Raw genomic sequence first — 113,235 nt, forward strand, 5'->3', positions numbered from 1 at the left:
CCGCGACGCGCGCTCCTCCAGTTGCGCCCAGTAGGCACGCCGGGTGCGCAGCGAGTCGCCCATCACCCAGGCCAGGACGAACGGGACGGTCAGGAAGACGACGACGACCACGTCCTGCCACACCGTGTAGTACGGGTCGGGCTGGTGCCAGCGGAGCCTGGACAGGACCGGCGCGAGGATGCCGCCGGCCAGCGCGTACCAGGAGGCCCAGCGGACGTTCCCGTACGCGACGGTGTAGATGATCACCAGCATCGCGAAGTCCGCCGGGTTCGGCTCCACATCGAAGGCCACTTGCGCGATGCCCGCGAGCGTCGCCAGCAGCAGCATCTTCAGCGGCGCCTTGCGGCGCAGCGCGACGACCGTGCACAGCGCGAGGACGACCAGCACCCCGACGGCGCGCTGGAGGGAGCCGGTGAGTATGTCGGAGACCAGCCACAGGCTGCAGAACGCGAGCAGCAGCAGCGCCCAGAAGGTGTCCACACCGGTCGGGTGCCTGCGGAAGAAGTCGTAGAGACGCTGCACGTCACCCAGCGTAGGCAGCGCGTATAGGTGTACGGGTCAACCGAAGGAGCGATCCTGGGCGCGCGCCCTACTCCCCAAGGTGGATGCCGGACGGCACCCCGCTCGCCCGTACGGTGGGGCGGTGACGAACGAGTGGTGCGGCTGGCGGGACGCGACGGAACGGGCGCTGTACGGGCCCGGCGGCTTCTACACGCGCGCGGACGGCCCCGGGCCCGCCGGACACTTCCGCACCTCGGTGCACGCCTCGCGGCAGTACGCGGGCGCCGTGGCGACGCTCGTGGAGCGCGTGGACGAGGCGCTGGGGCGTCCGGAGCGGCTGGACGTCCTGGACGTCGGAGCGGGGCGTGGGGAGCTGCTGAGCGGGGTCCTGGCGGCGCTGGACGCCTCGGTCGCCGCCGACGGCGGACGGGCGGCCGGTGAGCTGCCCGGGCGGGTGCGCGCGTACGCCGTCGAGAAGGCGCCCCGCCCCGAAGGGCTCGACCCCCGCATCACCTGGCTCGCCGAGCTGCCCGCCCCGGGGACGCTCACCGGGCTGCTCTTCGCCAACGAGTGGCTGGACAACGTCCCGGTGGACGTCGCCGAGACGGACCCGGAGGGCGTGGTGCGCCGCGTACTCGTACGCGCGGAGGACGGCGCGGAACGGCTCGGCGAGCCGGTGACGGGTGAGGACGCGGCGTGGCTGGCGGAGTGGTGGCCCACCGGCGGCCCGACGGACGGGGACGGCGGGCCGGGCTTCCGGGCCGAGATCGGGCGGCCGCGGGACGCGGCGTGGGCGCGGGCGGTACGGACGCTGCGCCGCGGGTTCGCCGTGACCGCCGACTACGCGCACGTACGGGAGGCCCGCCCCCCGTACGGCACGCTCACCGGCTTCCGAGACGGCCGCGAGGCCGCCCCCGTACCGGACGGCAGCCGCGACATCACCGCGCACGTCGCGCTGGACGCCTGCGCGGCGGCCGGCGGCACCGGGGCGCTGCTGCTCACCCAGCGGGCCGCGCTGCGCGCCCTGGGCGTCGACGGCAGCCGGCCGCCGCTGGCCCTCGCGACCACCGATCCGGCCGCCTATCTGCGGGCCCTCAGCGGTGCCGGCGAGGCCGCCGAGCTGACCGACCCGGGCGGCCTCGGGGCCTTCCACTGGCTGGTCCAGCCGGTCGGCCTGCCGGCCGGAGCTGTCAGACTGTCCCCATGACGGAGACGATGGTCGGTATTGGCGGTGCGGCGGAGAGCACGGACATGGTGCTCAACATCGGGCCCCAGCACCCCTCCACGCACGGAGTGCTGCGGCTGCGCCTGGTACTGGACGGCGAGCGCATCAGCCACGCCGAACCGGTGATCGGTTATATGCACCGGGGCGCGGAGAAGCTCTTCGAGGCACGCGACTACCGCCAGATCATTGTGCTCGCCAACCGCCACGACTGGCTGTCGGCGTTCTCCAACGAGCTCGGCGTCGTGATGGCCGTCGAACGGATGCTCGGCATGGAGGTCCCGGAGCGGGCGGTGTGGACGCGCACGCTCCTGGCCGAGCTGAACCGCGTACTGAACCACCTGATGTTCCTCGGGTCCTACCCCCTGGAGCTGGGCGGGATCACCCCGGTCTTCCATGCCTTCCGCGAGCGCGAAGAGCTGCAGAACGTCATGGAGCAGCTCTCCGGCGGCCGGATGCACTACATGTTCAACCGCGTCGGCGGCCTCAAGGAGGACCTGCCGGCCGGCTGGCTCGGCCGCGCCCGGCACGCGGTGTCCGAGGTCCGCTCCCGTATGGACGTCTTCGACCGCCTCGTCCTCGGCAACGAGATCTTCCGCGGCCGGACCCGCGGGGTCGGCGTGCTGACCCCGGAGGCGGTGCACGCGTACGGCGTCTCCGGACCCATCGGCCGCGCCTCGGGCGTCGACTTCGACCTGCGCCGCGACGAGCCGTACCTGGCCTACGGGGAGCTACAGGACACCCTGAAGGTCGTCACCCGCACCGAGGGCGACTGCCTGGCCCGCTTCGAGGTGCTGCTGGAGCAGACGCACAACGCGCTCGACCTGGCCGACGCCTGCCTGGACCGGATGGCGGAGCTGGCCCCGGGGCCGATCAACCAGCGGCTCCCGAAGGTGCTCAAGGCCCCCGAGGGCGCGACGTACGCCTGGACCGAGAACCCGCTCGGCATCAACGGCTACTACCTGGTCTCCAAGGGCGAGAAGACCCCGTACCGCCTCAAGCTCCGCTCCGCCTCGTTCAACAACATCCAGGCCCTGACGGAGCTGCTCCCCGGCACGCTGGTCGCCGACATGGTCGCCATCCTGGGCTCACTGTTCTTCGTGGTGGGCGACATCGACAAGTGACGGTCGGGTCCGGGGTGACGGGCGGGGCGTGATCCGCTGTACGCGGGGTAGCGCGCGGGCCAACACCAACAGGGTCGTCCACAGGGTGTGGATAACTTTCACGCCCGACGACGCACGCGAAAAACGCCCGCACCGGTCGATGACCGGTGCGGGCGTTTCTCTTGCCTGCTCTTCGTGCTGCTAGCTGTGCCGCTTACTGGGTGACTTACTGGGCGGCCGCGCTGCGGAGCTCCACGACATCGATCTGTTCGGTCTCGTCGTGCGCGGTCAGGTCGATGACCTCGCCGGCGGCGGGCTCACCGGCAGTGGCCTCATCGGAGGCTTCCGGCGCGGTCTCGTCGCGTGCCTCGTCGCGCGTCTCGGGCTCGGCCTCCGGGGCGGCCTGCTGCGCGGCCTCCGGGGCGGACTGCTGGGCGGGCTGCTGCGTGGTCTGACGGGCCGCCGCGCGGGCCGACTGTTCGGCCACCGCCTCGTCGCCCACCACGTCCGCCAGATCCTCCTCCAGCGGCGCTGCGGGTCCCTCCTTGGGTGCGGTGCCCATGCCCGTACCGAAGAAGTCGAAGCCGCCGGTCGTCCGCGAGGCGGGCCGGTGCTGCGCGCTGAGCGGCGCGACCGCGGCGGCCGGCACCGGGCGCAGCGCGGGGGCGCCCTCGGCCGTCGCACGGACCTGCGCGGCGGCGCGGGCCTGTTCGGCGGCGCGCTGCCGCTCCGCCCGCTCCCGCTCCGCACGGTGGGCGGCGTCGCGGCGGGCGGCCTCCTGCCGAACGGCGCTCTCGTTCAGCCGCAACAGCGCCTCGTCCGCCTTGCGGAAGTCACGCGCGGTGGGAGCCGCGGAGGCACCACGGCCGACAGCGGCAGCCGGAGAGGCGGCGCGACCGGCGGCACCGGGAGCCGCGGATATGGCGGCGTCCGAGCCCGTGGCCGGGCGAGCGTCGGCGCGGCCGGGGGCGGCGGCCGGCGTGCCGGGCGTGATGGCGGCCGCCGTCGTGCCGTCGGCGACAGGGCCGACGGCCGCGGGCCGAACGGCCGTCAGGCCCGGTACCGGCACGGCGCCGCCCGCCGTCAGCTCCCGCGCCGGGGCCGTGGCCTCGATCGCGAGCCGGCGGCGGCCCTCCAGCGCGCTGGCCCGCTCGGTCTCGGCCGTGGCGTACCGGCGCAGCAGCGCGGCGTGTTCATTGCGCAGCCGGGCCAGCTCCGCGCGCTTGGCGCGCAGTTTGGTCTCCAGCGCGGCCCGGATCTCCCGGGCCTCCTCGACGTCCGTCTCCAGTTCGGCGACGCGCTCCTCGGTCCGCCACTCGTCGCGCACCCGCGCGCGGGTGAGTTCGGCGACCCGCTTGCCGGCCGTACGGTCCCAGCTGCGGGCCAGCACGGCGCCGCCGACCGCGGCGACGGCCGCGGCGGCGACCAGGACCCGGAGCACCAGCGCATCGCCGACCAGCCAGGCACCGCCGGCGCAGGCAATTGACGCACCGGCGACCGTCGTAGGGGGAAGAAGCCGGTGCAGGGGTGGGGAATGGCGATGGCGTCCTCGTGGCATGGCCTGAAATTTACCGTGCGTACGAGGCTGGTGGGGCCCCACCCTGCAATCCGTTTCCCGCTGGTTACTTCTTGAGCAGGTCCTTCTCCTTCAGATAGGCCGTCGCGACATCCGCCGGCTTGCGCCGGTCGGCATCGACCTGGCGGTTCAGCTCGATCAAGTCCTTCGTCGTGAGCACCTTCGTGAGCTTGCCGAGCGCACTCGCCAGGGCGCTGTCGCCAGCGCTCTTCGCATTCACCACCGGCAGCACATTCTCGGCGTTCTGCAGGTGCTTGTCGTCCTTGAGGAGCACCAGCCCGAAGCTGCCCAGCGTGGCGTCCGTCGTGGTGGTCAGCACCAGTTGGTCCGTGCCGTCCTTGACCGCCTGCTTGGCCTGCACCGTGCCCACGCCCTTGGGGTCGATGCCCGTCACGGCTATGCCGTACGTCTTCTTCAGGCCCGGCAGGCAGTACGGCCTGGTCTCGCACTCCTCGCCCGCCGCGAGCTTCACCTTCTGCTTCGACGCGCCAAGGTCCGAGAGGGTCTTCAGCTTGTGCTTCGCGGCGAATTCCTTGGTGACCGCGAAGGCGTTCTGGTCCGTCGCCGCGCCGTGCGGGAGAACCTTCAGTCCGCGCGGCTCGGCGAGCTTCTTCAGTGCCGCGACGGTCTCGTCCGCGTCGTTGGACGCGACCGACTTCGCCTTGGCGCCGTTCTCCTTGGCGTTGAGAAAATCGGCGAGCGTGGAGGCGTATTCCGGAACGACATCGATCTCGCCCTTCTCCAGGGCCGGTTCGTAGAGCTCGCGATTCTTCAGCGTCTGCACGGACGTCTTGTACCCGGCATTGGAAATGATCTTGGAATAGAGCTCGGCGAGCACCTGGGACTCGGTGAATCCCGCGGAACCCACGACGATCGTGCCCTTGCCGCCCGCGCTCTTGCCGCCCTTTTCCTCCAGGCTCTGGCCGCCGCACGCGGACAGCCCGGCGCCCAGCGCCAGCACCGTCCCCGCGACGAGGGCCGTCCGCGCGGTACGCGACATGCTGTTCATCGGTTTCACCATCCAGTCGTCAATGCGGTCACCGGTCGGGCACCGGCCGGTCTTGAAGTCGAGCAGGCAGCCTTGAAGTCGAGCAGGGAGTACAGCAGAGGGGAGCGAGTACAGCAGAAGGGCGGCCCGACGTCTGTACCTCGCGCGGTACACACCGCTGCCCCTGACGCCCGCTCAGACGGCCGCCGCGTCCTTGCGGGCCGCCCGTATGCCCCGGCGGACCGTGCGCGCCGGGCGCTTGCCCCGCATCGGGTCGCACAGCCGCTCCACCGCCACCAGCACCGCCTCGACGAGCAGCGCCAGCCCCGCGACCAGCACCGCGCCCGCCACCACCTGAGGGGTGTCGTAGTTGCCGAAGCCCGCCGTGATGATCCGGCCGAGGCCCCCGCCGCCGGCCAGCGCGGCGAGCGTCACCGTCGCCACGACCTGCACCGACGCCGACCGCAGCCCCGTCATGATCAAGGGGTACGCCAGCGGCAGCTCCACCCGGAGCAGCAGCTGAGGGCCGGACATGCCCATCCCCCGGGCCGCCTCCACCACATCGCGGTCGGCCTCCCGCATCCCGACGTACGCGTTCGTCAGCAGCGGCGGCACCGCGAACAGCACCAGCGCCACGATCGTCGGCCAGTCCCCCGCCCTGCCCAGCGGACTGAGCGTCAGCAGCACCAGTACCGCGAAGGTCGGCACCGCGCGGCCGACGTTGGCGAGATTGACCGCCAGCGCCCCGCCCTTGCCGATGTGGCCCAGATACAGCGCCACCGGCAGCGCCAGCAGACAGGAGATGATCAGGCACACCACGCTGAGCTGCACATGCTGGCCCAGGCGGTGCCATACGCCGTTCTCCCCCGCCCAGTTCGCCGCGGAGCCCAGCCAGTCCCACGCGCCCGTGATCGCGTCCATCGCTCAGGCCACCGCCTTCCGCTCGCGCCCGGTCCGGCGTATCCCACCGGCCCCGTCCCGCGCCCGCCGCGTCCGGTCGGCCCGGGTCCAGGGCGTCAACGCCCGCTGCAGGCCCACCAGCAGCAGATCGGCGATCAGCGCCAGCAGCACGCACAGCACGGATGCCGTGAGCACCTCGGCCTTGAAGAAGCCCTGCATGCCGCTGTCGATGAGATTGCCCAGGCCGCCGAAGCCGACGACCGCGCCGATCGTCGTCATCGCCACCGTCGAGACCGTGGCGATCCGCAGCCCCGCCATCAACGCGGGCAGCGCCAGCGGCAGTTCGACCTGGAAGAGCAGCCGCAGCGGGCCGTACCCCATCCCGCGGGCCGCCTCGCGCACCTCCGTGGGGACCGCCTGCAGGCCCGCGAGGATGTTCCGCACCAGGATCGTCAGGGAATAGAGCACCAGGCCCGTCACGACCACGGCGGCCGAGACCCCGAACACCGGGGTCAGCAGCGCGAACATGGCCAGCGACGGGACCGTGTACAGAATCGTCGTCAGGCCGAGCACCGGCCCGGCCGCGCCGCGCCGCTGCCGGGCGAGCAGCGCCAGCGGGAACGCCACCAACAGGCCGATGGCCACGGAGAGGACGGTGATCCAGACGTGCTGAACGGTGGCGTCCACCAGCTCCTGGCCACGGCTGCGGACGTACTCGCCGCAGATCCAGTCGTTCGCCTGCAGGCAGTTGCGCGGGCTCGGGGCCGCGCTCACGTACATACTCGCGACCGTGCTCATGGGCGTGCTCACGCCACGTCACCTCCCCCGTCCGCTCGCTCACAAATCCGGTGACTGTCTGCGACCTTATCCCCCGCCACTGACAATCGGACCGGACCGCCATTCACTCGCAACATCCCGTTCATCCCGCCCCGGGCGGACCGACGACAATGGGGAAGCATGATCCGTTTCGAGCACGTCACCAAGCGCTACGCGGACGGCACCACCGCCGTCGACGACCTCTCGTTCGAGGTCGCTGAGGGCGAGCTCGTCACGCTCGTCGGCCCGTCCGGGTGCGGCAAGACCACGACCATGAAGATGGTCAACCGCCTGATCGAGCCGAGCGGCGGCCGCATCTTCCTGGACGGCGCCGACATCGCCACCGTCGACCCGGTCGAGCTGCGCCGGCGCATCGGATACGTCATCCAGCAGATCGGGCTCTTCCCGCACAAGACCGTGCTGGACAACACCGCCACGGTCCCGCACCTGCTCGGCCGGCCCCGCAAGCAGGCCCGCGCCCGGGCCGCAGAACTCCTCGACCTGGTCGGCCTGGACCCGTCCGTGTACGGCGACCGGTACCCGGAACAGCTCTCCGGCGGCCAGCGCCAGCGCGTCGGCGTGGCCCGCGCGCTCGCCGCCGATCCGCCCGTGCTGCTGATGGACGAGCCGTTCGGTGCCGTGGACCCGGTCGTCCGTGAGCATCTGCAGACGGAGTTCCTGCGGCTGCAGTCCTCGCTGCGCAAGACAGTCCTCTTCGTGACGCACGACATCGAGGAAGCGGTACGGCTCGGCGACCGCATCGCCGTCTACGGGGCCGGACGCATCGAACAGTTCGACACTCCGGCAACGGTGCTGGGCGCGCCCGCGACACCGTACGTAGCGGAGTTCGTGGGCGCCGACCGGGGGCTGAAGCGGCTGTCCGTCACCCCCATCGAGACCGGCGACCTCGAGCAGCCGCCGGTCATCCACCTCGACGACCCCGTGGGGCGCGCGCTGGCCGGGATGACGGCGGACGGCGCCCGCTGGGCGGTCGTGCTGGACCACGAGGACCGGCTGCACGGCTGGGTCGCGGCGGACACCCTCGCACTCGCCGAGGAGGGCACGGTCCGGGAGCACGCGCGGCGCATGGAGGCGTGGCTGCCGGTCGGGGCGCCCCTGAAACAGGCGTTCAGCACGATGCTGCAGCACGACGCGGGCTGGATCGCCGTACTGGACGGCGACCGCTTCCTCGGCGTCCTCACCCCGGGCCGCCTCCACGAGGCCCTGCGCCGCTCGACCACGGCGGACGCGGCGAAGATCGCCCGCGCGGACGTGGACCTGGAGTCGGTACTGGACGCATGACGCGAAGAAGACGGACGGACCGGGCAAAGGGGACGCGGGCGCTGCGCTTACAGGTGCAGCTCACCACTCCCCCACCCCGGGGGTTACCCAAGGGCGGCCGCCGACGCACCCGAGCGGCCTCGGGTGCACTCGAAAGGGGCTTCGCAGGCTTCAGGCGGCCCGCTACGCGGCCGCCGCCCCCGCCTCGTCGTCATCGTCCGGGAGCTTGCAGACGCGTTCCAGGAAGACGGCGGCGGCCACCACCGCCAGGCCGGCGAGGACCGCCAGGCCCGCGTACACCGTCTGGTCCGTGCGTCCCTGGGCCGCGGAGCCCGAGGTCAGCAGGAAGACCGCGACGCCGCCGTACAGGCCGCTCACGACCGCGGCGACCAGCGCGCTCGCCTGGCCGAACAGCACGGCCCGCGCGGCCATCATCGGCTCGACGCCCTTCGCACCGGGCACCCGCTCACGCTGGGCCTTCAGCCGGCTGCGCAGCGACAGGGCCGTCGCCGCCAGCACGGCCGCGATCAGCGCCAGCACGATCGGGGCCGCCAGCGGCACGCTGGGCAGGCTGCCGAGCGCGTCCCACAGCCGGGCGCCGGCCCAGGCCAGTACGCCTGCCACCACGAACAGCCCGACCAGCACCTTGATCCGTAGCTGCTTCACCGAGCTCTTCGCCCCTCACACCGTCCTGGCCACGCGCCCGCGCGGACGCGCCGGCCGTCATGTCCACCGGACACCATCATGATCCCTGCACCGGTCCCCCGAGGGCCGTAGGGCGTGTCCGATGGGTCTCCGCGGCGACCCATCGGACACGCCCTAGGGCCAACGATCACTCCGGCAGCCGCAGTTCCAGGTCGGCGCGCGGCGCGATGCCGCTCCGGCCCAGGACCTCCAGCAGCTCGGCCACCGGGCCGTGCCCGGGGACCTTGGCCTCGGGGTCGACGTCGTGCCACGGCACGAGGACGAAGGCGCGCTCGTGGGCGCGCGGGTGCGGCAGGGTGAGCACCGGGTCCTCGGAGACGACGTCCTGGTACGCGACGATGTCGACGTCGATCGTGCGCGGGCCCCAGCGCTCGTCGCGCACCCGCTCGAACGCCTCCTCGATGGCGTGGCCGCGCTCCAGGAGCGAGGAGGGCGGCAGCGTGGTCTTCAGCAGGACCACGGCATTGAAGTACGTCGGCTGGGAGCCCGGCTCCACGCCCCACGGCTCGGTCTCGTACACCGGTGAGACGGCCTTCACGCGCACGCCGGGGGTGTCCTCCAGCGCGTCGATGGCGCCCTGCAGCGTCTCCAGGCGGTTGCCCAGATTGCTCCCCAGGGAGATCACCGCGCGTTTGGGGTTGGTGAGCGTCACGTCCGCCGCGTCGACCTGCTCCACCACGGAGGCGGGCACCGGCTGCACGGTCGGGTCACTGCTGGTCATACTCGGCTCCGGGTGATGGTGATGGTCACGTCGTCAAAGGGGACCGTGATCGGGGCATCGGGCTTGTGGACGACGACCTCGACCTCCTCCACCCCCTGGTGCTTGAGGCATTGGGCGGCGATCCGCTCCGCGAGCGTCTCGATGAGGTCGACCGGCTCGCCCTCGACGATCGCCACGACCTCCTCCGCCACGACTCCGTAGTGCACGGTCTTCGCGAGGTCGTCGGTCGCCGCCGCCGGCCGGGTGTCCAGGCCGAGCACCAGGTCCACGACGAACGCCTGGCCCGCCTCGCGTTCCTGGGCGAACACGCCGTGGTGGCCCCGGGCCTTCAGCCCGCGCAGCGCGACACGGTCCACGCGAATCACTCCCACTGGTTACCACTGATCGTCGGATTACCGGGCACGCACCGGACATCGTCCGGAACACCACCCGGTCATCGAATTTACCTGCGAGCACTGACAGCGCTCGCCCACGGGGGCCATGGACGGCACCCCGCACAGCTGCTGCACAGCCGAGTCCCCGTCCGCGCGGCCATTTACCCCACGGCCCCGTGCTCCACCCCTACCCCGACACGACTTGGCTCGAACGAGTGCTCCCCCAGCCACCCCGCTGACCCCGGCCGCTGACCCCGGACACGGTATCCGCCCATGTCAGCGCGGTGCACGCGGCTGTTCAAAAGTCTCAGCATGCGGCGTCGCCGCCCGCCGAGACGTGCCTCACAGGCCGCCCGGCAGCCCGCCCACGCCGTCGTCCTCGTCCTCGGGGCCGTCCTCGTCGTCCTCGTCGTCCCGGTCGGCGAGCACCGGCGAACCGTGGTGCGACCACACCCGCCAGCCGTCCTCCGTGCGCCGGAAGACGTTGGTCGCCACGACGAGCTGGCCGATCAGCGGGCCCACCGAGCCGTCCTCCTCGGCCGGGCCGCCGCTGAGGATGTTCTCCGTGCAGGTCACCAGCGCGGTGTCGGCCACCACGTCGATCTCCACATCGGTGAGGAAGAACTGGATGTACTCGGTGTTCGCCATGATCAGCGCATAGGAGCGCAGCACCTCGCTGCGGCCGCGCAGCACCGGCCAGCCAGGGTGCACCACGCTCACCTGGCCGTCCAGCCACAGCTCGGACATCGCCTCGTGATCCCCGCGCTCGATGGCCTCGTAGAACGCGGTATTGGCCTGCTCCACCAGCTCGATGTCCGTACGTGGGCTCAAACCGCTCACACCGCTCCCGTCATGTTCCTCGTGCATACTTCGCGTCTTTATGGGCGTGCACAGGTACGTGCACGCATACGGGCTCCGCGCCCCCGTCACCGGGCACGCCGCGCGCCATCTGGCTGCCCTGTGCCCTGCCGGGCCCCGTTCTACGCCGTGCGCCGGGCCGCGGAACCGGCGGCCTCCACGGCGCGTGCGACCCGCACCGCGTCGGCGCTCGCCCGCACTTCATGCACGCGGACCGCCCAGGCGCCTTCGCGCGCCGACAGGGCGGTGACCGCCGCCGTCGCCGCGTCCCGCTCCCGCGCCGGCGGCACCGAGGCGGACGCGCCGGCACCGGCCAGCACCCGGCCCAGGAACCGCTTCCGGGAGGCGGCCACCAGCAGCGGCCGGCCCAGCTCGTGCAGCCGCTCCAGGCCCGCGACCAGCTCCAGGTCGTGATCGGCCTGCTTGGCGAAGCCCAGCCCCGGGTCGATCACGATGCGCTCCGGGTCGATGCCCCCGGCGACCGCACGGTCCATCGACACCCGAAGCTCGGAAACGACCTCGCCGACGACGTCGCGGTAGACCGCCCGGTCGTTCATGTCGACGGACTGGCCGCGCCAGTGCATCACCACGAACGGCGCGTGCGCCGCAGCCACCACCGGGATCATCGCCGGGTCGGCGGCGCCCGCGCTCACGTCGTTCACCAGATGCGCGCCCGCCTGCAGCGACTGCTCGGCGACAGAGGCCCGCATGGTGTCGACGGAGATCACCACGCCGGCCGCCGCCAGCTCCCGTACGACCGGGATGACGCGGCGCAGCTCCTCGGCCTCGTCCACCCGCGCGGCACCGGGCCGGGTCGACTCGCCGCCCACGTCCACCAGGTCGGCCCCCTGGGCCACCAGGTCCAGGCCGTGCTTGACCGCGAGCTCGGTGTCGAACCAGTCGCCGCCGTCGGAGAACGAGTCGGGGGTCACGTTGACCACGCCCATGACCGCGCACCGGTCCCACTCGGGAAGACCGGCCACCCGGCCACGCAAAGTACTCATACATCCAGCCTAGGCGCTGTGGCCGGGCGGCTCGCCCCACGCACCGCGCGTACCTGGGCGAACGCGGACGTATGGGTACACCTGTACGTCCGCGTACGTACCCGTTCGCCGGCTCCCCCGCCGGCCCGGCCGCCACCGCGCCCGCCCCTCGGGCTCTCAGGCGGCCCGCCCGACCGACGTGCCGCGTAGCCTCGAGGTCCGGTGCGCACACGGGCGCGCCACGGGCTCCGGCCGCCGTCGGCGCAGCAGCCGGGGCAGCCCGAGCTGCACGAACCCCTCGGCCTGCATCGCCGCGAAGCCGATCCGCGGCAGGTCTCGGGTGGCCCGGAAGACCACGAAGCGGGGCTCCCAGCGCGGCTGGAACTTGGCGTTGAACTTGTACAGCGATTCGATCTGGAACCAGCGCGAGAGGAACACCAGCAGGCCGCGCCACGTGCGCAGCACCGGCCCCGCGCCCAGCTTCTCGCCGCGGGCCAGTGCCGAGCGGAACATCGCGAAGTTCAGGGAGACCCTGGCCACGTCCAGCTTCGGCGCCGCCTGCAGGGCGGCCACGATCAGCAGCTCGTTCATCCCGGGGTCGGCGCTGCGGTCGCGCCGCATCAGGTCCAGCGACATCCCGTCCGCCCCCCACGGCACGAAGTGCAGTACGGCCTTCAGGTCGCCGTACGGGCCCGGCACCTCGCCCTCCTCGGGTGCGCGGTGCGCCGTGGCGATCACCGCGTCGCCGTCCCGGGGATCGCCGATCCGGCCCAGCGCCATCGAGAAGCCGCGCTCGGTGTCGGTGCCCCGCCAGCCGTCCGCGGCCCGCTGGACCGCCTCGACCTCCTCCGGGGACAGCTCGGCCACCCGGCGCACCTGGGTCTCGTACCCGTTGCGTTCGATGCGCTTGACCATCTGCCGTACGTTGCGCATCGCGCGCCCGGAGAGCGTGAAGTCCGCCACGTCCACGATGGCCTCGTCGCCCAGCTCCAGCGCGTCCAGGCCGGTCTCGCGGGTCCACACCTCGCCGCCGGTCTCGGAGCAGCCCATCACCGCGGGCGTCCAGGAGTGCGCCCGCGCCTCCTCCATGAAGCGCTCGATCGCACCCGGCCACGCCTCGACGTCCCCAATGGGGTCACCGCTGGCCAGCATCACCCCGGAGACCACGCGGTAGCAGACCGCCGCCTTGCCGCTGGGCGAGAAGACCGCGCCCTTGTCGCGGCGGAGCGCGAAGTGGCCGAGGGAGTCCCGGCTGCCGTGCCGGGCCAGCAGCTCCCGCAGCCGGTCCTCGTCCTCCGCCGTGAGCCGCGCTGCCGGCTGCTCGGGCCGGAAGGCGAGGTACGCGGTGGTCGCCAGGGTCAGCAGGCCGAGCGCACCGAGCGAGTAACCGACCGTGTAGTCGACGTGATGGGTGTACGCCACGGGTCCCTCGAAGCCGAACAGGCCCCACACGACGTGCTGCAGCTGCGCCCAGACCGTCGGATCACCGACGGTGCGGTGCGGATGGGAATTGACGATCACCATGCCGAGGGCGACGCTCACACCGCCCAGCACGACGAAGTTCAGCAGCGCCTTCCAGCGGCTGCGCGGGTCCGGCAGCGCCGCGAACTCCCGGCGGTGCCGCACCAGATAGGCCAGCAGCGCCAGCGAGAGCACCGCTCCGATGACGGAGTGGCGGTACGCGAACTGCGCCGCCGCGCCCACCGGGAGCAGCGTCACCGCGGCGATCCACACCCGCCGCTTGCGCCGCTTCAGGCCGTGCGCCAGCAGCAGGAGCAGCAGGCCCACCACGACCGAAGCGGCCGCGGCCAGCGGGCTCACCGCGCCGGGCAGCACCTCCGCCATGGCGTGCATGCGGCTGTGCCGGATGCGTGGGAACACGCCGGACGCCAGGTTCAGCAGACCGATCAGCGTGCAGGCCGTACCGACCGCCGTGGGCACCGCCTCCGGGCGCGGTCCCCGCACCCAGCGTGCGGGACGCCACGCAACCACTCCGGACTTTTCGCCATCTAGCCTGTCAGACATCACTTTCCCGTCGCCCGCTCCTCAAGCCGCCTGACCTTCAGAACGCGGAGCATCAAGTCGCCACTACGTGGACAATTCGCGCTGTAGGACGGCACTTCAGGGCCCGGGGTTCCATCAGGCGACCGGACCGCCCGGTCGCCCGGCAGGAAGTGGACATGGACCTCACCAGTAAGACCGTGCTGGCGCTCACCGTGCTGATAGCGGTGGCTCTCTTCGCCTCCACCGTGCTCCTGTGGCCGCGCCTGGCAGACCGTACCTGGCGTGCCGTGACAGGCCGAATCGGCCTGCTACTGGCGACCCAACTGACCCTTTTTGCCTCGGTCGGTCTCGCCGTCAACAACGCTTTCGGCTTCTACGCGTCCTGGGCCGACCTCTTCGGCCAGGAGCACCAGACCGGTGTCGTGGTCGACCACACGACCGGCCCGGGCGGCACCGACCTGAAACGACAGGGTGTGGAGCGGACCGGCCTGCCGCACGACAACCGCCGCGCCGACGTCGCCGGCCGGCTGGACAAGGTCCTGATACGGGGCGAAGCCACCGGCATCACCAGCCCCGCGTACGTCTACCTGCCGCCGGAGTACTTCCAGCCCCGGTACGCCCACCGGCACTTCCCCGCGGCCGTCGTACTCACCGGCTATCCGGGCACCGCCGAGGCGCTCTACACCAAGCTGCACTACCCGCAGACCGAGCGCCGGCTGGTCGCGAAGGGCAGGATGCAGCCGACCGTCCTGGTCATGCTCCGCCCGACCGTCGCCCCGCCACGCGACACGGAGTGCATGGACATACCGGGCGGCCCGCAGACCGAGACGTTCTTCACCAAGGAGCTGCGCGCGGACATCGCGGCGCACTACCGCACCGGTACGGCCGCCCGGAGCTGGGGCGTGATGGGCGACTCCACGGGCGGCTACTGCGCCCTGAAGATGACCATGCGCCACCCGGAGGCGTACTCCACGGCCGCCGCCCTCTCCGGCTACTACAAGGCGCCCCTGGACCCCACCACCGGCGACCTCTTCGCCGGCAACGCGCAGCTACAGCGCGAGAACAACCTGCTGTGGCGGCAGCGCCACCTGCCCGCGCCGCCGGTGAATCTCCTGGTCACCACCAGCAAACAGGGCGAGACGAACTACGCGGACACGATGCGCTTCATACAGGGCACCAAGGCCCCGACCCGCATCTCCTCCATAGTCCTGGAAAGCGGCGGCCACAACTTCAACACCTGGCGCCGAGAAATCCCGGCAGCCCTCGCCTGGCTGGCGGGCCGCCTCGACACGTGACCCGCACCGACCTGTCCGCTTACCGAGCCAGAATCAGGCTCATCGCCTCCGCGCGCGTAGCCGCGTCGCGGAGCTGGCCGCGGACAGCCGAGGTCGTCGTCTTGGCGCCGGGCTTACGGACACCCCGCATGGTCATGCACATGTGCTCGCACTCGACCACGACGATCACGCCGCGCGGCTCCAGTATCTCCATCAGAGAATCCGCGATCTGCGTGGTCAGCCGCTCCTGGACCTGCGGGCGGCGGGCGAAGACGTCCACCAGCCGGGCCAGCTTGGACAGCCCGGTGATCTTGCCGTCGGTCGACGGAATGTAGCCGACGTGCGCGACACCGACGAACGGCACCAGGTGATGCTCGCAGGAGGACATCACCTCGATGTCCTTGACCAGCACCATCTCGTCATGACCGAGGTCGAAGGTCGTCGTGAGAACGTCCTCCGGCTTCTGCCAGAGGCCACCGAATATCTCCTTGTACGCCCGCGCCACCCGCGCCGGCGTCTCGAGGAGGCCCTCGCGGTCCGGGTCCTCACCGACCGCGATCAAGAGTTCGCGTACGGCGTTCTCGGCCCGCTTCTCGTCGAACTCGCGGATCTTGCCTTCGCCGTCCAGCGTCACCGGGTCGGTCATTTCGTGCCTCGTTCCGTCTTTCACCCCGCTACGAACCGCGGAATGCCGCGTCCCCCAGGCTAGAACCTGGGGGACGCGGCATTCATTCCGGGGCCGCTGTGGCAAGCGGCCGGCCGATCACGCCTCGCTGCTGCCGGAGTCCTCCGGGAGGTCCACCTTCTCCGTGGAGACGGTGGGCGTCGCGGTGACCGCGCCATTGGCCGCGGCCAGCTCCTTGGGCGCGAGCACCGGCGGGCGGGTGGAGGGCGTACGCCGTGAGGAGCCGGTCCACGCGGGGCGGGACGGGCGCTTCACGATGTGCTTGAAGATCTCCGCGATCTCCTCCTTGCCCAGGGTCTCCTTCTCCAAGAGGGCCAGGACCAGGTTGTCGAGGACGTCGCGGTTCTCGACGAGGATCTCCCACGCCTCGTTGTGCGCGGTCTCGATCAGCTTCTTGACCTCCTCGTCCACCAGGGCCGCGACCTCTTCCGAGTAGTCGCGCTGGTGGGACATCTCGCGGCCCAGGAAGGGCTCGGAGTTGTCGGAGCCGAACTTGATCGCGCCGAGCCGCTCGGTCATGCCGTACTGCGTGACCATCGCGCGGGCCGTGGCGGTCGCCTTCTCGATGTCGTTCGCGGCGCCCGTCGTCGGGTCGTGGAAGACCAGCTCCTCCGCCGCGCGGCCGCCCAGCATGTATGCGAGCTGGTCGAGCATTTCGTTGCGCGTGGTGGAGTACTTGTCCTCGTCCGGGAGCACCATCGTGTAGCCGAGCGCGCGGCCGCGGGACAGGATGGTGATCTTGTGGACCGGGTCGGAGTTCGGTGAAGCCGCCGCGACCAGGGCGTGTCCGCCCTCGTGATACGCGGTGATCTTCTTTTCCTTGTCCGACATGATCCGGGTCCGCTTCTGCGGTCCGGCCACGACCCGGTCGATCGCCTCGTCCAGGAAGTGGTTGTCGATCAGCTTCTTGTCGCTGCGGGCGGTGAGCAGCGCGGCCTCGTTGAGGACGTTGCTCAGGTCCGCGCCGGTGAAGCCGGGCGTACGGCGGGCCACGGCGCTGAGGTCGACGTCTGGCGCGACCGGCTTGCCCTTCTGGTGGACCTTGAGGATCTCCAGACGGCCCTGCATGTCGGGACGGTCGACCGCGATCTGCCGGTCGAAACGGCCCGGGCGCAGCAGCGCCGGGTCCAGGATGTCCGGCCGGTTCGTGGCGGCGATCAGGATGACGCCGCCCTTCACGTCGAAGCCGTCCATCTCGACCAGGAGCTGGTTCAGCGTCTGCTCGCGCTCGTCGTGACCGCCGCCCAGGCCCGCACCGCGGTGCCGGCCGACGGCGTCGATCTCGTCGACGAAGACGATCGCCGGGGCGTTCGCCTTGGCCTGCTCGAAGAGGTCACGGACGCGCGAGGCGCCGACACCCACGAACATCTCGACGAAGTCGGAGCCGGAGATCGAGTAGAAGGGCACGCCCGCCTCGCCCGCGACGGCGCGCGCGAGGAGCGTCTTGCCCGTACCGGGCGGGCCGTACAGCAGTACGCCCTTGGGAATCTTGGCGCCCACGGCCTGGAACTTGGCCGGCTCCTGCAGGAACTCCTTGATCTCATGGAGCTCCTCGACCGCCTCGTCCGACCCGGCGACGTCCGAGAACGTCGTCTTGGGGGTGTCCTTGGTGATGAGCTTGGCCTTGGACTTGCCGAAGTTCATGACCCGGGAGCCGCCGCCCTGCATCTGATTCATCAGAAACAGGAACACGACGACGATCAGGACGAACGGCAGCAGCGAGAGCAGCATGCCCACGAAGGGGCTCTGCTTCTGCGGCGAGACGGTGTAACCGTCCTTGATGTCGCCCGTCTGGTACTTGGACTGCAGGGTCTTGGCCAGGTCCACGCCCTGGTCGCCGATGTAACTCGACTGGATCTTGTCCGAACCCTCGACCTTGTTGCCGCCGGAGAGCTCGACCTTGATCTTCATCTCGTCGCCGGTCGTCAGCTCGGCGGACTTCACCTTGTTGTCCGTGATCGCCTTGACGACCTGACCGGTGTCCACCGTCTTGTAGCCGCCGGACGAACTGACGACCTGCATCAACACGACCACGGCGAGGACGGCCAGCACGATCCACATGACCGGCCCACGGAAGTATCGCTTCACGTCCATCCATACGGAGCCCTAAAGGCCCCGTCCCTCCTGCCACAGTGAGGCACTCCAGCCCTCGGGGAGGTCTGGTCGTGCGTACGGTGTATTACTGGCCCGAAAAAGACTGACCTTCGGACGGTACCCCAGCATTGTCACCCGACGCCGCTGCCCGTGGGGAACAATGCGACTTGGATTCCGCCCTCCCTGCTCCAACGGCGGGAGACCGCTGAGGGTTCCCGCCGTCCGGCAAGAGGCGCTTTCCAGGCCCTGTCCGGCACCGCCGATGAGGCGTCAGCCGCCGTAGACGTGCGGCGCAAGCGTGCCGACGAACGGCAGATTGCGGTACTTCTCGGCGAAGTCCAGGCCGTATCCCACGACGAATTCGTTGGGGATGTCGAAGCCGATCCACTTCACGTCGATGTCGACCTTGGCCGCTTCCGGCTTGCGCAGCAGCGTGCAGACCTCCAGCGAGGCCGGCTCGCGCGAGCCGAGGTTCGACAGCAGCCAGGACAGCGTCAGGCCGGAGTCGATGATGTCCTCGACGATCAGGACGTGCTTGCCCTTGATGTCGGTGTCCAGGTCCTTGAGGATACGGACCACGCCGGAGGACTGGGTGCCCGCGCCGTACGACGACACGGCCATCCAGTCCATCGTGACGGGGGTGGACAGCGCACGTGCCAGGTCCGCCATCACCATCACGGCGCCCTTCAGGACGCCGACGATGAGCAGCTCCTTGCCCGCGTACTCCGCGTCGATCTTCGCGGCCAGCTCGGCCAGCTTCGCGTCGATCTCTTCTTTGGTGATGAGCACCGACTGAAGGTCGGAACCCATGTCCTTGTCGTCCACCCGTGCCACTTTCGCTCGGTTCGGTGTCATTAGACCGTCATCGACTCAGCCGTCCCGGCGGTCCCGCGCGGCTCAGCCCTGCCGGATGACCAGTTTGCCACCCTGGCGTCGCACACCCACCAGCCCGGGGAGGTCGATGGCTCCCTGGCCGCGCCAGGCGGTGATCAGCCGGTCGACCTCCTCGATGTGCCGTGCGAAGAGCGAACCCGCAGGTGAGCCCGCACGCAGCAGGGCCCGGCGGAGCACCCTGCGACGCACCGCAGGGGGGAGCGAGTACAGCGCGGCCACGTCCAGCGCACCGGTGGCATCGGCCACACCGCGCTCGGCCTCGACGGCCCAGGAGTCCAGCGCGTCGGCGTCGTCGCGGGAGAGCTGCGCCGTACGGGCGAGGGCCTCGACGACGCCTTTGCCGAGCGCCTTCTCCAGGGCGGGCAGGCCCTCGTGGCGGAGCCGGGAGCGGGTGTACGAGGGGTCGGTGTTGTGCGGGTCGTCCCAGACGGGCAGCGACTGGATCAGACATGCCTTGCGGGCGGTCTGCCGGTCGATCCCGAGGAAGGGGCGGCGGTAGCGGCCGTCGGTGCCGGAGACGGCGGCCATGCCGGACAGCGAGCGGGTGCCGGAGCCGCGGGCGAGGCCGAGGAGCACGGTCTCGGCCTGGTCGTCGCGGGTGTGGCCGAGGAGGACCGCGTCGGCGCCGTGCCGCCGGGCCGCGTCGTCCAGCGCTGCGTACCGGGCCTCGCGGGCGGCCGCTTCGGGGCCGCCGTCCCTGCCGACCTCGACGGTGACGGCCTCGGCCGGGTCCAGGCGGAGCGATTGCATTCGGAGGACGACCTCGGCGGCCCGGGTGTCGGAGCCCTCCTGGAGGCCGTGGTCGACCGTGACGCCGCCGGCGCGGACGCCGAGGCGCGGGGCTTCGAAGGCGAGGGCCGAGGCGAGTGCCATGGAGTCGGCGCCGCCGGAGCAGGCGGCGAGCACCAGGGGCGGCGGGGCGTCGGGGCCGGACCGCCGGGTGTGGGACGTGAGGACGTCGTGGAGTACGCGGCGGACCGCCAGGCGTATTGCGGCGACCGCTGGATGGGGACCCATGTCCGTTTCCAATCGTTCAGCAGGGGGCCTCGGGCCGGACGGCGGCTGCCGTCCGGCCCACCGGGAGCATCTCGGGGTCGAGCGCCGGGGGATCGCCGGGCGATTCCCGGGGCGGTCACTCAGAGTGTCTCGATGGTGACAGAGATGAGCTGTTACCCGAGCATTGCACGCCTCTCCCCGGGCCACGGTCCCTCAGAAGGGTGATTGAGAGGGCGTTCTTCTGTCCTACCGCGCGTCCACGGCGCCCTGCCTTCCTACGGCGCACCGTCCGCCTTGCGGTGCACCCGCGCGACCCAGTCCGCCGGTTTGGCGATCTCCTGCTTGGTCGGGAGGGTGTTCGGCGAGGTCCACACGCGGTTGAAGCCGTCCATGCCGACCTCGTCGACGACGGCCCTTACGAAGCGCTCGCCGTCCCGGTACTGGCGCAGCTTGGCGTCCAGGCCGAGGAGCTTGCGCAGCGCCTGGTCCAGCCGCCCTGCGCCGCTTGCCCGGCGCTGCTGGAACTTCTCCCTGATCTCCGTCACCGAGGGCACGACCTGCGGGCCGACGCCGTCCATGACGTAGTCGGCGTGCCCCTCCAGCAGGGACATCACGGCCGTCAGCCGGCCGAGGATCTCGCGCTGCGCCTTGGTCTGCACGAGGTCGACGAGGCTGCGGCCGCCCTCGTCCTCGCCGGCCTCGCCCTCGGGCTTGGCCCCGGTCAGCGACTGGGCGGCCTCCCGCAGCCGTTCGAGGAGCGTGCCGGGGTCGATCTCGGTCTCGCCGAGGAACGACTGCACCTCGCCCTCGATGTGGTCGCGCAGCCAGGGCACCGCGGTGAACTGCGTGCGGTGCGTCTCTTCGTGCAGGCAGACCCACAGCCGGAAGTCGTGCGGCGCCACCTCCAGCTCGCGCTCGACGTGGACGATGTTCGGCGCGACGAGCAGCAGCCGGCCGCCGCGGGCGCCCGCGGGCAGGTCCCGGGTGGGCGGCGCGAAGGTCTCGTACTGGCCGAGCACGCGGGAGGCCAGGAAGGACAGCAGCATGCCCAGCTCGACGCCGGTCACCTTGCCGCCGACCGCGCCTATCACCGCGCCGCCGGGGAGCGAGGAGCGGCGCTCCTGCATCTTCTCCAGCAGCGGCTTCAGTACGGCGCGGAAGCCGGCGACGTTGGCGCGGATCCAGCCGGGCCGGTCGACGACCAGTACGGGGGTGTCGTGGGCGGCCGCGCCGCCCTCGCTCCCCGGTGGGGTCATGCGGGTGAACGCGCGCACGTGCTCCTCGGCGGCCTTCGCGTGCCTGCGCAGCTCGGCGACGACCGCGCGGGCCTCGTCGCGGCTCACCTCTGGGCCCGGCCGTACGAAGCGGGACGCGGTCGTCACCGCGAGATTCCAGTCGACCATCTCGGCACCACCGATGCTCGTCATGACTTCACGGTACGGGTGCGCCCGGCCGGGGGGTAGCCGATTCGCGGCGCTCGGCGGTGGGCGGCGCGGCATACGGGGCGCTCGGCGGTGGCCGGTACGGGGTGCGCCGCATCAGCGGCAGCCGCAGTTGGCCACCGCGGAGGCGAGCCGGTCGAGGGACCGCTGCGCCCCGTAGGCGTCGCTGGTGCCGTTGGTCATGAAGGCGAAGGTCAGCAGCCGGCCGTCGGCGTCGACGACCGTGCCGGCGAGGGTGTTCACGCCGGTGAGGGTGCCGGTCTTGGCGCGTACGGCCCCGGCGCCCGCCCGCTCGTCGGCGTACCGGGCCTCCAGGGTGCCGGTGAAGCCGGCCACGGGGAGGCCGGTGAGGACCGCGCGGAGCTCCGGGTGGTCGGGGGCCGCAGCGAGCAGCAGCACGTGGGACAGCAGGCCGGCGGAGACCCGGTCGTCGCGGTCCAGGCCGCTGCCGTCGTGGAAGGCGGTCCGCGCCACAGGGAGGCGAAGCTGTTCGAGTGTGCGCTGTACTGCGCGGCCCCCGCCCTTGAAGGTCGTCGGCGCTCCGGTGGCCACGGCCGTCTGGCGGGCGAGCTGCTCGGCGATGTCGTTGTCGCTGTGCGTGAGCATCCGCTCGACGATGGTCGAGAGCGGGAGGGAGCGGGCAGCGGCGAGCCGGGTGGCCGTGCGGCGGGCGTCGTCGTCCCGGGGCGCCCCGGTGACCGCGATGCCGTGGGCGCGCAGGTCGTCGGCGAAGGCGCGGGCAGCCTCGGCGGACGGGTCGGTGGCGCGGGGCGCGGTGCCGTGGCTGCTGGTGTCCAGGCGGGCCTCGTCGGCGGTGAGGGCGGTGACGGGCGCGAGGTTCTCGTTGGGGCCGATCGGGTGCTGCGGCGAGCCCTCGTAGAGCGAGTCGTCGTAACCGAGGGTGACTTTCTTCGTGCCGCGCTTCTTGAGGGCGCGCGCGGTGTCGGCGGCGAGGTCGCCGAGCGCGGCGGGGCGCTGCGCGGCCGGAGTGCCGGCCCTGGGCGTACGGGCGGTGAGGGTCGGGTCGCCGCCGCCGACCAGGACGACCCGGGCGGTGCCGTCCTTCGTGCGGCCGTCCTGCACGGCCTTCGTGGTGAAGCGGTGCTCGGGGCCGAGGGCGGTGAGGGCGGCCACGGCGGTGCCGAGCTTGATCGTGGAGGCCGGGGTCGCGGTCCGGGCCGGGTGGCTGGCGAAGACCTCGCGGCCGGTGGCCACGTCCACGACCGAAGCGGTCCGTACGGGACCCAGCTCGGGCGCCTTCAGCAGGGGCGCCAGGGCGTCCGCGAGGCCGCTGCCGGTCGGGGGCGGGACTCCGTCGCCGCCGCCCTTCACGGGGGCGCCCAGGGCCGCCAGGACGGGCGCGGCGCCGGGAGCCGAGGGTCCGGCACCGTGACGCTCACCACCTCGGCCGTCCCAGCGGGCCGCGCGGGCCCGTTCGGCCGTACGCTGGCCGGAGTCCCACGGACCGGCCGTCGCCACCGCACCGGCCGCGACCGCGAGACCGGCAACGGCGGAGCCGGCCGTGACCTGCCACGTCCGTTTCCGCTGCAGCGGGGTCCGCCGCCACCACTGGCGGGCGAAGAACCATTCGTCGGCGGCGAACTGCGCGGTGCTCCGCCCCGCGCCGGCCGCCGCCCGTATGCAGGACCGGCCCCAGCCGACCCACCTGACCTGCCACGACCTGGCCTCCGGCACTTTGGACCAGCCCCTTTCGCCACCACACACCTGCGTGGGGGACACTTAATCACCAGACGTATGTGTTGATCATGGAGGAGCCACCCGTGGAGTTCGACGTCACCATCGAGATCCCGAAGGGTTCGCGGAACAAGTACGAGGTGGACCACGAGACCGGTCGGATCCGCCTGGACCGTCGACTCTTCACCTCGACCAGCTACCCGGCCGACTACGGCTTCGTCGAGAACACCCTCGGCGAGGACGGCGACCCGCTGGACGCGCTGGTCATCCTGGACGAGCCGACCTTCCCGGGTTGCCTCATCAAGTGCCGCGCCATCGGCATGTTCCGTATGACCGACGAGGCCGGCGGCGACGACAAGCTGCTGTGCGTCCCGGCCTCGGACCCCCGCGTGGAGCACCTGCGCGACATCCACCACGTGTCGGAGTTCGACCGCCTGGAGATCCAGCACTTCTTCGAGGTCTACAAGGACCTGGAGCCGGGCAAGTCGGTCGAGGGCGCGAACTGGGTCGGCCGCACCGAGGCCGAGGCCGAGATCGAGGCTTCGTTCAAGCGCCTGGAGGCGCAGGGCGGCAAGCACTGAGCCTGGCGGCTCGGGTTTTCCGACCCCGGCCGGTAGCCGGTGGTACCGATGGGCGGGCACCTGCGGGTGTCCGCCCATCGGCGTACCGGATGTCCTCAAGCGCCGGACGGGCTTGAATGTGCCGCCGGACGGGCTTGGAACGTGGCTCAGAAGCCGCGGGTGCGCTTTGCCGCGCGGCGGGTGGCGGCTTCCTCTCCGCTGGGGGCGCGGATGAAGAGGCGGGCGATCTCGCCACCGAGGTTCACGCCGACGGCGATGGCCAGGGCCAGTGAGATGGCCTTGATCAGCGAGGAGACGCCGGCGTCCAGGTTGCCCTGGGCGAAGTTGAGCAGCGCGAAATACGTCGCGCTACCGGGGAGCAGCGGGCCGATGGCCGCCGTGACGTACGGCAGCGCGGACGCGTAGCGGTACCGGGACAGCAGCTGGCCGAAGAGGCCGACCAGGCCGGCCGCGATCGTGGTGGCGACCACCGGGTGGATCCTGGCTTGCGTAAGGGCGCCGTATATCACCCAGGCCACGCCGCCGTTGAAGGTCGCGAACAGCACGGTGTGACGTTCCTGCTGAAGCAGCACACAGAAGGCCAGCGCCAGCAGCAGCGAGGCGATGATCTGGACCACCGGCTCGTCGAACGATCCGAAGCCCTCTTCCGGGTTCAGCGTGTGCGCGCTCAGCTGGACGCCGATGTACAGCACGCCGAGCACTCCGATGACGATGCCGACGATGAGGTAGCCGACTTCCAGCAGACGTGCGGCCGCGGTGATGTAGTAACCCGTCAGGCCGTCCTGTACGCCCGCCACCAGGGCCCGCCCCGGGATCAGCGCGAAGAGGCCACCGGTGATGACGGCCGACGCCTGCACACCCGTTTCCGTCATGCTGAGCGCCACGCCCATCGCGGCGGGCGGCATCGCCGCCGCCACGAACTGGTAGAACTCCGGCAGCCCGCGTGCGGACGCCAGCCACGCCAGCCGGTCGCCGAGCATCGACCCTATGGCCGCCGCGACGAAGACCGTCAGGCCACCGCCGACCAGCATGCTCGCCGCGCCGGACAGCAGGCCGGACGCCACGGTGAGCGCCCAGCTCGGGTACGGGTGGCGGTTGCGCCGGATCTCGGCGAGGCCGCGGTACGCCTCCTCCAGGGTGATGCCGTCGGAGGTGATGTCGTCGACGAGCTGGAAGACCGCGGAGAGCCGGGTGTAGTCCACGCCGCGCCGGCGGACCGTGCGGCTGGCCGTCACCGGGTCGTCCACCAGCGAGGGCTGGTGCGAGATCGACAGCAGCGTGAACGTGACCGTGGGCTCGACCCGTTCGAGGCCGTACGCGTGGGCGACGCCGAACATCGCCGCCTCGACGTCCTCGGCCCCCTCACCGCCGGCGAGCAGGATCTCGCCGATACGGAGCGTGAGGTCGAGCACGCGCGGCACGGCGGGCCCCGACTCGTCGGCGCGTTCGATCCGCTCCGGAGCCGGGCGCTCGGTGACCGGCATCCGCAGCATCGTGCGCATCCGGTCCTGCCAGGGGACGTCCTTGGTCAGGCTGACGACCGGTATGCCGTGCGGCGGGGTGAAGGCGGGCCAGCCGGCGGGTGTGGTGGGCAGTTGGTGGGTGCCCGTGGTGGAGCCGGTGGCGCCGTTCGGGGCACTGCCCGGGGGCGCGAAGGCGGACCCCTCCGGCTCGGCGGGCGCCTCGGCCCGCATTCCCTCAGGGAGGGCGAATTCCGAGGTGGGGTGCTCGTCCTCGTGCAGTGGGGGGTGGGGCACGCCGAGCGGCGGGGTGAACGCGCTCCGCGCTTCGTCCGATTGGGGTTTGCGGTCCTCGGGGGTCTCCGGGTCCGACGCCACTGCTCCTCGCTCCTCGTGCGCCTGCTGCGTCCGTCGTCAAAGCCACCATGCCTGATCACCGCACCTGGCGCGCGGGGCGGGGGTTCGCAGGGTGGTGGGAAATGGGGTGGGGGGTGAACCCGCCCTGGACGCCGCGAAGGCGCCCCTGGACCGCTCCGCGGCGACGCGGAACGGAAGGGACGCCCAAGGGCGGTGCGGTACGGGGTATGTGCTGCGCAGCCGGTCAGCGCTTGGCGTGGCGGCCGCGGCGGCCCTCACCCGGCGGCTGCTGGTGATCCTGGGGGTGCGGCTGCTGCGGCCCCTGCTGAGGGTGGCGCGGCTCTGAATGATACTGCTCCGGCCCGCCCGGCTGCTGCGCGGGACGGCCGTACGGAGCGGGCCCGGACTGCCCGCCGTACGGGGGCTGCTGGGGCTGCTGCGGCTGCTGTCCGTAGGGCGCCTGCGGGGGCTGCGGAGCGTCCTGCCGGCCGTACGGGGACTGCTGCGCCCGAGGCGCCTGCTGCTCACCGTAGGAGGATGCCTGCTGCCCGCCGTAGAGGTCCTGCTGTCCGCCGTAAGCGGCCTGATCCTGCCGCCCGTACGGCGACGCCTGCCCCTGGCCGTACGGAGCCTGCTCCTCGCCGTACGGGGCCTGACCGCGGCCGTACGGGGGCTGCTGGTGGCCGTACGGGGACTGCTGCTCAGGCTGCTGCCGGCCGTACTGGGGCCGGTCCTGCTGCGCGCCGTACGGAGCCGGCTCGTGACCGCCCCGGCCGCCGCCGTACGGGGCACGCTCCTCGCCCTCGTACGGGACGCGCGGCATCGGCTGGGTGGCGTCCGCGTGGCCGCCGGCGGCCGGGCCGGCCTGCGGCGGCGCGTCCTGACCCGCAGCGTCCGCAGCGCCCTCGGCGGCCGCCTTCTTGTTCTTCTTGCGGCCGCGGAGGTACTCGATGACGATCGGCACGACCGAGATCAGCACGATCAGGACGAGGATGGCCTCGATGTTCTTGTGCACGAACTCGATGCCGCCCAGCGCCGCGCCGAGCAGCGTCACGCCCGCGCCCCACAGGGCGCCGCCGACGACGTTGAAAATCAGGAACGAGCGGTAGTTCATCCGGCTCACGCCCGCGATGATCGGCGTGAACGTCCGCACGATCGGCACGAAGCGGGCCAGGATCAGCGACTTCGGACCGTGCTTCTCGAAGAACTCGTGGGCCTTCTCGACGTTCTCCTGCTTGAACAGCTTGGAGTCCGGCCGCTTGAACAGCGACGGCCCGACCTTCCGGCCGAAGAGATAGCCCGCCTGGTCGCCCAGCACCGCCGCCAGCACCACCAGCAGACACACCAGCCACAGCGGCTTGTCCAGCTTCCCGGCCGTGACCAGCAGACCGGTCGTGAAGAGCAGGGAGTCGCCGGGCAGGAAGAAACCGATCAGCAGACCGGACTCCGCGAAGACGATGACCAGAACGCCGATCAGGCCGAAGGTGCTGATCAGATAGTCCGGGTCCAGCCACTGGGGGCCGAGCGCGAGAGTGTTCACGGTGGGCAGGGCTCCTGGGTCGAGGGCGCCGGATCGGTCGGTAGGCGAGAGCGGGGTACAGGCGCAGTATGCGGCCCAAAGCTATCAACGCCTTGTGACGCCCCTTGGTTCCAGCTGTCCGGCCCGGCGCCCCGCGCCCCTCAGGAACCGCGGACCGCGTTCGCCAGCATCGCGTCCCGCATGTAGGCCGCGAGCCCGGGCCTGATCGCCTCGTACGTGGCGGTGAACCGCTCGTCCGCGACGTACATCTCGCCGAGACAGGCGTGCATCTCGTACGAGCACTCGTAGTGGTGCCGGGAAATGAAGCGGCGGTGCTCCTCGGCGACGTCCATCGCCGCCTCGGAGCCGGCCGGCACGCCCTGCGCCAGCAGCTCACCCATCCGGTGGTGGATCGCGTCGAAGTCCGCCGTCAGCCGCTTCCAGTCCTCCTTGGTGTACATGGCGGCGCGGCGCTGCGACTCCTTGTACGCCTCCGTGCCGCCCCAGCGCCGCTCGGTCTCCTCGGCGTACTGATCCGGATCGAAGTCCCCGAAGACCTCGAACTTCTCCTCGGGGGTCAGATTGATGCCCATACTGCGTGCCTCCATCGCGGTCGCCACGGCCGCGGCCATCTTCTGAAGCTTCTCGATCCGGGCGGTCAGCAGATCGTGCTGCCTCCGCAGGTGCTCCTGGGGATCCGCGTCCGGGTCGTCCAGAAGGGCCGCGACCTCGTCGAGAGGGAAGCCGAGCTCCCGGTAGAACAGGATGCGCTGCAGCCGGTCGAGGTCGGCGTCGTCGTAGCGCCGGTGGCCCGCGTGGCTGCGGGCGCTCGGCGAGAGCAGTCCGATCTCGTCGTAGTGGTGCAGGGTGCGCACCGTGACGCCGGCGAATCCGGCGACCTGTCCCACGGAGTAGCTCATGCGTCCGCTCCTTTCTCGGTACGCCCTTCACGGTGGCTCCTCACGTCGCGTGAGGTGCAAGTCCGCATACCGGAAGTCGGGTGAAGCGGCCTCCCGGGAGATGGCATCCTTCCGCCATGCTGGGGATAACGGATCTTTCGACGTACCTCGCGGGTCTCGCGCTGATCATCCTGCTGCCGGGCCCGAACTCGCTGTACGTCGTCTCGGTCGCCGCGCGGCGCGGCCCGAAGGTCGCCTACCGGGCGGCCGCCGGCGTGCTGTGCGGCGACACGGTACTGATGACGCTCTCGGCGGGCGGCGTGGCTTCGCTGCTGCAGGCCAGCCCGCTGGCCTTCGGGATCGTGAAGTTCGCGGGCGCGGGCTATCTGACCTGGCTGGCGGTCGGGATGCTGCGCGGCGCGGTGGCGATGTGGCGCGGCCGGGAGGCCCGTAAGGCCGAGAAGGACGGGGCAGGCGCCTCGCCCCCGCGGACCGGGGAGGAGAGGGAGCGGCCGTACCGTCGCGCGCTGGTGGTCAGCCTGCTCAACCCGAAGGCGATCCTCTTCTTCATCTCCTTCTTCGTGCAGTTCGTCGATCCGCACTACGCGCACCAGGCGCTGTCCTTCCTGGCGCTCGGCGCGTGGGCCCAGCTGTTCAGCTTCACGTACCTGTCGATCCTGATCTTCAGCGGTACGTATCTGGCCGCGACCTTCCGCAAGCGGCGCCGCCTCACCGCGGGCCTGACCGCGGGCGCCGGCGCCGCCTTCCTGGGCTTCGCGGCGAAGCTGTCGATGGCCGGCACGGGCTGAGAGCCCCCGGCTAACCCCTGAACGGCGGCTTGTCCGCGAACGGGTTCGCCGTGCCCTCCGGCAGTACGCCCACGAAGGGCGCGCCCTCGCCCGCGAAGGCGTAGGCGCCCCCTTCGATACGGGCGATCAGGGAGCGGGCCCACTCCGCTCCGGTGTCCGCGGCGTGCACCCACATGTTCATGATCTCGCCGATGTGGCCGAGCTGCTCCGGGCCGTCCTCGGGGACGTAGTGCCCGGTGACCTCGGCGCGCCACGCCTCCAGGGCCCGCACCCGCTCCGTCAGCAGGGCCACCGCCTCATGGCGCGGCAGGTCGACCATGAAGCCGATGCCGGCGCTGAGCACGTCCACCTTCTGGTCGTGCTGGGAGAGCGCGGCACGCAGCAGCGCGAAGTACTCCGCCTCCCCGGCGTCCGTCAGCTCGTACTCCGTGCGCGGCGGCCCGCCGGCCGTGCTCGGCGCCGTCTCGTGCGCGCGCAGCAGTCCCTGCTTCGCCATCTGCTTCAGCGCGTGGTAGATCGAGCCGGGCTTGGCGTTCGACCACTCATGGGCGCCCCAGTACTCCAGGTCGCTGCGTACTTGGTAGCCGTGGGTCCGGCCGTGCTGCCGCACGGCTCCCAGTACCAGCAGCCGGATCGCCGACATCGCCCGCGCTCTCCTCGTCCCCGGGTGTGACCTTGCCGGTCAGCACGCTACTGCCCGGCGGACTCCGGCCCCCGCACCGCCTGCTTCTCACGCATCGCCCGCTCCTCGTCCACCAGGGCGAAGGCCGTCGCGCCGTCCAGGGACTCGCGGACGATGTCGGCGTGGCCCGCATGCCGGGCGGTCTCCTCGATCAGGTGCAGCACCAGCCAGCGCATGGACTGCCGGGCCTCCGGGGGGAACCACGGTGCCTCGGGGAGCGGGAAGGTGTCGTCCAGGCTCGGCACCGAGCGGATGAACTCCTCGGTCTCCTGCGCCACCCGGTCGTAGAAGGCGAGCATGCCGGCGACGGACTCGCCTTCCTCCAACTGAAAGCTGAGGTGCCAGTTGCTCTCGTTCCGCTCGATGGAGCGGGGCCGCTGCTTCGCGGTGTCCAGCCAGCCCAGCTCGGTCTGCGCGACGTGCTTGAGCAGCCCGGACAGGGACAGCTCACTGGCGCTGGGGCGGCGTGCGGCCTCCTCGTCGGTCAGGCCGAGCAGCGCGCGGCGGATCCCGCCGCGCTGCGCTTCGAGGAAGGCCAGGAGTGCGCCGCGCTCGTCGCCCCGGTCCTCGGCAGGCACGTGAGTAGGCATGGCAGCCGCCTTTCGTCGCTTCGTGGTGGCCGGGGAGCGCTTCTCCCCGACACCGAGGAAGCTACGGGCCCTTGCGGTCAGGTTCTGTCCGCAAGGGCGTTCTGTCCGCAAGGGCCCGCGAGTCCGGCCGGAACGAGACCGGTCGGAACGAGTCCCGCCAGAACGAGACCCGTCAAAAAGGGACCTCAGAACGGAAACGTGGTCCGCTCGTGCTGGATCGAGACCCACTTCTGGGTCGTGAACGCCTCCACCGTCGACTCGCCGTTCAGCCGACCGACCCCGGACGCCTTCTCGCCGCCGAAGGCCACCAGCGGCTCGTCCTGGACCGTGCTGTCGTTGATGTGGATCATCCCGGTCTCGATCTCCCGGGCCACCCGCGCCCCGCGCTCCACGTTGCCGGTGTGCACCGCGCCGCTCAGGCCGTACGGGGAGTCGTTGGCGAGCCGCACCGCCTCCTCCTCGCCGTCGAACGCGCCGAGCAGCACGACGGGCCCGAAGATCTCCTGCCCGTACAGCGCGGAGTCGGCGGGCAGCCTCGACAGCACCGTCGGCTCGACGAGATTGCCCCGCGTACTCCCGCGCACCAGCGGCGTGGCGCCCTCGGCGACCGCCCGCTCCACCAGCGCGGTCAGCGCCTCGGCCTGGAAGCTGTTGATGAGCGGGCCGATGTGGGTGTCCGGATCGCGCGGGTCGCCGGTCTTCAGCTTCCTGACCCGGGCCACGAACTTCTCGGTGAACTCCGCCTCGAGCTTGCGGTCCACCAGGACGCGGTTGGCCGCCATGCAGACCTGGCCCTGGTACACGAAGCGGCTGAAGACCGCGGCGTCCACCGCGTAGTCGACGTCCGCGTCGTCCAGGACGATCAGCGCGCTGTTGCCGCTCAGTTCGAGGATGGCGCGCTTGAAGTGGCCCGCGGTGACCGCGGCGACGTGCCGGCCGACCTTGTCCGAGCCGGTGAAGGAGATGACCCGGGGCACCGGGTGCTCTATCAGCGCGTCACCGATCTCGGCGATGTCCGTGATCAGGACGTTCAGCAGCCCCGCCGGCAGGCCCGCGTCCTCGAAGATCTTGGCGATCAGGCCACCGCCGACCACCGGGGTGTTCTGGTTGGGCTTGACGACGACGGCGTTACCGAGGGCCAGCGCGGGCGCCACGGACTTCAGGGTGACCAGGAACGGGAAGTTGTACGGGCTGATCACGCCGATGACGCCGACCGGGAGCCGGTAGACGCGGTTCTCCTTGCCCTGCACCGGGGACGGCACGATGCGGCCCTCGGGGCGCAGCGCGAGCTGTACGGCCTCGCGCAGGAACTCCTGCGCCGTGCGCACTTCGTAGGCCGCCTTGACGCGCGTACCGCCGAGCTCGACGACGATCGCCTCGATGATCTCGTCCTCGCGCTCCTGGACGATGCGCAGCGCGTTCTCGAATATCAGCCGGCGGCTGTACGGATTGGTGCGCGCCCACTCGCGCTGCGCGCGCTCGGCAGCCCGGTACGCCTCGTCGACCTGGTCCACGCCCGCGACCGTGACCGACGCGAGTTTCTCCTGGTCGTACGGGTTGAAGTCGATGATGTCCCACGAGCCGCTGCCGACCCGCCACTCACCGTCGATGTACTGGTAGGCCAGGTCGGAGAAGAAAGACATGGTTGTTCCTACTCTGTGCGGGCGCCTGTGGGGATGGCTGAACCGGCGTCATTCTACTGGCGAGTTACGTCAGTTGGAGGAGACCACGGAGAAGATCCCGGGTGCGCGACGGGTCCAGGCTTTCCTCCTGGAGGCTGCTCATCACCCGCTCGTACTGGCCGACCTCCTCGGCCTTGTCCAGATACAGCGCGCTGGTGAGCTGCTCCAGATAGACGATGTCGGAGAGGTCGGACTCGGGGAAGCGCAGCATCGTGAAGGCGCCGCTCTCGCCCGCGTGCCCGCCGAAGTTGAAGGGCACGACCTGCAGGCGCACGTTCGGGCGCTCCGATATGTCGATCAGATGCTGGAGCTGGCCCCGCATGACGGAGCGGTCGCCGTACGGGCGGCGCAGCGCGGCCTCGTCCAGTACGCAGTCGAACTGCGGCGCCCGTTCCGCGATCAGCAGCTTCTGGCGTTCCTGGCGCAGCGCGACGCGGCGGTCTATCTCGGCCGCGGGGGCGCCGCGCATGCCGCGGCTCACGACGGCGTGCGCGTATCCCTCCGTCTGCAGGAGCCCGTGCACGAACTGCACCTCGTAGGTGCGGATGTGCGACGCGGCTCCTTCCAGTCCCACATATGTCTGGAACCAGCCGGGAAGTACATCGCCGTAACTGTGCCACCAGCCCGCCACGTTGGCCTCTCGGGCCAGTCCGAGGAGGGAGTCGCGCTCGGCCTCGTCCCCGACGCCGTAGAGGGTCAGCAGGTCCGCCACGTCCCGCGCCTTGAAGCTCACCCGCCCCAGCTCCATGCGGCTGATCTTCGATTCCGATGCGCGGATCGAGTAGCCGGCCGCCTCACGTGTTATCCCGCGGGACTCTCGCAGCCTCCGCAGCTGCGACCCCAGCAGGATGCGCCGCACCACAGATCCGCTCGACTCACTTGCGGTCACAACTTCGACCCTCCCGTGACCCACCCCGTCCAACAATGAGCGGCAGTCTGCCACGTTCGGGCTCCGTTGCGTGCTCAACCGGTTACGGATATGGGCCTGTTCTCGCGGCTCCGGTAAAGCCGGGCACAAGAGTGCGTAGGAAGAATTACGCCTCTATGCCCACGGCCGTACACAAAGTGGACGTCTGCACGTGCATCTGCCCTTGCATCTGCCGTACGCATTCGGAACCATGGAGCTCGCACACATGCACGCTCGTGAAAGACCCGCGAGATCTGGGCACACCCGTCTGGATCGTGACGTCCGCGAACGCCAGGAGTGCCTCGCATGGGGACCAAGGTTTCGACCATGCTCGCGCCGTTATGGCAGGGGCTTCCGCCAGTCGACCCCGCAGCCATCTCCGGCTCCGTCTCCTGGACCCTGCAGCCGCAGTACGAATCGGTGCGCGGCGCGCGGCAGTTCACCCGCGAGACGCTGCAGCACTGGAACATGGACGAACTCTTCGACAGCGTCGCGCTGGTCGTGTCCGAGCTGGTCACCAACGCGCTGCGGCACGCGGCGCCGGAACGGGACGGCGCGGCGGGCGGGCGCGTCCACGGGGCCGCCGACGACACCTCGCCGAGACTCCACCTGATCCGCTGGGCGGGCCGGCTGGTCTGCGCGGTTCGGGACGCCAGCGACGCCTCGCCGGTCGAGGGCGAGGCGGACTTCTCCGCGGAGTCCGGGCGCGGGCTCTACCTGGTGGACTCCTTCAGCGACAGCTGGGGCTGGCACCGCCTGGAGGACGCCGCGCACGGCAAGGTCGTCTGGGCGCTCTTCCAGCTCCCGCAGGTACCGGCCCAGGCCACGGCCGCTTCCCGGGCGCAGGCGAGCTGACCGCGCCCTTCCTGTACCGGATCGCCCTCTCAGCACTCTCTCAGCACTGAGCGTGCACGTGCATATTCGCATGCGCGTGCGATACGGGGAGGGGTGCCGGCCTCAGCCGCGCCCCGCGGGTCAGTCCCGTATCAGGTGGTCGAATTCCCCGTCCTTGATGCCGAGCAGCATCGCTTCGATCTCCGCCGGCGTATAGACGAGCGCGGGCCCCTCGGGGAAGCGGGAGTTGCGTACCGCCACGTCGCCGCCGGGCAGCTTCGCGAACTCCACACACGTACCGTTGGAGTTGCTGTGCCGGCTCTTCTGCCACACCACTCCGTCGAGATCCGATGCGGCCATGCCGTTGTACGCGTGGGGCACTGGTCTCTCCCGGTGAGAAATGGCATCAACTGCCCGGGATCATAACTCTGTTCATATGCCAATGCTCGGGCAGATGCACGTGCACGACAGCCTGTGGCCAGCCCGTCACAGCTCGTCGGGCCGTGCCCCGCCCGTCGAGCGCCTTCCCCTCCCGCTCCTTCCCCATGCCCGGCGGCGTACGGTCAGCGGGAGGCGTACGGCAGCAGCGCCATCTCCCGGGCGTTCTTGATCGCCGCGGCGATCTGCCGCTGCTGCTGCGCAGAAACCCTGGTGATGCGGCGGCTGCGAATCTTCCCGCGGTCGGAGAGGAACTTCCGCAACAGGTCGGTGTCCTTGTAGTCGACGTAGGTGATTCCCGCCGCGTCGAGCGGGTTGGGGCGCGGCGCGCTCTTCTTGCGCGGGTCGGGACGACGGGGCATGGCAGGGGTTTCCTCACAAGATCGGGCCATCGAAGACGACCGAGAATTGATGTAGATGTACGACACACGCGTATCGCGGTTGGCGGACGCCGCCTACGGCACCGGGTCGAGCAGTTCGTCGAACGCGGTGGACAGCTGCCGCCAGTACTCCCGGCCGCGCGCGTACTCCGCGTCGGTGAGCAGGCAGGACTCCAGCAGCGCCGTCAGCCCCTCCCGGTCCAGGCCGGGCGAGGTGAACACCAGGTGCTGCGCCCGGTCGCCGTGCTCGGGATCCCAGTCCAGCGCGGCGGCGGCCCGGCGCATCGGCGGCACCATCTCCCAGGCGGCGTCCGGCAGCGAGGCCAGCCACGGCCCGGTGTTCTCCACGCAGAGCGCGCCGCCCGCCGCGTCCCAGGAGAGCAGCGTGTCCGGCCGGTCGGCCAGCCAGAAGCGGCCCCGGCTGCGCGCGGCGGCACAGCACAGGTCCTCCAGCGCGGCGTGCAGCCGGCCGGGGTGGAACGGCCGCGTGCGGTGCCACACCAGGGTCGCGACGTCCGCCTCGTCGGCCTCCTGCGGCAGCAGCGCGCAGGCCGGGTGCTGGCGCGCGGCGGCCGCCGCGACGTCGAAGCCCGCCACGGCTGCGGCCGCCAGCTCCGGCGACTCCACCGGGATGCGCTGCGCCGTGGGATGGAGCTGGTTCAGCAGCGCCAGGTCGGACTCGTCACCCGGCTCCTCACCGGGCGCGAGGACCAGCACCGGCGGGTACTCGAGCTGGCGCGCCCAGGTGTCCGCGACGGTCCGCTGGTCGGAGGCGGCGGCCGCGAGGCCCGCCTCGGCGAGGTCGTCGCCGCAGCCCAGGTAGGGCAGCAGCAGGGCCGGGTCGACGGCCGTCATGACGCCGGTCAGCGCGAGCGACTCGCCGCCGCAGGAGTCGATCACCTCGGCCATCGCCTTGGGCTCCACCGAGTCCCACAGCTCCACGACGGCCAGTCGGCAGGTCCGGCCGTCCGCCAGCCGCTCCAGCTCGGGCACCAGGTCCTCGCGCAGCGCGCAGCACGCGCAGTCGTTGACCAGCGGCGCCTCGCCGCTGTCCAGCAGGCCCGTACCGTCGCGCACGGTGCGCTGCACGACGCCGTCGACGGCGGTGGCGAGGTCGTGGTGGAGGGCGACGCTGCCGGGGACGGTCCGCAGCAACTGCTCGACGGCGGCCCGGCGGGCCTCCCCGTGCAGCCCGCCGACGATCACCACGGAGAGCCGGTCGCGCTCCATCAGCGGTCCCCGCGCTCACCGTCGGCCGCGCGCCGGCCGCCGGGCGTCCGCTTGCCGAACCGGCGCTCGAAGCGCTCCACGCGCCCCGCGGTGTCCAGTACGCGCGCCGTGCCCGTGTAGAAGGGGTGGCTCGCCGAGGAGATCTCCACGTCGATCACCGGGTACGTGTTCCCGTCCTCCCACTCGACCGTCTTGTCGCTGGTGGCGGTCGACCGGGTGAGGAAGGCGAAGTCGGCGGCCCGGTCGCGGAAGACGACGGGCCCGTACGCGGGGTGGATTCCAGGCTTCATGACGCTGCTCAGCGCTCCTCTCGGAAGTCGACGTGCCGGCCGGCGACCGGGTCGTACTTCTTCAGCACCAGCCGGTCGGGGTCGTTACGGCGGTTCTTGCGGGTGACGTACGTGTAGCCCGTGCCGGCGGTGGACCGGAGCTTGATCACGGGACGTAGTTCGTTGCGGGCCATACGGGCTACTATACAGAAACGACAGTCATTTTCATTAAGGGCTCAGTAGGAGGTAGCTCACTTGTCCGCCCACTGCCAGCTGACCGGCCGCGCGCCGGCCTTCGGCAACACGATCTCCCACTCGCACCGGCGCACACCGCGCCGCTTCGACCCGAACATCCAGCGCAAGCGGTACTGGCTGCCCAGCGAGAACCGCTTCGTACGCCTGCGGCTCAGCACCAAGGCGATCAAGACCGTCGACACCATCGGCATCGAAGCCGCCGTCGCCCGTATCCGGGCCCGAGGGGAGCGCATCTGACATGGCGAAGAAGAGCAAGATCGCGAAGAACGAGAAGCGCCGCGTCGTCGTCGCCCGTTACGCGGCCCGCCGGGCCGCCCTGAAGGCGATCATCCGCGACCCGAAGACGCCGGACGAGGAACGGCTCGCCGCGCAGAGCGAGCTGGCCCGCCAGCCGCGCGACGCCAGCGCCACCCGCGTCCGCAACCGCGACAGCGTCGACGGCCGCCCGCGCGGTTACTTCCGCGCCTTCGGCCTGTCCCGCGTCAACCTGCGCGGACAGGCGCACGCGGGCTACCTGCCGGGCGTGACGAAGTCGAGCTGGTAGGCAGCCCGGCGACACCGGGGCCGGGGCCGCCGTTCACGCGCCCCCCGGCCCCGGTTTCCTTTCCGTACCCCTGTACGGGTCATACTGGGCGGAACGTCCCCATCCGTACCGCGCGTAGGGGCGCGCGGCTGCGCACCCACGGGAACGCACCCCCAACGAGAGCGAGCCCCCATGTTCCGCAATGCCCTCGAGCCCTGGCACCTGGTGCTGATCCTCGCCGTCCTCGTGCTGCTCTTCGGCTCGAAGAAGCTCCCCGACATGGCCCGCGGCCTCGGCAAGTCGATGCGCATTCTGAAGTCGGAGACCAAGGCCATGAAGTCCGACGACCGCGACGGCGACCGGGCGGCCCCGGAGCAGCAGCGGACCGTCGGCCAGGAGTAGCACCCCGGGGCCTCACTCCCGGAGGAAGTCCTCCATCACGGCGGCCAGGGCCACCGGGGTTTCGTGCATCGGGTAGTGGCCCGTGCCCGGGAGGCTGACGACGTCGGCGTTCGGATACCAGCTCTGCCATGTCGCGCGCATGAGGTCGGCGGTGAGGGCGAGGTCGTGCTCGCCGACGACGACGCGCACGGGGACGGGATTGCCGCGCACCGCGTCCGAGAGGTCCAGCGTGTGCCAACTGGCCAGGTAGCCGGCGTGCGCTTCCTTGCGGGAGGCCGCCATCGAGTGGCTGATCATCCGCTGCTGCCAGACCCGGCCCGTACGGTGGCCGGTCACCAGGTCGAGGATGGCCCGGCGCTTCTCGGGGTCCTCGGACGCCCCGTAGAAGAGGGCCTGCGTCGGCTCGTCCATCGGGTACGGCGCCGCCGGTACGGGTGCGAGGCCCAGCAGACGGCTGACCCGCTCCGGCGCGCGGACCAGCACCTGCTGGATCGCCTTGCCGCCCATCGAGTGCCCGACCAGCGCGAAGCGGTCCCAGCCGAGCTGGTCGGCGAGGGCCAGCACGTCGTCGGCGATCTCGGGGAGGTCGTAGCGGCCGGGGACGTCCTTGCGGTCGCCGTAACCGCGGTAGTCCAGGAACGCGTACGTGAACTCCTCGGTGTCCAGGTAGTCCAGGACCGCGCCCCAGCCCGCACAGGTGGCGAACCAGTCGTGCAGCACGATGACGCGGCGTGGGCCCGAGCCGATGAGGCGGTGGGCGACGGTCTGCTCGGATCTGGTCATACGGCGGCTCCCTCTTCGGTGTCCGGTCCCCAGCACTCGCGAGCGTATGGTCCCGCCGCCCGGCGGCGCGGGAACAGAGGCGGGACACGGCGAACATCATTGCCACCGCTGTGACTTGCGGTGCCGGGCGATTGTCAGTGGCGTGCGGTGCAATGGGCACATGAACCGAACGCTGAAGGTGCGTCAGGGCCAGGTGCTGGCCTGGCGGCTGCGGCAGCAGAGCCTCGTCCCGCGCGGGGCCGCGTCCGTCGCGGAGCTCGCCGGCCGGCTGGCCGGGGTGCAGGCCCAGGTCGCCTCGTCCGCCGAGCTGGCGGTCGCCACCCGCCGGAGCGACCCGGCGCCGGGCGCCGTCGACGCCGCGCTCGCGGACCGCTCGGTGGTCAGGACCTGGGCCATGCGCGGCACGCTGCATCTGCTGCCCGCTCCGGAGACCGGTGCGTACCTCTCCCTGCTCGGCGCGGCGCGGACGTGGGAGAAGCCGTCCTGGCAGAAGGCGTTCGGGGTGAGCCCGCGGCAGCTCGCGGCGCTGGGCGAGGCCGTCGACGAAGCGCTGGACGGGCGGCAGCTGACCCGTGAGGAGCTGGTGGCCGCGGTGTGCTCCCGCAAGGACCTGGCCGGGCTCGGCGAGCAGCTCTCCTCGGGCTGGAGCGCGGTGCTCAAGCCGCTGGCCTGGACCGGCCGCCTGTGCCAGGGCCTGCCCCGGGGACGGAACGTCACGTTCACCGCGCCGCACTCCTGGGTGCCGGGCTGGGGCGGCATACCGGACCCCGAGGAGGCAGCCGGGACGGTGATCTCCGTGTATCTGGGGGCGCACGGCCCCGCGACGCCCGCCGCCTTCGACGCGTGGCTGCTGCGCGGCGCGACCCGTAAGGCGGTCCTGCGTGGCTGGTTCGCGGCGCTCGGGGACGCGCTCACGCCGGTCGAGGTGGACGGCGAGCCCGGTGCGTACATCCGCAGCGAGGACGCCGACGCGCTGGCGGCCGTGCGGCCCTCCCGCGAGGTGCGGCTGCTGGCCGGCTTCGACCAGTACGTCCTGGGGCCGGGCACCGCCGACGGCCGCCTGGTCCCGGCCCACCACAGGAAGGCCGTGAGCCGTGCGGCCGGGTGGATCTCTCCCGTCGTCGTGCACGGCGGCCGGGTCGCGGGCGTCTGGGCCTTCACCGACACGGCCGTGGAGGTCGGCCTCTTCAAGGACCACGTGGCGGAGCACGGCCCCGTGCCGGACGAGGGCCTGGCGGCCGAGGCGGCCCACCTCGCCCGCTGCACGGGCCGCGACCGCCCGATATCGGTCCAGGAGATCTGACGCCGAGGGGTCCGACAAGGGCTGGAGGGAAGCGGCGCTACGGCCGAATGTCGTACCCCGGTGCGAAACTCACAGCATGCGGTGGGTGGTGGGCGAGTCGGCGAACGGGGGTGTGCGGCTGTGTGCGGTGGACGAGGCAGGAGCGGCCGTCGGTGCGGTCGTCGAGGAGCCGGATTTGGTCACGGCCGTGCGGGCGCGGCCGGACGTGGAGCGCTGGGTATGGCGGTCCACGGCGGAGTCGTACCGCAAGCTGCTCGCGGCCGGGGTGCGGGTCGAGCGGTGTTACGACGTCGAGGCCGCCGAGGCCCTGCTGATCGGCCACGAGGAGGGCCAGTCCGGTCAGCCGCGGTCGCTCGCGGCGGCCTGGGCGCGGCTGCGCGGCCTGCCGGTGCCGGAGGACCCGCCCGTGCGGACCGCGGAGACGCAGCCCTCGCTCTTCGAGCCGGGCCCGGTCCCGCTGCCGCCGGGCACGGACGAGTTCACGGCGCTGCGGGAGGTGTACGCGGGCCAGCTCGCGCGCACGGAGAAGACCGAGCGGCCGGAGCGGATGCGGCTGCTGCTCGCGTCGGAGTCGGCCGGGATGCTGGTCGCCGCCGAGATGCACCGGGCCGGAGTGCCCTGGCGCGCGGACGTGCACCGCGCGCTCCTGGACGAGCTCCTCGGCGAGCGCTATCCGCGCGGCCTGGAGCCGCAGCGGCTGGCCGAGCTGGCGGACGAGGTGTCCCATGCATTCGGGCCGGGCGTGCGGGTCCGTCCCGACCTGCCGGCCGACATCATCCGGGCCTTCGCGCAGGCCGGCATCAAGCTGGCCTCCACCCGCAAGTGGGAGCTGCTCCGCATCGACCATCCGGCCGTCGCCCCGCTCCTGGAGTACAAGAAGCTCTACCGCCTGCACACCGCGCACGGCTGGTCCTGGCTCCAGCAGTGGGTGCACGAGGGCCGGTTCCGCCCGGAGTACCTGCCCGGCGGCACGGTCTCCGGGCGCTGGACGACCAACGGCGGCGGCGCGCTGCAGGTACCCAAGGTGATCCGGCGGGCGGTGGTCGCCGACCCCGGCTGGCGGCTGGTGGTCGCGGACGCCGACCAGATGGAGCCGCGGGTGCTGGCGGCCGTCTCCCGGGACCGCGGCCTGATGGAGGTCGCGGGCAGCGGCCGGGACCTGTACGCCGACCTGGCGGCCCGCGCCTTCGGCGGCGACCGCGCACAGGCCAAGCTCGCGCTGCTCGGCGCGATCTACGGCCAGACCTCGGGCGACGCGCTCAAGCACATGGCGGACCTGCGGCGCCGGTATCCGGCAGCGGTGGCGTACGTGGACGACGCGGCGCGGGCCGGCGAGGAGGGCCGCCTCGTGCGCACCTGGCTGGGACGTACGAGCCCGCCCGCCTCGGTGGCCGCGCCCGACGAGGCGGGCCTGCCCCAGGAGGAAGCCCCGCCCTCGTACGGCAGCACCGCGGGCGCCCGGGCCCGCGGCCGCTTCACGCGCAACTTCGTCGTACAGGGCAGCGCCGCCGACTGGGCGCTGCTCGTCCTGGCCGCGCTCCGCCGGTCGCTGCACGACGCCGGCATGCAGGCCGAGCTGGTCTTCTTCCAGCACGACGAAGTGATCGTGCACTGCCCCGAGGAGGAGGCGCCCGCCGTCGCGCAGGCCATCACCACGGCCGCCGACCTCGCGGGCCGCCTCGCCTTCGGCCCCACCCCGGTCCGCTTCCCGTTCACCACGGCGGTGGTGGAGTGCTACGCGGACGCGAAGTGAGGCGCGGCACGTCCGGAGGAGCGGGCGTGCCGGGCGTACGGCGGTACGCCCGGACCAGGGGTCGGCGCCCGGGCAGGCTCTAAACTCCGAGGAGGCCCCGGTGCGGCCGGCCGGGCCGTGAGGACGTGCGAGGACGTGGCTGACCGCCAGCCGGGAGAGGACGAGCGTTGACCGGTACCGAAGGGACTGCCGACGGCACTGCCGAGGGGACTCCTGACGCCGTGCCCCCGGCCGACGACGCCGCGCCCGCCGCCGGCGACGCCGCCTCCCCGGCCAAGCTCGGCCCCAAGGACCGCCGGAAGCGGATCGCGGACCGGGTGCTGGCCGAAGGCCAGGTCAGCATCGAGGACCTGGTCAAGGAGCTGGGCGTCAGCCAGATGACCGTCCACCGTGACCTGGACACCCTGGAGCACCAGGGCTGGCTGCGGAAGGTGCGGGGCGGCGCCACGGCCGCGCCCAATGCCCTGTTCGAGTCCAACGCGCGCTGGCGCGGCAATGAGCAGGTCGCGGCGAAGGAGGCGATCTGCGCGGCCGCGCTGGCCATAGCGGAGCCCGGCCAGGCGGTGATCATCGACGACTCCAGCACGGCCCTGCCGCTGGCCCGCTCACTCTCCGGACGCGGCGCGTACACCGTGATCACCAACTCCCTGCAGGTGATCAACGAGCTGGCCGACGAGCCCGACATCCGGGTGATCGCGCTGGGCGGCGAGTACCACGCCGCGTTCAACGCCTTCCTCGGCATGTCCACCGCCGACATCGCGCGCAGCTTCCGCGCCGATGTCGCCTTCCTGTCCACCTCCGCCGTCGACAACGGCCACTGCTACCACCAGGCCCAGGAGAACGTCCTGGTCAAGCGGGCCCTGATGGCGGCGGCCCGGCGCAAGGTGCTGCTCGTGGACCACTCCAAGTTCAGCCGCCAGGCGCTGTACGAGCTGGCTCCGCTGTCCGACTTCGATCTCGTCATCTCCGACCAGGATCTTCCGCAGGAGGAGCAGGAGGCGCTTCAATCGCTGGGAGTGCGCTACGAATTGGTGGCGACGAGCGGCGGCTGAGGCGGAGGCGGAAGCATGAGCGAGCTGGAGCGGATCAACCCACCGCGGCTGTCCCCGCCGACCGGCTTCAGCCACGCCGTGCGAGCCCCCTCCGGCACGCTCGTCCTGCTCGCCGGGCAGACCGCGCTGGACGGCGCCGGCCGGATCGTCGGCACGGGCGTCGTCGAGCAGTTCGAGCAGGCACTGACGAATCTGCTGGCCGCCGCGGAAGCGGCCGGCGCGGGCCCCGCGGACCTGGCCAAGCTCACGGTGTACGCGGTGGACGTGGCCGACTACCGCCGCAACGCCGCGGCCATCGGCCGGGTATGGAAGCGGCTGGCCGGCAGCGACTATCCGGCGATGGCCGTGATCGGCGCGACCCGGCTGTGGGACGAGGCCGCGCTCGTCGAGATCGAGGGCATCGCGGTGGTGTCCTGAAAGGCTGCGGTCCGCCGAAAATCGGAAGGGGCCCGGTCCGCCGTAGCGAACCGGGCCCCTTCCGAGGTCGCGCGGACTTGCCGCGCTCAGTGCGTCACTTCCGGTGGCGGGCCGCCTCGGCCGGGTCCTTCTTGAAGGCCCAGGCCATCTTCGGTTCCATCGCCCAGCGGAACATCCGTTGCACCGGTGGGGTGCACAGCACGGTGATGAGCGCGCCCGCGAAGAGGGTGAGCACGATGGCGCCCCACGGAGTGTGGATCCAGTCCCAGTCGTCGTACCAGCCCCAGAAGCGGGAGCCCTTGGCGAGGAAGCCGTGCAGCAGGTAGCCGTACAGCGTGCCGGCGCCGAGGGCGGTGCACCACATCGTGCGGCCCGGGATCCAGGCGAAGAAGCACGCGACCAGGACGAGCGAGCAGCCGAACATCGCGAGGGTCATGACCGCGCCGCTCCACCACGGGGCGGCGAGCTCCTGGGCGGCGTCGCGGTGGTAGAACCACGCGGCGTTCATCCGGGGTGCGGCCCAGTAAGCGAAGACCAGCGCGCTCGCGAAGACCGGCACCGCGAGGATGCGGGCCCGCTTGTTGCGCACGATCAGGAAGTGCTCGGGCTTGAGGTTCAGGCCGATGACGAAGAACGGCAGGAACTGCAGCACCCGCTGGAGGTCGAGGTCGTTGCCGATGTTCGGCGAGACGGACGCGAGGACGGCGATGGCCAGGGCCAGCGGGACCGGCCAGCGCACGACCTTCCAGATCGGGGTGGTGAGCCGCCAGATGAACAGCGCGATCAGGAACCAGGTCAGATACCAGGGGTCCAGCAGGCTGAAGTCGTAGCCCGGGTCGTTGTCCGCGTACCGCTTGAACAGCGTGTACGCGACCTCGAAGAGGATGTACGGCACCGCGACACCGGTGATCAGCCGCTGCAGCCGGTCCTTGCGCATGTCGAAACTGCGCGAGAAGTAGCCGGAGATGATGATGAACGCCGGCATGTGGAAGGCGTACACCGTGATGTAGAGCGCCGCCGCCGACCGGCTGCCGTCCCGCAGCGGTTCCCACGAGTGGCCCATGGCCACCAGCACGATCGCCAGGTACTTGGCGTTGTCGAAGAAGGCGTCCCGCTGCTTGCCGTTCTTCGACGGCTCGGTGCTCTTCCGTCCGGCCTGCTGCGCTCCGCCCGTTACCGCGGCGTCCGCCGGCTGTGGTGCGGTCCGCGTCGGCGGGAGGGGGCTGCGCCGCTCACTGTGCGGCTGCGCGAGATTGTTCACGTCCCCTCCCCCGGGCAACCCAGGGAGAGAATTCTCCGTCTTACCGGAATTGCGGGGAGCGAGGCAGCTGAGAACATCAGAGGCACCCTAGCCCGGCACACCGAATCCCGTAAATCGTCTCCTCACATGCTTCACATGCCATGTACGTCACACGGTGACCGGTGAGTACGAAGGGGCAGGTCAGAGGATGACGCCGTCGACGCTGTAGGCCGAGAACGCCCGCTTGGCCTGACCCACCGACACACCCCAAGTGTGCACCTCCAGGCGGTCGGCGTGCGGTCCCCACAGGCTCTGCACAGCGGACACATAGGCCGAACTCAGGCTCTTGTACGGCGGATTGATCCAGTCGGCGAACCGGGCGTACTCCGGGAGCTGCGCGCGGCTCGGCGTGCCGAGCACCGCCGTCCGCACGTCCGGCTGCAGGGTGTGCACGCGGCGGACGGCGGCGACGCCGAAGCTCTGGATGACGAGCCCGTCCATCACATGGGTCGCGTCCAGCCATCCGGACGACCGCAACTGGGCGAGGATCTGCTTCTCGATACCCGGGTACTTCTCCGGATTCTTGATCTCCAGCAGGAGGCGCTGGTCGTTGCGTTCCATCCGGTTCAGGTACGAGGCGAGGGTGGGCACCCGCTCCCCCGCGAACTTCTTGCCGAACCAGCTCCCGGCGTCCAGCCTGGCGATCTCGGCCGCGGTGAAGTCGCCCACCCGCCACGGCGACCGGTCGGGATAGACCTTCTCCACATTGGTGGTGCGCTTGAGCGTGGCGTCGTGGATGACGATCAGCTTGCCGTCCTTGGTGCGCTGCACGTCGTTCTCGACCCACTCCACGCCGCGCCGGTCGGCCTCGTCGACCGCGGCGAGGGTGTTCTCGGGGGCGTACTTGGCGGCGCCCCGGTGTGCGATGACCGTGGGGCCGTCGAGCGGCAGCCCCTTCTTGGCGGAGACCAGGCGGACCGGGGCCGGCGGGGCGGCGGCGACACCACCGCCCTGGACGCCCGCGTCAGCGGCGAGCACCGCCGCGAAAAGAAGGACGAGACCGGCTGCGGCGCTGCGGACGGCGCTTCGGAGCATGGGACCTCCTGGACGCTGGCGGCGGGCCTCGCGTGCCGACCGGAGCGGACCACCCACCCCTGCCAGGTACCGGAGCCCATGACAACTCCCACCACAATTGCACCAGTTTATCCGTTTTCCTATTCGTGTGCGCCAGGCGGGCTAAGCAGACCCGGTGCAATCAGGACACGGACGGCACCCGACAAGGGGTAAATACGAGGGGTAATTCACTGGCCATGGATTGAGCGCGCCGGCCCAGCACGTCACACGAGGGTGCGCAACTCCGGCAGCACATCGGCGTCCGTTCCGTCCAGCGCCTTCAGCGACAGCCGCCACTGCTCGTCCGATTCCGCCGCGCGCCCGAGGGTGCGCAGCACGTGCCCGTACTCGTACCGCGCCTTGCCGGCGGTGTACGCGTCGCCGCGCAGCTCGGCCAGGTCCAGCAGCGTCTCGCACTCCCGCGCGGCCCGCTCCGCCCGCGCCAGCGTGCGCAGCGCGCGGATCAGCCCGAGGCGCGTCTCGGAGACCGTGTGCCAGTCGGTGGAGTCCTCCAGCGAGCGCAGCGCCTCCTCGAACTGACCGACCGCGGCCTCCGGTTCACCGAGCGTGAGGTAGGCGCAGCCGATGTTGCAGCGCGCCGTCTGCTGCAACCGTGCGCTGTCCAGCCGGACGCCCGCCTCCAGGCTCCGCCGGTGGTACTCGATGGCCTTGCGCGCGTCGGTCAGTTCGTAGAGGTTGCCCAGGTGGCTCAGGCAGATCGCCACCGCGTGGTCGTCGCCCAGCCGGTGCGCGTACGCGAGCGCCTCCTCCTGCGCCGCCGCCGACTCCTCGGCCCGCCCCAGTACATACAGGAGCAGCCCCCGGTTGCTGAGCACCCGCTGCAGCCACTCGTCGTCACCGAGCAGCCGCGACCGGGCGATCGCGTCGTCGATCAGTACGAGCGCCTTCTCGTAGCGCCCCGACATGAAGTACGCGCTGGCCAGGTCGCTCATCGCCACCACCTCGGCGCCCGCGTCCCCCGACTCCCGGGCCCCTGCTCGCGCCAGGTCGCTGAGATTGGCCAATTCCTGTGTGCGTCCGCGGCGTTGCAGATAGGGCGCGAGCATCCGTACGAGCGTCACCGCAGCGTCCCTGCCGTACTCGGTACGGACGTGCCGCGCCACCAGGCCGCTCATGACGGCCAGCTCCCGGTCGCCCCAGCAGAACGCCGCCTCCGCGTCCGCGAACGGCGCCGCCGCCTCCTCCGGCTCGCCCGCCAGCCGCAGCGCCTGGAAGGGCGAGGGCGGCAGGAGGACCCGTACGGACTGCGCGGCCCGGGCGGCGAACCACTCCACGCCGCGCCGCTCCGCCGCCTCCCGCTCCGCCGCGTCCTCGTGCTGCGCCGCCAGTTCCCGCGCGAAGTCCCGCACCAGGTCGTGCGGCGCGTACCGGCCGAACGCCACCTCCTCCAGCAGCGCCACGTCCACCAGCCGGTCCAGCGCGGCACAGGTCCGCCGGGTATCGGCGTCCATCAGCCGGGCTGCCAGCTCCGTCTCGTACTCGGGCAGGTCCAGCGCGCCCATCCGGCGCAGCGCCAGCGCCGCGTCCCGGTCGGCCGGGCGCTCCGACGCCACCAGCGCGTCGTACGCGACGGCCAGCGAGCGCCGCACGCTCAGATCGTCGTACTCCAGGTGGTCCAGCCGCCCTTCCTGCCCGTCCAGCAGCTCCACGAGCGCCTCCACGGTCAGCGCGCGGCGGGCCGCGAGCCGCGCGGCGACCACCCGCAGCGCCAGCGGAAGCTGCCCGCACAGCTCCGCCAGCCGCCGGGCCGCCGGGCTGTCCGCCGGTACCCGGCCGTGTCCCGACACCCGGCTGATCAGGTCCACGCTGTCCCGCTCGGCGAGCCGGGCCAGCGGCAGGTGCACCGCGCCGTCCAGCGCGGCCAGCGGCGACCGGCTGGTGACCAGCACCGCGCAGCCGGGGCCCGCCGGGAGCAGGGGCCGCACCTGGGCCGCGCCGGCGGCGTCGTCGAGGACGAGGAGGGTACGGGCCCCGGCGAGCGTCGAGCGGAGCAGCGCCGAGGCGGCGTGCACCTCGTCGGGCACCCGCCCGCTCGGCACCCCGAGGTCGCGCAGCAGCACCTCCAGCGCCTGGAGCGCGCTCATGGGCGCGACGCCGGGGTTGGCGCCGTGCAGATTGAGGAAGAGCTGTCCGTCCGGGTACTGCTCGCGCAGCCCGTGGGCGACGTGCACGGCCAGCGCGCTCTTCCCGACGCCCGCCATGCCGCTGAGTACGGCGGTCGCGGCCCGGCCGCCACGCGGGGCCAACGCCTCGTACAGCGCGGCGACCTGCTCGTCGCGGCCGAGAAAGGGGTCGGGCGGGGGCGGGAGTTGGGCGGGCCGGTGGGCGGTCTTCGGTTCCGTGGCGGTGGCGGGCCCCACGGGCGTGCCTACGGCGACGCCCTCGACGGCGTCCTCGGCCGCGTCCCCCTCGGCCGGCTCCGGGTCTGGGTCCTCCCGCAGCACTCCCGGGACCGCCTCGTCCTCCCGCAGCACCTCCTGGAGCGCTTCCTGGACGGCAGCGCCCGGCTCGACGCCCAGTTCCTCCACCAGCCGCCGGCGCAGCGCCTGGAAGACCGCGAGCGCCTCCGCCTGCCGGCCCGTCCGGCGCAGTACCAGCATCAACTGGCGGTGGAAGCCCTCCCGCAGCGGGTGCTCGGTGGCCAGCCGGCACAGCTCGGGGGCCAGCCCGCCGTGCCGCCCCAGCCGCAGCTCGGCCTCGTACCGCCACTCCAGCAACTGGAGCCTTTCCTCCTCCAGTTGCTGCACGAACGGCTGCGCGTCCAGCGCGTCGGACACCTCGGCCGGCAATCCGTCCAGCGGACGGCTGCGCCACAGCGCGGACGCCGTGGCGGCCTCCCCGAGCACCGCGGCCCAGTCAGTACGGGCATACGCCTCCCGGGCACGCCGTACCGCAGCGGTGAATTCCGTGCTGTCCAGCTCCCCCGCGCCGACCCGTAGCAGATAGCCCGGGGCCACCGACCTGAGCCGGCCGTCGCCGTCCGCGCCGAGCGTCCGGCGCAGCCGCGTGACGTGGTTGTAGAGCGAGGCGTTGGCCGAGGCCGGCGCGTGCCCGCCCCAGAGCGCCTCCTTGAGCACGTCGACCGGTACGACGCGGTTCGCGCGCAAGAGGAGGGCGGCCAGCAGCGCCTGGCCCTTCGCGCTGTTGAGGGGACGGGCCCCGCCCGCGCCGTCGTACACCGTCAGCGGGCCCAACAGGCCGAACCGCATGCTGCTCCTCCGTACCGGCCGACCCGTTGGCCACATGGTTGGGCACATGTTAGTCAGCCGTTGGACCCGTCCGATGAGATCGTCACATCGGATCCGGCCCGTCGGTGCGCCGGCGCGCACACCGCCCGTCGGGGGAGCGCAACCGCCGAGCCGGATCCGCAGCCATATACCGCCATCGGCCGGCCAGGGGTCCGGAGGTTTTGGCGGCCATCGAAGAGTGACAGGCTCTGGGGGACCGGTCAGGGACGACAGGGAGCCACGCTTGGAGAGCGATCAGAGCGGCCAGATCGACCAGAGCGACGACAGCGGCAGCAGCGGCCGCGGCGGCGACGGACGCGGCGATGGTGACGGCCGCGGCGGCGACGAGGGACGTGCGGGCGCCCGCGACGGCGCCCCGGACGAGGCCGTACGGCAGCAGGCCGTCACCCTCGTCCAGCGCATCCTGGACGGCGAGTACGACGGCGAGGCCGGGCTCTATGCCCACCTGGACTGGCTGGAGCAGGCCCTGCAGTGCCGTTACGTCAGCGACTTGATCTTCTGGCCCGACGTACCGCCCACCGCCCAGGAGGTCGTGCGGCAGGCGCTCGCCTTCGGCCCGGCCATCCCGCGGCCGCGCGACTGCCCGCCGGACCGTACGAACGCCGCTCGCTGAGCGCCGCCCGGTACTGCCTCACCGCAGGTGCGGCGCCCTCACAGCGGGTGCGAGGCGGCCACCGGACGCGGCGCGACGGGCACCCTGCCCCTGCGCACCATCGAGGGCGGCACCACGGCAGGAAGCCGCCCGCCGGACGGTCCCCCGGGGCGGCCAGGTCCTCCCGGGCCGGAGCCCGGACCGCCGGGCCCCTGGCCGGTGCCGCGCACCGTGTCGTCGTGCGGCCACAGGGCGGCGGGCCGCCGGACGATGCCCGCCCGCCATTCGGCCAGCAGCCGGTCGTAGATCGGGGTCGGCTCCATCGCGGGGCGCGGCACGACTCCCGGGCGCTGTCTGTCGAGAAAGAGCTCCACGCCGGGGTTCAACTCATGCCCATGGCCGCGGGTTGCGGCCCGCGCCCGTACCGGTACGGAATACGCCTGCACCGGGGACGGCATGAAGATACGTTCCCTCAGCCGTACGAACGCGCCTCTGCCCGGAGGCGGGACGGTGCCGGAGGGTGAAGACGGCACCGCCCCGCGAAGGCCCACGCATCACGGCCAGTGACACGTTCCGCCACACCCAGTGCAACGCCGGCATGGTCCGGGAGGTAATGACTCCGGACTCGGTGCCACCCGGCCGTGCGCCCTGGTGGTGTCCGCGCCGCCACGAATGGCCGCAGCCCCGCCGTCTTCGCCGCTCAGGCCGAAACGGCAGGTCAGACAATACGACCGCAACCGGCTGCCCCTGACGGGACGTTGCCGATGAATTGCGCGCGGCGGCCGTCCTTTGCACCGTGACGGTATCTCGGCGTTCCCCCGACGCACCGCTCGGCGGTGCCGCTCGTCGGCACTGCCGCGCCGACCACCGCCACTCCTACCGGTCACCCGAAAGGACCACCATGCGCATGCTCCGGAAGCCCGGACTCATCGTCACCTCCGCCGCCTGCGGCGCCCTCGTCCTCGGCACGGCCGGCCCGGCCGCCGCGTCCACCGCCGAACGGAACGCCGCCCCGCCCGACGCGGCCGTCATGGCGTCCGGCGCCGACACCCCCCAGAAGGGCAACGAGTCCGGCGGCCTGCTGGGCGCCCTCAGCGACGTGCTCCATGTGGTCGGCGACGCGCTGAAGGACGACGACGACAACTCCACCGCGCACACCAAGACCGAGGCCCAGGCCATCGCCGCCGAACTCGCCAGGCTGCAGGGGCGCGACGCGCGGCCGGCTCCGGGCTACTCGACGGACCAGTACGGGCCCACCGGTACGGACGCGTCCTCCGACGTGTACGCCCAGGCCGATCCGTACGCCGGCAGCACCCCGTACGCCGCGCCCGCTCCGTACGCGCCCGCCGGCCCCGCCCGCGCGGACGCCGCCGGGAGCCCGGAGCAGACCGGCACCCGGGCGCCGGCCGCCGCCGGGCCGCGGGCCCGCGCCGTCGGCGATCTCCAGTCGAAGATCGAGGCGCTGGTAGAGGCCCTCGGCGCGCGCGACCGGGACGACGTGGTGACCGCCGCGCAGCAGACCCTCCTCGCCGCCGGCGACCTGGCGAGGACCATCGCCAAGAGCCCGCAGGAGCCCTGGGCGCAGGAGGAAGCAAGCCCTCAGTAACTCCTTCGGCCCACACCCGGCATAACCCGCGGCCGGGGCGAGCGGTTGTACGTCGACGTGGACATGAAGGACGACGACGAGCACGCGGACCCGCAGCCTCCACGCGTGCCACGGCCCGGCCGCTGGGTACGGGAGGAGCCGACGCCGATCTACGACCGGCTGCTGGCCGAGTGGCACGCGCGGGGCCCGTTCCCGCCCCGCCGCGAACTCCCCGACGACGCCGAGCCGCAGGCCGGTCCGCGCGTCCCGCCGCTCAAGCCGCCGCGCGTACCCGGCCCGCCGCGCCGGCCACCCCGCCAGCGGCCGTACGAACTCTGAGCCGTACATGAGGCCCGCCCCGGTCCGCCGCCCACCCGCGGCGGCCGGGGCCATGGCCGTGCCCACGCCTGGAGGCCTCGGGCCTCGGGCTTCGGGCCTCGGGCTTCGGGCCTCAGAGCAGCAAGAAGCCCGGGCCGTCCCCGCGGAGGAGGAACGGCCCGGGCTCTCGTCACACTCAGCTGTTGCCGGTGCCGTTCCCGGACAGCACCGGAATGTCGTCGAGCAGGTGCGACAGCGCCTCGTCACCCTTGTTCTGGGTGGAGTTCTCGGTGCACTGCTGGTTCTGCGGCGAGGAGAGGACGTTGATGTCCTGGACCGTGATCGGGATGAGGCCGATGAGCGAACCGACGTTCAGCTTGGCCGGCAGGCCGATGCAGGGCTTGTTGAGCGAGCCCTGGATCAGACCGATCTGCGGGCTCATGTTGCCGTGGGTGGTGGAGTTGCCGAACGACTGCGACGCACCGTTGCCGCTGACGGCGGTGGCACCTTCGTCGTCACCGACGGCCATCGCCTGGGGAGCGGCGGCGGCCGAGGCACCGACGATGGACGCTGCGACTGCGGCCGAGGCCATGAACTTCTTGATCACGATTCACCCTTCTTGTTACTGAATGCCCGCATCCGGAGCGCTCTGCCCAACTCTTTTCAGCGGGTTTGGTTTTGCACTTTCACCCATATGGTTCTTCGCCCGGGCGTCTCATTCACCGCGACGGCACAGCCGTACGGTGGAATACGCGGATCCCCGGGCGCGTATTCGACCCGAGAAATCCCGCAGGCAATCCCGCGAAAGCGGACCGACGGCCGGCTTCCGCCGTTCGACGGTAAATTCGGCGGTGCGCCGAATAACGGGCCGGAGCAAGGTATGTTGATCGAGCGGCCGATCAGCGGGGGCGATTCCGATCCCCTTCACCTGGAACCGTCCTCGCGGTCGCGGGCCCGGACGGGCCGTACGCCGTCCCGCTGCACGGCGGCTGATCCTTGCGCCGGATCGGCCGCCCAGCGGCGTTACTTCCCGATCGGCAGGCCGGCCAGCGGAAGATGCCCCGCGAGTCCGGTGGCGCCGTCCACCAGGCCCTCGGCGTCGCCGCTGCCCAGCGCGTGCGTGGTGCGGTGCGCGTTGTCCACCAGCGGGTCGATCTCGGCCCTGCCTGCGTTCGCGAGCGCGTCGTTCAGCCCGGCGTTCAAACTCATGCTCGGGGAGGTCGAGGGGGCGGGAGCGGCGAGCGCGGGGGACGCGGCCCCCAGCGCCACCACCGAGCCGGCGAGGATCGCCGCGGTCTTCGCGAGCTTCATCTTCAACGTTCCTTTCCGCAGCGGCGAGGGCGACGAGGACGCCCTGCGCGTCGCGCAGGCAGTGTGGCGTCCCGTGCGTTCCGCCGCTGTCGTCATGGGTAACGAACCGGTCCGCACACGGAAACTGCGGGCCCGCTCCTTTTTCCCGTTCCACCCGAACGACGGGAATTCCGGCGACCCTCCCGGAGTTTCCGTTCGCCCACTTCCCGGACGCCCGCACATCCGTCCATAAGGAAATGTGAATTTCTCCCCGGCTGCCCGATCGGCTATACCGCTCGTACCGCTGTGCCGCTCACTCCGCCGTATTGCCCGGCGCCGCGCCGGGCACCGTGCACCGGGCATCGCGCACCGGGCAGCCGGCGTCAGCGCCTGCCCGGACGCGCCCGGCGGTACAGGATCGCCCCGCCGAGTACCAGCGCGGCGCCGGTACCGGCCGCGACGCCGATCTGCTGCGTACCGGTGTGGGCCAACTGCGTGCCCAGAGACCCCGGGTCGTTCGCCTTCCCGGCGCGCCGCTCCTCCGGTGCGGCCTGCCGCGGCGCGTCGGGCGTCACGTGCTGCGGTACGGACTCGTCCGCGTGCTCCTGCTCGTTCGACGACCCGGCGCAGTGGTTGCCGAAGACGGGGTTCAGCAGGCCGACGATGTCCGCGGTGTTGCCGCAGGCGTTCACCGGGACGTCGACGGGGGCCTTGGCGTCGTTGCCGGAACCCACGCCCGGTGAGTTCTGCGCCGAGCCGGCCGCGCCCGCGCCCTCTCCGGCGCCTTCCCCGGCGTCCTGCCCGGCGTCCTCGGCGGAGCGCTGCTCCTGCCCGCCCTGCGCCTGGTGGCCCGCGCCTCCCCCGTCACTGGCACAGCCGTTGCCGAAGGACGGGTTGAGCGCCCCGACGACGTCCGCGCTGTTCCCGCAGATGTTCGCGGGCACCTCCACCGGTGCGTGGACGTTGTTCCCGGAGAGCACTCCCGGGGAGTTCGCACTCTCACCGCTCGCCCCCGCGTCCGCGAACGCGGTGCCTCCGGTCACCCCGAGCACACCCGTGGTGGCCGCGGCGGCGAGGAGACCCTTTGCCAGGACCTGTCGCATTGGTCTTCCTGTCTTCGCTTGCCGTCGCGTAAGGGCTGCTGCCCGTACGCCCGTAACTACAAGGCGGCCCCGGGGCGCATGGCATGCGTCCCGAGGCCGTCCGGGTCGAACTCACAACTGCGTACGTCGCGGACGTCAGTCGTTGACGCAGGTGTTGCCGAAGGCGGGGTTCAGCAGGCCGATGATGTCGATGGTGTTGCCGCAGACGTTCACCGGAACGTGAACCGGAACCTGCAGAACATTTCCGGAGATCACACCCGGAGAGTTGTTGGCGGCACCGCTGGCGCCCGAGTCGGCGAACGCCGGCGCGGCGGTCCCCGCTGCCATCAGCGTTCCAGCGGCGACCGCGGCGACCTTCGTGTACTTCACTTTCAGCCCTTTCTGCAGCGGAGTTCGTAACGGTCACGACCTTCGTGCCGCACGAGCGCTATCCCGATCGCCCGTAACAACGCTGCCGTGTCTGGTAACGAGCACCCAGGGGAATCGAAACCCCACTGCTGGAACTTTCCTCGGAACACCCTCTAATGACCCAACGACTCGGCCTGAAGTAATGCTTGTAGGAATTTCCGCTCGTCGCCTCGCCGGCAGGCAATTCGGCCGTCAGGCAACTGAACTCCCCGCCCGGCAGTGGCCTTTGCGAGCACACGGCAGCCTTTTCGGGCACGCGAAAAGGCCCGGACCGCCCAGGAGGAGAGGACAGGCGGTCCGGGCCTTCGCGGCCGGTGAGCCGGTGAGGATCAGCCGTTGCCGGTGCCGTTCGCCGACAGGATCGGAACCCCGTCCACGATGTGCGACAGGGGCTCGTCGCCCTTGTTCTGACTGGAGTTGTCGGTGCACTGCTGGTTCTGCGGGTTCGCCAGCACGTTGATGTCCTGGACCGTGATCGGGATGAGACCGATGAGCGAACCGATGTTGGCCTTGAGCGGCAGACCGACGCAGGGCTTGTTCAGCGTGCCCTGAACCAGGCCGAGCTGCGTGCTCATGTTGCCGGCCGTCGTCTGGTTACCGAACGACGACGAAGAACCGTTGCCGCTCAGGGAAGTGGCACCGCCGTCGTCACCGAGCGCCAGCGCCTGCGGGGCCGCTGCAGCCGACATGCCCACAATGGACGCCGCCACGGCACCCGTGGCAAGAACCTTCTTGAACACGATTCACCCTTCTCAATACGGAATGCCCGTAGTCGGAGCGAACTGGTCAACGTGTTCCGGGGAGTTTGGTTGCGTGCTGTCACTCGAATGAACGCGCAACGGCACGGCGGCCTGACGCCCCGAAGGACATCGGACCACCGCGCCGTGTGGAAACGGGTCCGCGGCCGTTCGGCCGGCCGGATCACCGGCCTGCGCCGAGCACTCCCGTCAGTGGTTGACGCACGGGTTGCCGAAAACCGGGTTGAGCGCGCCGATCACCGTGACGGTGTTGCCGCAGGCGTTCACGGGGACGTGCACCGGAACCTGGACGACATTTCCGGACCCGACACCCGGGGAGTTCTCGGCGGCGCCGTGCGCGCCCGCGCCGGAGGTGGCGGACGCCATACCGGAAGCACCGAGCACCGCGGCCCCGGCCATGGCGGTGAGCAGGGCGGTCTTGGCAACGCGCGACATAGCAGTACCTCTTCACTGAACAGCGGACAGTAACGTCGGCTTCGATTTCCGTCGCCCAGTTGGGCTAACAGACCGATCAACGCATCAACAGCCCGACGGGTGCGGCCCCGGCCGGGTGAACCACTGGTCAGATGTACGGATCGCGGTGTACGGATCGCAACACGCCGAAAGCGGCTCGTGCGGCCGGTCCGCAGTCCGGCGTTCAATACCCACCAGAATTCAGAATGCAGCCGGTCGCTCCTGCACATTCAGCGCATTGAGCCGATCGAAGGTTTATCGGCGGCTGCCCGTAGCCGATGGACCGGATCTGCGTTCAGCACGGTGCGGCGCCCGTCCGGAGCCGCGGTAACCATCCCTGGAGGGACTCCCCATGAAGACTGCCCACAAGGCCGCTATGGTCCTGGCCGCCGCCGGCCTCGCCGCGGGTGCCGCTTCCGGTTCCGCGATGGCCGACAGCGGTGCCAGCGGCGCTGCGACCGGTTCGCCCGGCGTCGTGTCCGGCAACGCCGTCCAGGTCCCGGTCCACATTCCCGTGAACGTCTGCGGCAACTCCATCAACATCATCGGGCTGCTGAACCCCGCCTTCGGCAACACCTGCGTCAACGACTGACGTTCGCGCACCAGCAGGCAGCGAGGAAGGGCCCCGCGGAAGCGGGGCCCTTCCTCCTTTCCCGCGCCCCTCAGAGGATCCCGAGGCCGAGGTCGACATTGATCAGGTTGTGGTCGTGGTGGTGCCAGCCGTCGTGCCAGCCCCAGCAGTCGTACCCCCAACCCCACCCGCAGGGGCCGGCCGCCGAAGCGGTCGTCGGTGCGGCGGCCGGCGTCTGAGCCGAGGCCACTCCGGACAGCGGGACGACCGCTGCTGCGGTGAGTGCGGCGGTGGCGGCGAAGCGTCCGATGAACTTGCGCATGGTTCTCTCCTTCTGCGCATGAATGGGACATAAAAATGATTACAGCCCCACCCCATTGGCCGCTCGCTCAGACTTGCGAATAACTCCACTGGCGCAATCCACCGGACCCGCTGTCGCGACAATTCCCCGGCGGCCTTACGCTGCCCCGTAACGCCCCGACGCTTGACCATTCAATCGAATGGCGCAACACACCGAATGGCGAATCCCGGGCACAACGAAGCCCGGAGAAAAGCAAGCGTGGCCCGGCGCGAGAATTCGCCCGCCGAAGACAGCGAAGACGGCGAGGGGTCGCCGCCGGGTACGTGAGTCGGCACCGGCGGCGACCGTGCGCGAGAAGGCGTGGCTCCCCGTCCCCGTCTCCTGGCGCTTTTTTCGCCCGTCACCGGCCGCCGGAAGCGCGGGATGTTCCCGGCGGGACAAGTCCGGGAGGGCGGGGCCGGAAGAACCGCATGTCGCCGCAGACTCAGCGGATCTCCGGCCGTCTGTGGGCCCGGACGACGATCTCGGGGGCTCGGAGATCCCTGCACCCGCATGCACGGGTGGTCCTGTACGACTCGACCCTACGACCCCCACCCCCGCCCGCACACCCTCATTTCCCGACAGATCCCCACCCCGGCCCAGGCCCCCGGACCCCGGCTGCGCCCCGCGCTCCAGCGGTGCTTCACGTCCGACAACGGAAGAAGCCCCAGGTCACGGTGTGACCTGGGGCTTCCCCTCGCCGAGCCGCCTAAGGGAATCGAACCCTTGACCTACGCATTACGAGTGCGTCGCTCTGGCCGACTGAGCTAAGGCGGCGTGGTGCGCGGCCCAGTCTACACATGGCTGAGGGGTGGTTCGTAATCGGATTCGGAGGGGGTCCGGGGGGCGGTGGTGCGGTCAGGAGCAGCGCTTGTTCTTGGCGGGGGGCGTGCCCTCCAGGAGGTAGGTGTTCACGGCGGTGTCGACACAGTCGCTGCCGCGGCCGTACGCGGTGTGGCCGTCGCCGTCGTACGTGAGGAGGCGGCCCGAGGAGAGCTGGGAGGCGAGGCCGCGGGCCCACGGGTAGGGGGTGGCCGGGTCGCGGGTGGTGCCGATGACGAGGATCGGGGCCGCGCCCTTCGCCTCGATGCGGTGCGCCTCGCCGGTGGCCTTGGCGGGCCAGTACGCGCAGTTCAGCGGCGCCCATGCGAAGTTCTCGCCGAAGACCGGGGACGCCTTGCGGAAGGCGGGGAGCGCGGCCTCGACCTGCGCGGTCGAGGAGAAGGCGGGCGGCAGGTCGAGGCAGTTCACCGCGGGGTTGGCGAACATCTGGTTGGCGTAGCTGCCGTCCGGGTCGCGCTCGTAGTAGGAGTCGGAGAGGGCGAGCAGGCCGCTGCCGTCGCCCTTCTTCGCCTTGGTGAGGTACTCGCGCAGCAGCGGCCAGGCCGTCTGGTCGTACATGGCGGCGATCACACCGCTGGTCGCGAGGGACTCGGTGAGCTTGCGGGACTCGCCGGTGGCGACCGGGCGCGCGTCCAGGCGGCGGAAGAAGGCGGAGAGCTGCTTGCCGGCGTCGGCGGTGCTCTTGGTGCCCAGGGGGCAGTCGCGCTTCTTGATGCAGTCGGCGGCGAAGGAGGTGAAGGCGGTGTTGAAGCCGGCGGTCTGGTCCTCGTTGAGCTGCCGGGAGGTCAGGGAGGGGTCCATCGCGCCGTCCAGCACGAGCCGGCCGACGCGGGAGGGGTACAGGCCGGCGTACGTCGCGCCGAGGAAGGTGCCGTACGAGGCGCCCACGTAGGTCAGCTTCCGGTCGCCCAGGACGGCGCGGAAGATGTCCATGTCGCGGGCCGCCTCAACCGTCGAGACGTGGCCGAGCACCTTGCCGGAGCGGGACCGGCAGCCGTCGGCGAACTTCTTGTAGGCGGTGGTGAGCTTCGTCTGCTCCGCCTTGTCGTCGGGGGTCTGGTCGACCTGGGTGTACCCGTCCATCTGCTTGTTCGTGAGGCAGCGGACCGGCTCGCTGCGGGCCACCCCGCGCGGGTCCATGGCGACCATGTCGTACCGGGCCTTCACGGCGGCCGGCTCCGGCGCGTACTGCTGGAGGTAGTTGATCGCCGAGGCGCCGGGGCCGCCCGGGTCGACCATCAGGGAGCCGATCCGCTTGCCGGGCCCGGTGGCCTTCTTGCGGGAGACCGCGAGCTTCAGGTCGGTGGCGCGGCTGGGCTTGGCGTAGTCGAGCGGGGCCCGGAGGGTCGCGCACTGGAAGCCCTTGGGGCCGCAGGAGTGCCAGCTCAGCTTCTGGTCGTAGTACGGCCGCAGGGCCGCCGGTACGGCCGTGGGCAGCGGGTCCAGGGGCTTGGTCGCCTTGTCGCTCTCCGGGCGCGCGTCGGGGCCGTGCTGGGCCGGTGAGGCGACGGCGTCGCCGTCCGGGCCGGCCGGTTTACTGCAGGAGACGAGCAGCGCGGCGGCCGCGAGCACGGCGCCGGAGGTGCGGAGCAGACGGCTGGTGTCCATGGGTACGGTCCCTCGTTCGGCGGCGGTGGCGGCACTCGGCTCGGTGACGATTGGTGACCAGTGGTGACAGTTGGCGACAGCTCTGGGGAGCGTATCGGTCCTGATGCGGTCATGCCTGGCCTATTGCCCTCGTAAGGGTGAGTTCGGCCGTCCGCCGAGGTACGGGGCGTAATCCGGCTCCCGGCCCGCGCCGCCGTGGGCGTCCCGGCGCGATCCCCTCGCGCCGCCGTGGGCTCCCCGCGTTCTCAGCCCGCGCGGAGGGCCGCCGTCATGGCCTCGACCGCCAGCAGCGGGGCGACGTTCCGGTCCAGGGCGCGGCGGCAGGCGATGACCGCCTCTATCCGGCGCAGCGTGCGCTCGGGGGTGGAGCCGGCGGCGATGCGCTGGACGCTGTCCCGTACGTCCTCGTTGGCCAGCTCGGCGGCCGTGCCGAGCTGGAGCGCCAGGACGTCGCGGTAGAAGCCGGTCAGGTCGGTGAGGGCGAGGTCCAGGCTGTCCCGCTGGGTACGTGTGGAGCGGCGCTTCTGCCTGTCTTGCAGCTCCTTCATCACGCCCGCCGTGCCGCGCGGCAGCCGCCCGCCGGTGCCCGCCGCGGCGCCCAGCGCGGCCCGCAGCTCCTCGGTCTCCTTGGTGTCGACCTCCTCGGCGACCTGCTTGGCGTCCTCGCCCGCCGCGTCGATCAGCTCCTGCGCGGCCTTGAGGCAGCCGCCGATGTCGTCGACGCGGAGCGGGAGCTTGAGCACGGCGGCGCGGCGGGCCCGGGCCCGCTCGTCCGTCGCGAGCCGGCGGGCCCGGCCGATGTGCCCCTGGGTGGCGCGCGCCGCGGCCGTGGCGGCGGCCGGCTCGATGCCGTCACGGCGCATCAGCATGTCGGCGACCGCGGATGTGGCGGGGGTGGACAGCGTCAGCAGGCGGCAGCGGGAGCGGATGGTGGGGAGCACGTCCTCGATGGAGGGGGCGCACAGCAGCCAGACCGTACGCGGCGCGGGCTCCTCGACGGCCTTCAGGAGGACGTTGCCCGCGCCCTCGGTGAGCCGGTCGGCGTCCTCCAGGACGATCACCTGCCAGCGGCCGCCGGCCGGTGACATCGAGGCCCGGCGGACCAGGTCACGGGTCTCCTTCACGCCGATGGACAGCACGTCCGTACGGACCACCTCGACGTCGGCGTGCGTGCCGACCAGCGCGGTGTGGCAGCCGTCGCAGAAACCGCAGCCGGGGGCGCCGCCCAGCGCGCGGTCCGGGCTCACGCACTGCAGGGCGGCGGCGAAGGCGCGCGCGGCGGTGGCCCGGCCGGAACCGGGCGGCCCCGTGAACAGCCAGGCGTGCGTCATCCTGGACGCGCTCATGGACTCCGGCGCGGACTCGGGCACGGCGGCGCCCGGCTCCTCGGCCGTCACCAGGGCGTCCGCGTCCTGCGCAGCGGCGGCGAGCTGCTCCTGCACCCGCTCCTGGCCCACCAGGTCGTCCCACACCGCCATTGCCGCTCCGCCGTCCTGTCCGTGTCCTGCCACGCGCCGGGCTGCCCCGCCGCCTGTCGTGTCCCGTGTCCGGTCCTGTATCCCGCCGTCGTATCCCATTGTGGTGGACGGCACTGACAATCCCGTCCACGTGGGGCGGAAAGCGCGGTACCGGGAGCCGCCCGGCCCGGAAACGCGCCGCCGCCGCGCCGCCAGGGCCCGAATACGCCACCGGCCCCCGGTACGACGCGTACGTACCGAGGGCCGGAGAGGCCCCGGAGGACCCGGGAGGCGGGGATCAGCGGCGGCCCCAGCGGCCGTGGCGCTCCTCCTCTTCCTCCGTGTCGCGCGGGCCGAGCAGCTCGTCCGCGAGGGTCGGGAGGTCGTCGAGCGGGGTCTCCTCGGCCCACTCCGGGCGCCGCCGGCCGGCCGGCCGCGGCTGGTGCTCGTACTGGGAGTGCGGCTGCTGCGGCGCGTACGACTCGTACGGCGACTGCCCGGTCCGCCCCGGGGACGGCAGACCCGTCGCCGGGTCGATCTGCGGCAGCTCGGCCGTGCGCTCGGTGCTCGACTCGGCGGCCGGACGGCGCCTGCCGCCCTGCTCCGGGCGGAACATCCACGACGGCACCCGGTCCTCCGGGCCCTCGGGGCGCACCGGCGGCAGTACGGCGGTCTCGTCGGCCGCGCCACTGTGCGCCGCGTCCTCGGGGCGTACGGAGGGCAGTACCGCCGTCTCGTCCGCGGCACCGGAACCCGTGGCGGGCGCCCGCCGCGCGTCCCCGGACCGGCCGTCCGTCCGGTCGCCGTCCCCGTCCGCAACCGGCTCGGGCTGCGGCAGTACGGCGGTCTCCTCGGGATCGGAGCCGGGTTCGGAGCCGGTACGGCGGTCGGACGCGCCCCCGGAGTCCGGCCGCGCCTCCTTGCGCATCTCCACCCGCGGCGTCCCCTCGGGCACGGTCTCCGCGGCGTCCCGCGGAGCGTGCTCCTGCGGCTCCTTGCGCATGCTGATGACCGGCGTCTCGGTGGTCGGCGCATCGGAGTCGTGCAGCCCCTCGGCCGCCGAGGCCGCGGCGAGCCGGGCCTGCTCGGCGCGGAGCAGGGCCTCCTCCGCCTTGCGCTGCTTCTCCAGGCGGCGCTCCTCGGCCTCCTGGCGCAGCCGCTTCTCCTCCTCGTGCTGGCGGCGCAGCCGCTCCCGCTCGGCCTGCCGGGCCGCCTCCTCGGCCTCCCGGCGCTTGCGCTCCTCCTCGGCCTGGCGGCGGGCCTCCTCGGCACGCTGCCGGGCCTCCTCCGCCTGCCGGGCCTCCTCGCGCGCCTTGGCCGCCTCGATCTCGCGGCGCTTGCGCTCCTCCTCCTCGGCGCGCAGCCGGGCGAGCTGCTCCTGGCGCTCGCGCTCCTGCCGCTCCTCCTCGGCCTTGCGCGCCGCCTCTTCCTCGGCCTTCTTGCGGGCCGCCTCCTCGGCGGCCTTGCGGGCCTCGGCCTGCGCCTCGATCTCCGCCTCGGAGAGCGGCAGCACCTGGTCCAGGCGGTGCCGTACGACCGTGGTGACGGCCTCCGGCTCCAGCCCCGCGTCGACGACCAGGTAACGGGCCGGGTCGGCGGCGGCCAGCGTCAGGAAGCCGTTGCGCACCCGCTCGTGGAACTCGGCGGGCTCGGACTCCAGCCGGTCCGGCGCCTCGGTGAAGCGCTCGCGCGCCGTCTCGGGGGCGACGTCCAGCAGGACCGTGAGGTGCGGTACGAGGCCGTCGGTGGCCCAGCGGGAGATGCGGGCGATCTCGGTGGGGGCGAGGTTGCGGCCCGCGCCCTGGTACGCCACCGAGGAGTCGATGTACCGGTCGGTGATGACGACGGCGCCGCGCTCCAGGGCGGGCCGGATCACGCTGTCCACGTGCTCGGCGCGGTCGGCGGCGAACATCAGGGCCTCGGCGCGGTCCGACAGGCCCGACGTCGAGACGTCCAGGATGATCGAGCGCAGCCGCTTGCCGATCGCCGTGGCGCCCGGCTCGCGGGTCACCACGACCTCGTGGCCCTTGGCCCGCATCCAGTCGGCGAGCGCCTCGACCTGGGTGGACTTGCCGGCCCCGTCGCCGCCCTCCAGGGCGATGAAGAAGCCGGTCGCGGCCGGGGCCTCGGCCGGCTCGCCGCCGCGCAGTGCCTCGCGCAGGTCACGGCGGAGCGAGACGCCCTGCCGGTCGTCGGCCTTGCCCAGTACCCACGCGGCGACCGGCAGCAGCAGCGCGCCGACCAGCATCAGCGTGAAGGCCGCGCCGCCGTGCGCGAAGACGAACGAGCCGCTTCCGAGGTGATGCGGGCCGATCGCGGCGGCCAGCAGCGGGGCGACGATCGCGGCGGGCGCGACCGCGAGCCGTACGACGGCGTGCAGGTGCTCGGTCGTACGGGAGCTGCGGAACTCCTCGGTCTCCTGGTCCAGCAGGGCGTGCCCGGTGTGCGCGGCGATGCCTGCGCTCACCCCGGCCAGCAGCGCCAGCAGCAGGACCGTGGTCGGGTCGGGCACCAGGCCCATGGCGAGCAGCGCGAGGCCGGTGACGGCCACGGAGAGGGCGAGCAGCCGGCGCCGGGAGAAGCCGGGCAGCACCTTGCGGGCGCTGCGGATGCCGAGGACCGGGCCACCGGCCAGGGCCAGTACGAAGAGGGCGAAGCCGACCGGGCCGCCGCCGAGGTCGCGGACGTGCAGCACGGACAGGGAGACGGCCCCGGCGATCGCGGCGGCGACCGCGGCACAGGCCAGGACGAGCAGCGGGATCGCGCCCGTACGCCCCTTGTCGACGCCGGTGCCGGTCTTCGGGCGGCGCAGGCCCTCGAGGGGCGAGCGCGGACGCGGCGTCCGGACGCCGGGGAATTCGAGGAAGTACACGATCGAGACGGACGCGGCGAAGAGACCGGCCGCGACGTACGAGCCGAGCGCGGCCTGGTGGGTGTGGAACCACTCGATGCCCGCCCCCAGCGCGTTCCCGACCAGGGTGATGACCAGGAGGCCGGCGGCGGCGATGGGGAGCGCCACGAACCCCGTACGCAGCGAGAGGCGGCGCAGCGCCTCCTGGTTGTCCGGCAGCGGTCTCACGGCGTCGCCCTCGGCGGGCGGCGCAGGCAGCAGCGCGGGGGCCGCGCTCTCCCGGCACACCGTCCAGAAGCGCTCGGCGACGCCGACGACGAAGGCCGTGATCAGTACGTAGGCCAGCGCGTCGCCCCGTACCCAGTCGATCCACAGGGGCGCGACAATGAGCAGCAGGGCACGCAGGCCGTCCGCGGTGATCATCGTCCAGCGGCGGTCCAGCGGCCCCTCGGGAGCGGTCAGCGCAGAGAGCGGGCCGAGCAGCACGGCACCGAAGAGCAGCGTCGACAACAGCCGGGCACCGAAGACGGCGGCGACCGCGAAGGCCGCGCCCCGGTATCCGCCGCCGAAGGCCGCGACGCCTCCGTGGGGGGTGAAGACCGCCGCTTGAAGCGCGAGCAGGACCAGGACCAGGACACCGAGGGCATCACCGATGCCACCGACGAACTGGGCGCTCCACAGCCGTTTGAGGGGAGGGAAGCGCAACAGGGCTCGCACGGCGCGCTCGCGGGAGTCCGCGGCGAGTGCGCCTGAGGTGGGGGTCACGTCCGTTGGCTGCTCGGTACGCGTCATTCCGCCAGCCTAGCGGGATCCGGCGTGTCGCCGGATGCCCGCCCGAACAGAAAAACGATCTGTGGGGCCGCTGCGGTCCTCTGGCGGCTGCGGCGCCACCGTGGCCGGACGCGCAGTTCCCCGCGCCCCCGGCTGCGCCCTGACGGGCGCACGCCCGGGCGAGCCCTGATCAGTCGTCGGCGGACGCCGACTTCGCCGCCGTCTTCTTCGCCGCCGTCTTCTTGGCGGTCGTCTTCTTCGCCGTCGTCTTCTTGGCCGCCGTCGTCTTCTTCGCGGCGGTCTTCTTGGCCGCTGTCTTCTTGGCCGGGGCCTTCTTCGCCGTCGTCTTCTTGGCGGCGGTCTTCTTCTTGGCCGGGCCCTTGGCGCGCTTCTCCGCCAGCAGCTCGTAACCGCGCTCCGGCGTGATCGTTTCGACGTCGTCGTCGCGGCGCAGGGTCGCGTTCGTCTCGCCGTCGGTCACGTACGGGCCGAAGCGGCCGTCCTTGACCACGACCGGCTTCTCGCTGACCGGGTCCGTGCCCAGCTCCTTCAGCGGCGGCTTGGCGGCGGCCCGGCCGCGCTGCTTGGGCTTGGAGTAGATCTCCAGCGCCTCGTCCACCGTGATGGTGAAGAGCTGCTCCTCGCTCTCCAGGGAGCGCGAGTCCGTGCCCTTCTTCAGATACGGGCCGTAGCGGCCGTTCTGCGCGGTGATGTCCACGCCCTCGGCGTCCTGGCCGACGACCCGCGGCAGCGACATCAGCTTGAGCGCGTCCTGCAGCGTGACGGTGTCCAGGGACATCGACTTGAAGAGCGAGGCCGTGCGCGGCTTGACCGCGTTCTTGCCGGTCTTGGGGGTGCCCTCGGGCAGGATCTCGGTGACGTACGGGCCGTACCGGCCGTCCTTGGCCACGATCTGGTGGCCGGTCTCCGGGTCCGTGCCCAGCTCGAAGTCGCCGCTGGGCTTGGCCAGCAGCTCCTCGGCGTACTGCACGGTCAGCTCGTCGGGCGCCAGGTCGTCCGGCACGTCGGCGCGCTGATGGCTGTCGGTGTCCTTCTCGCCGCGCTCCACGTACGGGCCGTAGCGGCCCACCCGGAGCATGATGCCGTCGCCGACCGGGAAGGAGGACACCTCCCGGGCGTCGATCGCGCCCAGGTCCGTGACCAGCTCCTTCAGGCCGCCGAGGTGGTCGCCGTCGCCGTTGCCCGCCTCGGAGGCGGCGCCCGCGGCGTCGCCCTCACCGAAGTAGAAGCGGCGCAGCCACGGCACGGACTGGGCCTCGCCGCGTGCGATGCGGTCGAGGTCGTCCTCCATCTTGGCGGTGAAGTCGTAGTCGACGAGCCGCCCGAAGTGCTTCTCCAGGAGGTTGACCACGGCGAAGGACAGGAAGGACGGCACCAGGGCCGTGCCCTTCTTGAAGACGTAGCCGCGGTCCAGGATCGTGCCGATGATCGACGCGTACGTCGACGGGCGGCCGATCTCCCGCTCCTCCAGCTCCTTGACCAGCGTCGCTTCGGTGTAGCGGGCCGGCGGCTTGGTGGCGTGGCCGTCGACGGACATCTCGCGGGCGGTCAGCCCGTCGCCCTCGGCGACCTGCGGCAGCCGGCGCTCGCGGTCGTCCAGCTCGGCGTTCGGGTCGTCCGCGCCCTCGACGTACGCCTTCAGGAAGCCGTGGAAGGTGATGGTCTTGCCGGACGCGCTGAACTCGGCGTCCCGGCCGTCGCTCGCCGTGCCGCCGAGCTTGACGGTGACGCTGTTCCCGGTGGCGTCCTTCATCTGCGACGCGACGGTCCGCTTCCAGATCAGCTCGTACAGCCTGAACTGGTCGCCGGTCAGACCGGTCTCGGCAGGGGTGCGGAAGCGGTCGCCGGAGGGGCGGATCGCCTCGTGCGCCTCCTGCGCGTTCTTGACCTTGCCGGCGTAGCTGCGCGGCTTCTCCGGGAGGTAGTCGGCGCCGTAGAGCTGCGTGACCTGCGCCCGGGCCGCCGCGATGGCGGTGTCGGAGAGCGTCGTGGAGTCCGTACGCATGTAGGTGATGAAGCCGTTCTCGTACAGCTTCTGGGCCACCTGCATGGTCGCCTTGGCGCCGAAGCCCAGCTTGCGGCTGGCCTCCTGCTGCATCGTCGTCGTACGGAAGGGGGCGTACGGAGAGCGGCGGTACGGCTTGGACTCGACCGAGCGGACGGAGAACTGCGTGTCCTCCAGCGCCGCGGCCAGCGCACGCGCGTTCGTCTCGTCCAGGTGCAGGACCTGGTCGGACTTGAGCCGGCCGTCGGAGCCGAAGTCGCGGCCCTGGGCCACGCGGCGGCCGTCGACGGTGGTCAGGCGGGCCCCGAAGGTGCCCGGGTCCGTCGCGTCGCCCTCGCGGCCGGTGGCAAACGTGCCGGTCAGGTCCCAGTACTCGGCGGAGCGGAAGGCGATGCGCTCGCGCTCCCGCTCGACGACGAGGCGGGTGGCCACCGACTGGACGCGGCCGGCCGACAGGCGCGGCATGACCTTCTTCCACAGGACCGGCGAGACCTCGTAGCCGTAGAGGCGGTCGAGGATACGGCGGGTCTCCTGGGCGTCGACCAGCTTCTTGTTCAGCTCCCGCGGGTTCGCCACGGCGTCCCGGATGGCGTCCTTGGTGATCTCGTGGAAGACCATGCGGTGGACGGGGACCTTGGGCTTGAGGATCTCCTGGAGATGCCAGGCGATGGCCTCGCCCTCGCGGTCCTCATCGGTGGCGAGGAAGAGTTCGTCGGACTCGGCCAGCAGCTCCTTGAGCTTCTTGACCTGGTCCTTCTTGTCGCTGTTCACGACATAGATCGGCTGGAAATCGGCGTCGACGTTCACGCCGAGGCGGGCCCAGGGCTCGCCCTTGTACTTCGCCGGTACTTCGGCGGCGCCGTTCGGAAGGTCACGGATGTGCCCGACGCTCGCTTCGACGACGTAACCAGGGCCGAGGTAGCCCTTGATCGTCTTCGCCTTGGCAGGCGACTCGACGATGACGAGTCGGCGGCCGCCGCCTTGTGCGGTGTCGCTGGTCGGGGACAACTTCGCTCTTCTCTCCGGTCGGCGCTGGGGGGTACCTCGGGAGGGGATTCCCGAGGGCGACTCTTCGGTGACGCTGCGGAGTGTGACGGTACATCCCGCCCCCGTGTCAAACGGAAAAAGCCCACAACGCCACTCGAACGGTAACCCGAGTCCAGCCCTTCATGCCGACCGGACCGCGCGCCGGGGACCCCGCCACTCATCGTGATCATGCGCCGCCGAGGGGCGGCGGAAGGGGCCGCGACAGGGCGGCCGACGGCGCTGCGCGACACGGAAGGGGATACTCCGGATCCGGCTCCGGCAGACGCTCCGGAGCTGCGACGGAAGGGGTACGGACGATATTCCGTTTCCCTGTCCCGTCCCTATTTCTCCCGGGCCTTTCCGGGGCCGTGGACGGCTGTCGGACGGCGCCGCCCGGGGACCCGGAAGGGGCGCGCGGACGGCTGGCAGGATGGGTGGCGGGTCACACACAGAGGTCTTCGGGGGGCACCGGCCATGACGAGCGAGCGCGACATCCCCGCCGGTGCGGTACCGGCGTCGCCGGCCACTCCGATCCCGGGCGCGTCGGGGGCAGCTTCACCGGACGCGTCGGAGGACGGGCGGCGGGTGCGGCGGGCGACGCTGCTGGGCGCCGCGGCGGTGACCGGTCTCACGGCGGCGGCCTGCGCCTATCTGTGGCACACCGACCCGCACCAGCCGGGTCAGCTCCTGCCGCGCTGCCCCTTCAACGCCATGACCGGGCTGCTCTGCCCGGTGTGCGGCGGTACCCGCATGGTCTACGACCTGCTGCACGGCGATCTGTCCGCGGCCTTCCACGACAACGTGGCGCTGCTCCTCCTCGGAGTGCCGCTCGCGGCGTACGTGGGCGGGCGGCTGCTCTACGAAGGGCTGCGGGGCCGCCGCTACCGCCCCCGGCCGACGCCGCGCGCCCTGGCCGCGGCCCTGACGACCGCGATCGTCTGGGGCGTCGTACGGAACGTGGTGGGCTGACCGGCCCCCGGGCGGGGACCGGTACGTACGCCCGGCCGGGCCTTGGCCCTCACGCCGTGATGCTCACGCCGTGGACAGCAGCCAGCAGCCGGCCGCCAGGAACAGCGTGCCGAAGAGCGCGGTCATGGTCACCGCGAGCGGGCGGCTCACGCCGTGGGCGACCGGCGCACGGAGGCTGACGCGCGCCACCAGCCACAGCAGCAGCCCGCTGCCGAAGAGCGCGAAGGCGGCACCGGAGAACACCGCGGGTCCACTTTCCATGCGGGCACCCTGGCACTCCCGCACGGCCCGCGGGCGAACAGCGGGTGAACGCGCGCGGCAACTCCCCCGTACGGGCTTCACATTCCCCGGTACGTACCGTTTCCCCGGTACGTACCGCCGTCAGCCCGCCGTCCTCCGTAGGCCCGCCTCCTCCGTCAGCCCTCCCCGGGGGCCGCGGCCGCCACCGGGCCGCTGACCGGCTCCAGGAAGCCCTGTTCGACCAGCATCCGGATCGCCTCCGGCGTGCGGTCCCGCAGCATCACCGGGTCCTCGCCGACCAGTTGGGCGATCGCGTCCAGGATGCGGCCGGCCGGCAGGGTGCCGTCGCAGACGCCGGCGAAGCCCGCGCCGACCGTGTCGACCTTCGTGGCCCGCCGCATGCCCCTGTTCTGACGGAGCACCACATGCTCCGGGTCCTCCGCGCCCGGCAGCCCGACCTGCTCCTGCACGACCTCGGGGGCCAGCTTGAACCGTCCGGCCAGCAGCGCCGCGTCGTCCGTGGCCCGCAGATAGTCCTGGCGCTCGAAGTGGCGGAGCACCGCGGGACCGAGCGGCTGCTCGACCGGATGCGGCCACTCCTCGATCGTGATCGAGGGGTCCTCGGCGCCGGACTTGCGCAGCGTGATCCACCCGAAGCCGATCGCCTTCGTCTTGCGCGCCTCGAACTCGTCCAGCCACGCCTCGTACCGCGCCGCGTACTCCTCCGGGCCCGCCCGGTGGTCGCCGGCGTCCCGCAGCCACAGCTCGGCGTACTGCGTGACGTCCTGCACCTCGCGCTGCACGATCCAGGCGTCGCAGCCGCGCGGCACCCAGGCACGCAGCCGGTCGCGCCAGTCCTCGCCCTCGACGTGCTGCCAGTTGGCCAGAAGCTGGCAGTAACCGCCGTCGTTCAGATGGCCGGCGGCCTGCTGCACCAGTGTGCGGCACAGGTCGTCGCCGCCCATGCCGCCGTCCCGGTAGGTCAGCCGCGCGCCCGGGGAGATCACGAAGGGGGGATTCGAGACGATCAGGTCGTACGTCTCCTCGCCGACCGGGTCGAACAGCGAGCCCTCCCGGAGGTCGGCGGGCTGCGCACCGGAGAGCGCGAGGGTGAGGGCGGCGATGCGCAGCGCCCTCGGGTTCAGGTCCGTGGCGGTGACCTGGGTGGCGTACTGCGCGGCGTGCAGCGCCTGGATGCCGGAGCCCGTACCGATGTCCAGTACGGAGTCGAAGGACGGGCCCGAGGCCGGGTCGCCGCCCTGGGGGCGCAGCGTGAGCCCGGCGAGGGTCGTGGACGCGCCGCCCACGCCGAGCACCAGCTCGGAGCGGTCCACGCCGGCCGGGCCGCGGCCGATGCCGCCCGCGCCCCCGACCGCGCAGCCCAGGTCGGAGACGATCCACCAGTCCTGGCCCTCGGGGCCGCCGTACGGCCGTACGTCCACGGTGGCGCGGACCTCGTCGCCGTCCCGGACGAGCCAGCCGTCGGCAAGGCAGTCGTCCAGGGGCAGCGCGGCGCCCGCGCGCGCGGCCGGCACCGGCTGCTGGAGCAGGAAGAGCCGCACCAGCGTCGCCTGCGGGCCATCGCCTCTCGTGGCGCGCAGGGCCGGCACGGTCTCACTGCGGGCCAGCGCAGCGTAGGCGGTGGCGCCGAGGAGCTCCAGCAGGCCGTCGGCGGTGAAGCCGGCGGCCAGCAGCGCCTCCCGCAGCCGGGAGGTGCGGGCGGCGGACTCGGGGTCTCGGTCGTCTGCGACGGGGAGGTGCGTACTCACGCCCCCATTGTCAGGGCAACCACTGACAGCGAACCACCGGCACGACGACGGCGACCCGGCCGGCCCGGTACGGATGTGTCTCTTCGCATCGGACCGGCGCGGCCTCCGTAGGAGCGGCGTCGGTCAGGAGCTCTTCTTGGGCGTGGCTGTCGCCTTCTGCGTCTGGCAGCCCTTCTGACCCGCCATCGCCTTGCCGACGTCGCCGGACTCCAGCTTCTTGAAGGCGGCCTCGCTCTTCTTGTTGAGCTTGTTGATTCCGTCGGACAGCGAGCGCAGCCCGTCGGCGAACTTCTGCTTGTCCTTGGTGTCCAGGCCGTCGACCTGCTTCTTCAGGTCCGCGTAGCCCGAGGAGAGACCCTTCAGCTCCTTGACCGCGTTCTTCTGGTCGGCGCCGCCGCCCTCGACCGGCGGAGCGCCCGCCTTGCCCAGCGACTTGGCCAGCGAGGCGTACGCGTCCGAGATCTTCTGGAACGCCTGGGAGTCGGTCTGCTGGACCTTCTTGGAGTCGGTGCTGCCGTCGTCAGCGGTCTGCATCGACGCGTTGGCGTCCTGGATCTGCTTGAACTGAGCCTGCGCCGGGTCGCAGAAACGCTTGGCCCAGTCATCGAGCTTCTTGTTGCTGTCGTCGCTGCAGCCGGTCAGCGCGAGCACCAGTGCCGCACCGCCGGACAGTGCAGCCGCAAGCTTCTTGTTCACCGGATTGGTCCCTTCCATGGCTCTCGGCCCCGGAACATACACGCCCAGAGTGCTTTGACCATGAGACGAGCATCCGGTACGACCCGCATTGAAGCCATTTGCACCAAGGGACGGTGACCGATACCTCTCGTGCCCGGCACGCCGACGGGCGGGTGCCCGAGGCGTACAAAACACCTCGCGCACCCGCCCGTTGAGCGGCTGTGCCGTCGCCCGCTAGGAGGCGACCGCGGGGTCGACCGTCTGAGCGACCTTCCCCGAGTTGTCTTCGTCACCCACGGCGATGCCGCGGCGCTTGGATAGGTACACCGCGCCCACGATGATGACCAGCGCGATGACCGCGACCCCGATCCGTACGCCGGCGTTCGCGTCATTGCCGTAACTGAACTTCACCACGGCCGGCGCGATCAGCAGCGCCACGAGGTTCATCACCTTCAGCAGCGGGTTGATCGCCGGGCCCGCGGTGTCCTTGAACGGGTCGCCCACGGTGTCACCGATGACGGTCGCCGCGTGCGCCTCGCTGCCCTTGCCGCCGTGGTGGCCGTCCTCGACCAGCTTCTTGGCGTTGTCCCAGGCGCCACCGGAGTTGGCGAGGAACACCGCCATCAGAGTGCCGGTACCGATCGCACCCGCCAGGAACGAGCCGAGCGCGCCGACGCCGAGCGAGAAGCCGACGGCGATGGGGGTGAGCACCGCCAGCAGACCGGGGGTGGTCAGCTCGCGGAGCGCGTCCTTGGTGCAGATGTCGACGACGCGCCCGTACTCGGGCTTCTCGGTGTAGTCCATGATCCCGGGGTGCTCGCGGAACTGCCGGCGCACCTCGAAGACCACCGAACCGGCCGACCGGGACACCGCGTTGATCGCCAGCCCCGAGAAGAGGAAGACGACCGCGGCGCCCAGGACCAGCCCGACGAGGTTGTTGGGCTGCGAGATGTCCAGGCTCAGGGCCATGCCGTGGGCGGCGCTGCCCACCTCCGCCACCGCGGTCCCGATGGCGTCGCGGTACGACCCGAACAGCGCGGCCGCCGCGAGCACCGCCGTGGCGATCGCGATGCCCTTGGTGATGGCCTTGGTGGTGTTGCCCACCGCGTCCAGGTCGGTGAGCACCTGCGCGCCGTCGCCCACCACGTCACCGGACATCTCGGCGATGCCCTGCGCGTTGTCGGAGACCGGCCCGAAGGTGTCCATGGCAACGATGACGCCGACCGTGGTCAGCAGGCCCGTACCGGCCAGCGCGACCGCGAACAGCGCCAGCATGATGGACGTACCGCCCAGCAGGAACGCGCCGTACACGGCGAGGCCGATCAGCACGGCCGAGTAGACCGCCGACTCCAGGCCGATGGAGATGCCCGACAGCACGACGGTCGCCGGACCGGTCAGCGAGGTCTTGCCGATGTCCCGTACGGGGCGCCGGTTGGTCTCGGTGAAGTAGCCGGTGAGCTGCTGGATGAGCGCGGCGAGCACGATGCCGATGGCGACCGCGACCAGGGCCAGCACGCGCGGGTCGCCCGCCCGGCCGGTGATCGCTTCGTCGGTGACGCCCGCGAGGCCCGCGTAGGTGGACGGCAGGTACGTGAAGGCGGCGACGGCCACCAGGATCAGCGAGATCGCCGCGGAGATGAAGAAGCCGCGGTTGATGGCGGTCATGCCACTGCGGTCGGAGCGCCGGGGCGCGACGACGAAGATGCCGATCATCGCCGTGACGACGCCGATGGCCGGAACGAGCAGCGGGAAGGCCAGGCCGGCGTCGCCGAAGGCGGCCATGCCGAGGATCAGCGCGGCGACCAGGGTGACCGCGTACGACTCGAACAGGTCGGCGGCCATACCGGCGCAGTCACCGACGTTGTCGCCCACGTTGTCCGCGATGGTCGCGGCGTTGCGCGGGTCGTCCTCGGGGATGCCCTGCTCGACCTTGCCGACCAGGTCGGCGCCGACGTCGGCGGCCTTGGTGAAGATGCCGCCGCCGACTCGCATGAACATGGCGATCAGCGCGGCCCCCAGGCCGAAGCCTTCCAGCACCTTCGGCGCGTCCACCGCGTACACGAGGACGACACAGGAGGCGCCCAGCAGGCCGAGGCCCACCGTGAACATGCCGACGACCCCGCCCGTACGGAACGCGATCTTCATCGCCTTGTGCGAGACGGCCGTCAGATCACGGGGCGCCGTGTCCCCTTCGGCCGGAGTGGCTTCGCGGGCGGCCGCGGCGACGCGCACATTGCTGCGCACCGCGAGCCACATGCCGATATAGCCGGTGGCCGCGGAGAATCCCGCGCCGATCAAGAAGAAGGCGCTGCGTCCGATGCGCTGCGTCCAGTTGTCGGCGGGCAGCAGCATGAGCAGGAAGAACACCACGACGGCGAATACGCCGAGGGTGCGCAACTGCCGCTGGAGATAGGCATTGGCGCCTTCCTGCACGGCAGCGGCGATCTTCTTCATACTGTCGGTGCCCTCGCCGGCCGCGAGCACTTGCCGTACCAGTACGGCCGCGACGGCGAGCGCCGCCAGCGCCACGAGGGCGATCACCAGCACCATGCCGCGGTTGCCGCTCGTCAGCGATGGCTCGGCCAGGTATGTGGGGGTGTCGAGCATCTGAGGGGTGTAAGGCCCCGCCATTCGTCCTCCTTGACGTTTGGCACATGGGCGCGCGAATGCACGCTCAGGCGTCCTGAGCAAAGATGTGGACGGATTGTAGGGAGCCGCACTAGATCAAAACAGTACGCGTCAAAGGGAATTCGCCTGCAGCCGCGAAGATCAATAGGTGATCGCTCCGAGAATTAGCCCGGAAGAAGGAATGCAGCAAATTCGCTGACCGCATCCGGATGATCTCGCTGTCCTATTGAACGCCGCTGCTCAGAGCGGCCGCGCGAGATCCTTTACGCGCAGGCCGTACGGGGCGCGCCGCGGAGCCGCGGCCTCCGCTCCGGCGCCCGGCGCCAAAGGAGCGGCTCGCGTGTGCGGACGCGTACGAACGTGTAGGCGCAGGCGTAGGCCCGCCGGTACAGGTGTGCGTGGCACCCCCACGCACGCGGACGGCATGGACCGGCGTACGGCACCGGTGGGAGCACCAGCAGGAGCGGGGCCGGTTCGGTGGACGCGGGGGCGGATTGGCGCGGCCGCTGGCGGCCTATCTCGGCAGCTTGGCGGCTTCTCGCGGCTGCTCGGCGGCTTCTGGCGGGGATCGACGGCTTCTGGCGACCGCTGGAGGCTGCCGGCGGCGCGGTGCGCGGTCGAGGGCAGCCGGACAGTGCGCGGCACTCAGAGGGCGCCGTCAGGGCGCTTGGCGGCCTGCGGCCGTCGGGGCTGTGGCGCGGCCGATGCCAGGGCGGGCTTGCCGACTCTGGGTTGAAACTTGGGCGCTTACGGCAGGACAGGGTCCGGGACCGTCGGCCAGCTCATGCGGATGACGCCACCGGTCTCGCTGGAGGACACCTCGACGTCGTCGACCAGACCGCTGATCACCGCGAGGCCCATCTCGTCCTCGGCCTCGTCGCCGGTCACGGATTCCGCGCCGTCCGGCTCGCCGTCGGCGCCCTGGACGCCTGGCACGGATCCGGCGGGCGTTCCCGGCACCTCGTCACCGACCTCGATGGAGAACTTCTTCTCGTCCTCGATCAGCATGACCGTGATGGGCGCGCCGATGTCGTTACTGCGGTGCAGGCCCACCGCACGGCTGCACGCCTCACCGACGGCGAGGCGGACCTCGTCGAGCACCGCCTCGTCCACCCCGGCCCGTCGCGCCACGGCGGCCGCGACCAGACGCGCGGTCCGCACGTGCTCGGGCAGGGCACTGAAACGAAGTTCGACGGTGGCCATTGCCATCCCCCTCGATATGCGGGCGTGCTACGCAGGGGGCCGGACGCGTCGTCCGGTACCCCCCACTGCTTCCTGCCCCCGTGCACACGGCACGGGGCACCGGACAGCCGTCAGTCGGTTGCCGCCACGGCCTCGTCGACCGAGGTGTGAATCGGGAACACCTTCGTCAGTCCGGTGATACGGAAGATCTTAAGAATGCGCTCCTGGTTGCAGACCAGGCGCAGCGAGCCCTCATGGGCACGCACCCGCTTCAGGCCACCCACCAGCACGCCGAGCCCGGTGGAGTCGAGGAAGTCGACGCGCTCCATGTCCACCACGAGGTGGTAGCTGCCGTCGTTCACGAGCTCGACCAGCTGCTCCCGCAGCTTGGGCGCGGTGTATACATCAATCTCGCCACCGACGTCGACGACCGTACGGTCGCCAACGGTACGGGTCGACAGGGACAGGTCCACGGATCCTCCAGCACCTTGCTATCGAGCGGTCGCCCCCCATGGATCGGCAGCCGCGATGGCATTCAATCACTTACCAGCAGGCGCGCACGACGCCTTAAGAGCATTGTCCGTCACTCCGGTGACACACTCGGTGCCGATGGCCTCCAATCAACCGCCGCCGGATGCGGGTGCGCGCCCCTCCCCGGGCATGGTCCTCGACCGTCTCGCCAGGGGAGAGATCCGCGCTACGCGCATCACCCATACGGAGCACTTGCCCCCGCGGATCGGCAGCCATGCCGACTGGCCCGCATCTATCCGTACGGAAGTGATCGACGCCATCCGTACCGCCGGCATCGAGCGTCCCTGGAGTCACCAAGCCCGCACGGCGGAGCACGCGTTGCGCGGCGAGTCCGTCATCGTGGCCACCGGTACCGCCTCCGGAAAATCGCTGGCGTATCTCGCCCCGGTGCTGTCGGGCCTGCTGGACGGTTCCGATGCGCCCAACGGGCGGGGGACGACCGCGCTGTACCTCGCTCCCACCAAGGCGCTCGCCGCCGACCAGCGGCGCGCCGTACGCGATCTGGCCGCCCCGCTGGGCACGGCGATCCGCCCGGCCGTGTACGACGGCGACACGCCGGTCGAAGAACGCGAATGGGTGCGTCAGTACGGCAATTACGTCCTCACCAACCCCGACATGCTGCACCGCGGCATCCTCCCGGCCCACCCCCGCTGGTCCTCCTTCCTGCGCGCGCTGCGCTACGTGGTCATCGACGAGTGCCACACCTACCGCGGCGTCTTCGGGTCCCACGTCGCGCAGGTCATACGCCGGCTGCGCCGGGTCTGCGCGCGCTACGGCTCGGAACCGGTCTTCCTGCTGGCCTCCGCCACCTCCGCCGAGCCCGCCGACTCCGCAGCGCGGCTCATCGGCCGGCCGGTCGTGCAGATCACCGAGGACACCTCGCCGCGCGGGGAGGTCGTCTTCGCCCTGTGGGAGCCGCCGCTGACGGACCTGCACGGCGAGCAGGGCGCTCCCGTACGCCGCACCGCCACCGCCGAGACCGCCGACCTGCTCACCGACCTCGCCGTACAGGGCGTCCGCAGCGTCGCCTTCGTACGCTCCCGGCGCGGCGCCGAGCTGATCGCCCTGATCGCGCAGGAACGCCTCGCGGAGGTCGACAGGTCGCTCCCCGGCCGCGTCGCCGCCTACCGGGGCGGCTATCTCCCCGAGGAGCGCCGCGCCCTGGAGCGGGCCCTGCACACCGGCGACCTCCTCGGACTCGCCGCGACCACGGCACTCGAACTGGGTATCGACGTCTCCGGCCTGGACGCGGTCCTCATCGCGGGCTATCCCGGCACCCGCGCGTCGCTGTGGCAGCAGGCGGGCCGCGCCGGCCGGGCAGGGCAGGGCGCGCTCGCCGTGCTCGTCGCCCGCGACGACCCCCTGGACACCTACCTCGTCCACCATCCCGAAGCCCTCTTCTCCCAGCCGGTCGAGTCGACCGTCCTCGACCCCGACAATCCGTACGTCCTCTGGCCCCACCTGTGCGCCGCGGCGGCGGAGATCCCGCTCGGTGAGGAGGACTTGGCCCTCTTCGGCCCGGAGGCCCCCGACGTGCTCGCGGGCCTGGAACGCCGCCGGCTGCTGCGCCGCCGCGGGAAGTCCTGGTACTGGACCCGCCGCGAACGCGCCGCCGACCTCACCGACATCCGCGGCCAGGGCGGCTCCCCCGTGCAGGTCGTGGAGGCCGGCACCGGCCGGCTGCTGGGCACGGTGGACGAGGCCGCCGCGCACTCCACCGTCCACGAGGGCGCGGTCCACCTGCACCAGGGCCGTACGTACGTCGTGCAGCACCTGGACCTCGAGGACAGCGTCGCCCTGGTTGAAGAGTCCACGCCGCCCTGGTCCACGACCGCCCGCGACACCACCGCCATCTCCATCCTGGAGACCGACACCGAGGTGCCCTGGGGCGACGCACGGCTGTGCTTCGGCTCCGTCGAGGTCACCAACCAGGTCGTCTCCTTCCTGCGCCGCAAACTGATCACGGGTGAAGTGCTCGGCGAGACCAAACTCGACCTTCCGCCGCGTACGCTGCGCACCCGCGCCGTGTGGTGGACGATGACCGAGGACCAGCTCGACGCGGCCCGGGTCAATCCGGAACAGCTGGGCGGCGCCCTGCACGCCGCCGAACACGCCTCCATCGGCATCCTTCCGCTCTTCGCCACCTGCGACCGCTGGGACATCGGCGGCGTCTCGGTCCCGCTGCACCCCGACACGCTGCTGCCCACGGTCTTCGTCTACGACGGCCACCCCGGCGGCGCGGGCTTCGCGGAACGCGCCTTCCACACCGCGGCCGAGTGGCTCACCGCCACCCGTCAGGCCATCGCCTCCTGCGAGTGCGACGCCGGCTGCCCCTCCTGCATCCAGTCCCCCAAATGCGGCAACGGCAACGAACCACTCCACAAACGAGGCGCGGTCCGCTTGCTTACGGAGCTGCTGCGGGGGGCGGCGGAGGCCGGCACCGGGGCTGCGGGAGCCGACACCGGAACGGCGGGAGCTGGTGCCGGAGCGGCCGCTGGGCCCAGGGGTGGGGCCGGCGGGGGGCCCGCCCCGAGGGCCGGAGCTGCCGGGGCGAGCGACGCCGGGGACGGGGCGGCCGAGGCCGGGGCCGGTGGGGGCGGCGGCTGACTCCCGGGCGGGGGCAGCCCAGTCGGATTCAGGGGCGCGTCCGACGGGCCCGCCCGGGAGCGGATGCGCGGGGCGAACGGCCCGGCACGGGCCTCGGCCGACACGTCCGCGACCGCCGCCCGTACCGCGCACCGCACCAGCCGCGCTCCCTGCGCCACCGCGACCCGACGGGCCGCACCGCACGCCTCCTCCTCTCCGTACACGCTCCGCGCCGAGGCGGCGAGAGCCGCCAGGTCCGCCGCCGCGCCAGCCCTGTGACGGGCCATCACGGCCTGCCCCAGCACGATCACCACGGCGAACACCGCGCACAGCGCCATGCTGCTCACAGCCGCCCAGACCGTCGCGGAGCCCCTGTCTCCCCGCCGTCTCCGCAGCTCGTCCCCGCGCCGTCCCGGCAGCTCACCGCTCCTCCCGCGCCGCGGCTCACCGCCCCACCGTCTCCTCAGCAAGAGCGACCGCCTCCCCTCTGAGCGTCATGGCCAGCGGCCCCAGCGCCGGAGCCGCCGCCTCGACCCGTACGCGCACGAGGTCGCCCTCCCGCCGCAGCGCCACCCGCGCCCCGCGCGGGGCGGTCGCCCGGGCCGTCGCCAGCGTGGCGCCCTCGGGCTCCGAACGCGCCGCGGCCCTTGCCCCGGCACGGGCCGCATCCACGCACTGGATCTGCGCGCACGCCGCCATCAGCCCCCACAGGAGCATCGCCACGACCAGCACCAGCGTCGGAATCACCGCCGCCGCCTCGGCCGTCACCATTCCCCGGTCGGCAGCCGCCTTCAGCGCCACGACTGTCGGCTTCAGCGACACGGCTGTCGGCTCGGCGGCCCCGCCGAGCGGGTCAGACCTGGACATGGAGCGCCTTGCCGATCACCGAGCTCAGGGCCGAGCTCACCGCCCCGCTCGTCACGACCTTGAAGAGCACCGCGGCGAACGCACAGGCCGCCAGCGTCCCCATGGCGTACTCGGCCGTCGTCATCCCGCGGTCCAGCTTCTGCCGCAGCGCGGCACGCCGACGCCGCCCCCACTCGCCGCTCCGAAAACGTGCGGCCCGGCGCCTCGCCACCGACCGCCCCGTCACCTTCCTGTAGCCGAGACACGAGGCGGCCCAAGCGGCCCACGCCGCGGGCCCGCCGGCCACCGTCACCTCATCCCCGCTTCCTCCGGCGGCTGTTGCTGCCCCCAGCTTCGCCTCGCGTACGGCGGTACCGGCCGCGGCGGCCCACGCGGGTACGGCAGTTCGCTCTTCCGGTGGCGCGGCGGGCCTGCGCCCGCCCGCCGTCGCGATGTCCAGCGCCTTCTCGGACGGCGTCGCCGGCTGTCCGGACGGCTTAGGTGCTGCGGTTGTCATGAGATCCCCCTGATGGACTGGCAGTTGCTCAGTTCGTTGGTTCTGTTCATTTGGCTTGTTTGGTTCGTTGCGCGTTGATCGTTGGTCGTTGGGTCGTCACACATGGGGCAGCAAGTCCTGGGCCAAACCGACGAGGACCGGGGCCACCCCGATCGTCAGGAAGGCCGGCAGGAAGCACACCGCCAGCGGCAGGGTCACGAGCACACCCGCCTTGCGTGCCGCCTCCGTTGCCGCGCGGCCCCACTCGGAACGCAGGTCCGCCGCGATCCGGGAGACCGACTCGACGGCCGGCACGCCGGACGTTCCGGCGCGCGCCAGGCAGCGCCCCAGCTCCCGTGCTCCCGGAAGCTCCGCGAACCGCCCCCAGCTCGCGTCCGCTTCGCCCCCGAGGCGCAGCTCCGCCGCGGTATGGCGCAGCCGCTCGCCGACCGGGCCGCGCAGGGACTCGCCCACCGCGGCCGCCGCTTCGCCGGGGCTCGCCCCTGCCGCGAGACAGCCGGCCAGCAGATCGGCGGCGGTGGCCAGTTGCTCCCGTACGGCGACCTCCGCCGCCTGAGCGGCGGAGCGCGCCCGGACCTGGCGCCGACGGCCTCGCGTGGCGGACGCGGCGACCGCACCCAGTACGGCTCCGAGAACCCCGCCGACCAGGGCAAGGCCAACACCCGCCGCGGCGGCCACCACGACCCACTCCCGAAGGGCGTCGTTCCACCGCTCCGGGCGCACGCGCCCGGCCGAGCCGGCGCCCGGCCCGCGGCGGGCCGCACCGTGCGCTGTCGAGGTGCGGGACGCCGTCCCAAGAGCTGAGAAAATACGGGTCGCGCGGCGTCGTACGGCGGCCGTGAGAGCGACCCGGCGGATGACCAGTGCCGTACAGACCAAGGTAGTCGCGAGCGCGAAAACAATCCCCAGGCTGTGGATAACTTCAGCGGCTTCAGCGGTCATCGCTCCGCCCGCCCCTCCGCCGTGCGGACGATGCGGCCCGTCCAGAGCACCCCGGCCCACTCCAGCAGCCCGCCGACCGCCAGGCAGGCCCAGCCGGCCGGGGTGTGCAGGAGCACATGGAGCGGGTCCGCTCCCAGCGCGCTGCCCATCAGCAGCCCGAAGACCGGAAGGAGGGCGAGCATCAAGGCCGTCGTACGGGCGCCCGCCAATTGGGCTTGCAGCTCTGCCTGTTGCTCCCGCTGCGCCCGGAGTCCCGCCGTGACGCGCTCGATGCCCGCGGCGAGGCCGACGCCGCCCTGCACGGCGACCTGCCAGCACGCGGCCACGCCTGTCAGCCCCTCCGCGCCCGGCAGCCGCGCCGCCTCGCGCAGCGCACCCGGCACGTCCCCGCCGAACCGCGCCGCCGCCAGCACCGCGTCCCCCGCACTGCCCCATCCGGGCGGGCCCGCCCGGCCTTCCGCCCCGGCCAGTACCAGGGCCTGCCCCGGTTGGCAGCCCGCACGCAGCTCGGCGGCGACCGCCGCGCAGAACGCGATCACGTCGTCACGACGACGGTCGCGTTCCCGTTGCGCGGCGCGGCCGGTCAGCCGCCGGTGCGCGACCGGCACGGCCAACACCCCGAGAGCCACCGGCAGTAACGACTGGCCCAGGAGACCCAGTACGGCCCCGACGGGCAGGCACCACAGGGCATGCCCCAGCCGCGCCGACCGAGTGGCCGTCCACGTCCAGCACCTGCCTGCCGCTCGCTCGCCGTACGCCCAGCGCCGCCCGGTACGTGGCCACTGGCCGACACCCCGTCGCCGTACGGCAGGCCCGGAGCCGGCGCCCTCACCGCCTGCCAGCAGGAGCCGGGCGCGCCGCAAGGAGTTGTCCCGGCCACCGGCCCTCCACAGACCGGCCCCCGCGCACAGCAGGGCCGCGCACACCGGCGTCATCGCGTCCGCCGCCACCTCCCCGCTCATGGCATGTCCCCGTTCACGTCGTCTCCCCCGTTCATGGCGCTTCCCCGGTCGCAGAGGGCGGCCAGGCGCGCCCAGCCCTCGGCCCGCCGGAAGCCGGCCGGATGCCAGACCGCGGCCGGTGTCGTGGTGACCAGGCCCGAGGGGGCGCGGTCGAGGACGTGGATCTCGGCGATGCGACGGTGGCCCGAGCGCTCGCGTACGAGGTGCAGTACGACCGAGAGCGCGGCGGCCAACTGGCTGTGCAGGGCCGCACGGTCGAGCCCGGCGGTCGAGCCGAGCGCTTCCAGCCGGGCCGGGACGTCGGTGGCGGCGTTCGCGTGGACAGTGCCGCAGCCTCCTTCGTGGCCGGTGTTGAGCGCGGCCAGCAGGTCCGTCACCTCCGGGCCGCGCACCTCGCCCACCACCAGCCGATCCGGACGCATCCGCAGCGCCTGGCGCACCAGGTCCCGCAGCGTGACCAGGCCGACGCCCTCCTGGTTCGCCGGGCGGGTCTCCAGTCGTACGACATGCGGGTGGTCGGGCCGCAGCTCCGCGGAGTCCTCGGCCAGGACGATCCGCTCGTCCCGCCCCACCAGGCCCAGCAGGGCGCTCAGCAGCGTGGTCTTGCCGCTTCCTGTGCCGCCGCTGACCAGGAAGGACAGCCGGGCGGTCAGAACCGACCGCAGCAGCCGGTCGCCGCCCGGCGGTACCGTGCCCGCTGCGACGAGCTCTTCCAGCGTGAACGCCTTCGGGCGCAGCACCCGCAGCGAGAGACAGGTCGAGCCGACCGCCACGGGTGGCAGTACGGCGTGCAGGCGGGTGCCGTCGGGCAGCCGCGCGTCCACCCAGGGGTGCGCGTCGTCCAGGCGCCGCCCGGCCACCGCTGCCAGGCGCTGGGCGAGTCTGCGGACGGCCGCGGCATCGGGGAAGCGCACGTCCGTGCGCCGCAGTCCGCCGCCGCGGTCGACCCAGACCTCGTCGGGCGCGGTGACCAGCACGTCCGTCACCTCGGGTGCGGCGAGCAGCGGCTCCAGGGGGCCGCTGCCGACCATTTCGGAGCGCAGCGCGGCCACGACGCCCAGCACCTCGGCATCGCCGAGCAGCCGCCCCTCCTCGCGCAGCGCCACGGCCACCCGGGCGGGCGTCGGCTCGGCACCGGCCCGGGCGAGTCTCCGGCGTACGGCCTCCAGGAGCCTGTCCCCCGCGCCGCTGCGTGTCCCGACCCCCGGGCCCTGCGTCTCCGCCCCGGGCTCGGCCCCGGACGGCTCCGCCACGCCGACCGGGTTCGCCGGGCCCGCCACGCCCCTCGCTCCCGGAAGGCCCCGCGCTCCGATGAGACCGCGCGTCCCGGTGAGGGCCATCGGCCGGACCGGCCTCCCCCGCCCGGCACCGGCGTCCCACCGGTCTTCCTCTCGCACTCCACCGAAGCCGTTCATGAGACGGCCTCCCCGCCGTCCTCCGAGCGGGACTGTGCAGCGCCCGCCGTGCCCGCAAGGCCACCGGGGCGTGAGCTCCCCGTGCCGGGAGTACCGGACGTGCCCGCGGCGCCCTCCGCTCCGCCCAGCACTCGGCCCCAGAACTCCGTGCAGAACCGGGCCAGTGGTTCCCTCGCGTGCGCGCCCGGTGGGGCGCCGCGGGCGAGGGAGTCCGCGAGGTGGGGATCCCAGGGCACGGTGCCGACCAGGGGCAGGGAGAGCAGCCGGGCCGGCTCGGCCTCCGGCAGGCCGGGTCCCGGCGTCTCGCCCACCACCACGCGCAGGTCGCGCAGGGCCGCGCGGGCAGGGGCCGCGACGCGCCGGGCCGCCACCGTCGCGCGCAGTTCGGCAGGGACCAGCAGCAGTCCGACGTCGATCTGGGCAAGCGCTTCGGACACGGCTTCGTCGAGATGGCGCGGCAGGTCGACCACCACGACACCGCCGCGTCTGCGGGCCGCCGACATCACCGCGCGCATGGCCGGCGGCGGGATCGTGACCGAGTCCCCGCGGTCCCAGCTCAGGACGCGCAGCGAGTGGAGTTGCGGCAGGGACTCGGCCAGGGCGCCGCCGCCGACCCGGCCGCGGGACTCGGCGAAGGCGGGCCAGCGCAGCCCCTTCTCCCGCTCGCCGCCGAGCAGCACGTCGAGGCCGCCGCCCAGCGGATCGGCGTCGATCAGTATCGTCCGGTGGCCCTGTCGCGCGGCGGTCACCGCCAGGGCGCAGGCGAGGGTGCTCGCGCCGGCGCCGCCCCGGCCGCCGAGCACGCCCACCGTGAGCGCCGGCCGCCGGTCGCCCTCCACCGCGTCCGCGATCCGGTCGACCAGCCAGCTCTCGCCGTCCGGCAGTCCGAGGACGCGCTCGGCGCCGATCTCGACGGCCTGCATCAATACCCGGGCGTCCTGCGCGTCCCGTCCGATGAGGACCACGCCCGCCCGGCGCCCGGTGTCCCGCAGCCGGTGGACGCAGTCCTCCCCGACGATCACCAAGGGGGCCGACTCCCAGCCCGCGGCCCGGGCGCTGCCTCCGTGCGCCACGGCAGGCAGCGTGCCCGCCGCCGCGCAGAGTCTGAGGAGATCGTCGAGGAGGTTTTCGTCCTCCGTGACGATCAACGGTCCGGGCTCTTGCGGGCCCCGGTCCATACGATCCAAATCGTTGCTTCCGGCCACGTTCCGTCCCCCTGTCGCTACACAACTCGTACATCCGCGAACTTCGCGGACTTTCACGGTGCAGCGATCCGGAAAATCTCGTGGATCTTGGTCGAAAACTGTGGACAACTACTGAGGCTGTGAATATCCCGGTCACCTATACCAGCGACTATGGAAAACTTCCTGAGAGCAGTCTTCTGATTACGGTAAGTTACGAACGGTGGGCGCAACGACGCCCGGCGACCGAGCGCCGAAGGAAGATCAGGAAGCAGGCCCCATGGCCCGAAAAAGGGTCCGGACATGCGACGACCCCCGCCGGGGGGGAGAGCGGGGGTCGTCTCCACGGCCGACTCGGGGGGGGAGGAGCCGGGCCGGGTTAGCACGGTCGCGAACGATCCGTGACTTCCATGGTGTACCCGAGAGCCTTCTCAGGCAAACCCACGCGCCACACCTTACGCCGAATGGTGCCCCCCTATGCTCGCCTTGTGGAAAACCGAAGCTCGCTTCCTTCAGCACCGCACTCAGCACCTCGGGCGGCCGCGTTCTTCGACCTGGACAAGACAGTCATTGCTAAGTCGAGCACGCTGACCTTCAGCAAGTCGTTCTACCGAGGTGGCCTGATCAATCGACGGGCCGCACTGCGCACCGCGTACACCCAGTTCGTCTTCTTGGCGGGCGGCGCGGACCACGACCAGATGGAGCGGATGCGGGAATACCTCTCCACGCTCTGCCGCGGGTGGGACGTGGCGCAGGTACGGGAGATCGTCGCCGAGACCCTCCACGACCTGATCGACCCGCTCATCTACGACGAGGCGGCGTCCCTCATCGAGGAGCACCACACCGCCGGCCGCGATGTCGTCATCGTCTCCACCTCGGGAGCCGAGGTGGTCGAGCCGATCGGTGAGCTGCTCGGCGCCGACCGGGTGGTGGCCACGCGCATGGTCGTCGGCGAGGACGGCCGCTTCACGGGAGAGATCGAGTACTACGCCTACGGTCCCACCAAGGCCGAGGCGATCCGGGAGCTCGCCGCTTCCGAGGGGTACGACCTCGCGCGCTGCTACGCGTACAGCGACTCGGCGACCGATGTCCCGATGCTGGAGACCGTCGGCCATCCGCACGCGGTCAACCCCGACCGGGCGCTGCGCCGGGAGGCCGCGGCCCGCGGCTGGCCGACGCTGACCTTCAGCCGGCCGGTGCGTCTGAAGCAGCGGATCCCGTCGCTCGCCATGCCGCCACGGCCGGCACTGGTCGCCGTCGCGGTGGGCGCCGCCGCCGCGACCGCGGGTCTGGTCTGGTACGCCAGCCGGCGGCGCGGCACGCCGGCGCGCGCCCTCTCCGCCTGAGACGGGCCACACACGCGCGCCCCTCAACCGGAGCCGGGCCCCTACAGGCGCCCGAATCACCCCCGTTTGAAGGCAAAAGTAAAGATGTGCGGTGAGGGGTTCCGCTTACCGGACAGCAGGAGTACAAAGGAATTAACGGCCCGCGAGACCAAGGATTCTCCGAGAGGAGCACCTTCAACGCAGATAGGCCCCACGGACCGAGCATGAACGTCGGGCACCCACGCGACGCCGACCCGTCGATTACGGGCCAGCCGCATCAGGTAAGGACAAAGTCTCCGACCTGTCGGCAACTATCGTGCACGCATTGGTAACCCGGCGAGAGTGCAGCGCGGCGGTACCGAGCAGGACCAGGTACCGCCGCAACCCTTGTCCGGGCCCCTGAAGGGCCCGTGGGCCGCCCGAAGGCCCGTACTACGCAGCGCCCCGCTGGAGCGCCTCGCAGACCGCCATGCTCTCGCGTGCGCCCAGCTCGACCGCCCGCCCGCAGTGGGCGATCCAGGCCGCCATCCCCTCCGGGGTGCCGGACACGTAGTTCTCCAGGGCCGCGACGTACGCCGCCCGGCCCAGCTCCGCGTGGCCGACCTCCGACGGGGAGATCGACTTCGGGTCGAGGCCGCTGCCGATCAGGACGATACGTTCCGCCGTGCGCGCCACCAGGCCGTTGCAGGACCCGAAGGGCCGCAGCGCGAGCAGCTCGCCGTGCACCACCGCGGCCGTGACCAGCGCCGGCGCCTTGGTGCCGGACAGCAGCAGACGGGCCAGCCCGTCCAGCCGGCCGGCCACCTCCTCGGCATCCGGGAGCGGCAGCTCGATCAGCGGCTCCTCCACCGGCTCGCCCGCCAGCCGGGGCCGGCCCACGCTCTCATCGGGCGCGTCGCCGCCCGCCGCAACCAGGTGCAGCCGGGCCAGCACCCGAAGCGGCGACTGCCGCCACACACTGAGGAGCTGACCCGCCTCGGCCGACAGCCGCAGGGCCGCGCCCACGGTGCGCGCCTCGCCGTCGCCACTGAAGTCCGTGCGCCTGCGCACCTCCTCCAGCGCCCAGTCGGCGCCGGACAGCGCCGCCGAGCCGCGCGCGCTGCGCAGGGCAGCCTCCGCGGTGACCTCGTTACTGCGGCGCCGCATGATCCGGTGCCCGTAGACCCGGTCGATGCTCTTGCGTACGGAGTCCACGCTGTCGGCGACTCCGGGGAGCGAGGCGAGGGTCGCGAGCGGGTCGGCTGTCGTACTCATGGGGACGACCCTACGCACCACAAGGGCGCACCCCTCGTTGGAGTGGTCTTCTTCACGTAAACCACTCACGTTGGGCAATTTCACAATTACGCTTCGTGAACATGAAGATCGCTTTCGTGGGCAAGGGCGGCAGTGGCAAGACCACGCTGTCCTCGCTGTTCATCCGTCACCTCGCCGCCACCGCCACGCCCGTGATCGCGGTGGACGCCGACATCAACCAACACCTCGGGGCCGCGCTCGGCCTGGACGAGGACCAGGCCGCCGCGCTCCCGGCCATGGGCGCCCATCTCCCGCTCATCAAGGACTACTTGCGCGGCGACAACCCGCGCATCGCGTCCGCCGACACGATGATCAAGACGACACCCCCGGGCGCGGGCTCGCGACTGCTGCGGGTCGTCGAGGACAACCCGGTGTACGCCGCCTGCGCACGGGACGTGCGCCTCGACGACCGCACGGTCCGGCTGCTGGCCACCGGGCCGTTCACCGAGTCCGACCTCGGCGTGGCCTGCTACCACTCCAAGGTGGGGGCCGTGGAGCTGTGCCTGAACCACCTCGTGGACGGCCGGCAGGAGTACGTCGTCGTCGACATGACGGCCGGCTCGGACTCGTTCGCCTCCGGGATGTTCACCCGCTTCGACCTGACCTTCCTGGTGGCCGAGCCGACCCGTAAGGGCGTCGCCGTGTACCGCCAGTACAAGGAGTACGCACGCGACTTCGGAGTCGAGCTCAAGGTGGTCGGCAACAAGGTGCAGGGGCCGGACGACCTCGCCTTCCTGCGTGAGCAGGTGGGTGACGACCTGCTGGTGACGGTCGGCCACTCCGACTGGGTGCGCGCCATGGAGAAGGGCAGGCCCGCACCCTTCGTGGAGCTGGAGGACGCCAACCACGAGGCGCTGCGCACGCTGCACGCCACCGCCGACGCCGCGTACGAAGGGCGCGACTGGGAGCGCTACACCCAGCAGATGGTGCACTTCCATCTGAAGAACGCCGAGAGCTGGGGCAACAGCAAGACCGGGGCCGACCTGACGTCCCAGGTGGACCCCGGGTTCGTACTCTCCGAGGGCATGGCCACGACCGCGCCGCAGCCCGCCTGACGGCCGTGCGGCGGCCGGCACCAGGTGCCTGCTGCCGGCCGACACGGCACGGGGGCCGGGCCCGCGGTCCGATACCGCGCCCGGCCCCGCGGCAAACGCACGCGGAGCAACCACTCCCGCATTCACCCCTTAGGCGGAACCACCAGCTCATTTGCCCGTTCTGGCTTCGCTGCGGCCGGGCGCGACATTACGATTCCTTTACCGAAGCCTGAGAGTCACCGGACCGTCACCCATCGCGACGCACCCCGGCCGGCTCAGCCCCCGCAGTACACCGCCGCCCACGACCGCGCCCCGTAGCGCGGCCGCGTCGCCCCGGAGGAGACGGGAATGCCGCAGCCTTACGCACCCGAGCCGGCCACGCCGGGGTCCCAGGACCCCCGTGACGCACAGCAGGACCACGACCGACCCCGGACCGCCGGAAAACCGTCCGGGCCCTTCCGCCGCCCCTCCCCGGGGGCATGGCGCCGCGACCTGGGCGCCTCCTTCGTCATCTTCCTGATCGCCATCCCCCTCTCGCTCGGCCTCGCGCTGGCCACTGGTGCGCCGCCGCAGGCCGGGCTCATCGCCGCGGCCGTGGGCGGTCTCGTCGCGGGCCTGCTCGGCGGCGCCCCGCTCCAGGTCAGCGGCGCCGCCACCGGCCTCCTCATCGTCACCGCCGACCTCGTGCAGCGCTACGGCTGGCAGGCGACCTGCGCCATCACGGTGCTGGCCGGACTGGCCCAGCTCGCGCTGGGCGCGCTCCGGGTGGCCCGCGCGGCCCTCGCCATCAGCCCGGCGATCGTCCACGGCATGCTCGCCGGCATCGGCGTGACCATCGCACTCGGGCAGCTGCACGTAGTGCTCGGCGGCGGCGCGAACAGCTCCGCGCTCGCCAACATCGCTGCACTACCGGGCCAGTTGGCCGGGCTGCACGGCGCTTCCGTACTGATCGGCGCGGTCACCGTCGCCGTACTGGCCGGCTGGCCGCGCCTCCCCGGGCGGGCGGGGCGCGCACTGCGCAGGATTCCCGCGCCGCTGCCCGCAGTCGCCACGGCCACCGCCCTGAGTACGGGCTTCTCGGTGCCCCGCGTCGAGCTGCCCTCGTGGAGCGCGCCGGCGCTGCCCGCGCTCCCGGACACGCCGCTGCTCGGCCTGGTGGCGGCCGCCTTGACGGTCACGCTGGTGGCGAGCATGGAGTCGCTGCTGTCCGCGGTCGCCGTCGACAAGCTGGCCGCCGAGCAGCCGGGCCCCGGCCCCGGACGCACCCACCTGGATCGCGAACTGGCCGGTCAGGGCGTGTCGAACGTGCTCTCCGGGCTGCTGGGCGGTCTCCCGGTGGCCGGCGGCGCGATCCGTGGCTCGGCGAACGTGAAGGCGGGCGCGACGGGGCGCACTTCGACGGTGCTGCACGGCGTGTGGGTGGTGCTCTGCGCCGGGCTGTTCGCCGGCGCGCTGGAGCTGATCCCGCTGGCCGCGCTCGCCGCCCTGGTGATGCTCGTCGGCGTACGGATGGTGAGCTTCGCGCACATCCGGCACGTCCAGCGGCACCGCGAATTCCCGGTCTACGCCCTCACGCTGGGCGGTGTGGTGGTCTTCGGAGTGCTGCAGGGGGTCGGACTGGGCATCGCCGTCGCCGTTTTCCTGGCGCTGCGCCGGCTCACCCACACCCGCGTCTCCGTCATCGAGGAGGGCGGTCGGCACCAAGTGCGCGTCAGCGGCCAGTTGACGTTCCTGGCCGTGCCGCGGCTGACCCGGGCGCTCGCCCAGGTGCCCGCGACGGCCCATGCGGTGATCGAGCTGTACGGCTCGTTCATGGATCACGCCGCCTATGAAGCGCTGCAGTCCTGGACGAGCGCGCACCGGGCGCGCGGCGGCCAGGTCACCCTCGGCGGACGCGGCGGCAGGCCGATCGGGGAACCGGCCGGCACGCACGCCTGCCGCCCCTGGACGCCATGGCGCAACCACCACTGCACCAGGACCGCGCGACCCGCCGGTACGGCGGAGGGTCAGCTCCTGGGTGGCGGCCAGCTCCTCGGCGGGGTCAGCGCGTTCCAGCGGCATACGGCACCGCTGGTCCGCGAGGAGCTGGCGCGGCTCGCCCGGGAGGGCCAGCGTCCCACCAACCTCTTCCTGACCTGCGCCGATTCCCGTCTCGTGACGAGCATGATCACGTCGAGCGGCCCGGGCGACCTCTTCACGGTGCGCAACATCGGCAATCTGATGCCGCCGCCGGGCACGGAGGCCGCCTGCGACTCCGTGGGCGCCGCCATCGAGTACGCCGTCGACGTACTGAAGGTCGGCTCGATCACCGTGTGCGGGCATTCGGGCTGCGGCGCGATGCAGGCGCTCCTCGGCTCGGACCGCCACGAGCCCGGCGCGCAGACCCCGCTCGCGCGCTGGCTGCGCCACGGCCGCCCCAGCCTGGCCCGGATGGCACGGCCCGAAGGTGCGGACGTCAGCCTGGCCGACCGGCCGGTCGCCGACGACCTGGAGCGCCTGGCGCTCGTCAACGTCATGCAGCAGCTCGACCACCTGATGACGCATCACTGTGTGGCCCGCCGGGTGGCCGAGGGTTCGCTGTCGCTGCACGGCATGTACTTCCACGTCGGCGAGGCGCAGGCGTACGTACTGGAGCACGGCTCGGACCGCTTCTCGGCCGTACGGCCCGAAGCCACCCCGGTCGCCCCGGTCACGGCGTAGTACAGCACAAGGCGGCCCGCGGGGGCACCTGTGACCTGCGGCGACGCCCCCACTCGGTCAACTCCCTGACGGAAGTCACCCGGAAGGTTGATGATCATGTAAAGGTCTACACCAATTTTTATCAACAGCCCTTGTCAGAGCGACCCATGGCTGATGAGCTATGAGCCGGGACAACCGGACGCCCTGAGACTGGGAGATGCCGTGAGCAACGAAAGCCTGGCCAACCTGATGAAGGAGGAGCGGCGGTTCGCGCCACCCGCCGATCTGGCCGCCGACGCCAACGTCAAGGCGGTGGCGTACGAGCGTGCCGGGGCGGACCGGCTGGGCTTCTGGGCCGAGCAGGCGAAGCGTCTGACCTGGGACACCGAGCCCACCCAGACGCTGGACTGGACGAACGCACCGTTCGCGAAGTGGTTCGCCGACGGCAAGCTCAACGTCGCGTACAACTGCGTCGACCGGCATGTGGAGAACGGCCTGGGCGACCGGGTGGCCATCCACTTCGAGGGCGAGCCCGGCGACACCCGCGCCATCACCTACGCCGAGCTGCAGCGCGAGGTCTCCAAGGCGGCCAACGCGCTGACCTCGCTGGGCGTCGAGGCCGGCGACCGCGTCGCGATCTACCTGCCGATGATCCCGGAGACGGTCATCGCCATGCTGGCCTGCGCCCGGCTGGGCGCGCCCCATTCGGTGGTCTTCGGCGGCTTCTCCGCCGACGCGCTGGCCACCCGCATCAATGACGCGGACGCCCGCGTCGTGATCACCGCCGACGGCGGTTACCGCCGCGGCAAGCCCTCCGCGCTCAAGCCCGCCGTCGACGAGGCGCTGACCAAGCCCGGCACGGAGAACGTCCGCAACGTCCTCGTGGTCCGCCGCACCGGCCAGGACACCGCCTGGATGGAGGGCCGGGACGTCTGGTGGCACGAGCTCGTCGACCAGCAGAGCGACCAGCACACCCCGCAGGCGTTCGACGCCGAGCACCCGCTGTTCATCCTGTACACCTCGGGCACGACCGGTAAGCCCAAGGGCATCCTGCACACCACGGGCGGCTACCTCACCCAGGTCTCCTACACCCACCACGCGGTCTTCGACCTCAAGCCGGAGACCGACGTCTACTGGTGCACCGCCGACGTCGGCTGGGTGACCGGCCACTCGTACATCACCTACGGCCCGCTTTCGAACGGCGCGACCGAGGTGCTCTACGAGGGCACGCCCGACACCCCGCACCAGGGCCGCTGGTGGGAGATCGTCCAGAAGTACGGCGTGACGATCCTCTACACGGCGCCGACCGCGATCCGCGCCAGCATGAAGTGGGGCGACGACATCCCCGCCAAGTTCGACCTGTCGAGCCTGCGCGTGCTGGGCTCGGTCGGCGAGCCGATCAACCCCGAGGCGTGGATCTGGTACCGCAAGCACATCGGCGGCGACCGGACGCCGGTCGTGGACACCTGGTGGCAGACCGAGACCGGCGGCATCATGCTCAGCCCGCTGCCGGGCGTCACGACGGCCAAGCCCGGCTCCGCGCAGGTGCCGCTGCCCGGCATCGCGGCGACCGTCGTCGACGACGACGCGAACGAGGTGCCGGACGGCGCCGGCGGCTACCTGGTCCTGACCGAGCCCTGGCCGTCCATGCTGCGCACCATCTGGGGCGACGACCAGCGATACCTCGACACGTACTGGTCCCGCTTCGAGGGCAAGTACTTCGCGGGCGACGGCGCGAAGAAGGACGAGGACGGCGACATCTGGCTGCTCGGCCGGGTGGACGACGTCATGCTGGTCTCCGGCCACAACATCTCCACCACCGAGGTCGAGTCCGCGCTGGTCTCGCACCCGAAGGTGGCCGAGGCGGCCGTCGTGGGCGCCACCGACCCGCAGACCACCCAGGCCATCTGCGCCTTCGTGATCCTGCGCGGCGGCGTCGAGCAGGACGAGGCGCTGGTGAACGAGCTGCGGGCGCATGTCGCCCAGAGCCTGGGCCCGATCGCCAAGCCCAAGCGCATCCTGCCGGTCGCGGAGCTGCCCAAGACCCGCTCCGGCAAGATCATGCGCCGACTGCTGCGCGACGTCGCGGAGAACCGTGACCTGGGCGACGTCTCGACCCTGACCGACTCCTCGGTCATGGAGCTGATCCAGACCCAGCTCCCGAGCGCGCCGAGCGAGGACTGACCGGTACGCATCACTGAGGGGCGCCCCGCCGTGCACCGGCGGGGCGCCACCTGCCGTGTGCGAGCCGGGCGCGAGCCCCGTAGCGCGCCGGAGGGCTGCCGCGCGTCGGAAAGCCGGGCACGGCCGCTCGCCCGAGGGCCGGGCCGCCGCGCGCCGGAGTGCCCGCCCCCGCCGTACGCCACGCAGCCACCCGCCCCAAATGCCCGTAACGTGAGGATCGCTGGATCGTTCCTGCGCCGCCCGGGTAGAGTGAAGAACGCGTCAAGAAACGCGCGAACGAACTGGGGTGCGCCGGGAAGTCTGGTCGGCAACTGCAACAGCCGTGCCCAGCTGCCGCCCCGGAGGTCACCGCGTGAACTCGCCCGCTCCCCGCCGTTCCGTCTTCCTCGGGCGGATGTCCCTGCCCGAGCGGAACTACCTCGCGGACCTCCTCCGCACGGAGACCGTGGGCGGTGTCCTGCTGCTGGCGGCCGCGGTGATCGCGCTCCTCTGGGCCAACACCCCGCTCGGCGACAGCTACGAGGCGGTACGCGGCTTCCACCTCGGCCCGGCCTCGCTCGGCCTGGACCTCTCGGTACAGCACTGGGCGGCCGACGGCCTGCTGGCGGTCTTCTTCTTCGTGGCCGGCATCGAGCTCAAGCGCGAACTGGTCGCGGGCGAGCTGCGCGACCCCAAGGCCGCGGCGCTGCCGGTCGTCGCCGCGCTGTGCGGCATGCTCATGCCCGCGCTCGTCTACACCGTCGTCAACACCACGGGCGGCGGCTCACTGGACGGCTGGGCCGTCCCGACCGCGACGGACATCGCCTTCGCGCTGGCCGTCCTGGCCGTCATCGGTACGTCCCTGCCCTCCTCGCTGCGCGCCTTCCTGCTGACCCTGGCCGTCGTCGACGACCTCTTCGCCATCCTGATCATCGCGGTCTTCTTCACCTCCACGATCAACTTCTGGGCGCTCGGCGGCGCGGCGCTGGGCCTCGTGGTCTTCTACGTACTGCTGCGCAAGGGCGTCCGGGGCTGGTATGTGTACGTACCGCTCGCCCTGGTCATCTGGGGTCTGATGTACAACAGCGGCGTGCACGCGACCATCGCGGGCGTCGCGATGGGGCTCATGCTCCGCTGCCACCGGCGCGAGGGCGAGCCGCACTCCCCCGGCGAGCACATCGAGCACCTCGTGCGCCCCCTGTCGGCCGGTCTCGCCGTGCCGCTGTTCGCCCTCTTCTCGGCCGGTGTGTCCGTCTCCGGCGGCGCGCTGCACGAGGTCTTCACCAAGCCGGAAACGCTCGGCGTGGTACTCGGCCTGGTCCTCGGCAAGGCGGTCGGGATCTTCGGTGGTACGTGGCTGACCACCCGCCTGACCAGGGCCTCGCTCAATCCGGAGCTCAAGTGGCCGGACGTGTTCGCGGTATCGGCGCTGGCCGGCATCGGCTTCACGGTCTCGCTGCTCATCGGCGAGCTGGCGTTCTCCTCGGACCCGATGCTCACCGACGAGATCAAGGCCGCCGTGCTGACCGGCTCGCTGATAGCAGCCGTACTGGCCACGGTGCTGCTGAAGATCCGCAACGCCAAGTACCGGCGGCTGTACGAGGAGGAGAACCGGGACGAGGACCTCGACGGCATCCCGGACATCTACGAAGAGGACAGCCCCGCGTACCACTTGCGGATGGCCGCCCTGCACGAAGCGAAGGCGGCCGAACACCGACGACGGGCCGAGGTGGCCGCCACCCCCGACTCCGGGCAGGATGGTCCGGCATGATCTGAGGGGTATTCATCCGGGAGACAGAGAACGGGAGCAGTCGATGAGCACAGCAGACGACGGCGCGGCCCGCGGTGCGGACCGCAGCCTCGGACAGCTGGTGGCCCACGCCACCACCGAAGTATCCGCACTGGTGCACGACGAAATCGCGCTGGCCAAGGCCGAGCTGCGGAACGACGTGAAGCGGGCCGGTGTCGGCGGGCTGGCCGGCGGGGCGGCGGCCATCGTGCTGCTCTTCTCCCTGCCGATGCTCAGCTTCGCACTGGCCTATGGCATCCAGGCGTGGAGCGGCTGGCACCTCTCGGTCTGCTTCCTGCTCTCCTTCGCGGCCAACGTGCTGGTCGCCGGGCTGCTCGGCCTGATCGCGCTGGTCTTCTTCAAGAAGGCCAAGGCGGGCAAGGGCCCGCAGAAGACCGTCGCCTCGGCCAAGCAGACGGCGGCCGTCCTGGGGAACGTCAAGCCGCACCCGCGCCAGGCCGTGGAGGAGCACCCGGCGGTCGAGAGTGTGACACGCTCGGCCGTATGACGGCTTCAGAATCCTCGCCGGCGCCCTCGCCCACGTCGGTCGTACGGCTCGACGTCCCCGGCGGGAAAGAGGTGACGCACCGGGACGTCGCGGCCAACGGCGCGCGCTTCCACATCGCGGAGATGGGCGACGGGCCGCTGGTACTGCTGCTGCACGGCTTCCCGCAGTTCTGGTGGACCTGGCGGTACCAGATGCCCGCGCTCGCCGAGGCGGGGTTCCGGGCGGTGGCGATGGACCTGCGGGGCGTGGGCGGCAGCGACCGCACGCCCCGCGGCTACGACCCGGCCAACCTCGCGCTGGACATCACCGGCGTGGTGCGCTCGCTCGGCGAGCCGGACGCCGCGCTCGTCGGGCACGACCTGGGCGGCTACCTGGCGTGGACGGCCGCGGTGATGCGGCCCAAGCTCGTGCGGCGGCTCGCGGTCTCCTCGATGCCGCACCCCCGCCGCTGGCGCTCGGCCATGCTCTCCGACGCCAAGCAGAGCCGCCGGTCCTCGCACATCTGGAGCTTCCAGCGGCCCTGGCTGCCCGAGCGGGCGCTGGTGGCCGACGACGCAGCGCTGGTGGGACGGCTGATCCGGGACTGGTCCGGGCCCCGGCTGCCCGAGGACGACGCGGTCGAGGCGTACCGGAAGGCCATGACGATCCCGTCCACGGCGCACTGCTCGATCGAGCCGTACCGCTGGATGGTGCGGTCGATGGCGCGGCCGGACGGGATCCAGTTCAACCGCCGGATGAAGTGGCCCGTACGAGTGCCGACGCTGCACCTGCACGGTTCGCTCGACCCGGTGATGCGTACCCGCAGCGCGGCCGGCTCCGGGGAGTACGTTGAAGCGCCGTACCGCTGGCGCCTCTTCGACGGTCTGGGGCACTTCCCCCATGAGGAGGATCCGGTCGCCTTCACCACCGAGCTCATCAACTGGCTGAAGGATCCCGAGCCGGACCGGTGACCTCGCGGCTTGCCCCGTTACCGGTGCGCCGGACGCCGCCGTGACGCTCCGCAGAACGGCGGGGAACGTACGTTTGCCGAACAGCCACTTGCCTCGCGCATAGGCCAATTGACCGACACCGGTGCGGTTACGGACCGCGGGGCACGGGCAGAGTCGAGGGTATGGGCTGGACGCACGACTACCGTGACGTGGCACGCAACCGCCGCAGCAACGCCGCTGCGCTGGGCACCAAGGAGAGGAGCGCCCCGGACCTCCGGGCGGGCGGACCTCATGCGCTCGCCGACCCACTCGGCATTCCGCGCATCCTGCGCCGCCGTGCGCGCTGGATGACCGCGCGGCTCCGCCACCCACGGAGCTGACCCCCGCTTCCCGGGCCGCGCCGCCAGAAGCGGCCGCGCCGCCGGAGGCCCGCAGCACGGGCTCACAGGGCGGCGGACGCTCCGCGCAGGACCTGGGCCCCCGGAGACCCCGGGGAGCCCTCGCAGCCGCCCCGGGGCCCTTTCTCACATCGCGCAGCCCTGGCTGTCGACCGTCCGCCGGGCCGTACGGCCCCGCTCGATGTCGGTGCGGACCTCGTCGGCCGTCAGGGCGTAACCCGTGCTGTCGTCATCGAGGGACTTGGCGAAGACCACGCCGTAGACCTCGCCGTCAGGAGTGAGCAGCGGGCCGCCGGAGTTGCCCTGCCGGACCGTGGCGTAGAGGGAGTACACATCGCGCGCGACCGTGCCGTGGTGGTAGATGTCCGGACCGTTGGCCTGGATACGGCCGCGGACGCGGGCCGAGCGGACGTCGTAGCCGCCGTTCTCCGGGAAGCCGGCGACGATGGCGCTGTTGCCGCTGCGCGCGTCCTGGTCGGTGAAGCGGAGCGGGCGCGCCTGCAGGTCGGGTACGTCCAGTACGGCGATGTCCCGCCGCCAGTCGTAGAGCACGACCTTCGCGTCGTAGACCCGGCCCCGGCCGCCGATCTGGACGGTCGGGTCGGGGACGCCGCCGACGACGTGCGCGTTGGTCATGACGCGGTGCGGCGCGAAGACGAAGCCGCTGCCTTCGAGGACCTTGGCGCAACTGCTGGCCGTGCCGACGACCTTCACGATGGACTGCTTCGCGCGGGCCGCGACCGGGCTGCCGGCCAGCGCCGGGTCGGGCGGCCGCACCTCCTGGATCGGCTCGTTCGAGAACGGCGTGAAGACCTGCGGGAAGCCGTTCTGTGCCAGTACGGAGGAGAAGTCGGCGAACCAGGTGTCGGCCTGCGCCGGGATCACTCTGGACACGCCGAGCAGCACCTTGGAGTTACGGACCTCCTTGCCCAGCGTCGGCAGGGACGTGCCCGCCAGGGCCGATCCGATGAGCCAGGCCACCAGCAGCATCGCCACGACGTTCACCAGCGCGCCGCCCGTCGCGTCCAGGGCGCGCGCCGGTGACCACGTGATGTACCGCCGGAGCTTGTTGCCCAGGTGGGTGGTGAGCGCCTGTCCCACGGAGGCGCACACGATCACGATGGCGACCGCCGCGATGGCGGCGAAGGAGCCCGGTGTGGCGTCCTCGGTCACTTCGTTCCAGACCACGGGCAACAGGAGGACCGCGATCAGGCCGCCGCCGAGGAAGCCGATCACGGACAGGATGCCGACGACGAAACCTTGGCGATAACCGACGACCGCGAACCACACGGCAGCGACCAACAGCAGGATGTCCAGGACGTTCACGCCCGCCACCGTCTCACGAGCGCCAGTCGAGCGGGACCTGCTTGTCCCGGTCCCAGGGCACTTCCCACCCCGCGTAATGCAGGATGCGGTCAATGAGACCGGCCGTGAAACCCCAGACCAGAGCCCCTTCGACGGTGAAGGCCGGGCCGACGTGGCCACTCGGATGGCGGGTCGTCACGCGGTGCGCGGGGTCCGTGAGATCGGCCACGGGGACCGTGAACACCCGGGCCGTCTCGGCCTGGTCGACCGCGCCGACCGGGCTGGGCTCGCGCCACCAGCCGAGCACCGGCGTCACCACGAAGCCGCTGACCGGGATGTAGAGCCGGGGCAGCACACCGAAGAGCTGCACACCGGACGGGTCCAGGCCGGTCTCCTCCCACGCCTCGCGCAGCGCGGCCCGCAGCGGACCGTCGCCCTCCGGATCGCCGTCCTCCGGGTCCAGCGAACCGCCGGGGAAGGACGGCTGGCCCGCGTGCGAGCGCAGCGTCCCGGCACGCTCCATGAGGAGCAGCTCCGGGCCTCGGGCGGCCTCCCCGAAGAGGATCAGCACCGCGGACTGCCGGCCGCCGGTCGCGGGCGGCAGAAAGCGGCTCAGCTGCTGCGGCCGGACCGTCGCCGCCGCGTCGGCCACCGGGCGCAGCCACTCCGGCAGGCCGTCGGTGGTGACCCGGACGTCCCGGGCGGCCGCCCCCGTGCCGGCCGCCCGCGCTCCGTACGCCCCCTGTCCGTCCGTCTGCCGTCCGTACGCGTCCTCGCCGCACATCCCCTGCGCCGTCTCCTGTGCTCTCGTCATACGCGCCCCCTCAGGCCCTCATTGCGATGGTCACCGACGCACCGGGCGGTGGTCACCGACGTACCGGCCCCGGGGCCGTCCTGGCGTCAGCCGTGCGTCATCCGGCCCCCAGCGGAGGCGCGGGCTCGCCGGGATAGCCGGCCGGCGGCCGCAGCCGCTGCCCCGGCTTGCCGCCCATCTCGTACTTGAGCAGCTTCTTCGCCTTCTCCGCATCCGTCTCGCCCTCGCCGTACGACGGGCACAGCGGCGCGATGGGGCAGGCTCCGCAGGCGGGCTTGCGGGAGTGGCAGACGCGGCGGCCGTGGAAGATCAGGCGGTGCGAGAGCATCGTCCACTCGCTCTTGGGGAAGATCTCGGCGATCTCCGCCTCGACCTTCTCCGGGTCCTCCTGGGCGGTCCAGCCGAAGCGGCGGACCAGCCGGCCGAAGTGCGTGTCGACCGTGAGCCCCGGGACGCCGAAGGCGTTGCCCAGCACGACGTTGGCGGTCTTGCGGCCGACGCCCGGCAGGGTCACCAGGTCCTCCAGCCGGCCCGGCACCTCGCCGTCGAACCGGTCGCGCAGCGCGACCGACAGGCCGAGCAGCGACCTCGCCTTCGCCCGGAAGAAGCCGGTCGGACGGATCAGCTCCTCCAGCGCCTCGGGGTCGGCGGCGGCCATGTCCTCGGGCGTCGGATACGCGGCGAAGAGGGCCGGAGTGGTCTGGTTGACCCGCAGGTCGGTGGTCTGGGCCGACAGGACCGTGGCGACCAGCAGCTCGAAGGAGTTACGGAAGTCCAGCTCGGGGTGGGCGTACGGATACACCTCGGCGAGCTCGCGGTTTATCCGGCGGGCGCGGCGGACCATGGCGACGCGGGACTCGGGCTTACGGGCGGCGCGGGGCTTGGTGGCGGTCTTCGCGGGGGCCTTCTCCGCCGTCGCCTTCTTGGCGGCCGTCGTGGTCTTCTTCGCTGCCGTCTTCTTGGCGGCCGCGGTGGCCTTCTTCGGGGCCGTGGTGGTCTTCTTCGCAGCGGCCCTCTTGGCGGCCGGGACAGTCTTCTTCGCGGCCGCTGCCCGCTCGCTCGTGGTGGCCGGTTTCCTGCGGGTCGGTCCGTCGCCCGTGGCCGGGTCCGCCGAGGACGGCGCGGCGGCCTCGGCCGGCTCCCTCACCCCGGCGTTTTTCCCCGTCGGCGCCCTTTTGGCGGTAGCCGACCCGGACAGCTCGGAGTCCCGTTTCGGAGGCTTCGCGGCATTCGCGCTCGCCTGTTCGCCCACAGCAGAATCGCGGTCCGCGCTCACTCGTCCAGCCCCCTTGTCCTGTGCTCTCACCGGCGTATTGGACACTCGGCCAGACTAAGGCCACCCACTGACATCCGGCCCGATCACCAGGAATCGCGCCCCCAATCGGCCCCCTGCCTTATGGCGGCGGACACCTGTCCGGCATCCTTGTGATTGATCGCACTGTTTTGCATTCCGGCATGATGGGGACCTACGTCACCCGGAGCATGTCGACAAGGAGAGAACTCGTGGACGACGTTCTGCGGCGCGCACCGCTCTTCGCGGCGCTCGATGACGAGCAGGCTGCCGAGCTGCGTGCCTCGATGACCGAGGTCACGCTTGCCCGTGGTGACGCCCTGTTCCACGAAGGGGACCCGGGCGACCGCCTGTATGTGGTCACCGACGGCAAGGTGAAGCTGCACCGCACTTCCCCCGACGGCCGCGAGAACATGCTCGCCGTCCTCGGCCCCGGTGAGCTCATCGGTGAGCTGTCCCTCTTCGACCCGGGCCCACGCACGGCCACGGGCACCGCGCTCACCGAGGTGAAGCTGCTCGGCCTGGGCCACGGCGACCTCCAGCCCTGGCTGAACGCGCGCCCCGAAGTGGCCACTGCCCTGCTGCGCGCCGTCGCCCGACGGCTGCGCAAGACCAACGACCAGATGTCCGACCTGGTCTTCTCCGACGTTCCGGGCCGTGTGGCGCGGGCCCTCCTGGACCTGTCGCGCCGCTTCGGCGTGCAGTCCGAGGAAGGCATCCACGTCGTGCACGACCTGACCCAGGAGGAGCTGGCCCAGCTTGTCGGCGCTTCCCGCGAGACGGTCAACAAGGCGCTCGCGGACTTCGCCGGCCGCGGCTGGCTGCGCCTGGAGGCCCGCGCGGTGATCCTCCTGGACGTCGAACGCCTCGCGAAGCGGTCGCGCTGACCGCTGCGCGTCAGCGCGCATACGTGAAGGGCCCCGCATCCGTGCGGGGCCCTTCCGCTTGGGGGCCTTTCACGGGGCCCTTCCGCTCGGGCCCCGCCCTCGGACGCCTTCCCGCGGGGCCCGCCCTCAGAGGCGCGCGTCGCCCCCCTCAGACCAGCCCGTGCTCCCCCAGGTAGTCCAGCTGCGCCCGTACGGACAGCTCGGCCGCGGGCCACAGGGAGCGGTCGACGTCCGCGTACACGTGGGCCACGACGTCCGCAGCCGTACGGTGGCCCGCCTCGACCGCCGTCTCCACCTGGGCCAGCCGCTTGGCCCGGTGCGCGAGGTAGAACTCCACGGCGCCCTGCGCGTCGTTCAGCACCGGCCCGTGGCCCGGCAGGACCGTGGTCACGCCGTCGTCGACCGTGAGGGAGCGCAGCAGCCGCAGCGAGTCCAGGTAGTCGCCGAGGCGGCCGTCCGGGTGCGCCACCACCGTCGTACCGCGTCCCAGGATCGTGTCCCCGGTCAGCACGGCGGCGTCGGCCGGCAGGTGGAACGAGAGCGAGTCGGCGGTGTGCCCCGGAGTGGGCACGACGCGCAGCTCCAGACCGCCGGTCGTGATCACGTCTCCGGCTGCCAGGCCCTCGTCCCCGAGGCGCAGCGCGGGGTCCAGGGCCCGTACTGGCGTACGGGTCAGCTCGGCGAAGCGGGCGGCGCCCTCGGCGTGGTCGGGGTGCCCGTGGGTGAGCAGAGTGAGCGCGACGCGCCTGCCGGCCCGTTCGGCGGTCTCGACGACCGCCTTCAGGTGGCTGTCGTCCAGCGGCCCGGGGTCGATGACCACGGCGAGGTCGGAGTCCGGCTCGGCGACGATCCAGGTGTTGGTGCCGTCCAGGGTCATCGCGGACGGGTTCGGCGCCAGCACGCAGTACGCGCGGGCGGTCGCGGCACCCGAGAGCACACCGCCGCGCGGCTGGCCGGGGAGTGCGGCTGCGTCGGTCATACGGCGGGCCCTTCGGGGGAGCCGGGCGCGGCGCCACTATTGCCGGGCGCCGCTCCCGTGGGGATGTGTTTGGTGAATTCTTCGTGGCCCGGCCAGCTCAGCACGATCCGCCCCTCCGTGAGCTCCGCGCGCGCCAGTACAGGCGCGAGGTCCTGCCGACCGGAGGCGGCGAGTGCCTCGGCGGCGCTGTCGAACGGCTCCAGGGTGCGCAGCGTGGCGATCGTCGGCGGCATCATCAGCAGCTCGCCGCGGTCATAGCCGGCCACCGCCTCGGCGGGCCGGGTCCAGACCGTACGGTCCGCCTCCGTGGACGCGTTGCGGGTGCGCTGCCCTTCGGGGAGCGCGGCGACGAAGAACCACGTGTCGTAGCGCCGCGGTTCGAACTCCGGGGTGATCCACCGCGCCCAGGCCCCCAGCAGGTCGCTGCGCAGCACCAGGCCGCGGCGGTCCAGGAAGTCGGCGAAGGACAGCTCACGGTCGACCAGCGCGGCCCTGTCGGCCTCCCAGTCGTCCCCGGTGGTGTCGGCGACGACGGTGCCGGCGGACGGCCCGGCGAGCAGTACCCCGGCCTCTTCGAAGGTCTCGCGGACAGCCGCGCAGACCACCGCCTGCGCGACGGCGTCCTCGACGCCCAGCCGGGCCGCCCACTCGGCGCGCGACGGCCCTGCCCAGGCGACCGGCCGCTCGTCACGGGGGTCGACGGCGCCGCCCGGATACGCGTACGCGCCGCCCGCGAAGGCCATGGAGGCGCGCCGGCGCAGCATGTGGACGGCCGGACCGTGGCCGGAATTGCGCAGGAGCATGACGGTCGCCGCGCGGCGGGGCGTGACCGGAGTCAGCTCACCACTGGCGAGCGCCCTGATCCGGTCCGGCCATTCGGGCGGATACCACTGGCCATTGGTCGTCGTCGACATGGCCGGATGCTATGCGTTCACGCGCGGATGTTCGAGGGGGCCCCGCGCGGCCGGGGTTTCGCGCGGCTGGGGGCTTCGCGGGGAGGTTTGAGGAGGGAGCGGCGCGCATACATGGGCGCGGGCGTGGGTCCCCACTCATCCCGTACCCGGAGGGGTGTGGGGTGAACCGGGTGGGGGACGTGCAGGCTGGAGCACGGATGGAGGACGTGCAGGCTGGCGCCGTTCGGACTGGGCCGGCTCAAGCTGCGGCCGCTCAAGCTGGGGCGTCCGGCCGCCCGGACGCGTCCGCCCCGCCTCGCGCTGTACGTAACGAACGTACGGGCGCGACGGCAGGGCGGAGGAAACGTCTCGGCCGGGGAACCGGCCAGTCCGCGAGCCCGGCCGGAGAACCGGCCGGTTCACGATCCCGGCCGGGAACCGCTCAGTCCGCGATCTCGACCTGGATCTCGACCTCGACCGGCGCGTCGACCGGCAGCACGGCCACGCCCACCGCGGAGCGGGCGTGCACGCCCTTGTCGCCGAGGATCTCGCCGAGCAGCTCGCTCGCGCCGTTGATGACGCCGGGCTGGCCCGTGAAGTCCGGCGCGGACGCCACGAAGCCCACGACCTTCACGACCCGGACGATCTTGTCCAGGTCGCCGGTCACGGACTTCACGGCCGCCAGCGCGTTCAGCGCGCAGACGCCGGCCAGCTCCTTGGCCTGCTCGGCACCGACCTCGGCACCGACCTTGCCGGTGGCCGGCAGCGCGCCGTCCACCATCGGCAGCTGGCCGGAGGTGAAGACGTAGTTACCGGAGCGCACGGCCGGCTGGTAGGCGGCCAGCGGCGGCACGACGTCGGGGAGCTTCAGGCCGAGCGACTCGATCTTGTCCTCGACCCGGCTCATGCCTTCTCCCGCTTCAGGTAGGCAACCAGCTGCTCGGGGTTGTTCGGGCCCGGCACGACCTGGACGAGCTCCCAGCCGTCCTCGCCCCAGGTGTCCAGAATCTGCTTCGTCGCGTGCACCAGCAGCGGCACGGTCGCGTATTCCCACTTCGTCATGGGGCGAGCGTAATGCCTGTACACGGCGCCCGAGGACGCGCGTCCGCGGCGCCCCTCCACGCGTCTGCCGCACACCCGAAGGCGCGCGCCGGACCGTGGCATACGCGACAGGCCCGGCGTCTCGTGCGTAGCAGCCGGGCGGACTGGTTAGGCTCCATGGCGTGAGCAGGCTCCATGTCGTCAGCGGCAAGGGCGGTACCGGCAAGACCACGGTCGCCGCTGCCCTCGCGCTCGCCCTGGCCACCGAGGGGCGACGCACCCTCCTGGTCGAGGTCGAGGGCCGGCAGGGCATTGCCCAAGTATTCGAGACCGAAGCGCTGCCTTACGAGGAGCGCAAGATCGCCGTATCTCCTGGGGGCGGCGAGGTGCACGCGCTGGCCATCGATGCCGAGCGCGCGCTCCTCGACTACCTCCAGATGTTCTACAAACTCGGCGGAGCCGGGCGCGCCCTGAAGAAGCTCGGCGCGATCGACTTCGCCACGACCATCGCCCCGGGGCTGCGGGACGTCCTGCTGACCGGCAAGGCGTGCGAAGCCGTCCGCCGCAAGGAGAAGAGCGGGCGCTTCGTGTACGACGCGGTCGTCATGGACGCGCCGCCCACGGGCCGCATCACGCGCTTCCTGAACGTCAACGACGAGGTGGCCGGGCTCGCGAAGATAGGCCCGATCCACAATCAGGCGCAGGCCGTCATGCGCGTACTGAAGTCACCCGAGACGGCCGTCCATCTGGTGACGCTGCTGGAAGAGATGCCGGTCCAGGAGACCGTGGACGGCGTCGCCGAACTGCGCGCCGCCGGGCTGCCGGTGGGCGGCGTGGTCATCAACATGGTCCGGCCCACGGTGCTCGCCCCCGACGAGGTGGACCTGGCCGCGAACGGCGCCCGTGCGGGCATCGCGGCGGCCCTCTCCGGGGCCGGACTGGGCGGCGCACGCCGTGGCGGCCGCGCCGAGCGGCTCATCGATCCGCTGCTGGAGCAGGCCCGCGAGCACGCCGAGCGGGTCGCGCTGGAGCGCGCGGAACACACCGAGATCACCGGGCTCGGGCTGCCGACGTACGAGCTGGAACTGCTGTCCGAGGGCGTCGACCTCGCGGGGCTCTACCGGCTGGCCCGGGAACTGCGGAAACAGGGACCGATATGACATCGGAGTACACGACCTTGGACGCTTCGGCTCCGCATCTGGACGTGGACGCGCTGCTCGACGACCCGCAGACCCGCATCGTCGTCTGCTGCGGCTCGGGCGGCGTCGGGAAGACCACCACGGCGGCCGCACTGGGCGTCCGCGCGGCGGAGCGCGGCCGACGGGCCGTCGTCCTCACCATCGACCCGGCCCGTCGGCTCGCGCAGTCGATGGGCATCTCCGAGCTGGACAACGTCCCGCGTCAGGTCAAGGGCGTGAGCGGCCCCGGAGGCCGGGGCGAGCTGTACGCGATGATGCTGGACATGAAGCGTACGTTCGACGAGATCGTCGAGGCGCACGCGGACAAGGAGCGGGCCAGGGCGATCCTGGAGAACCCCTTCTACCAGTCCCTGTCGGCCGGCTTCGCCGGTACGCAGGAGTACATGGCCATGGAGAAGCTGGGCCAGCTGCGCTCCCGCGACGAGTGGGACCTGATCATCGTCGACACCCCGCCGAGCCGGTCGGCGCTGGACTTCCTGGACGCGCCCAAGCGGCTGGGGTCCTTCCTGGACGGCAAGTTCATCCGGGTCCTGATGGCGCCCGCGAAGGTCGGCGGCCGGGCCGGGATGAAGTTCCTGAATGTCGGTATGTCGATGATGACCGGCACGCTCAGCAAGCTGATGGGCGGCCAGTTGCTCAAGGACGTCCAGACGTTCGTGGCCGCGATGGACACCATGTTCGGCGGCTTCCGTACCCGCGCGGACGCCACGTACCGGCTGCTGCAGGCCCCCGGGACCGCCTTCCTGGTCGTGGCGGCGCCGGAGCGGGACGCGCTGCGCGAGGCGGCGTACTTCGTGGAGCGGCTGGCCGCCGAGCAGATGCCGCTGGCCGGCCTCGTACTGAACCGCGTACACGGCAGCGGCGCCGACCAGTTGAGCGCGGAACGGGCGCTTGCCGCCGTCGAGGCACTGACCGACATGAACGGAGCGAGCAACTCCGCACCGGCGGACGGGAATCGCGCCGAAAATCTTGACGAGGACGGAATTGTGGATCTCGAGGGCGGGAAGGCTGGATCACGTACCGCCGACGCTCTCTCCCCCGCTGCGCCGGCGCTGCACGAGCAAGACTCTTCCGCAACTCCCGAATCGAAGCAGTCCCCCGAGGCTCGGTCGGCGCGACTCGCCGCCGGCCTGCTGACCCTGCATGCCGAGCGCATGCAGGTGCTCGCGCGCGAGCGGCGCACCCGCGACCGCTTCACCGCGCTGCACCCTGAAGTACCGGTGGCCGAGATCGCCGCTCTGCCCGGTGACGTCCATGACGTCGCGGGGCTCCGCGAGATCGGCGACCGCCTCGCGTCCGGCGCCGCCGACACCGGCGGCGCGAGCGACGCAGGCTGACACACAGCAAGGCAACGCGAGCGACGCTGGCTGAAACAGGCCCAGGGCAACACGAGCGGCGCAAGCAACGAGCAGGCGCGCCAGCACCAGAGGCCAAGGCGGCCTGCAAAGCGGCCCGTAGACACGCAGGAGCAGCAGCGCACACCGCATCGAGGACCGGCGGCCGATTCCGCCGCCGCGACGCTCGGCACTCTCACTACGTTGGTGGGCTCACCAGGTTGGTGGGCTCACCGCGTCAGTGACCACGGCAACCGCGCGCGTCGACTCAACAGGCCGACTCAAGCGCCGACGGCCATGCCGCAGTCGGCGCCCACCTGACCCGGCCGGAACTGCGCCGGGTGTCATGTCCCGGCCGATGGGCCGGGCACCACGGGTCGGCTCAGCCGACCGCGGCGAAGTTGTTGTCGTACTCCTCGTCTTCGCAGTCCACGAGAATTCCCGCGCTGCGCTCGTATTCCGTACGTGCCGTCTCCAGCAGCCGGCGCCACGAGGTGACGGTCGGGCGGCGGCGCAACAAGGCCCTCCGCTCGCGCTCCGTCATCCCGCCCCACACGCCGAATTCGACGCGGTTGTCCAGCGCGTCGGCGAGGCATTCGGTCCGCACGGGGCATCCGGTGCAGACCGCCTTGGCGCGGTTCTGCGCTGCCCCTTGAACGAACAGCTCATCCGGATCGGTCGTGCGGCAGGCTGCCTGTGCACTCCAGTCGGTTACCCAGCTCATGCTGGCGCCGTCCTCTCCCGAATCGAGGCTCCCCCACGGCGGCAAGCGGCATATTCACCGTTGCCAGTTGAGGACGTTACGGAAGGCAGGCAGGGCGCAACACCCCCTTCGGGCCCAATCTTGAATGGTCCGAACGGACTATGCGTATCCGACAGATCACCCAACGGAGTGAGCGCAGGGCATACGTCGCTTTTCTGGCAGGCCAGGACAGTTCAGGGTGTTTCCCACAGGTCACGGGCAAGCGCGGGCGACGCATGCGGGCAATCCGGTCACCGGTCCCGCGGCAGAAAAGGGTGATGTGCTGGTGCGGAACCACGTTCGAGTGACAAGCGTGAACAGAGTAAGCGAACACATGCGCCCCTGTCCGGTGATTGAGAACGTAGGGTGCCCTCATGGGTAAGAAGCGCGACGGTGGCGGCCTCACCGCGACCCAGCAGGCCGCGAAGTTCCTCGGCGTCAGCGTCCTGGCCGGAGCCGTGCTCGCCGGCCTGGCGCTCCCCGCCGCCGGCGCGCTGGGCCTCGCCGCCAAGGGGACGGTCGAGGGGTTCGACGACATCCCGTCCAATATGAAGACGCCGCCGCTCAGCCAGCAGACGAAGATCCTGGACGCGAACGGCGGCGAGATCGCCAAGGTCTACTTCCGCAATCGCACGGTGGTGGACCTGAAGGACATCTCCCCGTACATGCGGAAGGCGATCGTCGCCATCGAGGACTCGCGCTTCTACCAGCACGGCGCGGTCGACATGAAGGGCATCCTGCGCGCGGTCAACAAGAACGCGCAGTCCGGCGGAGTTTCCCAGGGCGCCTCGACGCTGACCCAGCAGTACGTGAAGAACGTCTTCGTCGAGGAGGCGGGCAACGACCAGGACAAGGTCGCGGAGGCCACCCAGCAGACCATCGGCCGCAAGGTCAGGGAGCTGAAGTACGCGATCCAGGTCGAGAAGGAGCTGGGCAAGAAGAAGATCCTGCAGAACTACCTGAACATCACCTTCTTCGGGCAGCAGGCGTACGGCGTGGAGGCCGCGGCCCAGCGGTACTTCAGCAAGCCCGCCAAGGATCTGAACCTCCAGGAGTCCGCGCTGCTGGCCGGCATCGTCCAGTCGCCGAGCCGGTACGACCCGGTCAACGACCCGGAGGAGGCGACCAAGCGGCGCAACACGGTCCTGCAGCGGATGGCCGACGTCCACGACGTCACTCAGGCGCAGGCCGACGCCGCCGCGAAGAAGCCGATCGAGCTGCACGTCAGCACCCCGCGCAACGGCTGCATCACCGCCGTCGACGGCGCCGGCTTCTTCTGCGACTACGTCCGCGAGGCGTTCCTGAACGACCCGGTCTTCGGCAAGACCCCCAAGGCGCGGCTGGCCCGCTGGCAGCGCGGCGGCATGACGATCCGTACGACGCTGGACCCGCAGGCCCAGAAGTCCGTACAGAAGTCGGTCAGCGATCACGTGTACGACTCCGACCCGGTCGCCACCGCGGCGGCGCTGGTCGAGCCGGGCACCGGCAAGATCCGCGGCATGGGCCAGTCCCGGCCGTACGGCTTCAAGGGTCACCAGACCCAGATGAACCTGTCCGTGGACGGCGACATGGGCGGCGGCGCCGGCTACCAGCCGGGCTCGACCTTCAAGCCCGTGATCGCGGCGGCCGCGCTGGAGCAGGGCGTCAGCCCGAACAAGGTGTACCCCTCCCCGTACCGCATGCAGTACCCGAGCCCGGTCTCCACCTGCAAGGGCATGTGGAACGGCAGCGCGCCGGTGGAGAACGAGAACCGCAGCGAGAAGGGCCCGTACGGCATGAAGGAGGCGACCGCGAAGTCGGTCAACACCTACTTCGTGTCGCTGATCAGCGACGTCGGCATCTGCCCGGTCACGAAGATGGCCGACAAGATGGGCATCAAGCGGGCCGACGGCAAGGACATCGACCAGGTCCCCTCGATCACCCTGGGCACCCAGGAGATGTCGCCGCTGACCATGGCGGCGGGATACGCCGCGTTCGCCAACCGCGGCGAGTACTGCACGCCGGTCGCCATCGAGTCCATCACCGGCCCGAACGGCAAGGCGATGAAGGTCCCGCAGACGAGCTGCCGCCGTGCCATGTCGGAGAAGACGGCCGACACCATAAACACGCTCCTGCAGGGCGTCGTCGAGGACGGCACCGGCAAGGAGGCCGGGCTCAGCAACCGGCCCAGCGCGGGCAAGACCGGTACGACGGACGGCCGTTACGCCGCCTGGTTCGTGGGCTACACCCCGAACATGGCGGGCGCGGTCTGGGTCGGCGACCCGGAGCACAAGCGGCGGATGGTGGACATCAGCATCGGCGGCCGCCCGTACGACAAGGTCTTCGGCGGCCAGGTGCCGGGGCCGATCTGGCGCGACGCGATGGCCGGGGCGCTCGCCGGGAAGCCCGCGCCGGGCTTCCACACGGTGCCGATCCGCGATCCCAAGGCCAAGAAGAAGAACCGGGCGAAGCCGCCGTCCCGCACGGACGACAAGCCCGGCGGTGGCGGCATCGACCTCCCCGACCTGCCCGACGTCATCGGGGGCGGCGGCGGTGACGGCGGCTGGAACTGGCCGGGCGGCGGGAACGGACGCGGGCACGGCGGGTGAGCGCGGGCAGCGCGCACAACCGGTGCGTGCGGCTCCCCGGGCCGCGTAAGGCATGACGAAGGGGCGCCTCCGCTCAGGGAGGCGCCCCTTCTCGCTTCAGTGCGCGGCGGACGGTACGCGGTAGACGGCACAGGCCGTACTCAGCTCGCGTTCAACCCGCGATCAGTTCGTGATCAGCCCGCCAGCAGCTTCTTCACCGTGGCGGCCACCCGGCCGCCCTCGGCGCGGCCCGCGACCTTCGGGTTCACGATCTTCATGACGGCGCCCATGGCCTTCGGGCCCTCGGCACCGTTGCCCACGGCCTCCGCCACCGCCTCAGCGACGATGTTCTCCAGCTCCGCGTCGGTGAGCTGCTTGGGGAGGTAGTCGGCGAGCACCTCGCCCTCGGCCTGCTCGCGCGCCGCCTGCTCGGCCCGGCCGCCCTTCTCGAACGCCTCGGCGGCCTCACGGCGCTTCTTCGCCTCGCGCGCGATGATCTTCTCGACCTCGCTGTCCGACAGCTCGCGGGCTTCGGTCCCCGCGACCTCCTCCTTCTGGATCGCGGTCAGCGTGAGGCGGAGGGTGGCGGAGCGCAGTTCGTCGCGCGCCCTGATCGCTGCGGTGAGGTCATCCTGCAGCTTCGTCTTGAGCGTGGTCATGGCCCAAGTTTGCCAGGGCGCGACGGGTACCGCGCGGAGTTATCGGGCCTGAACGCCTTCTTGGGGGCTCTCGAAGCCGTTACTCAGGGGCTCGCCAAGCGGTTTCTCAGGGGCTCCCGAAGCGGTACGGCAGCAAGATCATCCGCCCCGTGATGCTCCCGTACCCCGCTCTCTGCCACGATGGGGCCATGCGCGCGCGATACGGAGTACCCCTGTCCCTCACGGCGGTCGGCGCGGCCGGCCTCGCCTACGCCGCCGGCATCGAGGCCCGCTCCTTCCGGCTGAGGCGGGTGACGATCCCCGTACTCCCGCGCGGTATGCGGCCGTTGCGGGTCCTGCAGGTGTCCGACATCCACATGGTCAGCGGTCAGCGCAAGAAGCAGCGCTGGCTGCAGTCCCTGGCCGGGCTCCGCCCCGACTTCGTCGTCAACACCGGCGACAACCTCTCCGACCCCGAAGGGGTGCCGGAGGTACTGGACGCGCTGGGCCCGCTGATGGAGTTCCCTGGTACGTACGTCTTCGGCTCCAACGACTACTACGGACCGAAGCTGCGCAATCCCGCTCGTTACCTGCTCGAGAAGGTCCAGGGCCGACATGGCCTGAACGGCAATCCGCCGGCCGTCGGCGTCGTCCACAACCCGTGGGAAGAGCTGCGGGACGCCTTCGACGCGGCGGGCTGGGTCGGTCTGTCCAACGCCCGCGGCCGCCTGAAGCTCGAGGGCATCGAGATCGCGCTGACCGGCCTGGACGACCCGCACATCAAGCGCGACCGGTACGCCGAGGTGGCCGGCGGCCCCGAGGAGGGCGCCGACCTGTCCCTCGCCGTCGTACACGCGCCGTACCTGCGCTCCCTGGACGCCTTCACCGCGGACGGCTATCCGCTGGTCCTCGCCGGGCACACCCACGGCGGCCAGCTCTGCATCCCCTTCTACGGCGCCCTGGTCACCAACTGCGACCTGGACACGGGCCGGGTCAAGGGCCTCTCCACCCACACCGCCGGCGAGCACACCTCCTACCTGCACGTCTCCGCAGGCTGCGGCACCAACCGCTACACCCCCGTCCGCTTCGCGTGCCCGCCGGAGGCGACGCTGCTGACGCTGGTGGAACGGGCCTGAGCGACGGGGGCCCGAGCGACGGAAGCGGGGCGCGCGGGCCGGGCGCCGGGGCCGGTGTCCGGCCCGCGTGATCACGCGCCGGCCCCCGGCACCTGGATTCAGCTCACCTCCGGCCGCCACAGGCTCCCCGTACCGTCCCCAATCCCCCCATAACCCGTCTAGCGTGGAGGGATGATCGACCCGACCCGGTCCGACCCCACCCGTTCCTCGCACTACGCGACCGGCCCGGCCGGCGCCTCGGCGCTCACCCCGTCCTCCGCGGTTGCGCCGCACGCCCGCCGCCCGCTCGCCGCCGTCCTCCGCCTCCTGCTCGCCGCGGCCGCGGCCACCGGCGTCGCTCTGGACATCAGCCTCTCCGCCGGCCTGCCGCGCGTACTCAGCGACTTCTCCGTCCAGGCCGGCGCCGCCTTCGCGCTCTGCGCCCTGTGGTCCGCGTACCGCGCCGGAAGCGGCCGCCGCCCCGTCTCCCCCCGGATCACCGGCGCCCTCCTCCTCTACGTACTCGCCGCCGCCCTCCTCCGCCACGCCCTCCCCGCGCCCGCCCCCGGCGACTCCACGCTCCCCGACGCCTCCTCCCCCACAGGCACCGTCGCCGACCAGCTTCTGCACACGGTGACCCCGCTCGGCGCCGTACTGGACTGGCTCCTGCTGACCACCCCGCGCCAGTACCGCCTGCGGCACACCTGGCAGTGGCTCGCCTACCCGGTCCTCTACCTCCTCTTCGCCCTCCTCCGCGGCGCCCTGCTCGCCCCGGGCACCCCCGGCCGCTATCCCTGGCCCCTCCTGAACACCGTCACCCACGGCTACCCGGCCGTCCTGGCCCACGCCCTCCTCTGCCTCCTGGGCCTCTACCTCCTCGCCGCGGCCCTCCTCGCAATCGACCAGGTCAGGCCCGCTCCCCCGCGCCCCGGATACCGGATTTCGCGTACGGGGATCGGTCCGCTAAAGTAGAGCTCGTTGCTTCGGGGTGTAGCGCAGCTTGGCAGCGCGCTTCGTTCGGGACGAAGAGGTCGTGGGTTCAAATCCCGCCACCCCGACTGAAGAAACACAGGTCAAGGGCCTGGTTCTCACTGAGAACCAGGCCCTTGCTGTATCTCCGGGCTCTCTGGGAGAAGACCGGGAGAAAACCGGGGGACGATCTTGGAGTCCTGTTTTCCCGGGGCATCATCCGGCGGCAGCGAAACCCTCGTGAGGTAGGACACATAAGGGCGTTGGCGATGGCTTCGCCGAGTGGCCCTAGTTGACCGGAGTCTGCGGTGGGGTGGTGCCTGGCGTGCTGAGGGCGTAGGTGATGCCGGAGTCCAGGTCGGTGTCGTAGCCGACGTGGAAAGCGGCCTGGTAGGCGTGGTCCCCGATGAGACGACGGGCCTGCGCTTCGCACTCCTGGCGGGCGGCGACGAGTGAGGGGGTGCCCATCTGGGGGATACCGAGGGTGTGCCAGGTCTGATCGGCGACGCCGAGGAGCCGGGCGGCCTGTTCGGCACGCCCGGCCGCGACCGTCGCGCAGGCGAGCACGTCGACGGCCATGGCGATGCCGACACCGTTGCGGAAGCGGCGCTTGCCATCCAGGGCGGTGCGGGCATGGGCCGCGGCCTCCTCCGTCCGTCCCAGCCCCAGCGCGGCGAGGGCGAGCACGTAGTCGCCCCAGGCGCGGGCCCAGGTCTCGCCGCGCCGGGTGCCCTCGGCGCTCAGGTCGTTGCCGACGGCCACGGCATCCGCGAACTGCCCGAGGTAGACGTGGACGAAGCCCCGGGTGGCCTTCACCGAGAACCAGGCCGGGTCGTACGTCCCGGTCCCGGGCCGGGTGCGCGGCGCCGTGTCGAGCGCCTCGGCGGCCCGTGTCAGTTCACCGCGCAGCGAGTAACTGATGCCCTCCAGGAACGCGGCGACGAACCCGGCGCTCTCGTCGGCCTCCTGGGCCATGGCCTCCCGGAAGGCAGCGGCGAGACGGAGGCTGGTCTCCGTGTCGCCCAGGATGACGGCGACGTGGCCGCCGGCCCACAGGGCCTTGCCCTGGTGCGGACCGGGGATCGGGTCCTTGGCCAGGGCACGGTCCAGATAGTGCAGGCCCTCCTTGGCGAAGCCGCAGGAGGTCCAGAAGAACCACAGCGTCCCGCCCAGCTCCAGCGCGCTGTGCCCGTCCTGCTCGGCAAGACAGAATTCCAGCGCGGCGCGGAGGTTGGCGTATTCGGTGACCATGCGTTCGTACCAGGCAATCTGCTCCGGTCCCATCCAGACAGCTTCCGCCCGGTCGGCCAGCGCCTGGTAGTAGTCCCGGTGCCGGCAGTGCACCGTGTCTTCTTCGCCCAGCCCGCGCAGCCAGTGGGCACCGTATTCGCGGATGGTGTCCAGCATCCGGTACCGCTCACCGCCGCCCGTCGGTACCCAGGTCACGATCGACTTGTCCACCAGCGCGTCCAGCAGACCCGGGATCGCTCCCTCGGGAAGTCGCTCATCGGCGCATACCCGCCGGGCCGCCTCGGCGTCGAACGAGCCGGCGAAGACCGACAGCCGGGCCCAGGCCAGTCGTTCGGCCGGGCTGCACAGCTCATGGCTCCAGCCGATTGCAGTACGCAACGCCTGGTGCCAGGGAGGCTCGGCCCCGCGCACCACCTCATCGGTCGTGCCCAGGACGGCGAAGCGGTCCTCCAGTCGGTCGGTCAGCTCGGCCACGGACATCTCACGCAGGCGGGCGGCGGCCAGTTCGATCGCGAGCGGCAGACCGTCCAGACGGCGGCAGAGCCGTACGAGGTCGCTGCGGTTGGCGTCGGTGACAGTGAAACCGGGCACCGCCTCGGCAGCACGGGCGGCAAGCAGCGCGACCGCGTCCGCGCCACCGGCAGCGTTGCCCGTTGCCTCGCCGTCCGGCACGGGCAGCGGCGCAACGGTCAGCAGCCGCTCCGCGTCCATGCCCAGGGGGCGGCGGCTGGTCACCAGGATCCGCAGCCCCGGCGCCGCCGCCAGTAGCGCCTCGGCCACGAGCGCGCACTCGTCCGCCAAGTGCTCGCAGGTATCCAGCACCAACAGCAGCTCACGGCCCGCCAGATACTCCGCCACGACCTCGATCATCGGCCGCGTCGTCTGGTCCGCCAGCGGCAGCGTCTCGGCGATGGTGTGCGCCAGCATCGCGTCGTCCCGCAGCGGCGAGAGTTCCACCCACCAGGCACCGTCCCGGAAGGACGGCTGTGCCTCGGCCGCCGCCCCCAGAGCCAGCCGGGTCTTGCCCACCCCGCCGGCCCCCGTCAGCGTCACCAGCCGGGTCGCCCCGATCGACCGGCTGATCTGTGCCAGCTCCGACCGCCTCCCGATCAACTCCCCCTTCTCCCCGGGCAGGTTCCCCACCGCCTGCTGCCTCCGCATGGTCACGATCGCTCCTCCAGCCCCTGTCCGGCATGAAAGGCAGCAGCTTGCCGAATCCCGCAACACGGCATGGCAGCCGGCAAGAAAGTGATCGAGTGCGGTGACTGTGGATCAGCGCGATGCGAAAAACGGCAAGACCCATGCCCAGCCGCGCAACCAGCTGAACGGCGATGCACGCCTCCTCCAGCTCCCCCGCGCGACCGCTGTGCGCAGTTCCTTCCGCTGTGCGCGCCAATCCGGCCGGGCGTACAGCCCCTCGCTCCGGTCGCCGGACTCCTCCTGGGAGGAGTCGGCTCGCTTGTGTTGCGGCCTGGGGCGGGGCACCGGCCACCGGGCCAGGGCTCAAGCAGGAGTGATTCCCGTGGTGAGCAGGATCTCCGCGGCTGATGCGCTGTTGCCGTCCTGTACGGCCATGGTCATGGCGTTGTGTGCGGCAGGCCCGGCGGTCTGGGGCGGGAGCATCAGGAAGGAGAAGATGTCCTGGCGTCCGCGGGTGATGAGCATCGTGCTGTCGTCGACGGCGGACCAGTCGATACGGACCATGTGGCCGTCGGACATCACGTAACGCCTGTGGACGTCCCAGGCGCTCGCGTCCAGGCCGACACGTGCGATGGGTCCCAGCCGCTCGG

103 protein-coding genes, 2 tRNA genes and 1 pseudogene (2 of these 106 running past the window's edge) are annotated in these 113,235 nt (G+C 71.8%); 35 read left to right on the forward strand and 71 right to left on the reverse strand.

The features are described from left to right. Positions 1-522, reverse strand: partial view of a sensor histidine kinase gene (locus IG84_RS0118960; RefSeq protein WP_031058485.1) — the start only. 684 nt of this gene lie to the left of the window's left edge; 522 of the gene's 1,206 nt are visible here — the first part of the coding sequence; its start codon is at positions 520-522; its stop codon lies beyond the left edge, outside the window. A gap of 121 nt (positions 523-643) precedes the next feature. Here IG84_RS0118960 and IG84_RS0118965 point away from each other — a divergent pair, with 121 nt between their 5' ends. Beyond that, on the forward strand, positions 644-1,708 hold the full coding sequence (locus IG84_RS0118965; protein ID WP_037800571.1) for an SAM-dependent methyltransferase: 1,065 nt from the start codon (positions 644-646) through the stop codon (positions 1,706-1,708). After that, positions 1,705-2,847 (forward strand): NADH-quinone oxidoreductase subunit D, encoded by a 1,143-nt coding sequence (locus IG84_RS0118970; RefSeq protein WP_031058488.1) that lies wholly within the window; start codon positions 1,705-1,707, stop codon positions 2,845-2,847. Before IG84_RS0118965 ends, IG84_RS0118970 begins: the two co-directional genes overlap by 4 nt. A 205-nt stretch (positions 2,848-3,052) precedes the next feature. Here IG84_RS0118970 and IG84_RS40720 read toward each other — a convergent pair whose 3' ends face one another. The 4 genes from IG84_RS40720 to IG84_RS0118990 form a co-directional block, all read right to left on the reverse strand. Further along, the gene (locus IG84_RS40720; RefSeq protein ID WP_107053916.1) at positions 3,053-4,384 is read right to left on the reverse strand and encodes a cell division protein ZapB; all 1,332 of its coding nucleotides are present in this window, start codon (positions 4,382-4,384) and stop codon (positions 3,053-3,055) included. A gap of 64 nt (positions 4,385-4,448) precedes the next feature. Next, positions 4,449-5,402, reverse strand: a complete 954-nt coding sequence (locus IG84_RS0118980; protein WP_031058490.1) for an ABC transporter substrate-binding protein — start codon at positions 5,400-5,402, stop codon at positions 4,449-4,451. Positions 5,403-5,585: 183 nt separating this feature from the next. Next, positions 5,586-6,311, reverse strand: coding sequence for an ABC transporter permease (locus tag IG84_RS0118985; protein WP_051861989.1), 726 nt, complete (start codon positions 6,309-6,311; stop codon positions 5,586-5,588). Between the two features lie 3 nt (positions 6,312-6,314). After that, complete coding sequence (locus IG84_RS0118990) at positions 6,315-7,070, reverse strand: ABC transporter permease (RefSeq protein ID WP_031058495.1); 756 nt, start codon at positions 7,068-7,070, stop codon at positions 6,315-6,317. A 177-nt stretch (positions 7,071-7,247) separates the two neighbouring features. Here IG84_RS0118990 and IG84_RS0118995 point away from each other — a divergent pair, with 177 nt between their 5' ends. Further along, entirely contained in the window at positions 7,248-8,408 is a 1,161-nt protein-coding gene (locus IG84_RS0118995) for an ABC transporter ATP-binding protein (protein WP_031058497.1), read from the forward strand. Between the two features lie 162 nt (positions 8,409-8,570). Here IG84_RS0118995 and IG84_RS0119000 read toward each other — a convergent pair whose 3' ends face one another. From IG84_RS0119000 to IG84_RS0119025, 6 genes are all read right to left on the reverse strand, one after another. Then, positions 8,571-9,053, reverse strand: a complete 483-nt coding sequence (locus IG84_RS0119000; RefSeq protein WP_031058500.1) for a DUF3180 domain-containing protein — start codon at positions 9,051-9,053, stop codon at positions 8,571-8,573. A 166-nt stretch (positions 9,054-9,219) separates the two neighbouring features. Continuing rightward, positions 9,220-9,813, reverse strand: coding sequence for a 2-amino-4-hydroxy-6-hydroxymethyldihydropteridine diphosphokinase (gene folK, locus IG84_RS0119005; RefSeq protein ID WP_031058503.1), 594 nt, complete (start codon positions 9,811-9,813; stop codon positions 9,220-9,222). Next, positions 9,810-10,169, reverse strand: coding sequence for a dihydroneopterin aldolase (gene folB, locus IG84_RS0119010; protein WP_031058505.1), 360 nt, complete (start codon positions 10,167-10,169; stop codon positions 9,810-9,812). The genes folK and folB overlap by 4 nt, the downstream gene beginning before the upstream one ends. Before the next feature lie 360 nt (positions 10,170-10,529). Beyond that, a complete protein-coding gene (locus IG84_RS0119015; RefSeq protein WP_030260354.1) occupies positions 10,530-11,018 on the reverse strand; it encodes a nuclear transport factor 2 family protein in 489 nt (162 codons plus the stop codon). Between the two features lie 149 nt (positions 11,019-11,167). Next, positions 11,168-12,049, reverse strand: coding sequence for a dihydropteroate synthase (gene folP / locus IG84_RS0119020; RefSeq protein WP_078649025.1), 882 nt, complete (start codon positions 12,047-12,049; stop codon positions 11,168-11,170). Between the two features lie 156 nt (positions 12,050-12,205). After that, positions 12,206-14,053: a phosphatidylglycerol lysyltransferase domain-containing protein gene (locus tag IG84_RS0119025; protein ID WP_031058512.1), complete on the reverse strand. Its 1,848-nt coding sequence runs from the start codon at positions 14,051-14,053 to the stop codon at positions 12,206-12,208. A gap of 155 nt (positions 14,054-14,208) precedes the next feature. Between IG84_RS0119025 and IG84_RS0119030 the strand changes: the two genes are divergently transcribed. After that, on the forward strand, positions 14,209-15,327 hold the full coding sequence (locus tag IG84_RS0119030) for an alpha/beta hydrolase (RefSeq protein WP_031058514.1): 1,119 nt from the start codon (positions 14,209-14,211) through the stop codon (positions 15,325-15,327). Positions 15,328-15,346: 19 nt separating this feature from the next. Here the strand turns inward: IG84_RS0119030 and folE are convergent, their stop codons facing one another. The 6 genes from folE to dacB all read right to left on the reverse strand — a co-directional run bounded on the left by folE (position 15,347) and on the right by dacB (position 23,112). Then, on the reverse strand, positions 15,347-15,952 hold the full coding sequence (gene folE, locus IG84_RS0119035) for a GTP cyclohydrolase I FolE (RefSeq protein WP_031058515.1): 606 nt from the start codon (positions 15,950-15,952) through the stop codon (positions 15,347-15,349). Between the two features lie 117 nt (positions 15,953-16,069). Then, on the reverse strand, positions 16,070-18,085 hold the full coding sequence (ftsH, locus tag IG84_RS0119040; RefSeq protein ID WP_031058517.1) for an ATP-dependent zinc metalloprotease FtsH: 2,016 nt from the start codon (positions 18,083-18,085) through the stop codon (positions 16,070-16,072). A 270-nt stretch (positions 18,086-18,355) separates the two neighbouring features. Next, positions 18,356-18,895 carry a hypoxanthine phosphoribosyltransferase gene (hpt, locus tag IG84_RS0119045; protein ID WP_031058519.1) on the reverse strand — a complete coding sequence of 180 codons (540 nt, stop codon included), beginning with the start codon at positions 18,893-18,895 and terminating at the stop codon, positions 18,356-18,358. Positions 18,896-18,982: 87 nt separating this feature from the next. Continuing rightward, a complete protein-coding gene (tilS, locus tag IG84_RS0119050; protein WP_031058521.1) occupies positions 18,983-19,996 on the reverse strand; it encodes a tRNA lysidine(34) synthetase TilS in 1,014 nt (337 codons plus the stop codon). A 254-nt stretch (positions 19,997-20,250) separates the two neighbouring features. Further along, positions 20,251-21,402 carry a zinc-dependent metalloprotease gene (locus tag IG84_RS0119055; protein WP_031058523.1) on the reverse strand — a complete coding sequence of 384 codons (1,152 nt, stop codon included), beginning with the start codon at positions 21,400-21,402 and terminating at the stop codon, positions 20,251-20,253. A 111-nt stretch (positions 21,403-21,513) separates the two neighbouring features. Continuing rightward, on the reverse strand, positions 21,514-23,112 hold the full coding sequence (gene dacB / locus IG84_RS0119060; RefSeq protein ID WP_031058526.1) for a D-alanyl-D-alanine carboxypeptidase/D-alanyl-D-alanine endopeptidase: 1,599 nt from the start codon (positions 23,110-23,112) through the stop codon (positions 21,514-21,516). Between the two features lie 86 nt (positions 23,113-23,198). On the opposite strand from dacB, the gene IG84_RS0119065 reads away from it, so the two are divergent. Next, positions 23,199-23,693 carry an inorganic diphosphatase gene (locus IG84_RS0119065; protein ID WP_031058529.1) on the forward strand — a complete coding sequence of 165 codons (495 nt, stop codon included), beginning with the start codon at positions 23,199-23,201 and terminating at the stop codon, positions 23,691-23,693. A 146-nt stretch (positions 23,694-23,839) separates the two neighbouring features. Here IG84_RS0119065 and IG84_RS0119070 read toward each other — a convergent pair whose 3' ends face one another. The 3 genes from IG84_RS0119070 to IG84_RS0119080 all read right to left on the reverse strand — a co-directional run bounded on the left by IG84_RS0119070 (position 23,840) and on the right by IG84_RS0119080 (position 27,949). Beyond that, the gene (locus tag IG84_RS0119070; protein ID WP_031058531.1) at positions 23,840-25,531 is read right to left on the reverse strand and encodes a threonine/serine exporter family protein; all 1,692 of its coding nucleotides are present in this window, start codon (positions 25,529-25,531) and stop codon (positions 23,840-23,842) included. A gap of 223 nt (positions 25,532-25,754) precedes the next feature. Then, positions 25,755-27,050, reverse strand: a complete 1,296-nt coding sequence (locus tag IG84_RS39965) for a VTT domain-containing protein (RefSeq protein WP_051861990.1) — start codon at positions 27,048-27,050, stop codon at positions 25,755-25,757. Between the two features lie 140 nt (positions 27,051-27,190). Then, entirely contained in the window at positions 27,191-27,949 is a 759-nt protein-coding gene (locus IG84_RS0119080; protein WP_031058534.1) for a MerR family transcriptional regulator, read from the reverse strand. A 116-nt stretch (positions 27,950-28,065) separates the two neighbouring features. Here IG84_RS0119080 and leuE point away from each other — a divergent pair, with 116 nt between their 5' ends. Next, the gene (gene leuE, locus IG84_RS0119085) at positions 28,066-28,737 is read left to right on the forward strand and encodes a leucine efflux protein LeuE (protein ID WP_031058536.1); all 672 of its coding nucleotides are present in this window, start codon (positions 28,066-28,068) and stop codon (positions 28,735-28,737) included. A gap of 10 nt (positions 28,738-28,747) precedes the next feature. On the opposite strand, the gene IG84_RS0119090 is transcribed toward leuE, so the two are convergent. The 4 genes from IG84_RS0119090 to IG84_RS0119105 form a co-directional block, all read right to left on the reverse strand. Beyond that, complete coding sequence (locus IG84_RS0119090; RefSeq protein ID WP_031058538.1) at positions 28,748-29,380, reverse strand: PadR family transcriptional regulator; 633 nt, start codon at positions 29,378-29,380, stop codon at positions 28,748-28,750. A 47-nt stretch (positions 29,381-29,427) separates the two neighbouring features. Then, positions 29,428-30,009: a DinB family protein gene (locus tag IG84_RS0119095; RefSeq protein ID WP_031058540.1), complete on the reverse strand. Its 582-nt coding sequence runs from the start codon at positions 30,007-30,009 to the stop codon at positions 29,428-29,430. A 185-nt stretch (positions 30,010-30,194) separates the two neighbouring features. After that, positions 30,195-31,652, reverse strand: coding sequence for an aldehyde dehydrogenase family protein (locus tag IG84_RS0119100; protein ID WP_031058542.1), 1,458 nt, complete (start codon positions 31,650-31,652; stop codon positions 30,195-30,197). A 64-nt stretch (positions 31,653-31,716) separates the two neighbouring features. Next, positions 31,717-32,580, reverse strand: a complete 864-nt coding sequence (locus IG84_RS0119105) for a helix-turn-helix domain-containing protein (protein WP_030260299.1) — start codon at positions 32,578-32,580, stop codon at positions 31,717-31,719. A gap of 324 nt (positions 32,581-32,904) precedes the next feature. On the opposite strand from IG84_RS0119105, the gene IG84_RS0119110 reads away from it, so the two are divergent. Next, complete coding sequence (locus IG84_RS0119110; protein ID WP_063761819.1) at positions 32,905-33,453, forward strand: ATP-binding protein; 549 nt, start codon at positions 32,905-32,907, stop codon at positions 33,451-33,453. Positions 33,454-33,573: 120 nt separating this feature from the next. Here IG84_RS0119110 and IG84_RS0119115 read toward each other — a convergent pair whose 3' ends face one another. From IG84_RS0119115 to rpmG, 5 genes are all read right to left on the reverse strand, one after another. Further along, a complete protein-coding gene (locus IG84_RS0119115) occupies positions 33,574-33,813 on the reverse strand; it encodes a DUF397 domain-containing protein (RefSeq protein WP_031058548.1) in 240 nt (79 codons plus the stop codon). Positions 33,814-33,995: 182 nt separating this feature from the next. Beyond that, a complete protein-coding gene (gene rpsR / locus IG84_RS0119120; protein ID WP_031058550.1) occupies positions 33,996-34,232 on the reverse strand; it encodes a 30S ribosomal protein S18 in 237 nt (78 codons plus the stop codon). Positions 34,233-34,325: 93 nt separating this feature from the next. Further along, complete coding sequence (locus IG84_RS0119125; RefSeq protein ID WP_031058554.1) at positions 34,326-35,480, reverse strand: GTP-binding protein; 1,155 nt, start codon at positions 35,478-35,480, stop codon at positions 34,326-34,328. Beyond that, entirely contained in the window at positions 35,480-35,770 is a 291-nt protein-coding gene (locus tag IG84_RS0119130) for a type B 50S ribosomal protein L31 (RefSeq protein ID WP_031058557.1), read from the reverse strand. The genes IG84_RS0119125 and IG84_RS0119130 overlap by 1 nt, the downstream gene beginning before the upstream one ends. Positions 35,771-35,778: 8 nt before the next feature. Continuing rightward, a complete protein-coding gene (gene rpmG, locus IG84_RS0119135; RefSeq protein ID WP_030019254.1) occupies positions 35,779-35,943 on the reverse strand; it encodes a 50S ribosomal protein L33 in 165 nt (54 codons plus the stop codon). A gap of 61 nt (positions 35,944-36,004) precedes the next feature. Here rpmG and rpmB point away from each other — a divergent pair, with 61 nt between their 5' ends. From rpmB to tatA, 3 genes are all read left to right on the forward strand, one after another. Beyond that, the gene (rpmB, locus tag IG84_RS0119140; RefSeq protein ID WP_031058560.1) at positions 36,005-36,241 is read left to right on the forward strand and encodes a 50S ribosomal protein L28; all 237 of its coding nucleotides are present in this window, start codon (positions 36,005-36,007) and stop codon (positions 36,239-36,241) included. A gap of 1 nt (position 36,242) precedes the next feature. Next, positions 36,243-36,548, forward strand: coding sequence for a 30S ribosomal protein S14 (gene rpsN, locus IG84_RS0119145; protein WP_031058562.1), 306 nt, complete (start codon positions 36,243-36,245; stop codon positions 36,546-36,548). A gap of 171 nt (positions 36,549-36,719) precedes the next feature. After that, positions 36,720-36,929 carry a Sec-independent protein translocase subunit TatA gene (gene tatA, locus IG84_RS38080; RefSeq protein ID WP_037800578.1) on the forward strand — a complete coding sequence of 70 codons (210 nt, stop codon included), beginning with the start codon at positions 36,720-36,722 and terminating at the stop codon, positions 36,927-36,929. Between the two features lie 12 nt (positions 36,930-36,941). On the opposite strand, the gene IG84_RS0119155 is transcribed toward tatA, so the two are convergent. Then, positions 36,942-37,712 carry an alpha/beta fold hydrolase gene (locus IG84_RS0119155; protein ID WP_031058564.1) on the reverse strand — a complete coding sequence of 257 codons (771 nt, stop codon included), beginning with the start codon at positions 37,710-37,712 and terminating at the stop codon, positions 36,942-36,944. Between the two features lie 160 nt (positions 37,713-37,872). On the opposite strand from IG84_RS0119155, the gene IG84_RS0119160 reads away from it, so the two are divergent. The 4 genes from IG84_RS0119160 to IG84_RS0119175 all read left to right on the forward strand — a co-directional run bounded on the left by IG84_RS0119160 (position 37,873) and on the right by IG84_RS0119175 (position 42,237). Next, a complete protein-coding gene (locus tag IG84_RS0119160; RefSeq protein WP_078649028.1) occupies positions 37,873-39,015 on the forward strand; it encodes a winged helix DNA-binding domain-containing protein in 1,143 nt (380 codons plus the stop codon). A gap of 76 nt (positions 39,016-39,091) precedes the next feature. Beyond that, a complete protein-coding gene (locus IG84_RS0119165; RefSeq protein ID WP_031058569.1) occupies positions 39,092-40,768 on the forward strand; it encodes a bifunctional 3'-5' exonuclease/DNA polymerase in 1,677 nt (558 codons plus the stop codon). Between the two features lie 167 nt (positions 40,769-40,935). Next, positions 40,936-41,820 carry a DeoR/GlpR family DNA-binding transcription regulator gene (locus IG84_RS0119170; protein ID WP_382467443.1) on the forward strand — a complete coding sequence of 295 codons (885 nt, stop codon included), beginning with the start codon at positions 40,936-40,938 and terminating at the stop codon, positions 41,818-41,820. Between the two features lie 15 nt (positions 41,821-41,835). Beyond that, positions 41,836-42,237: a RidA family protein gene (locus tag IG84_RS0119175; RefSeq protein ID WP_031058576.1), complete on the forward strand. Its 402-nt coding sequence runs from the start codon at positions 41,836-41,838 to the stop codon at positions 42,235-42,237. Between the two features lie 94 nt (positions 42,238-42,331). Here the strand turns inward: IG84_RS0119175 and IG84_RS0119180 are convergent, their stop codons facing one another. The 3 genes from IG84_RS0119180 to IG84_RS0119190 all read right to left on the reverse strand — a co-directional run bounded on the left by IG84_RS0119180 (position 42,332) and on the right by IG84_RS0119190 (position 47,820). Next, a complete protein-coding gene (locus tag IG84_RS0119180) occupies positions 42,332-43,498 on the reverse strand; it encodes an acyltransferase family protein (RefSeq protein WP_031058579.1) in 1,167 nt (388 codons plus the stop codon). Positions 43,499-43,678: 180 nt separating this feature from the next. Beyond that, complete coding sequence (locus IG84_RS0119185; protein WP_031058582.1) at positions 43,679-44,572, reverse strand: glycerophosphodiester phosphodiesterase; 894 nt, start codon at positions 44,570-44,572, stop codon at positions 43,679-43,681. 242 nt (positions 44,573-44,814) lie between these two features. Continuing rightward, positions 44,815-47,820 carry an AfsR/SARP family transcriptional regulator gene (locus IG84_RS0119190; protein ID WP_031058584.1) on the reverse strand — a complete coding sequence of 1,002 codons (3,006 nt, stop codon included), beginning with the start codon at positions 47,818-47,820 and terminating at the stop codon, positions 44,815-44,817. 262 nt (positions 47,821-48,082) lie between these two features. On the opposite strand from IG84_RS0119190, the gene IG84_RS42285 reads away from it, so the two are divergent. Continuing rightward, entirely contained in the window at positions 48,083-48,472 is a 390-nt protein-coding gene (locus IG84_RS42285; RefSeq protein WP_245659417.1) for a hypothetical protein, read from the forward strand. A gap of 38 nt (positions 48,473-48,510) precedes the next feature. Here the strand turns inward: IG84_RS42285 and IG84_RS41210 are convergent, their stop codons facing one another. Next, on the reverse strand, positions 48,511-48,909 hold the full coding sequence (locus IG84_RS41210; RefSeq protein WP_157848913.1) for a hypothetical protein: 399 nt from the start codon (positions 48,907-48,909) through the stop codon (positions 48,511-48,513). A gap of 443 nt (positions 48,910-49,352) precedes the next feature. On the opposite strand from IG84_RS41210, the gene IG84_RS0119205 reads away from it, so the two are divergent. Together IG84_RS0119205 and IG84_RS0119210 are read left to right on the forward strand one after the other, a co-directional pair. Continuing rightward, positions 49,353-50,057 (forward strand): hypothetical protein, encoded by a 705-nt coding sequence (locus IG84_RS0119205; RefSeq protein WP_157848914.1) that lies wholly within the window; start codon positions 49,353-49,355, stop codon positions 50,055-50,057. Positions 50,058-50,120: 63 nt separating this feature from the next. Continuing rightward, on the forward strand, positions 50,121-50,375 hold the full coding sequence (locus IG84_RS0119210; RefSeq protein WP_211266485.1) for a hypothetical protein: 255 nt from the start codon (positions 50,121-50,123) through the stop codon (positions 50,373-50,375). Between the two features lie 175 nt (positions 50,376-50,550). Here IG84_RS0119210 and IG84_RS0119215 read toward each other — a convergent pair whose 3' ends face one another. From IG84_RS0119215 to IG84_RS0119240, 6 genes are all read right to left on the reverse strand, one after another. Continuing rightward, the gene (locus IG84_RS0119215) at positions 50,551-50,961 is read right to left on the reverse strand and encodes a rodlin (protein ID WP_031058596.1); all 411 of its coding nucleotides are present in this window, start codon (positions 50,959-50,961) and stop codon (positions 50,551-50,553) included. Positions 50,962-51,377: 416 nt separating this feature from the next. Beyond that, positions 51,378-51,665: a hypothetical protein gene (locus IG84_RS0119220; protein WP_031058598.1), complete on the reverse strand. Its 288-nt coding sequence runs from the start codon at positions 51,663-51,665 to the stop codon at positions 51,378-51,380. A gap of 362 nt (positions 51,666-52,027) precedes the next feature. Continuing rightward, positions 52,028-52,747, reverse strand: a complete 720-nt coding sequence (locus tag IG84_RS0119225; RefSeq protein WP_031058601.1) for a chaplin — start codon at positions 52,745-52,747, stop codon at positions 52,028-52,030. Positions 52,748-52,882: 135 nt separating this feature from the next. Next, positions 52,883-53,116, reverse strand: coding sequence for a chaplin (locus IG84_RS0119230; RefSeq protein WP_031058604.1), 234 nt, complete (start codon positions 53,114-53,116; stop codon positions 52,883-52,885). Between the two features lie 368 nt (positions 53,117-53,484). After that, the gene (locus IG84_RS0119235; RefSeq protein ID WP_030260220.1) at positions 53,485-53,895 is read right to left on the reverse strand and encodes a rodlin; all 411 of its coding nucleotides are present in this window, start codon (positions 53,893-53,895) and stop codon (positions 53,485-53,487) included. A gap of 207 nt (positions 53,896-54,102) precedes the next feature. Further along, positions 54,103-54,348 (reverse strand): chaplin, encoded by a 246-nt coding sequence (locus IG84_RS0119240; RefSeq protein ID WP_031058608.1) that lies wholly within the window; start codon positions 54,346-54,348, stop codon positions 54,103-54,105. Between the two features lie 370 nt (positions 54,349-54,718). On the opposite strand from IG84_RS0119240, the gene IG84_RS0119245 reads away from it, so the two are divergent. After that, complete coding sequence (locus IG84_RS0119245) at positions 54,719-54,958, forward strand: chaplin (RefSeq protein ID WP_031058610.1); 240 nt, start codon at positions 54,719-54,721, stop codon at positions 54,956-54,958. A gap of 70 nt (positions 54,959-55,028) precedes the next feature. Here the strand turns inward: IG84_RS0119245 and IG84_RS0119250 are convergent, their stop codons facing one another. The 6 genes from IG84_RS0119250 to topA all read right to left on the reverse strand — a co-directional run bounded on the left by IG84_RS0119250 (position 55,029) and on the right by topA (position 65,841). Then, complete coding sequence (locus IG84_RS0119250) at positions 55,029-55,259, reverse strand: hypothetical protein (protein ID WP_031058613.1); 231 nt, start codon at positions 55,257-55,259, stop codon at positions 55,029-55,031. A 721-nt stretch (positions 55,260-55,980) separates the two neighbouring features. Further along, positions 55,981-56,054, reverse strand: a tRNA-Thr gene (locus IG84_RS0119255). A gap of 81 nt (positions 56,055-56,135) precedes the next feature. Continuing rightward, positions 56,136-57,728, reverse strand: a complete 1,593-nt coding sequence (locus IG84_RS0119260; protein WP_031058616.1) for an alpha/beta hydrolase — start codon at positions 57,726-57,728, stop codon at positions 56,136-56,138. Between the two features lie 245 nt (positions 57,729-57,973). Next, positions 57,974-59,206: a DNA polymerase III subunit delta' gene (locus IG84_RS0119265; RefSeq protein ID WP_031058618.1), complete on the reverse strand. Its 1,233-nt coding sequence runs from the start codon at positions 59,204-59,206 to the stop codon at positions 57,974-57,976. A gap of 277 nt (positions 59,207-59,483) precedes the next feature. After that, complete coding sequence (tmk, locus tag IG84_RS0119270) at positions 59,484-62,828, reverse strand: dTMP kinase (RefSeq protein ID WP_031058620.1); 3,345 nt, start codon at positions 62,826-62,828, stop codon at positions 59,484-59,486. 169 nt (positions 62,829-62,997) lie between these two features. Further along, positions 62,998-65,841 (reverse strand): type I DNA topoisomerase, encoded by a 2,844-nt coding sequence (gene topA, locus IG84_RS0119275; protein ID WP_031058622.1) that lies wholly within the window; start codon positions 65,839-65,841, stop codon positions 62,998-63,000. A 492-nt stretch (positions 65,842-66,333) separates the two neighbouring features. Here topA and IG84_RS0119280 point away from each other — a divergent pair, with 492 nt between their 5' ends. After that, positions 66,334-66,828: a DUF2752 domain-containing protein gene (locus IG84_RS0119280; RefSeq protein ID WP_078649033.1), complete on the forward strand. Its 495-nt coding sequence runs from the start codon at positions 66,334-66,336 to the stop codon at positions 66,826-66,828. 63 nt (positions 66,829-66,891) lie between these two features. Here IG84_RS0119280 and IG84_RS0119285 read toward each other — a convergent pair whose 3' ends face one another. From IG84_RS0119285 to bldG, 6 genes are all read right to left on the reverse strand, one after another. Next, positions 66,892-67,089, reverse strand: a complete 198-nt coding sequence (locus tag IG84_RS0119285) for a hypothetical protein (protein ID WP_031058628.1) — start codon at positions 67,087-67,089, stop codon at positions 66,892-66,894. 155 nt (positions 67,090-67,244) lie between these two features. Continuing rightward, the gene (locus IG84_RS0119290; RefSeq protein ID WP_031058630.1) at positions 67,245-68,837 is read right to left on the reverse strand and encodes a DUF7059 domain-containing protein; all 1,593 of its coding nucleotides are present in this window, start codon (positions 68,835-68,837) and stop codon (positions 67,245-67,247) included. A gap of 123 nt (positions 68,838-68,960) precedes the next feature. Further along, a complete protein-coding gene (locus tag IG84_RS0119295) occupies positions 68,961-69,533 on the reverse strand; it encodes a hypothetical protein (RefSeq protein ID WP_031058633.1) in 573 nt (190 codons plus the stop codon). A 213-nt stretch (positions 69,534-69,746) separates the two neighbouring features. Beyond that, positions 69,747-72,143 carry a sodium-translocating pyrophosphatase gene (locus tag IG84_RS0119300; protein WP_031058636.1) on the reverse strand — a complete coding sequence of 799 codons (2,397 nt, stop codon included), beginning with the start codon at positions 72,141-72,143 and terminating at the stop codon, positions 69,747-69,749. A gap of 744 nt (positions 72,144-72,887) precedes the next feature. Further along, positions 72,888-73,343, reverse strand: coding sequence for an ATP-binding protein (locus tag IG84_RS0119305; protein ID WP_031058639.1), 456 nt, complete (start codon positions 73,341-73,343; stop codon positions 72,888-72,890). A 110-nt stretch (positions 73,344-73,453) separates the two neighbouring features. Then, complete coding sequence (gene bldG / locus IG84_RS0119310; RefSeq protein ID WP_030260174.1) at positions 73,454-73,795, reverse strand: anti-sigma factor antagonist BldG; 342 nt, start codon at positions 73,793-73,795, stop codon at positions 73,454-73,456. A gap of 55 nt (positions 73,796-73,850) precedes the next feature. Between bldG and IG84_RS0119315 the strand changes: the two genes are divergently transcribed. Next, positions 73,851-76,460, forward strand: coding sequence for a DEAD/DEAH box helicase (locus IG84_RS0119315; RefSeq protein WP_107053918.1), 2,610 nt, complete (start codon positions 73,851-73,853; stop codon positions 76,458-76,460). Positions 76,461-76,564: 104 nt separating this feature from the next. Here the strand turns inward: IG84_RS0119315 and IG84_RS42940 are convergent. The 7 genes and pseudogenes from IG84_RS42940 to ssd all read right to left on the reverse strand — a co-directional run. Next, a pseudogene (locus tag IG84_RS42940) lies at positions 76,565-76,777 on the reverse strand (Rv3654c family TadE-like protein); the annotation flags it as partial. Positions 76,778-76,883: 106 nt separating this feature from the next. Next, entirely contained in the window at positions 76,884-77,210 is a 327-nt protein-coding gene (locus tag IG84_RS0119320) for a TadE family type IV pilus minor pilin (protein WP_037800601.1), read from the reverse strand. Positions 77,211-77,292: 82 nt separating this feature from the next. After that, positions 77,293-77,532: a DUF4244 domain-containing protein gene (locus IG84_RS42945; protein WP_382467468.1), complete on the reverse strand. Its 240-nt coding sequence runs from the start codon at positions 77,530-77,532 to the stop codon at positions 77,293-77,295. Positions 77,533-77,898: 366 nt separating this feature from the next. After that, positions 77,899-78,483: a type II secretion system F family protein gene (locus IG84_RS0119330; protein WP_281179353.1), complete on the reverse strand. Its 585-nt coding sequence runs from the start codon at positions 78,481-78,483 to the stop codon at positions 77,899-77,901. Positions 78,484-78,740: 257 nt separating this feature from the next. Further along, positions 78,741-79,706, reverse strand: coding sequence for a type II secretion system F family protein (locus tag IG84_RS0119335; RefSeq protein WP_031058649.1), 966 nt, complete (start codon positions 79,704-79,706; stop codon positions 78,741-78,743). After that, the gene (locus IG84_RS0119340) at positions 79,703-81,046 is read right to left on the reverse strand and encodes a TadA family conjugal transfer-associated ATPase (protein WP_078649038.1); all 1,344 of its coding nucleotides are present in this window, start codon (positions 81,044-81,046) and stop codon (positions 79,703-79,705) included. Before IG84_RS0119340 ends, IG84_RS0119335 begins: the two co-directional genes overlap by 4 nt. A gap of 71 nt (positions 81,047-81,117) precedes the next feature. Further along, on the reverse strand, positions 81,118-82,299 hold the full coding sequence (gene ssd, locus IG84_RS0119345; protein WP_078649041.1) for a septum site-determining protein Ssd: 1,182 nt from the start codon (positions 82,297-82,299) through the stop codon (positions 81,118-81,120). Positions 82,300-82,766: 467 nt separating this feature from the next. On the opposite strand from ssd, the gene IG84_RS0119350 reads away from it, so the two are divergent. Continuing rightward, positions 82,767-83,648 (forward strand): HAD-IB family hydrolase, encoded by an 882-nt coding sequence (locus IG84_RS0119350; RefSeq protein WP_051861994.1) that lies wholly within the window; start codon positions 82,767-82,769, stop codon positions 83,646-83,648. Between the two features lie 411 nt (positions 83,649-84,059). Here the strand turns inward: IG84_RS0119350 and IG84_RS0119355 are convergent, their stop codons facing one another. Further along, complete coding sequence (locus IG84_RS0119355; protein ID WP_031058661.1) at positions 84,060-84,881, reverse strand: Fic family protein; 822 nt, start codon at positions 84,879-84,881, stop codon at positions 84,060-84,062. A gap of 101 nt (positions 84,882-84,982) precedes the next feature. Here IG84_RS0119355 and IG84_RS0119360 point away from each other — a divergent pair, with 101 nt between their 5' ends. The 7 genes from IG84_RS0119360 to IG84_RS0119390 all read left to right on the forward strand — a co-directional run bounded on the left by IG84_RS0119360 (position 84,983) and on the right by IG84_RS0119390 (position 94,402). Next, positions 84,983-85,975, forward strand: a complete 993-nt coding sequence (locus tag IG84_RS0119360) for an ATP-binding protein (protein WP_031058664.1) — start codon at positions 84,983-84,985, stop codon at positions 85,973-85,975. Between the two features lie 327 nt (positions 85,976-86,302). Next, positions 86,303-88,654 carry a SulP family inorganic anion transporter gene (locus tag IG84_RS0119365; protein ID WP_063761820.1) on the forward strand — a complete coding sequence of 784 codons (2,352 nt, stop codon included), beginning with the start codon at positions 86,303-86,305 and terminating at the stop codon, positions 88,652-88,654. 201 nt (positions 88,655-88,855) lie between these two features. Beyond that, on the forward strand, positions 88,856-90,817 hold the full coding sequence (gene acs, locus IG84_RS0119370) for an acetate--CoA ligase (RefSeq protein WP_031058670.1): 1,962 nt from the start codon (positions 88,856-88,858) through the stop codon (positions 90,815-90,817). 394 nt (positions 90,818-91,211) lie between these two features. Further along, complete coding sequence (gene nhaA / locus IG84_RS0119375; protein WP_382467469.1) at positions 91,212-92,567, forward strand: Na+/H+ antiporter NhaA; 1,356 nt, start codon at positions 91,212-91,214, stop codon at positions 92,565-92,567. Positions 92,568-92,610: 43 nt separating this feature from the next. Continuing rightward, a complete protein-coding gene (locus tag IG84_RS0119380) occupies positions 92,611-93,093 on the forward strand; it encodes a phage holin family protein (RefSeq protein WP_031058676.1) in 483 nt (160 codons plus the stop codon). Continuing rightward, entirely contained in the window at positions 93,090-94,043 is a 954-nt protein-coding gene (locus IG84_RS0119385) for an alpha/beta fold hydrolase (RefSeq protein WP_031058679.1), read from the forward strand. Before IG84_RS0119380 ends, IG84_RS0119385 begins: the two co-directional genes overlap by 4 nt. Before the next feature lie 161 nt (positions 94,044-94,204). Beyond that, on the forward strand, positions 94,205-94,402 hold the full coding sequence (locus tag IG84_RS0119390; protein ID WP_030260123.1) for a hypothetical protein: 198 nt from the start codon (positions 94,205-94,207) through the stop codon (positions 94,400-94,402). 144 nt (positions 94,403-94,546) lie between these two features. Here the strand turns inward: IG84_RS0119390 and IG84_RS0119395 are convergent, their stop codons facing one another. The 3 genes from IG84_RS0119395 to nth all read right to left on the reverse strand — a co-directional run bounded on the left by IG84_RS0119395 (position 94,547) and on the right by nth (position 97,686). After that, positions 94,547-95,746 (reverse strand): MarP family serine protease, encoded by a 1,200-nt coding sequence (locus IG84_RS0119395; RefSeq protein ID WP_031058682.1) that lies wholly within the window; start codon positions 95,744-95,746, stop codon positions 94,547-94,549. 13 nt (positions 95,747-95,759) lie between these two features. Beyond that, positions 95,760-96,509, reverse strand: coding sequence for an NUDIX hydrolase (locus tag IG84_RS0119400; RefSeq protein ID WP_051861998.1), 750 nt, complete (start codon positions 96,507-96,509; stop codon positions 95,760-95,762). Positions 96,510-96,636: 127 nt separating this feature from the next. After that, positions 96,637-97,686: an endonuclease III gene (gene nth, locus IG84_RS40735; protein WP_342668450.1), complete on the reverse strand. Its 1,050-nt coding sequence runs from the start codon at positions 97,684-97,686 to the stop codon at positions 96,637-96,639. A gap of 356 nt (positions 97,687-98,042) precedes the next feature. On the opposite strand from nth, the gene IG84_RS0119410 reads away from it, so the two are divergent. Continuing rightward, positions 98,043-98,717 carry a Crp/Fnr family transcriptional regulator gene (locus tag IG84_RS0119410; RefSeq protein WP_030260115.1) on the forward strand — a complete coding sequence of 225 codons (675 nt, stop codon included), beginning with the start codon at positions 98,043-98,045 and terminating at the stop codon, positions 98,715-98,717. 148 nt (positions 98,718-98,865) lie between these two features. Here the strand turns inward: IG84_RS0119410 and IG84_RS0119415 are convergent, their stop codons facing one another. From IG84_RS0119415 to sp36, 4 genes are all read right to left on the reverse strand, one after another. After that, positions 98,866-99,696 carry an MBL fold metallo-hydrolase gene (locus IG84_RS0119415; RefSeq protein ID WP_031058689.1) on the reverse strand — a complete coding sequence of 277 codons (831 nt, stop codon included), beginning with the start codon at positions 99,694-99,696 and terminating at the stop codon, positions 98,866-98,868. Further along, positions 99,693-100,610 carry an NUDIX hydrolase gene (locus IG84_RS0119420; protein ID WP_031058692.1) on the reverse strand — a complete coding sequence of 306 codons (918 nt, stop codon included), beginning with the start codon at positions 100,608-100,610 and terminating at the stop codon, positions 99,693-99,695. Before IG84_RS0119420 ends, IG84_RS0119415 begins: the two co-directional genes overlap by 4 nt. 421 nt (positions 100,611-101,031) lie before the next feature. Beyond that, on the reverse strand, positions 101,032-101,496 hold the full coding sequence (locus IG84_RS0119425) for a RidA family protein (protein WP_031058695.1): 465 nt from the start codon (positions 101,494-101,496) through the stop codon (positions 101,032-101,034). Beyond that, positions 101,493-101,651 (reverse strand): Sp36 family protein, encoded by a 159-nt coding sequence (gene sp36 / locus IG84_RS40740; protein ID WP_003967454.1) that lies wholly within the window; start codon positions 101,649-101,651, stop codon positions 101,493-101,495. Before sp36 ends, IG84_RS0119425 begins: the two co-directional genes overlap by 4 nt. 161 nt (positions 101,652-101,812) lie before the next feature. Here sp36 and bagA point away from each other — a divergent pair, with 161 nt between their 5' ends. Next, positions 101,813-102,790, forward strand: coding sequence for an ATPase BagA (gene bagA / locus IG84_RS0119435; protein WP_031058696.1), 978 nt, complete (start codon positions 101,813-101,815; stop codon positions 102,788-102,790). Beyond that, positions 102,787-104,166 (forward strand): ATPase BagB, encoded by a 1,380-nt coding sequence (bagB, locus tag IG84_RS0119440; RefSeq protein ID WP_031058697.1) that lies wholly within the window; start codon positions 102,787-102,789, stop codon positions 104,164-104,166. The genes bagA and bagB overlap by 4 nt, the downstream gene beginning before the upstream one ends. Positions 104,167-104,545: 379 nt before the next feature. Here bagB and IG84_RS0119445 read toward each other — a convergent pair whose 3' ends face one another. Further along, positions 104,546-104,887 (reverse strand): WhiB family transcriptional regulator, encoded by a 342-nt coding sequence (locus IG84_RS0119445; RefSeq protein ID WP_030260093.1) that lies wholly within the window; start codon positions 104,885-104,887, stop codon positions 104,546-104,548. A gap of 392 nt (positions 104,888-105,279) precedes the next feature. Here IG84_RS0119445 and IG84_RS0119450 point away from each other — a divergent pair, with 392 nt between their 5' ends. Continuing rightward, complete coding sequence (locus IG84_RS0119450) at positions 105,280-107,493, forward strand: transglycosylase domain-containing protein (protein ID WP_031058702.1); 2,214 nt, start codon at positions 105,280-105,282, stop codon at positions 107,491-107,493. Positions 107,494-107,666: 173 nt separating this feature from the next. Here IG84_RS0119450 and IG84_RS0119455 read toward each other — a convergent pair whose 3' ends face one another. Then, complete coding sequence (locus IG84_RS0119455; RefSeq protein ID WP_031058705.1) at positions 107,667-108,131, reverse strand: GatB/YqeY domain-containing protein; 465 nt, start codon at positions 108,129-108,131, stop codon at positions 107,667-107,669. A 188-nt stretch (positions 108,132-108,319) separates the two neighbouring features. Between IG84_RS0119455 and IG84_RS0119460 the strand changes: the two genes are divergently transcribed. From IG84_RS0119460 to IG84_RS0119470, 3 genes are all read left to right on the forward strand, one after another. Then, positions 108,320-109,246 (forward strand): metallophosphoesterase, encoded by a 927-nt coding sequence (locus tag IG84_RS0119460; protein ID WP_031058708.1) that lies wholly within the window; start codon positions 108,320-108,322, stop codon positions 109,244-109,246. A 171-nt stretch (positions 109,247-109,417) separates the two neighbouring features. Continuing rightward, on the forward strand, positions 109,418-110,197 hold the full coding sequence (locus IG84_RS0119465; RefSeq protein WP_031058712.1) for a Pr6Pr family membrane protein: 780 nt from the start codon (positions 109,418-109,420) through the stop codon (positions 110,195-110,197). A gap of 12 nt (positions 110,198-110,209) precedes the next feature. Continuing rightward, positions 110,210-110,283 (forward strand) — tRNA-Pro (locus IG84_RS0119470). Positions 110,284-110,482: 199 nt separating this feature from the next. Here IG84_RS0119470 and IG84_RS0119475 read toward each other — a convergent pair. Next, complete coding sequence (locus tag IG84_RS0119475) at positions 110,483-112,606, reverse strand: ATP-binding protein (RefSeq protein WP_031058714.1); 2,124 nt, start codon at positions 112,604-112,606, stop codon at positions 110,483-110,485. A 342-nt stretch (positions 112,607-112,948) separates the two neighbouring features. Further along, positions 112,949-113,235 carry the 3' portion of a DUF5994 family protein gene (locus tag IG84_RS0119480; protein ID WP_037800584.1) on the reverse strand. Its footprint extends 148 nt past the window's final position, so 287 of the gene's 435 nt are visible here — the last part of the coding sequence; its start codon lies beyond the right edge, outside the window — the gene reads right to left on this strand; its stop codon occupies positions 112,949-112,951.

This window comes from Streptomyces ochraceiscleroticus (assembly GCF_000720485.1).
GTDB lineage: Bacteria > Actinomycetota > Actinomycetes > Streptomycetales > Streptomycetaceae > Streptomyces > Streptomyces ochraceiscleroticus.

Excerpts from the sequence above, each read along its gene's own strand:
- IG84_RS0119445 (WP_030260093.1), bottom strand. The coding sequence starts at position 104,887 with ATGAGCTGGGTAACCGACTGGAGTGCACAGGCAGCCTGCCGCACGACC.
- folP (WP_078649025.1), bottom strand. The coding sequence starts at position 12,049 with ATGAGTACTTTGCGTGGCCGGGTGGCCGGTCTTCCCGAGTGGGACCGG.
- IG84_RS0119250 (WP_031058613.1), bottom strand. The coding sequence starts at position 55,259 with ATGCGCAAGTTCATCGGACGCTTCGCCGCCACCGCCGCACTCACCGCA.
- rpmG (WP_030019254.1), bottom strand. The coding sequence starts at position 35,943 with ATGGCCCGCAACGAACTACGTCCCGTGATCAAGCTCCGGTCCACCGCC.
- IG84_RS0119125 (WP_031058554.1), bottom strand. The coding sequence starts at position 35,480 with ATGGAGCGCGACCGGCTCTCCGTGGTGATCGTCGGCGGGCTGCACGGG.
- IG84_RS0119090 (WP_031058538.1), bottom strand. The coding sequence starts at position 29,380 with ATGTCGGCGATCCGGCTGCTGGTACTGGGAGCCGTGCGGCAGCACGGC.
- IG84_RS0118980 (WP_031058490.1), bottom strand. The coding sequence starts at position 5,402 with ATGTCGCGTACCGCGCGGACGGCCCTCGTCGCGGGGACGGTGCTGGCG.
- sp36 (WP_003967454.1), bottom strand. The coding sequence starts at position 101,651 with ATGACGAAGTGGGAATACGCGACCGTGCCGCTGCTGGTGCACGCGACG.
- IG84_RS0119300 (WP_031058636.1), bottom strand. The coding sequence starts at position 72,143 with ATGGCGGGGCCTTACACCCCTCAGATGCTCGACACCCCCACATACCTG.
- IG84_RS0119355 (WP_031058661.1), bottom strand. The coding sequence starts at position 84,881 with ATGAGTACGACAGCCGACCCGCTCGCGACCCTCGCCTCGCTCCCCGGA.
- IG84_RS0119205 (WP_157848914.1), top strand. The coding sequence starts at position 49,353 with ATGCGCATGCTCCGGAAGCCCGGACTCATCGTCACCTCCGCCGCCTGC.
- IG84_RS0119425 (WP_031058695.1), bottom strand. The coding sequence starts at position 101,496 with ATGAGCCGGGTCGAGGACAAGATCGAGTCGCTCGGCCTGAAGCTCCCC.
- IG84_RS0119460 (WP_031058708.1), top strand. The coding sequence starts at position 108,320 with ATGCGCGCGCGATACGGAGTACCCCTGTCCCTCACGGCGGTCGGCGCG.
- IG84_RS0119245 (WP_031058610.1), top strand. The coding sequence starts at position 54,719 with ATGAAGACTGCCCACAAGGCCGCTATGGTCCTGGCCGCCGCCGGCCTC.
- IG84_RS0119315 (WP_107053918.1), top strand. The coding sequence starts at position 73,851 with ATGGCATTCAATCACTTACCAGCAGGCGCGCACGACGCCTTAAGAGCA.
- IG84_RS0119055 (WP_031058523.1), bottom strand. The coding sequence starts at position 21,402 with ATGACGAGCATCGGTGGTGCCGAGATGGTCGACTGGAATCTCGCGGTG.
- rpsR (WP_031058550.1), bottom strand. The coding sequence starts at position 34,232 with ATGCCCCGTCGTCCCGACCCGCGCAAGAAGAGCGCGCCGCGCCCCAAC.
- ssd (WP_078649041.1), bottom strand. The coding sequence starts at position 82,299 with ATGGACCGGGGCCCGCAAGAGCCCGGACCGTTGATCGTCACGGAGGAC.
- IG84_RS0119225 (WP_031058601.1), bottom strand. The coding sequence starts at position 52,747 with ATGCGACAGGTCCTGGCAAAGGGTCTCCTCGCCGCCGCGGCCACCACG.
- bagB (WP_031058697.1), top strand. The coding sequence starts at position 102,787 with ATGACATCGGAGTACACGACCTTGGACGCTTCGGCTCCGCATCTGGAC.
- IG84_RS0119360 (WP_031058664.1), top strand. The coding sequence starts at position 84,983 with ATGAAGATCGCTTTCGTGGGCAAGGGCGGCAGTGGCAAGACCACGCTG.
- IG84_RS0119165 (WP_031058569.1), top strand. The coding sequence starts at position 39,092 with ATGCGGTGGGTGGTGGGCGAGTCGGCGAACGGGGGTGTGCGGCTGTGT.
- IG84_RS41210 (WP_157848913.1), bottom strand. The coding sequence starts at position 48,909 with ATGCCGTCCCCGGTGCAGGCGTATTCCGTACCGGTACGGGCGCGGGCC.
- IG84_RS0119190 (WP_031058584.1), bottom strand. The coding sequence starts at position 47,820 with ATGCGGTTCGGCCTGTTGGGCCCGCTGACGGTGTACGACGGCGCGGGC.
- IG84_RS0119080 (WP_031058534.1), bottom strand. The coding sequence starts at position 27,949 with ATGAGCTACTCCGTGGGACAGGTCGCCGGATTCGCCGGCGTCACGGTG.
- IG84_RS0119420 (WP_031058692.1), bottom strand. The coding sequence starts at position 100,610 with ATGTCGACGACGACCAATGGCCAGTGGTATCCGCCCGAATGGCCGGAC.
- IG84_RS0119110 (WP_063761819.1), top strand. The coding sequence starts at position 32,905 with ATGGGGACCAAGGTTTCGACCATGCTCGCGCCGTTATGGCAGGGGCTT.
- IG84_RS0119335 (WP_031058649.1), bottom strand. The coding sequence starts at position 79,706 with ATGAGCGGGGAGGTGGCGGCGGACGCGATGACGCCGGTGTGCGCGGCC.
- hpt (WP_031058519.1), bottom strand. The coding sequence starts at position 18,895 with ATGGGTTCCGACCTTCAGTCGGTGCTCATCACCAAAGAAGAGATCGAC.
- IG84_RS0119265 (WP_031058618.1), bottom strand. The coding sequence starts at position 59,206 with ATGGCGGTGTGGGACGACCTGGTGGGCCAGGAGCGGGTGCAGGAGCAG.
- IG84_RS0119240 (WP_031058608.1), bottom strand. The coding sequence starts at position 54,348 with ATGTCGCGCGTTGCCAAGACCGCCCTGCTCACCGCCATGGCCGGGGCC.
- leuE (WP_031058536.1), top strand. The coding sequence starts at position 28,066 with ATGCTGGGGATAACGGATCTTTCGACGTACCTCGCGGGTCTCGCGCTG.
- IG84_RS0119280 (WP_078649033.1), top strand. The coding sequence starts at position 66,334 with ATGACGAGCGAGCGCGACATCCCCGCCGGTGCGGTACCGGCGTCGCCG.
- nhaA (WP_382467469.1), top strand. The coding sequence starts at position 91,212 with ATGTCCCTGCCCGAGCGGAACTACCTCGCGGACCTCCTCCGCACGGAG.
- IG84_RS0119475 (WP_031058714.1), bottom strand. The coding sequence starts at position 112,606 with ATGCGGAGGCAGCAGGCGGTGGGGAACCTGCCCGGGGAGAAGGGGGAG.
- IG84_RS0119350 (WP_051861994.1), top strand. The coding sequence starts at position 82,767 with ATGGTGCCCCCCTATGCTCGCCTTGTGGAAAACCGAAGCTCGCTTCCT.
- IG84_RS0119365 (WP_063761820.1), top strand. The coding sequence starts at position 86,303 with ATGCCGCAGCCTTACGCACCCGAGCCGGCCACGCCGGGGTCCCAGGAC.
- IG84_RS0119340 (WP_078649038.1), bottom strand. The coding sequence starts at position 81,046 with ATGGCCCTCACCGGGACGCGCGGTCTCATCGGAGCGCGGGGCCTTCCG.
- IG84_RS0119175 (WP_031058576.1), top strand. The coding sequence starts at position 41,836 with ATGAGCGAGCTGGAGCGGATCAACCCACCGCGGCTGTCCCCGCCGACC.
- tatA (WP_037800578.1), top strand. The coding sequence starts at position 36,720 with ATGTTCCGCAATGCCCTCGAGCCCTGGCACCTGGTGCTGATCCTCGCC.
- IG84_RS0119455 (WP_031058705.1), bottom strand. The coding sequence starts at position 108,131 with ATGACCACGCTCAAGACGAAGCTGCAGGATGACCTCACCGCAGCGATC.
- IG84_RS0118970 (WP_031058488.1), top strand. The coding sequence starts at position 1,705 with ATGACGGAGACGATGGTCGGTATTGGCGGTGCGGCGGAGAGCACGGAC.
- IG84_RS0119210 (WP_211266485.1), top strand. The coding sequence starts at position 50,121 with ATGAAGGACGACGACGAGCACGCGGACCCGCAGCCTCCACGCGTGCCA.
- IG84_RS0119185 (WP_031058582.1), bottom strand. The coding sequence starts at position 44,572 with ATGCTCCGAAGCGCCGTCCGCAGCGCCGCAGCCGGTCTCGTCCTTCTT.
- IG84_RS0119320 (WP_037800601.1), bottom strand. The coding sequence starts at position 77,210 with ATGGTGACGGCCGAGGCGGCGGCGGTGATTCCGACGCTGGTGCTGGTC.
- IG84_RS0119380 (WP_031058676.1), top strand. The coding sequence starts at position 92,611 with ATGAGCACAGCAGACGACGGCGCGGCCCGCGGTGCGGACCGCAGCCTC.
- IG84_RS0119450 (WP_031058702.1), top strand. The coding sequence starts at position 105,280 with ATGGGTAAGAAGCGCGACGGTGGCGGCCTCACCGCGACCCAGCAGGCC.
- IG84_RS0119130 (WP_031058557.1), bottom strand. The coding sequence starts at position 35,770 with ATGAAGCCTGGAATCCACCCCGCGTACGGGCCCGTCGTCTTCCGCGAC.
- IG84_RS0119030 (WP_031058514.1), top strand. The coding sequence starts at position 14,209 with ATGGACCTCACCAGTAAGACCGTGCTGGCGCTCACCGTGCTGATAGCG.
- rpsN (WP_031058562.1), top strand. The coding sequence starts at position 36,243 with ATGGCGAAGAAGAGCAAGATCGCGAAGAACGAGAAGCGCCGCGTCGTC.
- IG84_RS0118990 (WP_031058495.1), bottom strand. The coding sequence starts at position 7,070 with ATGTACGTGAGCGCGGCCCCGAGCCCGCGCAACTGCCTGCAGGCGAAC.
- IG84_RS0119155 (WP_031058564.1), bottom strand. The coding sequence starts at position 37,712 with ATGACCAGATCCGAGCAGACCGTCGCCCACCGCCTCATCGGCTCGGGC.
- IG84_RS0119260 (WP_031058616.1), bottom strand. The coding sequence starts at position 57,728 with ATGGACACCAGCCGTCTGCTCCGCACCTCCGGCGCCGTGCTCGCGGCC.
- IG84_RS0118985 (WP_051861989.1), bottom strand. The coding sequence starts at position 6,311 with ATGGACGCGATCACGGGCGCGTGGGACTGGCTGGGCTCCGCGGCGAAC.
- IG84_RS0119305 (WP_031058639.1), bottom strand. The coding sequence starts at position 73,343 with ATGGCCACCGTCGAACTTCGTTTCAGTGCCCTGCCCGAGCACGTGCGG.
- folE (WP_031058515.1), bottom strand. The coding sequence starts at position 15,952 with ATGACCGACCCGGTGACGCTGGACGGCGAAGGCAAGATCCGCGAGTTC.
- IG84_RS0119390 (WP_030260123.1), top strand. The coding sequence starts at position 94,205 with ATGGGCTGGACGCACGACTACCGTGACGTGGCACGCAACCGCCGCAGC.
- IG84_RS0119100 (WP_031058542.1), bottom strand. The coding sequence starts at position 31,652 with ATGTCTTTCTTCTCCGACCTGGCCTACCAGTACATCGACGGTGAGTGG.
- IG84_RS0118995 (WP_031058497.1), top strand. The coding sequence starts at position 7,248 with ATGATCCGTTTCGAGCACGTCACCAAGCGCTACGCGGACGGCACCACC.
- IG84_RS0119160 (WP_078649028.1), top strand. The coding sequence starts at position 37,873 with ATGAACCGAACGCTGAAGGTGCGTCAGGGCCAGGTGCTGGCCTGGCGG.
- IG84_RS0119465 (WP_031058712.1), top strand. The coding sequence starts at position 109,418 with ATGATCGACCCGACCCGGTCCGACCCCACCCGTTCCTCGCACTACGCG.
- ftsH (WP_031058517.1), bottom strand. The coding sequence starts at position 18,085 with ATGGACGTGAAGCGATACTTCCGTGGGCCGGTCATGTGGATCGTGCTG.
- IG84_RS40720 (WP_107053916.1), bottom strand. The coding sequence starts at position 4,384 with ATGCCACGAGGACGCCATCGCCATTCCCCACCCCTGCACCGGCTTCTT.
- IG84_RS0119415 (WP_031058689.1), bottom strand. The coding sequence starts at position 99,696 with ATGACCGACGCAGCCGCACTCCCCGGCCAGCCGCGCGGCGGTGTGCTC.
- IG84_RS0119400 (WP_051861998.1), bottom strand. The coding sequence starts at position 96,509 with ATGTGCGGCGAGGACGCGTACGGACGGCAGACGGACGGACAGGGGGCG.
- IG84_RS0119285 (WP_031058628.1), bottom strand. The coding sequence starts at position 67,089 with ATGGAAAGTGGACCCGCGGTGTTCTCCGGTGCCGCCTTCGCGCTCTTC.
- IG84_RS0119095 (WP_031058540.1), bottom strand. The coding sequence starts at position 30,009 with ATGCCTACTCACGTGCCTGCCGAGGACCGGGGCGACGAGCGCGGCGCA.
- IG84_RS0119220 (WP_031058598.1), bottom strand. The coding sequence starts at position 51,665 with ATGAAGCTCGCGAAGACCGCGGCGATCCTCGCCGGCTCGGTGGTGGCG.
- IG84_RS0119025 (WP_031058512.1), bottom strand. The coding sequence starts at position 14,053 with ATGTCTGACAGGCTAGATGGCGAAAAGTCCGGAGTGGTTGCGTGGCGT.
- tmk (WP_031058620.1), bottom strand. The coding sequence starts at position 62,828 with ATGACGCGTACCGAGCAGCCAACGGACGTGACCCCCACCTCAGGCGCA.
- IG84_RS0119385 (WP_031058679.1), top strand. The coding sequence starts at position 93,090 with ATGACGGCTTCAGAATCCTCGCCGGCGCCCTCGCCCACGTCGGTCGTA.
- tilS (WP_031058521.1), bottom strand. The coding sequence starts at position 19,996 with ATGGGTCCCCATCCAGCGGTCGCCGCAATACGCCTGGCGGTCCGCCGC.
- folK (WP_031058503.1), bottom strand. The coding sequence starts at position 9,813 with ATGACCAGCAGTGACCCGACCGTGCAGCCGGTGCCCGCCTCCGTGGTG.